This is a genomic window from Eikenella sp. NML03-A-027 (assembly GCF_001648395.1).
Classification (GTDB): domain Bacteria; phylum Pseudomonadota; class Gammaproteobacteria; order Burkholderiales; family Neisseriaceae; genus Eikenella; species Eikenella exigua.
On record NZ_LXSM01000008.1, the window covers coordinates 1 to 107,787 of the forward strand.

103 protein-coding genes, 1 tRNA gene, 1 other RNA gene and 5 pseudogenes are annotated in these 107,787 nt (G+C 54.5%); 73 read left to right on the forward strand and 37 right to left on the reverse strand.

The features are described from left to right. Positions 1-292: 292 nt before the first annotated feature. A complete protein-coding gene (gene ruvC, locus A7P96_RS03980) occupies positions 293-829 on the reverse strand; it encodes a crossover junction endodeoxyribonuclease RuvC (RefSeq protein ID WP_067441723.1) in 537 nt (178 codons plus the stop codon). A 208-nt stretch (positions 830-1,037) separates the two neighbouring features. On the opposite strand from ruvC, the gene minC reads away from it, so the two are divergent. The 4 genes from minC (at position 1,038) to A7P96_RS04000 (ending at position 3,899) form a co-directional block, all read left to right on the forward strand. Next, on the forward strand, positions 1,038-1,757 hold the full coding sequence (minC, locus tag A7P96_RS03985; protein ID WP_067524929.1) for a septum site-determining protein MinC: 720 nt from the start codon (positions 1,038-1,040) through the stop codon (positions 1,755-1,757). 129 nt (positions 1,758-1,886) lie between these two features. After that, positions 1,887-2,699 carry a septum site-determining protein MinD gene (gene minD / locus A7P96_RS03990; RefSeq protein WP_067441717.1) on the forward strand — a complete coding sequence of 271 codons (813 nt, stop codon included), beginning with the start codon at positions 1,887-1,889 and terminating at the stop codon, positions 2,697-2,699. 3 nt (positions 2,700-2,702) lie between these two features. Then, entirely contained in the window at positions 2,703-2,975 is a 273-nt protein-coding gene (gene minE, locus A7P96_RS03995; RefSeq protein ID WP_067441713.1) for a cell division topological specificity factor MinE, read from the forward strand. A gap of 3 nt (positions 2,976-2,978) precedes the next feature. Next, a complete protein-coding gene (locus A7P96_RS04000; protein ID WP_067524930.1) occupies positions 2,979-3,899 on the forward strand; it encodes a hydrogen peroxide-inducible genes activator in 921 nt (306 codons plus the stop codon). Between the two features lie 33 nt (positions 3,900-3,932). On the opposite strand, the gene A7P96_RS10670 is transcribed toward A7P96_RS04000, so the two are convergent. Beyond that, positions 3,933-4,136, reverse strand: coding sequence for a hypothetical protein (locus A7P96_RS10670; RefSeq protein ID WP_156496263.1), 204 nt, complete (start codon positions 4,134-4,136; stop codon positions 3,933-3,935). Positions 4,137-4,138: 2 nt separating this feature from the next. On the opposite strand from A7P96_RS10670, the gene glyQ reads away from it, so the two are divergent. The 13 genes and pseudogenes from glyQ (at position 4,139) to rfbD (ending at position 17,329) form a co-directional block, all read left to right on the forward strand. Beyond that, positions 4,139-5,050: a glycine--tRNA ligase subunit alpha gene (gene glyQ / locus A7P96_RS04005; RefSeq protein ID WP_067524932.1), complete on the forward strand. Its 912-nt coding sequence runs from the start codon at positions 4,139-4,141 to the stop codon at positions 5,048-5,050. 112 nt (positions 5,051-5,162) lie between these two features. Then, positions 5,163-7,226, forward strand: coding sequence for a glycine--tRNA ligase subunit beta (gene glyS / locus A7P96_RS04010; RefSeq protein WP_067524934.1), 2,064 nt, complete (start codon positions 5,163-5,165; stop codon positions 7,224-7,226). A gap of 66 nt (positions 7,227-7,292) precedes the next feature. Continuing rightward, positions 7,293-8,267, forward strand: coding sequence for an FkbM family methyltransferase (locus A7P96_RS04015; RefSeq protein ID WP_067441702.1), 975 nt, complete (start codon positions 7,293-7,295; stop codon positions 8,265-8,267). 32 nt (positions 8,268-8,299) lie between these two features. Then, complete coding sequence (locus A7P96_RS10210) at positions 8,300-9,373, forward strand: glycosyltransferase family 9 protein (protein ID WP_082887901.1); 1,074 nt, start codon at positions 8,300-8,302, stop codon at positions 9,371-9,373. Between the two features lie 28 nt (positions 9,374-9,401). Next, positions 9,402-10,613 (forward strand): glycosyltransferase family 9 protein, encoded by a 1,212-nt coding sequence (locus tag A7P96_RS10215; protein WP_082887902.1) that lies wholly within the window; start codon positions 9,402-9,404, stop codon positions 10,611-10,613. 21 nt (positions 10,614-10,634) lie between these two features. After that, entirely contained in the window at positions 10,635-11,741 is a 1,107-nt protein-coding gene (locus A7P96_RS10220) for a glycosyltransferase family 9 protein (protein ID WP_082887903.1), read from the forward strand. Continuing rightward, the gene (locus tag A7P96_RS04025) at positions 11,734-12,795 is read left to right on the forward strand and encodes a glycosyltransferase family 4 protein (RefSeq protein WP_067524938.1); all 1,062 of its coding nucleotides are present in this window, start codon (positions 11,734-11,736) and stop codon (positions 12,793-12,795) included. The genes A7P96_RS10220 and A7P96_RS04025 overlap by 8 nt, the downstream gene beginning before the upstream one ends. A gap of 21 nt (positions 12,796-12,816) precedes the next feature. Further along, positions 12,817-13,890 (forward strand): dTDP-glucose 4,6-dehydratase, encoded by a 1,074-nt coding sequence (gene rfbB / locus A7P96_RS04030; RefSeq protein WP_067524939.1) that lies wholly within the window; start codon positions 12,817-12,819, stop codon positions 13,888-13,890. 225 nt (positions 13,891-14,115) lie between these two features. Next, a complete protein-coding gene (locus tag A7P96_RS11165; RefSeq protein ID WP_231863630.1) occupies positions 14,116-14,277 on the forward strand; it encodes a hypothetical protein in 162 nt (53 codons plus the stop codon). Positions 14,278-14,350: 73 nt separating this feature from the next. Beyond that, positions 14,351-15,217 (forward strand): glucose-1-phosphate thymidylyltransferase RfbA, encoded by an 867-nt coding sequence (gene rfbA / locus A7P96_RS04040; RefSeq protein ID WP_067524941.1) that lies wholly within the window; start codon positions 14,351-14,353, stop codon positions 15,215-15,217. A gap of 20 nt (positions 15,218-15,237) precedes the next feature. Further along, the gene (locus tag A7P96_RS04045) at positions 15,238-15,675 is read left to right on the forward strand and encodes a hypothetical protein (RefSeq protein ID WP_067524942.1); all 438 of its coding nucleotides are present in this window, start codon (positions 15,238-15,240) and stop codon (positions 15,673-15,675) included. Between the two features lie 212 nt (positions 15,676-15,887). Beyond that, positions 15,888-16,432, forward strand: a pseudogene (gene rfbC / locus A7P96_RS04050) (dTDP-4-dehydrorhamnose 3,5-epimerase). A gap of 24 nt (positions 16,433-16,456) precedes the next feature. Then, positions 16,457-17,329, forward strand: coding sequence for a dTDP-4-dehydrorhamnose reductase (rfbD, locus tag A7P96_RS04055; protein WP_067524944.1), 873 nt, complete (start codon positions 16,457-16,459; stop codon positions 17,327-17,329). A gap of 78 nt (positions 17,330-17,407) precedes the next feature. On the opposite strand, the pseudogene metE reads toward rfbD, so the two are convergent. The 3 genes and pseudogenes from metE to A7P96_RS04070 form a co-directional block, all read right to left on the reverse strand. Next, positions 17,408-19,654: pseudogene (gene metE, locus A7P96_RS04060) on the reverse strand (5-methyltetrahydropteroyltriglutamate--homocysteine S-methyltransferase). Between the two features lie 311 nt (positions 19,655-19,965). After that, complete coding sequence (locus tag A7P96_RS04065) at positions 19,966-20,487, reverse strand: hypothetical protein (protein WP_067524946.1); 522 nt, start codon at positions 20,485-20,487, stop codon at positions 19,966-19,968. Between the two features lie 215 nt (positions 20,488-20,702). Then, complete coding sequence (locus A7P96_RS04070; protein WP_067524948.1) at positions 20,703-21,152, reverse strand: hypothetical protein; 450 nt, start codon at positions 21,150-21,152, stop codon at positions 20,703-20,705. Positions 21,153-21,286: 134 nt separating this feature from the next. Here A7P96_RS04070 and ligA point away from each other — a divergent pair, with 134 nt between their 5' ends. The 5 genes from ligA (at position 21,287) to A7P96_RS04095 (ending at position 27,298) form a co-directional block, all read left to right on the forward strand. Further along, positions 21,287-23,626, forward strand: a complete 2,340-nt coding sequence (ligA, locus tag A7P96_RS04075) for an NAD-dependent DNA ligase LigA (protein WP_067524950.1) — start codon at positions 21,287-21,289, stop codon at positions 23,624-23,626. Positions 23,627-23,736: 110 nt separating this feature from the next. Then, positions 23,737-24,252: a ClbS/DfsB family four-helix bundle protein gene (locus tag A7P96_RS04080; protein WP_067524952.1), complete on the forward strand. Its 516-nt coding sequence runs from the start codon at positions 23,737-23,739 to the stop codon at positions 24,250-24,252. Between the two features lie 224 nt (positions 24,253-24,476). After that, positions 24,477-25,130 (forward strand): (d)CMP kinase, encoded by a 654-nt coding sequence (cmk, locus tag A7P96_RS04085; protein ID WP_067524954.1) that lies wholly within the window; start codon positions 24,477-24,479, stop codon positions 25,128-25,130. Between the two features lie 176 nt (positions 25,131-25,306). After that, positions 25,307-26,983: a 30S ribosomal protein S1 gene (gene rpsA / locus A7P96_RS04090; RefSeq protein ID WP_067524956.1), complete on the forward strand. Its 1,677-nt coding sequence runs from the start codon at positions 25,307-25,309 to the stop codon at positions 26,981-26,983. Between the two features lie 12 nt (positions 26,984-26,995). Next, entirely contained in the window at positions 26,996-27,298 is a 303-nt protein-coding gene (locus A7P96_RS04095) for an integration host factor subunit beta (RefSeq protein ID WP_067524958.1), read from the forward strand. 234 nt (positions 27,299-27,532) lie between these two features. Here A7P96_RS04095 and A7P96_RS04100 read toward each other — a convergent pair whose 3' ends face one another. Then, complete coding sequence (locus tag A7P96_RS04100) at positions 27,533-28,084, reverse strand: nitroreductase family protein (protein WP_067524960.1); 552 nt, start codon at positions 28,082-28,084, stop codon at positions 27,533-27,535. Positions 28,085-28,245: 161 nt separating this feature from the next. Between A7P96_RS04100 and A7P96_RS04105 the strand changes: the two genes are divergently transcribed. From A7P96_RS04105 to guaA, 7 genes are all read left to right on the forward strand, one after another. After that, a complete protein-coding gene (locus tag A7P96_RS04105; RefSeq protein WP_067524962.1) occupies positions 28,246-28,692 on the forward strand; it encodes a peroxiredoxin in 447 nt (148 codons plus the stop codon). A gap of 11 nt (positions 28,693-28,703) precedes the next feature. Then, the gene (locus tag A7P96_RS04110; protein WP_067524964.1) at positions 28,704-29,165 is read left to right on the forward strand and encodes a methylated-DNA--[protein]-cysteine S-methyltransferase; all 462 of its coding nucleotides are present in this window, start codon (positions 28,704-28,706) and stop codon (positions 29,163-29,165) included. Continuing rightward, positions 29,162-30,064, forward strand: coding sequence for a site-specific tyrosine recombinase XerD (xerD, locus tag A7P96_RS04115; RefSeq protein ID WP_231863631.1), 903 nt, complete (start codon positions 29,162-29,164; stop codon positions 30,062-30,064). The genes A7P96_RS04110 and xerD overlap by 4 nt, the downstream gene beginning before the upstream one ends. A gap of 129 nt (positions 30,065-30,193) precedes the next feature. Next, entirely contained in the window at positions 30,194-30,727 is a 534-nt protein-coding gene (locus A7P96_RS04120) for an RNA pyrophosphohydrolase (RefSeq protein ID WP_067524965.1), read from the forward strand. Continuing rightward, positions 30,727-31,518, forward strand: coding sequence for an indole-3-glycerol phosphate synthase TrpC (gene trpC / locus A7P96_RS04125; RefSeq protein WP_067524967.1), 792 nt, complete (start codon positions 30,727-30,729; stop codon positions 31,516-31,518). The genes A7P96_RS04120 and trpC overlap by 1 nt, the downstream gene beginning before the upstream one ends. A gap of 90 nt (positions 31,519-31,608) precedes the next feature. Further along, complete coding sequence (locus tag A7P96_RS04130) at positions 31,609-31,962, forward strand: hypothetical protein (RefSeq protein ID WP_067524969.1); 354 nt, start codon at positions 31,609-31,611, stop codon at positions 31,960-31,962. Positions 31,963-32,079: 117 nt separating this feature from the next. Beyond that, positions 32,080-33,648: a glutamine-hydrolyzing GMP synthase gene (guaA, locus tag A7P96_RS04135; RefSeq protein ID WP_067524971.1), complete on the forward strand. Its 1,569-nt coding sequence runs from the start codon at positions 32,080-32,082 to the stop codon at positions 33,646-33,648. Positions 33,649-34,252: 604 nt separating this feature from the next. On the opposite strand, the gene A7P96_RS04140 is transcribed toward guaA, so the two are convergent. Together A7P96_RS04140 and tgt are read right to left on the reverse strand one after the other, a co-directional pair. Then, a complete protein-coding gene (locus A7P96_RS04140) occupies positions 34,253-35,881 on the reverse strand; it encodes a DUF4874 domain-containing protein (RefSeq protein WP_082887905.1) in 1,629 nt (542 codons plus the stop codon). A 224-nt stretch (positions 35,882-36,105) separates the two neighbouring features. Next, positions 36,106-37,221 (reverse strand): tRNA guanosine(34) transglycosylase Tgt, encoded by a 1,116-nt coding sequence (gene tgt / locus A7P96_RS04145; RefSeq protein WP_067524975.1) that lies wholly within the window; start codon positions 37,219-37,221, stop codon positions 36,106-36,108. A gap of 213 nt (positions 37,222-37,434) precedes the next feature. Here tgt and A7P96_RS04150 point away from each other — a divergent pair. The 3 genes from A7P96_RS04150 (at position 37,435) to A7P96_RS04160 (ending at position 40,557) form a co-directional block, all read left to right on the forward strand. Then, a tRNA-Val gene (locus tag A7P96_RS04150) sits at positions 37,435-37,511 on the forward strand. A 363-nt stretch (positions 37,512-37,874) separates the two neighbouring features. Then, a complete protein-coding gene (thrS, locus tag A7P96_RS04155; protein ID WP_067524976.1) occupies positions 37,875-39,782 on the forward strand; it encodes a threonine--tRNA ligase in 1,908 nt (635 codons plus the stop codon). A gap of 223 nt (positions 39,783-40,005) precedes the next feature. Beyond that, complete coding sequence (locus tag A7P96_RS04160) at positions 40,006-40,557, forward strand: DUF4179 domain-containing protein (protein ID WP_067524978.1); 552 nt, start codon at positions 40,006-40,008, stop codon at positions 40,555-40,557. A 105-nt stretch (positions 40,558-40,662) separates the two neighbouring features. Here A7P96_RS04160 and metK read toward each other — a convergent pair whose 3' ends face one another. The 15 genes from metK to A7P96_RS04230 form a co-directional block, all read right to left on the reverse strand. After that, entirely contained in the window at positions 40,663-41,832 is a 1,170-nt protein-coding gene (gene metK / locus A7P96_RS04165; protein ID WP_067524980.1) for a methionine adenosyltransferase, read from the reverse strand. A 49-nt stretch (positions 41,833-41,881) separates the two neighbouring features. Next, positions 41,882-42,079, reverse strand: a complete 198-nt coding sequence (locus A7P96_RS10675; protein WP_156496264.1) for a hypothetical protein — start codon at positions 42,077-42,079, stop codon at positions 41,882-41,884. A 228-nt stretch (positions 42,080-42,307) separates the two neighbouring features. After that, positions 42,308-44,167 carry a Fe-S protein assembly chaperone HscA gene (gene hscA / locus A7P96_RS04170; RefSeq protein WP_067524982.1) on the reverse strand — a complete coding sequence of 620 codons (1,860 nt, stop codon included), beginning with the start codon at positions 44,165-44,167 and terminating at the stop codon, positions 42,308-42,310. 168 nt (positions 44,168-44,335) lie between these two features. Then, a non-coding RNA gene (ssrS, locus tag A7P96_RS04175) (6S RNA) lies at positions 44,336-44,514 on the reverse strand. An 18-nt stretch (positions 44,515-44,532) separates the two neighbouring features. Next, complete coding sequence (locus A7P96_RS04180) at positions 44,533-44,829, reverse strand: cell division protein ZapA (RefSeq protein WP_064105706.1); 297 nt, start codon at positions 44,827-44,829, stop codon at positions 44,533-44,535. Next, positions 44,826-45,203, reverse strand: coding sequence for a hypothetical protein (locus tag A7P96_RS04185; RefSeq protein ID WP_156496265.1), 378 nt, complete (start codon positions 45,201-45,203; stop codon positions 44,826-44,828). The genes A7P96_RS04180 and A7P96_RS04185 overlap by 4 nt, the downstream gene beginning before the upstream one ends. Positions 45,204-45,320: 117 nt before the next feature. Further along, positions 45,321-46,301 (reverse strand): NAD(P)H-dependent glycerol-3-phosphate dehydrogenase, encoded by a 981-nt coding sequence (locus A7P96_RS04190; RefSeq protein ID WP_067524986.1) that lies wholly within the window; start codon positions 46,299-46,301, stop codon positions 45,321-45,323. Between the two features lie 233 nt (positions 46,302-46,534). After that, positions 46,535-47,782, reverse strand: a complete 1,248-nt coding sequence (gene fabF, locus A7P96_RS04195) for a beta-ketoacyl-ACP synthase II (protein ID WP_003824919.1) — start codon at positions 47,780-47,782, stop codon at positions 46,535-46,537. Positions 47,783-47,899: 117 nt separating this feature from the next. After that, a complete protein-coding gene (gene acpP / locus A7P96_RS04200; RefSeq protein WP_003824915.1) occupies positions 47,900-48,136 on the reverse strand; it encodes an acyl carrier protein in 237 nt (78 codons plus the stop codon). 274 nt (positions 48,137-48,410) lie between these two features. Next, the gene (locus tag A7P96_RS04205) at positions 48,411-50,429 is read right to left on the reverse strand and encodes a prolyl oligopeptidase family protein (protein WP_067524987.1); all 2,019 of its coding nucleotides are present in this window, start codon (positions 50,427-50,429) and stop codon (positions 48,411-48,413) included. Positions 50,430-50,555: 126 nt separating this feature from the next. Further along, on the reverse strand, positions 50,556-51,185 hold the full coding sequence (locus A7P96_RS04210) for a DUF4189 domain-containing protein (protein WP_067524989.1): 630 nt from the start codon (positions 51,183-51,185) through the stop codon (positions 50,556-50,558). Between the two features lie 176 nt (positions 51,186-51,361). Then, positions 51,362-51,925, reverse strand: a complete 564-nt coding sequence (locus A7P96_RS04215) for a TIGR01440 family protein (RefSeq protein WP_067524991.1) — start codon at positions 51,923-51,925, stop codon at positions 51,362-51,364. A 163-nt stretch (positions 51,926-52,088) separates the two neighbouring features. Further along, positions 52,089-52,715 (reverse strand): recombination mediator RecR, encoded by a 627-nt coding sequence (gene recR, locus A7P96_RS04220; RefSeq protein ID WP_067524992.1) that lies wholly within the window; start codon positions 52,713-52,715, stop codon positions 52,089-52,091. Between the two features lie 114 nt (positions 52,716-52,829). Beyond that, positions 52,830-54,011, reverse strand: coding sequence for an LD-carboxypeptidase (locus A7P96_RS04225; RefSeq protein WP_067524994.1), 1,182 nt, complete (start codon positions 54,009-54,011; stop codon positions 52,830-52,832). Positions 54,012-54,181: 170 nt separating this feature from the next. Further along, positions 54,182-54,622, reverse strand: a complete 441-nt coding sequence (locus A7P96_RS04230) for an HIT family protein (RefSeq protein WP_067524996.1) — start codon at positions 54,620-54,622, stop codon at positions 54,182-54,184. Positions 54,623-54,875: 253 nt separating this feature from the next. Between A7P96_RS04230 and A7P96_RS04235 the strand changes: the two genes are divergently transcribed. Continuing rightward, positions 54,876-56,663: a M48 family metalloprotease gene (locus A7P96_RS04235; RefSeq protein ID WP_067524998.1), complete on the forward strand. Its 1,788-nt coding sequence runs from the start codon at positions 54,876-54,878 to the stop codon at positions 56,661-56,663. A gap of 582 nt (positions 56,664-57,245) precedes the next feature. On the opposite strand, the gene hslU is transcribed toward A7P96_RS04235, so the two are convergent. Further along, on the reverse strand, positions 57,246-58,583 hold the full coding sequence (hslU, locus tag A7P96_RS04245; protein WP_197476441.1) for an ATP-dependent protease ATPase subunit HslU: 1,338 nt from the start codon (positions 58,581-58,583) through the stop codon (positions 57,246-57,248). A 392-nt stretch (positions 58,584-58,975) separates the two neighbouring features. Between hslU and rpsP the strand changes: the two genes are divergently transcribed. The 7 genes from rpsP to dtd all read left to right on the forward strand — a co-directional run bounded on the left by rpsP (position 58,976) and on the right by dtd (position 65,783). Beyond that, positions 58,976-59,224, forward strand: a complete 249-nt coding sequence (gene rpsP / locus A7P96_RS04250) for a 30S ribosomal protein S16 (protein WP_023887900.1) — start codon at positions 58,976-58,978, stop codon at positions 59,222-59,224. A gap of 16 nt (positions 59,225-59,240) precedes the next feature. Further along, positions 59,241-59,753 carry a ribosome maturation factor RimM gene (gene rimM / locus A7P96_RS04255; RefSeq protein ID WP_067525002.1) on the forward strand — a complete coding sequence of 171 codons (513 nt, stop codon included), beginning with the start codon at positions 59,241-59,243 and terminating at the stop codon, positions 59,751-59,753. Beyond that, entirely contained in the window at positions 59,753-60,496 is a 744-nt protein-coding gene (gene trmD / locus A7P96_RS04260) for a tRNA (guanosine(37)-N1)-methyltransferase TrmD (RefSeq protein WP_067525004.1), read from the forward strand. The genes rimM and trmD overlap by 1 nt, the downstream gene beginning before the upstream one ends. Before the next feature lie 17 nt (positions 60,497-60,513). Further along, on the forward strand, positions 60,514-60,885 hold the full coding sequence (rplS, locus tag A7P96_RS04265; protein WP_067525006.1) for a 50S ribosomal protein L19: 372 nt from the start codon (positions 60,514-60,516) through the stop codon (positions 60,883-60,885). Between the two features lie 272 nt (positions 60,886-61,157). Continuing rightward, a complete protein-coding gene (locus A7P96_RS04270) occupies positions 61,158-62,024 on the forward strand; it encodes an endonuclease/exonuclease/phosphatase family protein (protein WP_067525008.1) in 867 nt (288 codons plus the stop codon). Between the two features lie 333 nt (positions 62,025-62,357). Further along, positions 62,358-65,105, forward strand: coding sequence for a DNA gyrase subunit A (gyrA, locus tag A7P96_RS04275; RefSeq protein ID WP_067525010.1), 2,748 nt, complete (start codon positions 62,358-62,360; stop codon positions 65,103-65,105). 219 nt (positions 65,106-65,324) lie between these two features. Next, positions 65,325-65,783, forward strand: a complete 459-nt coding sequence (dtd, locus tag A7P96_RS04280; protein ID WP_067525012.1) for a D-aminoacyl-tRNA deacylase — start codon at positions 65,325-65,327, stop codon at positions 65,781-65,783. Positions 65,784-65,932: 149 nt separating this feature from the next. On the opposite strand, the gene A7P96_RS04285 is transcribed toward dtd, so the two are convergent. Beyond that, positions 65,933-66,568: a hypothetical protein gene (locus A7P96_RS04285; protein WP_067525014.1), complete on the reverse strand. Its 636-nt coding sequence runs from the start codon at positions 66,566-66,568 to the stop codon at positions 65,933-65,935. A 111-nt stretch (positions 66,569-66,679) separates the two neighbouring features. Here A7P96_RS04285 and A7P96_RS04290 point away from each other — a divergent pair, with 111 nt between their 5' ends. From A7P96_RS04290 to secF, 5 genes are all read left to right on the forward strand, one after another. Continuing rightward, complete coding sequence (locus A7P96_RS04290; RefSeq protein ID WP_067525016.1) at positions 66,680-67,027, forward strand: arsenate reductase; 348 nt, start codon at positions 66,680-66,682, stop codon at positions 67,025-67,027. A gap of 3 nt (positions 67,028-67,030) precedes the next feature. Continuing rightward, positions 67,031-67,765 (forward strand): UDP-2,3-diacylglucosamine diphosphatase, encoded by a 735-nt coding sequence (locus tag A7P96_RS04295; protein ID WP_067525018.1) that lies wholly within the window; start codon positions 67,031-67,033, stop codon positions 67,763-67,765. A 310-nt stretch (positions 67,766-68,075) separates the two neighbouring features. Next, positions 68,076-68,378: a preprotein translocase subunit YajC gene (yajC, locus tag A7P96_RS04300; protein WP_067525020.1), complete on the forward strand. Its 303-nt coding sequence runs from the start codon at positions 68,076-68,078 to the stop codon at positions 68,376-68,378. A gap of 67 nt (positions 68,379-68,445) precedes the next feature. Further along, the gene (gene secD, locus A7P96_RS04305) at positions 68,446-70,278 is read left to right on the forward strand and encodes a protein translocase subunit SecD (protein WP_067525022.1); all 1,833 of its coding nucleotides are present in this window, start codon (positions 68,446-68,448) and stop codon (positions 70,276-70,278) included. Position 70,279: 1 nt separating this feature from the next. Further along, positions 70,280-71,221, forward strand: a complete 942-nt coding sequence (secF, locus tag A7P96_RS04310) for a protein translocase subunit SecF (RefSeq protein ID WP_067525024.1) — start codon at positions 70,280-70,282, stop codon at positions 71,219-71,221. A 409-nt stretch (positions 71,222-71,630) separates the two neighbouring features. On the opposite strand, the gene A7P96_RS04315 is transcribed toward secF, so the two are convergent. After that, positions 71,631-72,074: a diacylglyceryl transferase gene (locus tag A7P96_RS04315; RefSeq protein ID WP_231863632.1), complete on the reverse strand. Its 444-nt coding sequence runs from the start codon at positions 72,072-72,074 to the stop codon at positions 71,631-71,633. A 236-nt stretch (positions 72,075-72,310) separates the two neighbouring features. On the opposite strand from A7P96_RS04315, the gene A7P96_RS04320 reads away from it, so the two are divergent. From A7P96_RS04320 to A7P96_RS04335, 5 genes are all read left to right on the forward strand, one after another. Beyond that, positions 72,311-72,910: a CDP-alcohol phosphatidyltransferase family protein gene (locus A7P96_RS04320; RefSeq protein ID WP_067525028.1), complete on the forward strand. Its 600-nt coding sequence runs from the start codon at positions 72,311-72,313 to the stop codon at positions 72,908-72,910. Positions 72,911-72,940: 30 nt separating this feature from the next. Then, on the forward strand, positions 72,941-73,132 hold the full coding sequence (locus A7P96_RS04325) for a hypothetical protein (RefSeq protein WP_067525030.1): 192 nt from the start codon (positions 72,941-72,943) through the stop codon (positions 73,130-73,132). A 12-nt stretch (positions 73,133-73,144) separates the two neighbouring features. Further along, entirely contained in the window at positions 73,145-73,357 is a 213-nt protein-coding gene (locus A7P96_RS10680) for a hypothetical protein (RefSeq protein WP_156496266.1), read from the forward strand. A 34-nt stretch (positions 73,358-73,391) separates the two neighbouring features. Then, positions 73,392-74,015 carry a DUF2238 domain-containing protein gene (locus tag A7P96_RS04330; RefSeq protein ID WP_067525032.1) on the forward strand — a complete coding sequence of 208 codons (624 nt, stop codon included), beginning with the start codon at positions 73,392-73,394 and terminating at the stop codon, positions 74,013-74,015. A gap of 80 nt (positions 74,016-74,095) precedes the next feature. After that, entirely contained in the window at positions 74,096-75,838 is a 1,743-nt protein-coding gene (locus A7P96_RS04335; protein WP_067525034.1) for a bifunctional alpha/beta hydrolase/class I SAM-dependent methyltransferase, read from the forward strand. A 48-nt stretch (positions 75,839-75,886) separates the two neighbouring features. Here A7P96_RS04335 and A7P96_RS04340 read toward each other — a convergent pair whose 3' ends face one another. Next, positions 75,887-76,255 carry an adhesin gene (locus A7P96_RS04340; RefSeq protein WP_067525036.1) on the reverse strand — a complete coding sequence of 123 codons (369 nt, stop codon included), beginning with the start codon at positions 76,253-76,255 and terminating at the stop codon, positions 75,887-75,889. A 263-nt stretch (positions 76,256-76,518) separates the two neighbouring features. Between A7P96_RS04340 and A7P96_RS04345 the strand changes: the two are divergent. The 7 genes and pseudogenes from A7P96_RS04345 (at position 76,519) to A7P96_RS04375 (ending at position 82,718) form a co-directional block, all read left to right on the forward strand. Continuing rightward, positions 76,519-77,603 (forward strand): annotated as a pseudogene (locus A7P96_RS04345) (phosphatase PAP2/dual specificity phosphatase family protein). Positions 77,604-77,650: 47 nt separating this feature from the next. Then, a complete protein-coding gene (locus A7P96_RS04350; RefSeq protein WP_067525038.1) occupies positions 77,651-78,553 on the forward strand; it encodes a DUF2268 domain-containing protein in 903 nt (300 codons plus the stop codon). Positions 78,554-78,626: 73 nt separating this feature from the next. Next, positions 78,627-79,007: a hypothetical protein gene (locus tag A7P96_RS04355; protein ID WP_067525040.1), complete on the forward strand. Its 381-nt coding sequence runs from the start codon at positions 78,627-78,629 to the stop codon at positions 79,005-79,007. Between the two features lie 13 nt (positions 79,008-79,020). Further along, entirely contained in the window at positions 79,021-79,755 is a 735-nt protein-coding gene (locus A7P96_RS04360) for a lysophospholipid acyltransferase family protein (RefSeq protein ID WP_067525042.1), read from the forward strand. Beyond that, positions 79,752-80,741 (forward strand): phosphatidate cytidylyltransferase, encoded by a 990-nt coding sequence (locus A7P96_RS04365; RefSeq protein ID WP_067525044.1) that lies wholly within the window; start codon positions 79,752-79,754, stop codon positions 80,739-80,741. Before A7P96_RS04360 ends, A7P96_RS04365 begins: the two co-directional genes overlap by 4 nt. Positions 80,742-80,944: 203 nt before the next feature. Continuing rightward, positions 80,945-82,156: pseudogene (locus tag A7P96_RS04370) on the forward strand (divalent metal cation transporter). A 145-nt stretch (positions 82,157-82,301) separates the two neighbouring features. Continuing rightward, complete coding sequence (locus A7P96_RS04375; protein WP_067525046.1) at positions 82,302-82,718, forward strand: hypothetical protein; 417 nt, start codon at positions 82,302-82,304, stop codon at positions 82,716-82,718. A 173-nt stretch (positions 82,719-82,891) separates the two neighbouring features. Here A7P96_RS04375 and A7P96_RS04380 read toward each other — a convergent pair whose 3' ends face one another. Continuing rightward, entirely contained in the window at positions 82,892-83,227 is a 336-nt protein-coding gene (locus tag A7P96_RS04380) for an NADH dehydrogenase (protein WP_067525048.1), read from the reverse strand. A 166-nt stretch (positions 83,228-83,393) separates the two neighbouring features. Then, positions 83,394-85,025: a CTP synthase gene (locus A7P96_RS04385; protein WP_067525050.1), complete on the reverse strand. Its 1,632-nt coding sequence runs from the start codon at positions 85,023-85,025 to the stop codon at positions 83,394-83,396. Between the two features lie 207 nt (positions 85,026-85,232). Here A7P96_RS04385 and gmk point away from each other — a divergent pair, with 207 nt between their 5' ends. The 4 genes from gmk to A7P96_RS04405 all read left to right on the forward strand — a co-directional run bounded on the left by gmk (position 85,233) and on the right by A7P96_RS04405 (position 89,080). Then, on the forward strand, positions 85,233-85,847 hold the full coding sequence (gene gmk / locus A7P96_RS04390) for a guanylate kinase (protein WP_067525052.1): 615 nt from the start codon (positions 85,233-85,235) through the stop codon (positions 85,845-85,847). Positions 85,848-85,947: 100 nt separating this feature from the next. Further along, entirely contained in the window at positions 85,948-86,154 is a 207-nt protein-coding gene (rpoZ, locus tag A7P96_RS04395; protein ID WP_067442656.1) for a DNA-directed RNA polymerase subunit omega, read from the forward strand. 2 nt (positions 86,155-86,156) lie between these two features. Then, positions 86,157-88,685 carry a bifunctional (p)ppGpp synthetase/guanosine-3',5'-bis(diphosphate) 3'-pyrophosphohydrolase gene (locus A7P96_RS04400; RefSeq protein WP_156496267.1) on the forward strand — a complete coding sequence of 843 codons (2,529 nt, stop codon included), beginning with the start codon at positions 86,157-86,159 and terminating at the stop codon, positions 88,683-88,685. 119 nt (positions 88,686-88,804) lie between these two features. After that, on the forward strand, positions 88,805-89,080 hold the full coding sequence (locus A7P96_RS04405) for a DUF3079 domain-containing protein (RefSeq protein WP_067442654.1): 276 nt from the start codon (positions 88,805-88,807) through the stop codon (positions 89,078-89,080). A 276-nt stretch (positions 89,081-89,356) separates the two neighbouring features. Here the strand turns inward: A7P96_RS04405 and A7P96_RS04410 are convergent. Further along, positions 89,357-89,742, reverse strand: a pseudogene (locus A7P96_RS04410) (transposase); the annotation flags it as partial. Positions 89,743-89,776: 34 nt separating this feature from the next. Continuing rightward, the gene (locus A7P96_RS11355) at positions 89,777-89,902 is read right to left on the reverse strand and encodes a hypothetical protein (RefSeq protein ID WP_255361161.1); all 126 of its coding nucleotides are present in this window, start codon (positions 89,900-89,902) and stop codon (positions 89,777-89,779) included. Here A7P96_RS11355 and A7P96_RS04415 point away from each other — a divergent pair. Then, positions 89,901-90,839 carry a D-2-hydroxyacid dehydrogenase gene (locus A7P96_RS04415; protein ID WP_067525056.1) on the forward strand — a complete coding sequence of 313 codons (939 nt, stop codon included), beginning with the start codon at positions 89,901-89,903 and terminating at the stop codon, positions 90,837-90,839. The genes A7P96_RS11355 and A7P96_RS04415 overlap by 2 nt on opposite strands. Positions 90,840-90,965: 126 nt before the next feature. Here the strand turns inward: A7P96_RS04415 and A7P96_RS04420 are convergent, their stop codons facing one another. Beyond that, a complete protein-coding gene (locus A7P96_RS04420; RefSeq protein WP_067525058.1) occupies positions 90,966-92,129 on the reverse strand; it encodes a 5-(carboxyamino)imidazole ribonucleotide synthase in 1,164 nt (387 codons plus the stop codon). Between the two features lie 322 nt (positions 92,130-92,451). On the opposite strand from A7P96_RS04420, the gene kdsA reads away from it, so the two are divergent. The 11 genes from kdsA to A7P96_RS10235 all read left to right on the forward strand — a co-directional run bounded on the left by kdsA (position 92,452) and on the right by A7P96_RS10235 (position 101,677). After that, positions 92,452-93,303, forward strand: coding sequence for a 3-deoxy-8-phosphooctulonate synthase (gene kdsA / locus A7P96_RS04425; RefSeq protein WP_067525060.1), 852 nt, complete (start codon positions 92,452-92,454; stop codon positions 93,301-93,303). 22 nt (positions 93,304-93,325) lie between these two features. Continuing rightward, positions 93,326-93,721 carry a hypothetical protein gene (locus tag A7P96_RS04430; RefSeq protein ID WP_197474146.1) on the forward strand — a complete coding sequence of 132 codons (396 nt, stop codon included), beginning with the start codon at positions 93,326-93,328 and terminating at the stop codon, positions 93,719-93,721. A gap of 63 nt (positions 93,722-93,784) precedes the next feature. Next, positions 93,785-94,450, forward strand: coding sequence for a uracil-DNA glycosylase (ung, locus tag A7P96_RS04435; protein ID WP_255361162.1), 666 nt, complete (start codon positions 93,785-93,787; stop codon positions 94,448-94,450). Between the two features lie 102 nt (positions 94,451-94,552). After that, positions 94,553-94,978: an energy-coupling factor ABC transporter permease gene (locus tag A7P96_RS04440; protein WP_156496268.1), complete on the forward strand. Its 426-nt coding sequence runs from the start codon at positions 94,553-94,555 to the stop codon at positions 94,976-94,978. Positions 94,979-95,307: 329 nt separating this feature from the next. Beyond that, positions 95,308-96,699 carry a DEAD/DEAH box helicase gene (locus A7P96_RS04445; protein ID WP_067525082.1) on the forward strand — a complete coding sequence of 464 codons (1,392 nt, stop codon included), beginning with the start codon at positions 95,308-95,310 and terminating at the stop codon, positions 96,697-96,699. 231 nt (positions 96,700-96,930) lie between these two features. Then, entirely contained in the window at positions 96,931-98,319 is a 1,389-nt protein-coding gene (gene dnaB, locus A7P96_RS04450; RefSeq protein WP_067525064.1) for a replicative DNA helicase, read from the forward strand. A gap of 62 nt (positions 98,320-98,381) precedes the next feature. Beyond that, complete coding sequence (locus A7P96_RS10225) at positions 98,382-99,053, forward strand: GspH/FimT family pseudopilin (RefSeq protein WP_231863633.1); 672 nt, start codon at positions 98,382-98,384, stop codon at positions 99,051-99,053. 44 nt (positions 99,054-99,097) lie between these two features. Then, positions 99,098-99,655: a hypothetical protein gene (locus A7P96_RS04455; RefSeq protein ID WP_156496269.1), complete on the forward strand. Its 558-nt coding sequence runs from the start codon at positions 99,098-99,100 to the stop codon at positions 99,653-99,655. Between the two features lies 1 nt (position 99,656). Then, positions 99,657-100,730 carry a PilW family protein gene (locus tag A7P96_RS10685; protein WP_151086336.1) on the forward strand — a complete coding sequence of 358 codons (1,074 nt, stop codon included), beginning with the start codon at positions 99,657-99,659 and terminating at the stop codon, positions 100,728-100,730. Then, positions 100,712-101,233, forward strand: a complete 522-nt coding sequence (locus A7P96_RS10230; RefSeq protein WP_082887906.1) for a PilX N-terminal domain-containing pilus assembly protein — start codon at positions 100,712-100,714, stop codon at positions 101,231-101,233. Before A7P96_RS10685 ends, A7P96_RS10230 begins: the two co-directional genes overlap by 19 nt. A 12-nt stretch (positions 101,234-101,245) precedes the next feature. After that, the gene (locus A7P96_RS10235) at positions 101,246-101,677 is read left to right on the forward strand and encodes a type IV pilin protein (protein WP_082880719.1); all 432 of its coding nucleotides are present in this window, start codon (positions 101,246-101,248) and stop codon (positions 101,675-101,677) included. Between the two features lie 62 nt (positions 101,678-101,739). Here the strand turns inward: A7P96_RS10235 and pheT are convergent, their stop codons facing one another. The 5 genes from pheT to A7P96_RS04480 form a co-directional block, all read right to left on the reverse strand. Continuing rightward, the gene (pheT, locus tag A7P96_RS04460; protein WP_067525068.1) at positions 101,740-104,100 is read right to left on the reverse strand and encodes a phenylalanine--tRNA ligase subunit beta; all 2,361 of its coding nucleotides are present in this window, start codon (positions 104,098-104,100) and stop codon (positions 101,740-101,742) included. Positions 104,101-104,222: 122 nt separating this feature from the next. Beyond that, positions 104,223-105,215 (reverse strand): phenylalanine--tRNA ligase subunit alpha, encoded by a 993-nt coding sequence (pheS, locus tag A7P96_RS04465; RefSeq protein WP_067525069.1) that lies wholly within the window; start codon positions 105,213-105,215, stop codon positions 104,223-104,225. Between the two features lie 152 nt (positions 105,216-105,367). Then, complete coding sequence (locus tag A7P96_RS04470) at positions 105,368-105,808, reverse strand: DNA polymerase III subunit chi (RefSeq protein WP_067525070.1); 441 nt, start codon at positions 105,806-105,808, stop codon at positions 105,368-105,370. A gap of 229 nt (positions 105,809-106,037) precedes the next feature. After that, the gene (gene trxB / locus A7P96_RS04475) at positions 106,038-106,982 is read right to left on the reverse strand and encodes a thioredoxin-disulfide reductase (protein WP_067525072.1); all 945 of its coding nucleotides are present in this window, start codon (positions 106,980-106,982) and stop codon (positions 106,038-106,040) included. 95 nt (positions 106,983-107,077) lie between these two features. After that, on the reverse strand, positions 107,078-107,482 hold the full coding sequence (locus A7P96_RS04480) for a ComEA family DNA-binding protein (RefSeq protein ID WP_067525074.1): 405 nt from the start codon (positions 107,480-107,482) through the stop codon (positions 107,078-107,080). Positions 107,483-107,787 lie beyond the last annotated feature (305 nt).

Below are 107,787 nucleotides of genomic sequence, written 5' to 3' on the forward strand. Positions count from 1 at the left end.
TCTGCTTCAAAGAAACCAACAGGACAATGTCAAAACATCGTCTTGTCTTCTTCTCAACAGTGCAGGTGTAAAACACCCACACTTATCGGTAATCTGATTGTTAAAGAGCTGCTGAACCGTAAAACTGACAACAAAACCGTGCCGTAAGGAACAGCGAAGATGCGGACTATACGCCTACCAAAATATTTTGTCAAATACCGAAAAACAAAATATCCACAAACAAAAACTAAAGCACTAGGGTGAAATGAAATTTACCCGGCATAAATACAACTGACTACTGGCTACCTGAAAATCAAATCTGAAACCGGCCACCTTTAATCTGCGAAGCATTGCGCAATTTCGCTGCCAAACTATGATTACGTAACGCATGGGTGAGCGCCACGGCTAAGCCGTCGGCCGCATCGGCTTGCGGCTTCCCTGACAGCCTCAGCATCTGCACCACCATATGCTGCACCTGTTCCTTGGCTGCCTTACCCTGCCCCACCACCGCCTGCTTCACCTGCAAAGCCGTGTATTCATACACAGGCAACCCGCGCAGCACCAACGCCGCCACTGCTGCCCCGCGCGCCTGCCCCAGCATCAACGTGGCAGCGGGATTGACGTTCACAAACACCTGCTCCACCGCCGCTTGGTTCGGTCGATAAGTATCGATAATCTCGCCGATGTGCTGCACGATAATGCCGATACGTCCGGCCAGCTCGTCGCCGGGAATGGTTTTGATGCGGCCGGATGCCACATAGCTCTGATTCTGCCCCAGCACATCAATAACGCCAAATCCCGTTACCCGGCTACCCGGGTCGATGCCCAAAATCCGTATCGGCTTCCGCATAGTTTTTCCCTTTAAATTACTCAAACTGGTTTTCAGGTAGCCTCCGGCTTGCCAAGCAGGCTACCTGAAAACCGATTCGCCGCATTATTATAAGCCAAGTTTTCAGGTAGCCTGATATAAGCCAAGAGTCACACAGATTTGAAGTAGCCTACATAAAACGGTAAACTGCGAGCCGTTTCAATTCTTAAATTACGACTCCATCGCACCGATGAAGCCAGCATTCGACATCAAATCCGCCCGTCTCGACGCGCTCGCCATCCAGCTCAACACCGCCGAGCTGGCGACCATCCGACAAACCCTCACCGAGCGCGCCGCACAATACCGCGAGCTCAGCGATATGCCGCTGCTGCTTGACGTGCAGGCATTCGACTCGCCGGACAACCTAGATTTAGACAGCCTGCTCGGTCTGTTTGCCGAGCACAGCCTACCCATCGGCACCCTACGCCATCACGACGAGCAATGGCAGGCTGCCGCCCGCGCCCATCACTTAGCCTTTTGCAGCGATAACGCCAATGGTGAAGAACACAAAAGGCTACCTGAAAACACGCAACACGAAACGCCCAGCACCCCGTCCGCTCCCACCGTGCGCCAAACCCTTGTGGTGGAGAAACCTATCCGCACCGGTCAGCAGGTGTATGCCGAAAATGCCGACCTCATCGTACTGGGCTTGGTAAACGAAGGGGCCGAAGTCATTGCCGACGGCCATATCCACATTTACGCTCCCCTGCGTGGCCGCGCCCTGGCTGGCGCCAGCGGCAACCAAAATACCCGCATTTTCGCCCAATCGATGCAGGCCGAGTTGGTATCCATCGCCGGCATCTACCGCACTTTCGACCAACAGCTGCCGCCGCACCTCCACCGTCAGGCCGTGCAGATATATTTGCAAAAAGAGCGGCTGTCCATCGCCGCCCTCAACAAGATTATTTGAAACAACTTTATTTAGCTACACAATACAAACGGCGGCAAACCATTTTCAGGTAGCCTTCTTCAGGTAGCCCGCCAAACGTAACAACCCATTTCAACAAAACAGATTCACATAAGGGAAAGGATCATAACCGTGGCAAAAATTATTGTAGTAACCTCCGGTAAAGGCGGTGTGGGCAAAACCACCACCAGCGCCAGCATCGCCAGCGGCCTAGCTCTAAAAGGACACAAAACCGCCGTTATCGATTTCGACGTCGGCCTGCGCAACCTTGACCTCATCATGGGTTGCGAACGCCGTGTGGTGTACGACTTAATCAACGTTATCCAAAACGAAGCCTCGCTGCGCCAAGCGCTGATTAAAGACAAGCACTGCGACAACCTGTTCATTCTACCCGCCTCACAAACCCGCGACAAAGACGCGCTCACTCGCGAAGGCGTGGAACACGTGCTCACCGAGCTCACCGAAAAAATGGACTTCGAATTTGTGATTTGCGATTCGCCCGCCGGCATCGAAACCGGCGCACTGATGGCACTGTATTTTGCCGATGAAGCCATCGTTACCACCAACCCCGAAGTATCCAGCGTGCGCGATTCCGACCGCATTTTGGGCATTTTGCAGAGCAAGAGCCGCCATGCCGAAAAAGGCGAGCAAGTGAAAGAACACCTGTTGATTACCCGCTACAATCCCGATCGTGTAGAAAGCGGCGAAATGCTTTCGGTAAAAGACATCGAAGACGTACTGCGCATCCCGCTCTTGGGCGTGATTCCCGAATCGCAAAACGTGCTGCAAGCCTCCAACGTTGGCCTGCCTGTGATCCATCAAGAAGGCGTACCTGCCGCCGAAGCCTATAAAGACGTGGTGGCCCGCCTACTGGGCGAAAACCGGCCAATGCGTTTTTTGGAAGCAGAGAGAAAAGGCTTCCTGCAACGCCTGTTCGGAGGGTAAGCCATGTCATTGATTGATATATTGTTCGGCAAAAAGCCCAAATCCGCCAGCATCGCCCGCGACCGCCTACAAATCATCATTGCACAGGAGCGCGTGAAATCCCAAGCACCGGACTACTTGCCCACCCTACAGAAAGAGCTGTTGGGGGTATTATCGAAATACGTGCACGTTTCCCTCGACGATATCCGTATCTCACAGGAAACACAAAACGGTGTGGACGTGCTGGAGCTCAACATCATCCTGCCTGACTTCCAACGCAAAAGCGAAGAAGGCTAAGCCATGACCCTGACCGAATTGCGCTATATTGTGGCCGTTGCACAAGAACGCCACTTCGGCCGTGCCGCTCAACGCTGCTTCGTCAGCCAGCCCACCCTCTCCATCGCCATTAAAAAGTTGGAGGAAGAACTCTCGGTTTCGCTATTCGACCGCAGTAGCAACGAAGTCAGACCCACTGAAACCGGCGAGCGCATCATCACCCAGGCGCACCGTGTTTTGGAAGAAGCCGACCGTATCAAACACCTAGCCGCCTCCGAGCAAAATGAGCTAGCTGGCGTGTTCAAGTTGGGGCTGATTTTTACCGTGGCTCCCTATCTTTTGCCGCGTCTGATTTTATCGCTGCGCAAAGTGGCACCCGATATGCCCCTGATGCTGGAAGAGCACCACACCGCCAACCTCACCGATTCCCTGAAAAAAGGCGAATTGGACGCCATCGTGGTGGCCGAGCCCTTCCAAGAGTCCGGTATCATCACCGAGCCGCTTTATAGCGAACCGTTTTTCGTTATCGTGCCGAAGGAGCACGAATTTGAAGAGCTCGATGCCATATCTGTGCAGCAGCTGACAGAACAGCAGGTGCTGCTGCTCAGCGAAGGCAACTGCATGCGCGACCAAGTTTTAGAAAGCTGCAGCAAACTGGCCTCCCGCCAGCGCATCCTCGGTCTGGCCAACACCCTGCAGGGCAGTTCCATCAACACCATCCGCCATATGGTGGCCAGCGGCCTGGGCATCAGCGTACTGCCCTCCAGCGCCCTCACGGACAACGACCACCTGCTGTTTTCCATCATCCCCTTCGAGCCGCCCGTACCCAACCGCCGCATCGTATTGGCCTCACGCCGCAACTTCGTGCGACCGCAGGCATTGCAGGCATTGCGCCAAGCCATTCTGAAATCCCAGCTTACCGGTGTGCGTTTTGCCGAAGCCTAGCCGGTTTGGCAGAGGCTACCTGAAATCGTCTGATTATTTTTCAGGTAGCCTTAAAACGGCCGGCAAGCGGCAAACCATAATGCCTGATGAAGCACAGTGCTTCAGCCATGCCTTTAAAGATGAAAAGGCTACCTGAAAATCCCCACAACCATTTTTCAGGTAGCCTTTAGCTTTGTTTTGTTTAACCGGCAAACCAAGTACAATACCGCCATTATTTTTTCCAACTTTTCCGCACAACCATGCTCACCTTCCAACAAATCATCTTCAAACTGCAAAACTACTGGGCCGCCCAAGGCTGCACCCTGCTCCAGCCGCTCGATATGGAAGTTGGCGCCGGCACATCCCACCCCGCCACCTGCCTGCGCGCGCTCGGCCCCGAACCGTGGTTTGCCGCCTACGTCCAACCCAGCCGCCGCCCCAAAGACGGCCGCTACGGCGACAACCCCAACCGCCTGCAGCACTACTATCAATTTCAGGTAGCCCTCAAGCCCGCCCCGGCCAATATTCAAGACCTCTATCTCGATTCCCTGCGCGAATTGGGCATCGACCCCAAAGTGCACGACATCCGCTTCGTCGAAGACGACTGGGAAAACCCCACCCTCGGCGCATGGGGCTTGGGCTGGGAAGTTTGGCTCAACGGCATGGAAGTCACCCAGTTCACCTACTTCCAACAAGTCGGCGGCATCGACTGCACCCCTGTGCTTGGCGAAATCACTTACGGCATCGAACGCCTGGCGATGTACCTGCAAGGAGTGGAAAACGTTTACGACCTCGTTTGGGCAAAAACGCCGGACGGCAACACCATAACTTACGGCGATGTGTACCACCAAAACGAAGTCGAACAATCCACCTACAATTTCGAATACAGCGATGCCGACTGGCTGCTGCGCCAGTTCAACGACTACGAAGCGCAAGCCAAACGCCTGCTGGCCGTGGAAAACACCAGCCTCGCCCTGCCCGCCTACGAACTCGTCCTCAAAGCCGGTCACACCTTCAACCTCTTAGACGCACGCGGCGCTATTTCCGTAACCGAGCGCGCCACCTACATCGGCCGCATCCGTGCACTAAGCCGCACCGTGGCGCAGAAATATGTGGAAAGCCGTGAGAAACTGGGCTTCCCGCTGATTAAAAACAAGGCGCAATCAGCCTGAAAATGCTAGAATTCTCACCAACCTAACAAACAAGTGCCGCCTGCCTCCTGATTAAAAACCCAGCACCATCTACAGCAACGGCAGGCTACCTAAAACCAAACGACACGCTGCAATGAACACCCAAACCCTTTTAATCGAACTCCTCACCGAAGAACTCCCCCCTAAAGCCCTGAATAATTTAGGCAACCACTTCGCCGCTTCTGTTGCCGAAGGCTTGGGAAAAGCGCAACTGATTGACGGCGCAGCTGAATTTACCGCCTACGCCTCGCCGCGCCGTCTGGCCGTTCAAATCAAAAACGTCAAATCCGTTCAAGCCGATCAGAAAATCGTGAAAAAAGGCCCTGCCGTGGCGAATGCCATGAAAGACGGTGTACCGACCAAGGCTTTGGAAGGTTTTGCGCGCGGTGCTGGGGCGAAAATCGAAGACTTGACCATCGTCCACGACGGCAAGCAGGATGTGTACGCCTACGAATACGTCCAAACCGGCAAACCGTTGGGCGAACTTTTGGAAGACATTATCAATCAATCGGTTAAGAAACTACCGATTCCAAAAGTAATGCGCTGGGGCAGCAGCACGTTTACCTTCGTGCGCCCTGTTCACGGGCTGATTGTGCTGCACGGCGGCGACATCGTGAACGTCAGCATTTTGGGTCTGCAAAGTGGCAATCAAACCTTGGGGCACCGCTTCCTGTCCAACGGCGAAATCACCATTGAAAACGCCGACAGCTACGCCGCGCAAATGCGTGAACAAGGCAAAGTCGTCGCTTCGTTTGCCGAGCGTAAAGCCGCCATTCAGACAGCCTTGAATGAGCATGCAGGTCGTCTGAAAGCTACCGTAGCCGCCGATGGAGCACTGTTGGACGAAGTTACCGCACTGGTCGAATGGCCTGTGGTATTGGAAGCCGGTTTTGAAGAACATTTCCTCGCCGTGCCGCAGGAATGCCTGATTCTGACCATGCAGCAAAACCAAAAATACTTCCCGCTGCTCGACCAAAACGGCAAGCTGATGAACCGCTTCCTGCTGGTCTCCAACCTGCAAACCGAAGACCCGTCGCACATCATCCAAGGCAACGAACGCGTCTTGCGCGCGCGCCTGTCTGATGCCGAGTTCTTCTACAAACAAGACCAAAAAGCGACTTTGGAAAGCCGCCTGCCCAAGCTGGCGAACGTGGTGTATCACAACAAAATCGGTTCGCAAGCCGAACGCATCGAACGCCTGCAAAGCATCGCCGCCCACATCGCCAAAGCTCTGGGTGCAGATGCCGTCGCAGCCGAACGCGCCGCGCGTTTGGCGAAAGCCGACTTGGTGACCGAAATGGTCGGCGAGTTCCCCGAACTGCAAGGAACAATGGGCAAATACTATGCCCGCTTGGACGGCGAAACCGAAGAAATCGCCGAAGCCATTGAGCAGCACTATCAACCGCGTTTTGCCGGCGATAGGCTACCTGAAAGCAAAACCGCCACCGCCGTAGCGCTGGCCGACAAACTGGAAACCTTGGTCGGCATTTGGGGCATCGACCTGATTCCGACCGGCGACAAAGACCCCTACGCCCTGCGCCGTTCCGCCTTGGGTATTTTGCGGATGCTGATGCAGTATGGCTTGGACGTAAACGAGCTGATTCAGACGACCTTCGACAGCTTCCCCAAAGGTTTGCTCAACGAGAAAACGCCGCCTGAAACCGCCGACTTCATGCAGGCGCGTTTGGCCGTGTTGCTGCAAAACGACTATCCGCAAGACATCGTCGCCGCTGTACTCGCCAAACAGCCGAGCCGTTTGGACGATTTGACCGCCAAACTGCAAGCCGTTGCCGCGTTCAAACAACTGCCCGAAGCCGCCGCACTCGCCGCTGCCAACAAACGCGTGCAAAACCTGCTGAAAAAAGCCGATGCCGCGCTGGGCGAAGTCGATGAAAGCCTGCTGCAACAAGACGAGGAAAAAGCCCTGTATGCCGCCGCGCAAAGTTTGCAGCCGAAAATTGCCGCCGCTGTTGCCGAAGGCAATTTCCAGACCGCCTTATCCGAACTGGCTTCCGTCAAACTGCAAGTCGATGCCTTCTTCGACGGCGTGATGGTAATGACGAAAGACCCCGCCGTAAAACAAAACCGCCTGAACCTGCTGAACCGCTTGGCAGAGCAGATGAACGCGGTGGCAGATATTGCTGTGTTGAGCGAGTAGCTAAATTTAGCTGAAATATCAAGCATTTTATTACTAATCTCAACTTTAATACTTGGAAATAATTTTATGAAGCATATTCACCGCCCGTTACCATTCGTGCTGACATCTACAAATACCGGAACAATGATCGTGAATCACCAAGATTATGCCTATGATCAACAAGGTAATTGTTATGGAGTAGGATATCAATATCTCAGCCAAGGTAGTTTCGACCCTTCCGAAATCGAACTAGTTCTGAACCTACTGAATTTACGTAAGAATTATCATGGCGAAGGAGTGGTTGCACTAGATTGTGGTGCGAATATAGGTGCACATACCATTGCCTGGGGCATAGAAATGACAGGATGGGGTAACGTTATTTCTTTTGAAGCTCAAGAACGTATTTATTATGCCTTAGCAGGAAACATAGCTTTAAATAACTGTTTCAATGTAAAAGCCATTCACGCTGCTTTAGGTAATACCAAAATACTACCAGATCCATCTACCCACTTCTTGGATATACCAGTTCCTGACTATACCAAACATGCATCGTTTGGTAGCTTAGAACTACGCCCTTCTGACCATAATGAGTTTATTGGCCAACAAATAGACTATCAGAAGCATACGCAAAAAGTACCATTGCTATCTATTGACACTTTAGATTTGTCACGAATTGACTTAATCAAAATGGATGTGGAAGGAATGGAAATAGAAGTGTTAAATGGCGCAACAGATAGCATTAAAAAAAATAGACCCGTTATGTTGGTCGAAATCTTAAAATCTGGCGGAGATAAAATAGTTGATTTTTTCCAAAGCCTTGGATACACATTCTTCACCAAAGATATCAACCTATTAGCCATTCACAAAAGTGACCCAATCTTAGATCACCTTAAGGTAGGGCATAGTGAATACCGCTTACTTTCCAAACGGCTATGGCAAAAAAAAGAACATTCTGAAGCCTTACACTATTATGCAATATATCTGAAACAGCGAATAAATAAGGATAATGAGCTTACAGATGTCCATTTATTTCATCCTGACGTAGACAAGCCAAACTTTTAAACAATTTATCTTAATTAACGGCTTATAATTATATGAAATTATCCAAAGTGATTATTGCTTATTTATTTGGGAGAAAAAAGAAGTGCAACAACTTTGATTTGAATAATATATCATCAATTCTAATTCGCCCATTTGGTTTTGCCTTAGGTGACAGCCTGATACATCTCGCTTTTGCAGAACAATTAAGGAGTATATATCCAAATCTAAAGTTAGGCATTATGGCTGGACGAAACCGAGATTTATTTATAGCAAGCAATCTCTTTGATAAAATTATTCCTTGTAATTTTCTTGAATATACGAAAAATCATAAAAAATGGCAGTTACTATTAGACTTCAGAGAAACATACAATACCCCTGATTTAATCGCTGATAAAATCTTATCTCCTGAGACGACAATAATTTTCTCTAAACAAGATAAAGAATACTATAATCTCGAGACAATTTCTAATTATGATTTCTGCTGCCCGTTTGATCCAAATAGTCATGTCGTAAATCATCTTCAGACTTCTATATTTGGTCAATATTTCGACTTACCGAGAATTATTCCGAAATTAACAATTCCACACGTGGAAATAGATAAAGTGTTGCCTATTTGGGATAGGCTATTTACCCTACCTGCCAATCTTGGCAAGACTCTAAATATACTGCTAGCCCCTCAAGGAAATGCTCAATTGAAAAAACAAATTCCCCCCTCAGAGTTAGCACAACTACTTAACGAAAGTCTTCCCGCATCCTCCAGAATCAGGGTATTAATGGGATACACAATTGGTAGCAAAGAATATTTCCAAACTCTCAAGGAATTATGCCGTTATGACATACTATTAGGTCTATCACCACCCACTACTTTAAAAGAATATTTAGCTTTATCAGCATCAGCAGATATTATCATTGGCGTAGATAGCGGAACTGTCCATCTAGCGTGTGCATTACAAAAACCATTATTAAGCTTCTATGCACGACATAACATAGATACTTGGCATCCATTATCAAATCCAAACACTCCTCACTTGATGATTACCGCCTCTCAAAACAATAACAACCCAGTAGCTACTGAAAATTTCCCTATTGAATTGGCAGTAAAATGGTTATCCCAACAAATTTCGTAATGTCGGTTGGTTGTATATAAAGATCAAAATGTCACTTAAATATAAGTTAAAATTATGGAATTATAAGCGTAAATTTACCTACAAGAAGGCAAAAATTTTCTTCTATTACTTACCTTTATTAGCTATCGACACAATATTTGCAAGAAAACCTGTATCCAACTTACCCAAAAAAGGCAATATATTATTAATATTCAATAATGTAATTGGTGACACTGTAGTCTGTACTGGCCTGCTTAGAAACTTAGTAGAATTAGGTTATGAAGTTTCTGTTTCATCACGAAAACAATCTTTGGATTTATTAAAATATAACCCTTATATAAAAGAAACCTTTCTTTACAATGATAACAAACTAACGAATTTCTTTTACTCCTTATTATTACTTAGAAAAAAGAATTTTGATTTAGCCATCGAAGTACGTATTGCGAGAAAACCCTCCTATAAAGACTTACTTTATCATGCATTAATAAAATCACCAATATTAATTGGTTGTAATAAGGATATGTTTAAAACTTTTAATGTAACTATCCCTTGCAAATTGCAACAAGTACATGTAATCGAACCTTTAAGAAGAATATTAGATATATTTGGTAAAACTATAACTTATAGAGACATGTCTTATGACTTATTTTTTTCTCAAGCTGAAGAGGACTATGTTGCAAGCCAAGTATCTGAGAAAAATTTCATAATATTTAATCCACTTGGTAGTAAAAACACGCATTGCTTATCCCCAAAACAAGCTCAATGCATATACGATCAACTGAATATCTTAGGGTATAAAATCTTTATTACTGGAGAAAAAGAAAAACTAAGCATACTAGGATTTAGCGAAAGCATTATTTTTCAATCTAGAAATATTATTGATATAATTCCTTTGGTGAAGAAAGCAAAGTTAATTGTTAGTGTTGACACATCAATTATTCACATTGCAACCACTTTCAATAAGAATACCATCGCCATTTACCCACACTCATCCAAAATTCATATACCAAGCCCTCCACAGAGCGAATTAGATCTAATAAAATACAACTACTGGCTATATTACACCCAAATGGAATATGGTTTATATGGCATACCAGTTAACAAAATATCTAACTTCTTCTCTATTAGCACGGTTTTCTGGCATCCAAATAACCCAAACAGCATACAAATTGTTGTGGACTATGACTACATATCCAAAGCTAGCTCAATAGATTTAACTTATCGCATCAATGAAGCCATCGACTCTTTAAAAGTGTTCTAGTAATTCATTACCATTAACATTATGAACATTCCATTTTCAAAAAGAATTATTATCCGCCTGTTTGGTCAAAAGCGACACTCTATTGGCTTTGATTTTAATAATATAAAATCCATCCTAATCCGCCCATTAGGGGATGCTGTCGGCGATGCAATTATCAATCTAGCTTATGCCAAGCAATTAAAAAACATTTACTCAAATATCCAATTAGGCGTACTGGTTACTAATAGAAATAAAAATATTTTTTCCAACTCTCCATTAATAGATAAAACGATAGATAGAACTCCTATCAACTATCTTAGGCAGCGAAAAAAATGGGATTTACTCCTAGACTTTGGTGAATGCCTGGATAGTAGAAGCATTACTGCTTCATCTATTCTTTCTCCTCGTGCTATTATGATTTTTAAAAAACGGGCACGTAAATATTACTCTATGCAAAATGTTCATAACTATGACTTTTACTGTCCCTACAATCCAAAGGATCACGTAGTTCGACATTTACATACATCATCTTTTTCCCAATACTTCTCTATCCCAGAGGCTATCCCAGAATTAAAAATCCATCTAACTGAACAAATTTCTGGGAAATTCTGGCAATGTGATACCGAAAAGAAGATTCGTATATTTTTAGCACCGCAGGGTAGTGTTCCTTTTAAATGCTTGCCAGAAAAAGAGTTATCAGAGTTACTGAACTTGTTCAATAAAAATTATTTTAGTCAAGCTAAATTTATTGTATGCAACACCAAAAACTCAGAAGAATATTTTAAAAAATTAAAACTATTATGTACTTCTGACATTGATTTATCACTTGCTCCAAAGACCTCACTAGAAGAATATATTGCGCTAACAGCATCATCTGATATTGTTATTGGGGTAGATAGTGGCACAGTGCATTTAGCGTGTGCCCTGAAAAAACCTCTTCTAAGTTTTTATGTTGACCATAATATAAATACATGGGGCCCACTGCATCACAAAGATGTTCCCCATTTTATGGCAGTTTCCCACTCTGAGAAATGTTTTTCAGAAAGTGAGGAAATTAGCTGGCAACATCGTGGGGATTTCCCTATTGCAAAAGCTGCAAACTGGTTAAACCAACAAATCACCGCCATTTTGGAGCAACAAAATGCATAAACTCATCGCATTAAGTACCCACAAATTCGCCACTGGTGGTGGAATAGAAAGTTATACGATTGATTTGGCGAAGCAGCTTTCAAATGATGGAAAAAAAGTTAAGGTTTATGCCTCGAAATTTGATCATAGCTTACCGGAATACTCCAAAATTCAACCGGTATTAATTAATCAAAAACATACTCTGAAAAAACTGCGGCCATTTTTCTTTACCAGACAGCTAAATAAAATTCATCACACTGATGAATATCTGATTGCCTGCAACCCTTCTGATTATGCCGATATTTATATTTGTGGTGGGACTCATTTAGGCTACCTGAAAGCCATGGAGCAATCGCCAAACTTGATTGACAAATTGGCTGTATATCGGAATCGTACCAATTATACCACTGCAAAATCCATTATGGCGCACTCAGAAATGATGCGTCAGGAGCTGATTAATCTATATAATATTCCGGCACAAAAAATCCAAACAATCCACCCGCCTGCCGATACAAACCGCTTCACCCACCATTCAGAAGGAATTGCCTCTATCCGGCAACAATATGGGTGGAAAGATGAGGACGTTATTTTCCTATTCCCGTCCACAGGCCATAAACGCAAAGGATTAGATTTATTGGCAGATTATTTTAAAACCACTACCTTGCCCATCCGACTTGCCGTTGCCGGGTCACCGCTTCCTTATCCGATTGCAAACGTGCAGGAGTTAGGCTTTTGCAAAAATATGCCAGATCTTTACCGCGCCGCTGATTACACCATCATGGCCTCGCTATATGAGCCTTTCGGCTTAGTGGGCGTGGAATCAGTGTTATGTGGCACTCGTGTTGTTTTATCGGAAAATATAGCATGCTGCGAAGTTATGAATAACGAGGCAGGCTTCTTCTTCTCGCGGGAAGATAAGCACAGTTTGGATCAAACTATTCGCCAAGCTGTTGCTCTTAAACAGCAAGGCCGACATAAAATCGACAAACCACTATCGGCATTAGCTTACAATCCTACTCTTGAGTATCATATAACCAAGCTCTATGCCATGCTGGAAGAGCTGGAACATAATTAGAACACTCCAAGTATCTGCTTTATGCACCTCCTCATCACCGGCGGTGCCGGCTTTATCGGCTCGGCAGTTATCCGCCATATCATCCATCACACTCGAGATTCTGTTATCAACCTCGACAAGCTCACCTACGCAGGCAACCTCGAATCCTTGGCAGAAGTTTCAGGTAGCCCCCGTTATACCTTTGAGCAAATTGATATTTGCAACCATGCCGAGCTCAACCGCATATTTGCCCAGCATCAGCCCGACGCGGTGATGCACCTGGCAGCAGAAAGCCATGTGGATAGGAGCATAGACAGCGCTGGCGAATTTATCCAAACCAATATTGTCGGCACCTTTAACCTGCTCGAAGCAGCCCGCTCCTATTGGCAAAGGCTACCTGAAAGCCGCCGCGTGGCATTCCGCTTCCACCATATCTCCACCGATGAGGTGTTTGGCGACTTGCATGGCACCAGCGATTTGTTTACAGAAACTACGCCCTATGCCCCGTCCAGCCCCTATTCTGCCAGCAAGGCTTCCAGCGACCACCTTGTGCGCGCCTGGCTACGTACCTACGGCCTACCCGCCATCATTACCAACTGTTCCAACAACTACGGCCCCTACCACTTCCCCGAAAAACTCATTCCGCTGATGACTCTGAACGCCCTAACCGGCAAACCCCTGCCTGTCTACGGCAACGGGCAACAAATCCGCGATTGGCTCTTTGTGGAAGACCATGCCCGTGCGCTGTATCAAGTCATTACCCAAGGCAAAATCGGCGAGAGCTACAATATCGGCGGCCACAACGAAAAAACCAATCTTGAAGTGGTACAAACCATCTGTACCCTGCTGGAAGAACTTGCTCCCGAAAAACCTATTGGCGTGTCGCGTTATGCTGACCTGATTACCTTTGTGCCCGACCGCCCAGGCCATGATCTGCGCTATGCCATTGATGCCGCCAAAATCGGCCGCGAGCTGAGTTGGCAGCCGCAGGAAACATTTGAATCCGGTATGCGCAAAACCGTACAATGGTACTTGGATAACAAAATCTGGTGGCAACGCATCCTCGATGGCCGTTACCGCCTGGAGCGGCTTGGCCACTACTTATCAATCCAATAATCCGGAGATCCTATGAACATCCGTAATAGCATACTGCTCAGCTTCCTTACCCTCAGCATCGCTCTCTCCTGCGGTGTGGAAGCCAAAACCCGCCCCCACCGCGCACCTGCTGCCACCCAGCAGTAACAACGCGCCGACGGCAGCAGCCAAGAGCGCGCCGTGGTTATCCACGAAAACGACACCCCGCGCGGCATTGCCGCCGAAAACCGCTGGATTGCCTAAAACATGCCCGGCTACCGCAAAGTCGGCCAAGCCCTGGTTCAAGGGCAAAACGGCATCTACGACCGCATAAGCGTAGTCGGTCCGAACGGCGAGCGCAAAGAAGTATTCTTTGAAATCAGCGAATTCTTCGGCCGCTACAACGGCAAACTGCTGGGCGCGGAATAGGCACAGCAAACCATAAAAAGGCTACCTGAAACATTTGTTTTCAGGTAGCCTTCTGCCACAGAAAGGCAACCGTATGAAAGGCATTATTCTCGCCGGTGGCAGCGGCTCACGGCTGTACCCCATTACACGTGGTGCCGCCAAACAACTCATGCCCGTATACGACAAACCGATGATTTATTACCCCTTATCGGTATTAATGCTCGCCGGCATCCGCGACATCCTCATCATCACCACCCCCGAAGACAACGCTGCCTTCCGCCGCCTGCTCGGCAATGGCAGCGACTTCGGCATCCGCCTTCAATACGCCGTACAACCCAGCCCAGACGGCCTTGCCCAAGCCTTCATCATCGGCGAAGAATTTATCGGCGGCGACAACGTCTGCCTCGTATTGGGCGACAACATCTTCTACGGCCAATCCTTCACCCAAACCCTGCAGCAAGCCGCCGCCCAAACCCACGTCGCCACCGTATTCGCCTACCAAGTGAAAGACCCCGAACGCTTCGGCGTGGTCGAATTCGACCCGCACCTCAAAGCCCTATCTATCGAAGAAAAACCCAAACAACCCAAATCCAACTGGGCGGTAACCGGCCTCTATTTCTACGATAAACGCGTAGTCGAATTCGCAAGACAAATCAAGCCATCCGCACGCGGCGAGCTCGAAATCTCCGACCTCAACCAGCTCTATCTCGAAGACGGCAGCCTTTCTGTGCAACTGCTCGGCCGCGGCTTCGCCTGGCTCGACACCGGTACACATGAAAGCCTGCACGAAGCCGCCTCATTTGTGCGTACCATCCAAAACGTGCAAGCCCTTCAGGTAGCCTGCCTCGAAGAAATTGCCTGGCGTAACGGCTGGCTTTCCAACGAGCAATTGGCCGATTTGGCCCAATCTATGGCCAAAAACCAATACGGCCAATACCTGCTGCGGCTGCTAGAAAAATAACCTCACTCTGCTTACCAATCATGAAACCAATCCTCCTCATCCTCCTGCTCGCCGCCCCTCTGGCCCGCGCCGACATATCTCTTATCCGCCCCATGAGCCCGGCCGAATGCAAACAAGCCGTTATCGACAGTATGGAGATGTTTGTAGACAGCCGCTACTGCGAAAAAGGCGACACCGAACAAACCCGCCGCCAAGCCATGATCGGCTGGTATGCCATTGGCGAGCTCAACAGCAAATCCGGCAATGAAGAATTCAACCGCTGTGCCCTTACTCCAGAGCAACGCCAAGAACTCTCCGACTTAACCAAACACTACGAAGCCATCATGCGCAGCCCTGAGCGCCTGCAACAATTCTGCACGCCTGACAACCGCGCCCGCATCGCACCGCTCTACCCCCGCTATATGCACCTGTTGCAAGAAATGGAAAACATCCGCAACCGGCGTAGCGAACATCCGTAACCCCTTTTCAGGTAGCCCCATGCGCCAAGCCCTACTCCTTGCCACCATGCCCGCGACCGCCCAAACTTAAAACAACCGCTGGACACATTTCCGCCTTACCAACACCGAAGGCAAACCCATCAGCTTCTACAGCAACACCAAATGCTGAATCAACTCAACCGCAGGAACTAACCCAGGCTACCTGAAACCACCAACTACCAAAGTACCCCATCATGAACATCCTTCCCACCACCCTTCCCGAAGTCAAACTCCTCCAGCCCCAAATCCACGGCGACGAGCGCGGCTTCTTTATGGAAACCTTCCGCGACAACTGGTTTCGCGAACACATCGCCCCGCGCACCTTCGTGCAGGAAAACCACTCCAAATCCGGCCAAGGCGTCTTGCGCGGCCTGCACTACCAAACCGAAAACACCCAAGGTAAACTCGTGCGTGTGATTGCCGGCTAAGTGTTCGCGACGTGGCCGTCGACCTGCGCCACAGCTCCCAAACCTTCGGCCAATGGGCCGGCGCCGTTCTCTCCGCCGAAAACAAACACCAGCTCTGGGTGCCCGAAGGCTTCGCCCACGGCTTCTACGTACTCAGCCAAGAGGCCGAATTCGTTTACAAATGCACCGACTACTACAACCCCAAAGCCGAACACTCCCTGCTGTGGAACGACCCCGCAGTCGGCATCGAATGGCCGCTGCAAGGCGAACCCAAACTCTCGCCCAAAGACCTCACCGGCAAACCGCTGAACCAAGCCGTATTGTTTGATTAACCATCCCAATTTCAGGTAGCCCCCATGAAACTCCTCATCACCGGCCACCACGGCCAAGTTGGCCAAACCCTCATCCAACAGGCCGCCGCCCACAATTTTCAGGTAGCCGCTTACGACCGCAGCGGGCTCGACATCGCCGACCGTGCCGCCGTATTGCAGGCCGTCGAGCGCGAGCAGCCCGCTGTGATCATCAACGCCGCCGCCTACACCGCCGTGGATAAAGCCGAAAGCGAACCGGCCGCTGCCTATGCCGCCAACGCCGAAGGCGCCGAAAACCTTGCCCGCGCCGCTCACGCCGCAGGCGCCGCCATCCTGCATATTTCCACCGACTACGTTTTCAACGGCCAAACCAAACGCCCCTACCGCGAAACCGACGCCCCCGATCCCCAAACCATATACGGCCGAAGCAAACTGGCCGGCGAACAAGCCGTGCAGGCCGCCTGCCCACGCCACATCATCCTGCGCACCGCCTGGGTGTTCGGCGAACACGGCCACAACTTCGTGAAAACCATGCTCCGCCTCGGCCGCGAACGCGACAGCCTCGGCATCGTGGCCGACCAAAGCGGCGCCCCCACCTATGCCGGCTACATCGCCGCCGCCCTGCTGCACATCGCCGGGCGCACCCAAACCGAAAACTGCCCCTACGGCCTCTACCACTTTTCAGGTAGCCCCTACACCACCTGGCACGGCTTTGCCGCCGAAATCTTCCGCCGCGCCGCCGAGCAAGGCATCCTGCCCCGCGTGCCCGAACTGCGCGCCATCACCACTGCCGACCACCCTACCCCCGCCCGCCGCCCCGCCGACTCCCGCCTCGACTGCAGAAAAATCCACACCGCCTTCGGCATCGCCCCCAGCGATTGGCAAAGCGCACTGGGCAATCTGGCCGACTATCTTTAAAGCATCCAAAAATTTTGGCTTCGCAGAAATTCGCGTCGCTCATTTTCAGGTAGCCTATTATTCCAACTGCCTCAGCGTTTAGCGGCTAACGTTTTTATCCGCCAATTCCTTACGCAGTTTCTTGGTAACCGCCATCATCACTTCAAGCTGTTCCAAGGTTTCTTTCCAGCCGCGGGTTTTCAGGCCGCAGTCGGGGTTCACCCACAGGCGCTCTACCGGCACCACTTCCATGGCTTTGTGCAGTAGGCGTTCCACTTCGGCTTCGGTGGGCACGCGCGGGCTGTGGATGTCGTACACGCCGGGGCCGATGTCGTTCGGGTATTTGAAGTCGCCGAACGCGGTGAGCAATTCCATGTCGGAACGTGAAGTTTCAATGGTAATCACGTCTGCATCCATGCTGGCGATGGCGGGCAGGATGTCGTTGAACTCGGAATAGCACATATGGGTGTGGATTTGGGTGCTGTCTTCCGCGCCGGTGCTGGAGAGGCGGAAGGCTTCGCAGGCCCAGGCCAGGTATTCGTCCCACTGCGCTTTTTTCAGCGGCATGGCTTCGCGAATGGCGGGCTCGTCGATCTGGATAACCTTAATGCCGGCTTTTTCCAAATCCAGCACTTCATCGTTCAGCGCCAGTGCGATTTGCTTGGCCACTACGCTCAGCGGCACGTCGTCGCGCACAAACGACCATTTAAACATGGTTACCGGACCGGTGAGCATGCCTTTCATCGGGCGTTTGGTGAGGCTCTGCGCGTAGGTAGACCAATAAACGGTCATCGGGTTGGGGCGGGACACGTCGCCGAAAATAATCGGCGGTTTCACGCAGCGGCTGCCGTAGCTCTGCACCCAGCCGAATTGGCTGAAGCAGTAGCCGGCCAGCTGTTCGCCGAAGTATTCCACCATGTCGTTGCGCTCGGCTTCGCCGTGTACGGGCACATCCAGCTCCAATTTTTCTTGGATTTCCACGCAGTAGGCGATTTCTTTCTTCATCGCGGCATCGTAGTCGGCAGCGGAGAGCTCGCCTTTCTTGAACGCGGCGCGCGCTTGGCGGATTTCGGTGGTTTGCGGGAAGGAGCCGATGGTGGTGGTGGGCAGCACGGGCAGCTTCATCCATTCCTGCTGTGCCTGAATGCGCTGAGCAAACGGCGATTTGCGTTGGTCGGCGCCTTTGGGCAGGTCGGCCACGCGTTTTTGTACGGCTGCATTGTGGATTTTCTTGTTGGTTGCGCGGTCGGCGGCAGCGGCATCGGATTCGGCCAAGGCAGCCTGAACAGCAGATTTGCCGTGTGCCAGCGCTTGTTTCACCACGCCCAGTTCCACCAGTTTCTGTGCGGCAAAAGCCATCCAAGATTTGATTTCGCCGTCCAATTTTTCTTCCACGGCCAAGTCTTGCGGGCTGTGCAGCAGCGAGCAGGAGGGGGCAATCCACAAGTTGTTGCCGAATTTGGCTTTCACGGGCTCGAGTGTGTCGATTACCTTGTTCAGGTTGGCGCGCCACACGTTGCGGCCGTCAATCAAGCCAACAGACAGCACACGGTTGTCCGGCCAGCCGTCGGCAAACACGGAGAGTTGCTCCGGTGCGCGCATGCAGTTGATGTGCACGCCGTGTACGGGCAGGGATTTCAGCAGGTTCAGGTGTTCGGCCACGGAGGCGAAATAAGTGCCGATGACGATGCGCACGCCGGTGTTAGTCAGTTCCTGATACACGGGGGCGAATGCGTCCAGCCACACTTGTGAAGCTTCGGCAGCCAAAATCGGTTCGTCAATCTGAATCCAATCCACGCCTTCGGCAGCCAGCTCGCGCAAAAGTTGTGCATAAGCAGGCAGCAATTTAGGCAGCAGCAGTTTGGTTACGCGGCAGCCGAAGTCTTCTTTTTTCTTGCCCAACCAAGCCAGCGTAACCAGGCCCACCAGCGTGGGCTTGATGTCGTGGCCTTGCGCTTTGGCTTCTTTGATTTGCGCAATCAGGTTTTTGGCGTTTACCTTAAATTCAGTGTCGGCAGACCATTCGGGCACAATGAAGTGGTAGTTGGTGTCGAACCATTTGGTCATTTCCATCGCAAACTGGGTGGCGTTGCCGCGTGCCAGCTGGAAGTATTCCGGCAGGGTTAGTTTGGCTGCGTCGAAGCCGAAACGAGAGGGAATACCGCCCCGAATGCACAGTAAATCCGCATCAATAGCTTTGGGGGTGGCCCAGTTGATGCGACAAATGTCGACCACTACGGCTTACATCTCAGCCTCGCATTTCACACCCTTCCAAAAGGCTTCAACAACAAATTTCAGCTCGCGCTTCGTGCCAATGCGCGGGTAGCCGGAGAGGTGGAATGGTATTTATGGATACTCCTTCAAAAGTAGGTGAATAATAAAACACCATGTGTAAAATTTCTCAGTGAGTAAGTTTGCAGCACAGCAATATGCAAGCGATAAATCTGCTGCTTTGCAAGAATGCAATTAATGCAAACAGCTTGATTTTCTATTATTTTTCAAATTATTGAGTCAGTTTTAAAATTTCTTCCTAGTTTCAACCATTTCCCATCTTTATAAACAAATGGATAGAAGAAAAAAGTCTAAGCTGGATATTTTCAGGTAGCCTTTCCATCACCCACAAAAAGCTACCTGAAAACACAGCTACACTCCCGCCCTCAAAACCACTTCGGCCATAGTTCGCGGCTTTTCGGATTGGCGAAAAACGGCTGCAACAGGCGTTGCAGCTGCAGCAGGTAGGGGGTGGCCACTGGGTCGCAGCAAAGAGCGGCGCGGTAATACAGGGCGAAGATTTCAGCCTGCTGCTCCATATTGAGGCGGTTTAAGTGCGGCACGGTGTCGAGCATGGGCAGGCGGTAGGCGCGGTTTTTCAGGTAGCCCAAACGCAAAGCCAGCAAACTGCCGCCAAACCACACGGGAAAGCCGTTTTGATGCTGCCAAACATGCGCTAGCTCGTGCACCAGCCAAGCGCGTTCGATCAAGGGGCGCTGGGCGAAATCGGGGTAGAACCGGTTGGTGGGGAAGTAAACATGGCCGAAGGGGGCAATGGCAATATTGCGGGTAGGCAGCCACCACGCGCCTCCATGCAAGCAGATGCGTTCATAGCGCAGCCCGCTGCCAAACACGCTGCGGGCGAGTTTGATTTCGGCGGAGGTGAGCGGGCGGGAACGTGGGGGCATGGGTGGTTTATCAATCAATAGAGTTAAGAGGCTACCTGAAAGTTGCTGGCTATATGGAACTAATAGCTTACATTTTAACTATGCAGCAACTAGGCTTTTCTCACTTCGTTGCAGCCGCGGTCCACTTCGTAGAAACTCGTCTTCCTGCAGAAGCCTCGTTTTAACTTCGTTGAAGCTGCGCTTTCAGGTAGCCTTAAATGGTAAAACAACGCGGCTCAATGCTTACGGCTGTGGTTTTCGATGTCCTCGCACACGGTGGCGAGGAAGTCGAGGTATTTCGGGTCTTCGCCCGCCCACATTTCCTCTTCGCCCAACGCGTAGGCGCGGATGAGTTCGTCGGCGTCACGCTCGAAGTGGCCCAATTCAAATTGCGCCTGGCCGAGCCGCAGATGCAGAGAGGGGTTGCCGATGGCGTTTGGGCAGTGCATGGCGTGGCTGAGAGCATCGCGGGCGGCTTCGTGGCTGCCGCGCAAAAATTCGGTGTCGCCCACCACGGCTAGTATCCAAGTGGCAGCTTCCCATTCGGTTTGCGGCGCGGGCAGCAAATCCCATGCCTGCCAAAAGCGTTCGATGGCTTCGGCATAGCGTTCTGCACCGGCCAGCTCGTCGCCCTCTTCGCACAACGCGGTGATTTGCTCGTAGATATGGTCGTTCAGTTCGGCCATGGCGGGCTCCTTCTTTAGAGATGCCGCGTATTATACAGGCTACCTGAAAGCCTTTATTCCCTCCTTTCAGGTAGCCTCTTCCCCTTGGGCGCGTGATAATATGCGCCGTTTTATTTTGTTTCCATTCCGCCGCCATGACCGCCCAACAACGTATCCAAGCCCTCACCCGCCAGCTCAACCGCTACGCCCACGAATACTACACTTTGGACGCGCCCAGCGTGCCCGATGCCGAATACGACCGGCTCTACCGCGAGCTGGAAGCCCTGGAAGCCGAATATCCGCAGTTCAGGCTGCCCGAAAGCCCCACGCAGCGGGTGGGCGGCGCGGTGCTGGACGGCTTTGAAACCGTGGTGCACGCCGTGCCGATGTTGTCGCTGAACAACGCGTTTTCGCCGCGCGACGACGAAACGGGCGCGTTCGACCACGCCGAATTTTTGGCGTTTGACGAGCGCGTGTGCAAGGAATTGGGCGTATCGCAGGTTGAATACGCCGCCGAGCCGAAGTTTGACGGGCTGGCCGTCAGCCTGCTGTATCAAAACTGCGTACTGGTGCAGGCGGCCACGCGCGGTGACGGCACCACGGGCGAAAACGTTACCGAAAACATCAAAACCGTGCGCAATATCCCGCTGAAACTGCACGGCGACACACTGCCCGAAACCATTGAAGTACGCGGCGAAGTACTGATGCTCAAAGCCGATTTTGCCGCGCTCAACGAGTGCCAATTTGAGGCTGGGCAGAAGCCCTTCGTCAACCCGCGCAATGCCGCCGCAGGCAGCCTGCGCCAGCTCGATTCCAAAATCACCGCGCAGCGCAAACTGCATTTTTTCGCGTACGGCATCGCCCAGCTTTCCGGCATCCAAAGGCTACCTGAAAGCCACATCGAAGAACTCGCGCTGCTGCACGAACTCGGCTTTTCGCTGCCCGAAGGCTATTTCGGCGCGTACACCGGCGCGGCGGCCGTGTTGCGCGAATACGAACGGCTGGCCGAACACCGCCCCCGCCTGCCGTATGAAATCGACGGCATGGTCGTCAAAGTGAACTCGTTGGACGAACAGCAACAACTCGGCTTCGTGTCGCGCGCGCCGCGTTGGGCGATTGCGCACAAATTCCCCGCCGAAGAAGCGCTCACCACCGTGGAAGCGATTGACGTGCAGGTCGGCCGCACCGGCGCGGTTACCCCCGTGGCACGGCTTGCGCCCGTGTTCGTGGGCAGCGTTACCGTGACCAACGCCACGCTGCACAACCAAGACGAAGTGGCGCGCAAAGACGTGCGCGTGGGCGACACCGTGGTCGTGCGCCGCGCAGGCGACGTGATTCCCGAAGTGGTGCGCGTGGTGTTGGAACGCCGCCCCATGCAGCCCGTTGATTTATTGGGCGAACAAATGGCAGCGAAGTACGAGCCGTTCAAACTGCCCGAAGCCTGCCCCGTATGCGGCAGCGCCGTCGAACGCGAAGCAGGCGAAGCCGTTGCCCGCTGCACCGGCGGCATGCTCTGCCAAGCCCAGCGCGCACAAGGGATTATCCACTTCGCCAGCCGCAAAGCCATGGACATCGCCGGGCTGGGCGACAAACAAATCGAAGCCCTCGTCGCCGCCGACGTATTGCACAGTTTTGCCGATATTTATCAACTGGATATCGCCAAACTGCAAACCATCAAAGACAGCAAATCCGCCGCCACCAAATGGGCGCAGAACATCTTGGACAGCATCGCCCAAAGCCGCACCCCGCCGTTCGCCCGCTTCCTGTTCGCCCTCGGCATCCGCCACGTCGGCGAAAGCACCGCCAAGCAACTCGCCGCCGCGTTCGGCAACCTCGACACCGTGCGCCGCGCCCCCGAACCCATACTCGCCTGTCTGCCCGACATCGGCAGCGTCGTCGCCCATGCCATCGCCCACTATTTCAGGCAGCCTGCACAGCAAAAAATGCTGGACGACCTATTGCAACACGTCGCCCCGCAAGCTGCCGCCCCGTCGCCCCAAACCCGCACCCACGCCGCCCCCGAACAATGGCTGCAACGCCTGCCAAACATCAAACTCAGCGAAAAACGCGCCACCGAACTCTGGCAACTCGCAGGCAGCCTGCACGCCCTGCAAACCGACCAAGCCCTGCCGCAAGAATGGCAAGACTGGCGCAAGCAGCCTGCACACGCCGCCTTGCTGCAAGAAATCATCACCTTCACCGAAGGGCTGCCTGAAAGCAGCGCGGACAACGTTTCAGGCAGCCTGCACCCCGAAGACAGCCCAATCGCCGGCAAAACCTTTGTCCTAACCGGCACCCTGCCCACCCTGAAACGCGACCAAGCCGCCGCCCTCATCGAAGCCGCTGGCGGCAAAGTGAGCGGCAGCGTGTCCAAAAAAACCGATTTCGTAGTGGCCGGCGAAGCCGCAGGCAGCAAACTGGAAAAAGCACAGGCGCTGGACGTGGCCGTGTTGAGCGAGGAAGAGTTGTTGGGAATGCTGGGGGGAGCGGATTAAAAGGCTACCTGAAAACCTGTTTTCTTATCTGCAACCCGCTTGGGCGCATGATGGTTTGGCTAAGTGATAACCCAAATTGCATACCCTCAAATCAACACAACGATAGCTCCATGAAAACCTACGCCAACGCCGCCGAACTGATTACGGCCATCCACACCGCACTAGACAAATACCTCGCTGAATTTGCCGACATTGCCGAAGCCGACAAACACTGCCGTGCCGTGCCCGACGGCAAAACTCCGGCTGAACATCTGGCCTACCAACTCGGTTGGACCAGCCTGTTGTTGCAATGGGAGCAAGACGAGCAGGCAGGCCAAACCATTCATATGCCCGCCGAAGACTACAAATGGAACGATTTGGGCGGGCTGTACCAGCAGTTTTACCGGCAATACGGCAGCCTCACGCTGCAAGAGGCGCAAGCCCAACCGCGCGGGCAGGTTGCCCAAATTTGCGAATGGCTGGAAACGCTTTCTGAACAGGAATTGTTTGGGTCCAACCAGCGCAGATGGGCAGATAACCAGGCAAAATGGCCGATCTGGAAATGGGTGCATATCAACACTGTTGCACCGTTTACCAACTTCCGCACACACATCCGCAAATGGAAAAAGCAGAATCTACATGGCTAGGCATGCATACCGTAGATGTGCACACCGTTTGAAATATTGCCCATGTGTATAAGTTCCATACCCTGTTAAAACAGCCTTAATAAGGCTACCTGAAAACCTGCTCCCTACAATTTGGCCGCCCCATTTTTCAGGTAGCCTTTCCCAACCACACACCCCTTATCTATGTCATCCCTGCCCCGCTCATCAGCAATCTCGGGTAAGATGACGTTTTTTCGGAGACAGCTATGCCGCAAAAAGTAATCGCAATCGACGGGCCGAGTGCCTCAGGCAAAGGTACGGTGGCGCAACGGGTGGCGGATGCCTTGGGCTGGCGTTATCTGGATTCGGGCGCACTTTACCGCATCACCGCGCTCTATGCGCGAAACCGCCAAATCGCTTGGGATAACGAAGCTGCGGTGACCACGCTGGCGCAGGCTTTGCCAGCGGAGTTTGTCGAGGGCGCGGTGCTGTTGGACGGGGAAGATGTTTCCGCCGCCATCCGCAGCGAGGAAATCGGCATGGGGGCATCACGGGTGGCGGCGCTGCCTGCGGTGCGTACAGCTTTGTTGCAGCGGCAGCGCGCGTTTCTAACCAAACGGGGGCTGGTGGCCGACGGGCGCGATATGGGCTCGGTGGTATTCCCCGATGCCGTGCTCAAGGTTTTCCTCACTGCTTCGCCGCAGGTGCGTGCCGAACGCCGCGCCAAACAAATCGGCGTACCACTTGCGAGCGCGGGTTTCGAGCGTATCTTGGCCGATATCGAAGCGCGCGACGAAGCCGACCGCAACCGCGCCGTTGCGCCGCTGCAAAAGCTGCCTGAAGCCCATCTGCTCGACACTTCGGCACTGACGATTGAAGAATCGGTAAAAAAAGTGCTTGATTGGTATCGGGAAAAATAAAGTTACTGTATAATGCCGTATTTTTAGCACACACGCTCTACAAGCAGATGTGCCGTATATTAAGAATTAATACTTATGCTTATGCTTATGCTTGCCACGCCAAGGGTGGCAAGCTCCGATCAACTCCAACCCTCCGCACTCCTTGGCCGTGCGTGGATTAAAGACAAAACCTTATTATGGAAAATTTTGCCCAGTTACTGGAAGAATACTCAGCCGTACAAGAAATGAATCAGGGCGAGGTAATTACCGCCGAAGTGGTGGCGATTACCGACAAACACGTTATCGTGAACGCCGGCCTGAAATCCGAATCCCTAATTGATTTGAACGAATTCAAAAACGTTCAAGGCGAACTGGAAGTTAAAGTAGGCGATTTCGTTACCGTAACCATAGAATCTGTAGAAAATGGCTTTGGCGAAACCAAGCTCTCTCGCGAAAAAGCCAAACGTGCTGCCGATTGGTTGGCTTTGGAAGAGGCCATGGAAAGCGGCGAGATTCTCTCAGGCGTGATCAACGGCAAGGTCAAAGGCGGCCTCACTGTGATGATCAACAGCATCCGTGCCTTCCTGCCCGGCTCTTTGGTAGATGTGCGCCCGGTGAAAGACACTTCTCACTTTGAAGGCAAAGAAGTTGAATTCAAAGTGATTAAGCTGGATAGAAAACGCAACAACATAGTGGTATCCCGCCGCGCTGTATTGGAAGAAACCCTGGGCGAAGAGCGCCAGGCCCTGCTGGAAAGCTTGCAGGAAGGCACCGTGGTGAAAGGTATCGTGAAGAACATTACCGACTACGGTGCATTCGTAGACTTGGGCGGTATCGACGGCCTGTTGCACATCACCGATTTAGCATGGCGCCGCGTAAAACACCCCAGCGAAGTGCTGGAAGTGGGCCAGGAAGTAGAAGCTAAAGTATTGAAATTTGACCAAGACCGCAGCCGCGTATCTTTGGGTATGAAACAGCTGGGTGAAGATCCCTGGAGCGGCCTCGCCCGCCGTTACCCTGCCCGCACCCGCCTGTTCGGCAAAGTGTCCAACCTCACCGATTACGGCGCGTTCGTTGAAATCGAACAGGGTATCGAAGGCTTGGTACACGTTTCCGAAATGGACTGGACCAACAAAAACGTTCACCCGAGCAAAGTGGTTCAGCTGGGCGACGAAGTAGAAGTGATGATTCTGGATATCGACGAAGACCGCCGCCGCATCAGCCTGGGCATGAAACAATGCCAGGCTAATCCGTGGGAAGAATTTGCCGCCAACTTCAACAAAGGCGACAAACTCACCGGCGCAGTTAAATCCATCACCGATTTCGGTATTTTTGTGGGCCTGCCCGGTAACATCGACGGCCTGGTACACCTCTCCGACCTTTCTTGGAGCGAAAGCGGCGAAGAAGCCGTACGTAAATACAAAAAAGGCGAGGATGTGGAAGCCGTTGTATTGTCTATCGATGTAGAGAAAGAACGCATCAGCTTGGGCATCAAACAGCTCGAAGGCGACCCCTTCGGCAGCTACATCAGCATCAACGACAAAGGCGCCTTGGTGAAAGGCACCGTGAAATCCGTTGAAGCCAAAGGTGCCGAAGTGCAGCTGGCCGATGAAGTGGTAGCCTACCTACCCGCTTCCGAATTCGACAGTGAGCGCGTGGAAGACTTAACCACCAAGCTTAAAGAAGGCGACGAAGTGGAAGCTGTCATCGTTACTGTAGACCGCAAAAACCGCAATATCAAGCTGTCAGTAAAAGCCCGCACTGCCAAAGAAAACCGCGAAGCGCTCAACACCGTGAACGCAGCGGCCAGCCATGCCGGCACCACCAGCCTGGGCGATTTGCTCAAGGCCAAGCTTGGCGGCGAAAATGAATAAGGATAGCACAAAATGACCAAATCAGAGTTGATGGGCCATCTGGCCGAGAAGTACCTGACTCAAGGACATTCCCGCCTAACTGTTAAGGATGTGGAGCAAAGCGTGAAAGTTTTGGTAGACGCCATGACCCGGGCACTGGCTCGTGGTCAGCGTATCGAGATTCGTGGGTTTGGCAGTTTCGACCTGAACCACCGTCCGGCACGTATCGGCCGCAACCCGAAAACCGGTGAGAAAGTAAACGTACCTGAAAAATACGTGCCACATTTCAAAGCCGGCAAGGAGTTGCGCGAACGCGTAGACCAAGCTGCCAAGTAAGATTGGCATTAAGCTGAATAATAAAAGGCTACCTGAAAATTTCAGGTAGCCTTTTTGTTGTTTGGACAATCCAGATAGTGCTACGCAACAGACTACCTGAAAGCTTCAGCTGCAACAAAGCTAAAGCCAAGTAACGGGCAGCTTGGGCTCCCACACATCAGCTGCAATTCCACGATAAGTTGGAACCATCTGCTCCCAGTAAAGAGTCGGCAAAAGGCTACCTGAAATTCTTAATTACCAACGGCTGACCAATCCGCTCAAATCCGTATTTTTCGGGCCGTCGGCCTCTTTCTGTGCCGTGCCGATCATCAGCAGGCCGATGATTTTGTCGTGTTCGCCACAGCCGAAGGCTTCGCGCAGTGCGGCGGTGTTGACCCACAGCCCGGTAATCCACACATTGTCGAAACCTTGCGCCTTGGCAGCCAGTTGGGCGGCATAGGCAGCGCAGCCGGCGCTAAGCATCTGTTCCCATTCCGGCTTCGGCTTGAGGCAGTCTAGCTTGGGCTTGGACACCACGCCGATCACCATCGGCGCCATCTGTCCCACCACTTCAGCCTTGCGCGCCGCTTCGCCGCCGATTTCTTCGGCACACTGCTGCAAAATATGGCGGAATGCCTGCCGGCCTGCTTCGCTTTGCACCACCACAAAATGCCACGGCGTGAGGTTGCCGTGGTCGGGCACTTGCGTGGCGGCCTGCAAAATAATTTCCAGCTGGGCATCGTTGGGCGCGGGTTCGGCAAGATGGCGCACCGAGCGACGGGTGGTAAGCAAATCGATTGCGTTCATGGGTTTAATCCTTAAAGTGTGCGTTGAAAACAAAACGCCGTGCTTATACCACACATTAAGGCTACCTGAAACACCCGCACTAATCCAATCCCAACTGCCCCCGATACCCACCCCGGTTTAACGCTATAATGCCAGTCGATTTCATCCCCTTAGGAGCCGCCATGAGCACCCATTACCTTTTCACCCTGCCCGACCAAAACGGCAACGATTTCGCTGCCGCCGACCACCTGCCGCTGGTGCTGTATTTCTACCCCAAAGACAGCACGCCCGGCTGTACCACCGAAGCGCAGGAATTCAGCGCGCTCTTGCCCGAATTTCAGGCGCTCGGTTTTCAGGTAGCCGGCGTATCGCGCGACAGCGTGGCCAGCCACCAGAAATTCGTGTGCAAATACGCGCTGGAAGTGCCGCTTTTGTCGGATAAGGACGAAACCGTGTGCCGCCTGTTTGATGTCATCAAAGAGAAAAACATGTATGGCAAAAAAGTGTTCGGCATCGAGCGCAGCACCTTCGTTTTGGATGCGCAAGGCCACATCTCGCGCGAATGGCGCAAAGTGAAAGCCGCCGGCCACGCCCGAGCCGTGCTCGACGCGCTGCGCGAAACGGCCTAGCGGACACCGCCATGCAATACTGCTACCAAGCCCCCTTCGGCACGCTGCTGTGCCGCCGGCACAACGGCCTGCCCGCCGAAATCCTGCTGCAGCACAGCGCTGCGCCCTTCCTGCCCGCACTGCCAAACGACACCCCGCTGGCACAATGGCTGGACAGCTACTTTTCAGGTAGCCCCGCCCCGCTGCCGCCGTTTGTGCCGCCCGTAGGCACGGCGTTTCAGCAGGCCGTATGGGCGCAGATTGCCCAGATTCCGTTCGGCGAAACCCGCAGCTACCAATGGATTGCGGGGCGCATCGGCAGCCACCCGCGCCCCGTGGGCGGCGCCTGCGGCAAAAACCCGCTGCCGCTCCTGATACCCTGCCACCGTGTACTCTCGGCCAACGGGCTGGGTGGCTTCAGCATGGGCGGCGATGCCGAACGCAGCCTAGCGGTGAAACGCTGGCTGCTCGCGCACGAAGGGGTAGTGTTGTGAACCCGGCCGAGCCGCTGCCCGCCGCCTGGCAAGAGCCCATCGAGCAAACGCTGGACGAGCTCTTCCTCACCCGCCGCCTCGCCGCCAACACCCTGGCCGGCTACCGGCGCGATTTGGAAAAAATCGCCCGCCGCCTGCACGCGCAAGGATTGGATTGGCAGCAGGCCGATGCCGACGCCTTGGCCGATGCCGTGTATGCCCCGGATGAAAAACCCGCTTCCCAAGCCCGCGCCCTCTCCGCCGTCAAACAGCTCTACGGCTTTTTGCAGCTACAAAACCGCTGCAGCGACAACCCCGCGCAACACCTGCGCCCGCCGCGCCAAGGCCGCGCCCTGCCGCCGCTGATCGGCGAAGCACAAATCGATGCGCTGTTGGCCGCGCCCGACACGGAAACCATCTTCGGCCTGCGCGACAAAGCCGTGCTGGAAACGCTGTATGCCACCGGCCTGCGCGTGTCCGAAGCCGCCCAAATGCAGCTGCAGGATTTAGATTTGCAGCGCGGCGTGGTTACCGTAATCGGCAAGGGCAACAAGCAGCGCATCGTACCGCTGGGCACCGAAGCCGTACATTGGCTGGAACGCTACCTGAAAACCGCGCGCGGCGAATTGCTCAAGCACACCCCGTGCGATTTCGTATTCGTGGGGCAAAAACGCAGCGGCATCAGCCGCCAATTGGTGTGGCAGATGGTGAAGCGCTACGCCGCAGAAGTCGGCATCAGCGAGCTCAGCCCGCACGGCCTGCGCCACGCCTTCGCCACCCATCTGGTAAACCACGGCGCCGACCTGCGCAGCGTGCAGATGATGCTCGGCCACGCCAGCCTGAACACCACGCAAATCTACACCCACGTGGCCAACGAGCGGCTCAAACAGCTGGTGGCGCAACACCATCCGCGGGGATAAACAAGATAGCGGATTCAAATGAAAATAGGGCAAGGCGGCAGGCTACCTGAAAGCTTTCAGGTAGCCTGCCGTGCCGTTTTGTGGGAAAATCCACACGTTTAAAATTATTCAAATTGGGCGAAAAATATTATGTTGGACAGAGAAGGTTATCGCCCCAATGTCGGCATCATCATCACCAACCAGCACAACGAAGTGTTCTGGGGCAAACGCGTGCAGGAGCATTCCTGGCAGTTTCCGCAGGGCGGCATCAAGCCCGGCGAAAGCCCCGAGGCCGCCATGTATCGCGAGCTGGCCGAAGAAGTGGGCCTTTTGCCGCACCACGTGAAAATCCTCGGCCGCACCCGCGACTGGCTGCGCTACGACGTGCCCGGCAACTGGGTGCGCCGCCAATGGCGCGGCGCGTATCGCGGGCAGAAACAGATTTGGTATTTGCTGCGGCTCACCGGCCGCGAAAGCGATGTGCACCTGCGCGCCAGCAGCCAGCCGGAATTCGACGCCTGGCGCTGGCACGACTATTGGGCGCCCATCGACGAAGTGATTGAATTCAAAAAAGACGTATACGCCAATGCCCTGCAGGAGCTTTCGCGCTTCCTGCACAATCTGGAAACCCTGGAGCAATTCAACCGGCGCCACGCCGCCCTGCCCGAAGAGCACACCCCCTGATGAGCAACATCCTCACCCGCATCCTCACCACCAAACAGCAAGAAGTGGCCGCCGCCCAAGCCGCCCTGCCCCTGGCCGAGCTGCGCGCCCGGGCCGCCGATATGCCGCCGCCGCGCGGTTTCGTGCAGGCCATGCGCGACCAACACAGCCAAGGCCGCACCGCGCTGATTGCCGAAATCAAAAAAGCCAGCCCCAGCAAGGGGCTGATCCGGCCAAACTTCCATCCCGAGCAGCTGGCGCGCGCCTACGAAGCCGCCGGTGCCGCCTGCCTTTCCGTGCTCACCGACGAACCCTACTTCCAAGGCTCGGCAGGCTACCTGAAAACCGCCCGCGCCGCCGTGTCGCTGCCCGTGTTGCGCAAAGACTTTATGGTAAGCGCTTATCAAATCCACCAATCCCGCGCCATGGGCGCCGACGCCGTGCTGCTGATTGCCGCCGCGCTCAGCCAAACCCAACTGGAAGAATTTGAAGGCATCGCCCACGAGTTAGGCATGGCCGTGTTGCTGGAGCTGCACCACGCCGATGAATTGGAAAAATGCCGCCGCCTCACCACCCCGCTGCGCGGCGTGAACAACCGCAACTTGCGCACCTTTGAAGTGAGCCTGCAGCAAACGCTGGATTTGCTGCCCGAAATCGCCGTCGAAGGCCGCATCGTGATTACCGAAAGCGGCATCCGCAGCCGCGAAGACGTGCAATTCATGCGCAGCCACGGCGTGCACAGCTTCCTAATCAGCGAAACCTTCATGTGTGCCGACGATGTGGGCGCGGAAGTGAAAAAACTGTTTGCTTGAGTTTTCAGGTAGCCTGCCATGATGGTGAGGCTACCTGAAAACACTATCCCAATGCTTCGTTTGGCTTTTTTTCTCACGTAAGGAGTAGGCATGAAACGTTTAGCGATGATATTGGCCCTGCTACCTCTGGTCGCTGCTGCCCAGCCCACCATCCAGCAATGCCGACAGATTAACCACGACAGTATCGAAGTCATGACTTACCTGTTCGCCTGTGCCGACAACGACAATTTCGCGCTTCCCAAAGCCGCCGAGCAGCAAGCCGACAAACTGATGCAGCTGAGCAAACCATGTTTCAACCGCGACCAAGAAGCATGGTGGCGGCAAAACGGTGCGCAAGTGGAAGCTGAGCGCGCCCGTTATGACATCGGCGCCGATACAGACACGGCGGCAGTGTGCCGACAGCGCTGCACACACATTCAGCGCATCCTACGGCGCTACCGTTAAGCCGACCAACCTGCCGCACTTAATCCCCATATTTCAGGTAGCCTGAACTTCCGCCCAAAGCGTACAGAGGCTACCTGAAACCAGAAATCCTATCCCAATCCACACAGAGATACCGATATGACCAGCCCCGACAAAATCCTCATCCTCGACTTCGGTTCGCAAGTGACCCAGCTCATCGCCCGCCGTGTACGCGAAGCGCATGTGTATTGCGAACTGCACCCCTACGACATGCCGCTGGCCGACATCAAAGCCTTCAACCCGAAAGGCATCATCCTTTCCGGCGGCCCCAATTCCGTGTACGACAGCGAATATCAGGCCGACACGGGGCTGTTCGATTTGGGCGTGCCCGTGCTCGGCATCTGCTACGGCATGCAGTTTATGGCGCACCACTTGGGCGGCGAAGTGCAGGCCGGCAACCAGCGCGAATTCGGTTATGCGCAAGTACAAACGCAAGACAGCGCGCTCACCAGCGGCATTCACGACGGCGCACCGAACATCTTGGACGTGTGGATGAGCCACGGCGACAAAGTGTGCAGGCTGCCTGAAAACTTCCGCACCATCGGCAGCACACCCTCCTGCCCCATCGCCATGATGGAAAACGCCGAACGCCGCTTCTACGGCATCCAATTCCACCCCGAAGTGACCCACACCAAACAAGGCCACGCCCTCATCAACCGCTTCGTGCTCGACATCTGCGGCGCACAGCCCAGCTGGACCATGCCGAACTACATCGACGAAGCCGTGGCCAAAATCCGCGAACAAGTCGGTAGCGACGAAGTGATTTTGGGCTTGTCCGGCGGTGTGGATTCCTCCGTGGCCGCCGCGCTCATCCACCGCGCCATCGGCGACCAGCTCACCTGCGTCTTCGTCGATCACGGCCTGCTGCGCCTGAACGAGGCCGAAAACGTGATGAAAATGTTTGCTAACAACTTGGGCGTGCGCGTAATCCATGTGGACGCGAGCAAGCAGTTTATGGCAAAACTCGCCGGCATTACCGACCCCGAGCAGAAGCGTAAAATTATCGGCGCCAAATTTATCGGAGTGTTTCAGCAGGAAGCTGCCAATCTGAAAAACGTCAAATGGCTGGCGCAAGGCACGATTTATCCCGACGTGATCGAATCCGCCGGCGCGAAAACCAAAAAAGCCCATGCCATCAAATCGCACCACAATGTGGGCGGGCTACCTGAGAACATGAAGCTGAAACTGCTCGAACCGCTGCGTGATTTATTCAAAGACGAAGTGCGCGAACTGGGCGTGGCGCTCGGCCTGCCGCGCGAAATGGTATACCGCCACCCCTTCCCCGGCCCCGGCTTGGGCGTGCGGATTCTGGGCGAAGTAAAACGCGAATATGCCGACCTGCTGCGCCAAGCAGACGATATTTTCATTCAGGAACTGCACAACCACAAAGACGAAAACGGCACATCTTGGTACGACCTCACCAGCCAAGCATTTGCCGTGTTCTTGCCTGTGAAATCCGTGGGTGTGATGGGAGACGGGCGGACGTATGACCATGTAGTCGCCCTGCGCGCCGTCATTACCAGCGACTTCATGACCGCGCACTGGGCGGAACTGCCCTATTCGCTGCTGAGTAAAGTGTCCAACCGCATCATCAACGAAATGCGCGGCATCAACCGCGTGGTGTACGACATCAGCGGCAAACCGCCTGCCACGATCGAGTGGGAATAAGCCGGAATTGAAACACAACGCAACAAAGCTCTGCCGAATGGCAGGGCTTTGTTTTGATGGAGAAGGCCACCTGAAAATTTAAAACATAAAGCTCTGCTGTCTACCACCTGATCCGTATCATTGTAATGTGCCGACCAGCGGATGTCTGCGCCGTCTGCTTACGGAATCAGCACCGCTTCCTGCTTAAAACGCGGGGGGGTATACAGCAAAATCCATCCACCGCCTGTACACTCGGGTAGTCTTCCTGAACGGTTTGCAGACTGCTGCGAATGCCGCCGTTGACCAACTCGGCGGCCAATTGCTTCTGCATGGGGTAAGCAGTTTGATTTACTGTTCGATTTCGGCTTGGCGGCGATGACTAGAATAGTGAGTGGGAAACAAGAACAGAGTAGCGATTGCGCCGAGGCAGAAGGCGGCAAAGTTTTTTGGGGAACATGGCCGTATCTCGATAGATTGGGTATTTGATTATGGTATTTATGCTTTCAGGTAGCCTGTCGCGCGGGAAGGCTACTTGAAAATCTAACCCTGTTGTTCCTGTTCATCATAAACAGGCAACAGGGAAACTTCAAAACGGAAGTTTCCCTGCTGTGTTGGCCAAATTAGCTTAGATTGACAACAGCCATTTCAGTGCGAGGCCGGTGCGGAATGGGCCTTCCGGTGCTTTTTGTGCATTGGCATCATCGGCATTGGCAAATTGCAGCGGATGCGGACCAGAATAATTGGCGTCTTCTGTATCAATCAGCAGAATCGGCACTTTTCCATTCAGCTGGCTCTTCAAGAAACTGCCACGGAAGCTTTGCGCAGTACCGGGTTGCACTGAGAATCTGTTGTTCAACAAGATTTTTTGGCCATTTACCACAAGATAGAGTTTATAACCCCAATCAGATGCATTAGCCCAGCCTCGGTTGGCGATTTTTGCCGACCAGTGAACGATATTACTGTTTTGCTGGTCAACATAGGCACTGAGTTCTTCCACTACATAACGGTAGCCCATTCTCTTACGGACTTCTGTCATGCAGGAGCCGGATTCCCAATTACCGATAAAGGTTTTGTGGTAGTCGTAGTTCAGATACGACACATGGTATTCGGCGCCTTCCCTCAAAATATCAGCACAGCTCGTACGTGCTCCTGCCAGCGGTTCGCAGGTTTCACCGCCAAATATCTGGTGTATGCTGTTGTCGCGTGCAAAGCTGCGCAACTCTTCTGGCGAGCGCCCGCTGCCGCGTGGGTAATAGGTGCCCACATCGTCTTTGCTGGCCATAAAACAGTCGTTATGCATACCTAGGGAAGCGGCACCATGAGGCAGACTGCTGTTATTGCGGAAGTTCATCAAATCGCCTGGATAACGCAACTGAAGCTTGGCATAAATGCCGTTATTGTTGGCATTCAGCAGAGCCTTAATTACCTCGGCTTTATTCTGGTCTGTATTCAAATTATTGGCAGAGGAATGCCATTCACCCCATGCGCCAATGAACCCCGCCTGCCATACGAAAATGTTGTCACGGTTTTTAGCCAAAATCGGACGCAATTGCGCGATATGGCGACGAACCTGCGCCAGATTGGTATCTTGCCCGGCTGCTGTGTAGTCGTATGAGAAACGCAAGATGGCATTAACATTTTTCATTTTGGATAAACCCTGATCCAGTGCATTTAAATACGACTGGGGCAAATCCTGATTCCGCCATTGGGATAAATCTGCCGGCATATACATCAGGTGGTAGCCTGCGCGATGGGCATCTTCCAAGTCGGCATCGGTAATTTGGGAAGGGTCTTTACCATAACGGTAAAAACCACGCCCGTAGCCAGGCACATCACCAACTGCTTCCTTCAAGAAGACGGTTTTAATGTTGTTATTTCCATTATTATCATTCCTGTTATTGTTATTGGCATTATTAGCAACATTATTTCCAGAATTGTTGCCATTAGTAATTCTGGGGTTGCCATTGCCATTTCCATTACTATTACCCGTACCTACACTAATATTTTGATTCCGTGGAGAGTTTCCTATTCCCGGTATGTCCAGATTAGTCGTACCCTCATTTTGCTTTGCCACAGGTTGAGTTATCTTCTGGTTTGAGTCAGTATTACCGGATGCATCGAGTTCGTCTTTTTTGCAGGCTGATAAGGCCAAAGCACAAACCAAAATTGAAAGTAACTTTTTATTCATGTTATTCATGATGACGATTTCCCGAAATCTTTGCAATAAAGCGTCTACTGCTAAAATTAATGCCATAAAACTTAGTAGTCCTACTATACCAAACAATTTATTGTCAAAAATTCAAAAGTCTGTATTCCATATTTAATAATTCTGACTATATATGATCAGAATCGTTCTATCAAAAAGTTTGCCAAACCATTACTTGCCATTTAAAACTTAAAAAATCCGATAAATTTTTGATGCTTGGTTCATCATTCCAAATTAACTCAGGTTGTTTTTCAGGCAACCTTTTCTACAACTCAATCTACCCCTCTCCCCCGATTCTCGTGGAATTGCTCCTGCCAGTCGGCAAATTTGCCCTGTTCGATGGCTTCGCGCATTTCGGCCATTATGGTTTGGTAGAAATGCAGGTTATGGATAGTGTTCAACTGCGCACCCAAAATCTCGCCGGCACGGTGCAAGTGGTGCAGGTAGGCGCGGCTGAAATGCGTACAAGCGTAGCAGGTGCATGATTCGTCGAGCGGGTGGGTATCGTGTTTGTACTTGGCGTTTTTGATTTTGATGTCGCCGAAACGGGTAAACAGCCAGCCGTTGCGGGCGTTGCGAGTGGGCATCACACAGTCGAACATATCCACACCATTCGCCACGCCGTAAACGAGGTCTTCTGGTGTACCGACGCCCATCAGGTAATGCGGTTTGTGTTCTGGTAGCATGAGGCCGACAGCACGCAGCATTCGGTACATTTCGGGTTTGGGTTCGCCCACCGATAAGCCGCCGATAGCCAGCCCGGGGAAGTTTAGCTGTTCCAGCCCGCGCAGGGATTGCTCGCGCAAGTCTTCATACATCGCGCCTTGCACGATGCCGAACAGGGCGTTGGGGTTGTTCAAATCTTCAAAGGCTTTTTTGCTGCGTTCCGCCCAGCGCAGGCTCATTTGCAGCGATTTTTCGGCCTGTTCGCGCGTGGCTTCGCCAGGCGTGCATTCGTCGAGCTGCATGGCGATGTCGGAGTTGAGCACGGTTTGGATTTTCATCGAGATTTCAGGCGAGAGGAAGAGTTTGTCGCCGTTAATCGGGCTTTTGAAGGTGCAGCCTTCTTCGGTAAGTTTGCGCATGTCGGATAGCGAAAACACTTGGAAACCGCCGGAGTCGGTCAAAATCGGTTTGTTCCAGCCGATAAAGTCGTGCAGGCCGCCGAATTGTTCGATGACTTCGAGGCCGGGGCGCAGCCATAAATGATAGGTGTTGCCGAGGATGATTTGGGCGTTGATGTCGTGCAGGTTTTGCGGGGTCATGGCTTTGACCGAGCCGTAGGTGCCGACGGGCATGAATACGGGGGTTTCGATGCTGCCGTGGTTGAGTTCGATGGTGGCGCGGCGGGCGTGGCCGTCTTTTTTATGCAGGGTAAATTTGAGCATGGGGAATAACACGTTATAAATAATCCGGCGATTATAGCTAAAGCACTTCTTTCTTCCTACTGCATTAACCGCCTTGCCGTATTGTCCATACTGTCTGCCGCCCGCAGCTTAGCAGAAAAAAAATGATTACTTCAGCAATATCGCAAACCGCTGCCGGCCCTGCACTTTCTTTGCGCGGGGGGTAGGAAAACAGTATAATGCTGCCCCTTAAACAGGCACGTAGCTCAGTTGGTTAGAGCATCACCTTGACATGGTGGGGGTCGTTGGTTCGAATCCAATCGTGCCTACCAGAATTCGTGGGAACAGCAGGGGTTTCTGGGGAACTTCAGTTGTTCTTTTTTGTTTGGCCGCCCGCTACTAGTTTTAACTTTGCAGAAACCTAGCTTCCTTTAGAAACATTGTTTCAGGTAGCCTTTTGGATTGCTGTTAAGGCTACCTGAAACTCCGACCAAACCGCTGCAAGGAACCCGCCATATGCGCCGTTTACCTCCCGCGCTTGCGCTATTGCTCACACTGGCCGCATTGGCCGCCATAGCATTTGCCGGCCTGTTCCTGCTGTTTTACTTTTTCGGTTTCGCCTAATGCAACGATAAAGGCTACCTGAAACCCAAACCCTTCATCCGTTTATCCATTTCAAAGAAAGACAAACCATCATGTCCCAAATCAACATCACCCTGCCCGACGGCTCCATACGCCAATACGAAGCCCCCGTAACCGTTGCCCAAATCGCCGCTTCCATCGGCTCCGGACTGGCCAAAGCCACCGTGGCCGGCAAAGTGAACGGCGTGTTGCGCGATGCGTGCGACCCGATTACCGAAGATGCCGCCGTGCAAATCATCACGCCGAAAGATCCGGAAGGCGTGGAAATCATCCGCCACTCCTGCGCGCACTTGGTCGGCCATGCCGTGAAACAGCTCTATCCCAATGCCAAAATGGTAATCGGCCCGGTGATTGAAGAAGGCTTCTACTACGACATCGCCACGGAAAAACCTTTCACGCCCGAAGACGTAGCCGCCATCGAAGCACGGATGAAAGAGCTGATCAGTCAAGATTACGATGTGATCAAGATCATGACCCCGCGCGCCGAAACCATCAAAATTTTCCAAGAGCGCGGCGAAGAATACAAACTGCGCCTGATTGAAGATATGCCCGAAGTGGAAGCCATGGGCATGTACCACCACCAAGAATACGTGGATATGTGCCGCGGCCCGCACGTGCCCAACACCCGCTTTTTAAAGAACTTCAAGCTCACCAAGCTGGCCGGCGCCTATTGGCGCGGCGACAGCAACAACGAAATGCTGCAGCGCATCTACGGCACAGCCTGGGCCACCAAAGACGAGCTCAAAGCCTACATCACGCGCATTGAAGAAGCCGAAAAACGCGACCACCGCCGCCTCGGCAAACAGCTCGACCTCTTCCACCTGCAAGACGAAGCCCCCGGCATGGTATTTTGGCATCCGCGCGGCTGGACGCTGTGGCAAACCATCGAGCAGCACATGCGCCGCGAGCTCGATGCCGCCGGCTACCGCGAAGTCAAAACCCCGCAAATCCTCGACAAAACCTTCTGGGAAAAATCCGGCCACTGGGCGAACTACAAAGACAATATGTTCACCACCTCCTCCGAAAAACGCGACTACGCCGTAAAACCGATGAATTGCCCCGGCCACGTGCAAATCTTCAACCACGGCCTGCGTTCCTACCGCGACCTGCCCATGCGACTGGCCGAATTCGGCTCCTGCCACCGCAACGAACCTTCCGGCGCACTGCACGGCCTGATGCGCGTGCGCGGCTTCGTGCAAGACGATGCTCACATCTTCTGTACCGAAGACCAAATCGCCGAAGAAACCCGCGCTTTCAACCAGCTGGTGATGAAAATTTACAAACAATTCGGCTTCGAGCACGTCAGCATCAAACTCTCGCTGCGCCCCGAACAACGCGCCGGTTCGGACGAAACTTGGGATAAGGCCGAACAAGGCCTGCGCGGCGCGCTCACCGCCTGCGGTGTGCAATGGGAAGAGCTGCCTGGCGAAGGCGCCTTCTACGGCCCGAAAGTGGAATACCACATCAAAGACGCACTCGGCCGCTCCTGGCAGTGCGGCACCATCCAGCTTGACTTCGTGCTGCCCGAGCGCCTGGATGCCGAATACGTCACCGAAGACAACGGCCGCGCCCGTCCCGTGATGCTGCACCGCGCCATTTTGGGCTCGCTGGAACGCTTCATCGGCATCCTGATTGAAGAACACGCCGGCTCCTTCCCGCTGTGGCTCGCGCCCGTGCAGATGGTGGTGATGAACATCACCGAAAAACAGGCTGATTACTGCCTGGAAGTGGTCAACAAACTCAAAGCCGCCGGCTTCCGCGCCGAAGCGGATTTGCGCAACGAAAAAATCGGCTACAAAATCCGCGACAACAGCCAATACCGCTACCCCTATCAAATCGTGGTGGGCGACAAGGAAATGGAAAACGGCCAAGTCGCCGTGCGCCGTAAAGGCGAGGATTTGGGCAGCATGCAGATAGAAGAGTTTATTGCCCGCCTGCAGCAAGAATTGGCAGTGGTTTAAAGATTTTCAGGTAGCCTTTTGTGAGGCTACCTGAAAATTTTTGGGTACATAGGTCGGGCATTAATGCCCGACTTCTTCTGGAACATATTGTGCCAAACATCCATGCCCGGACTATGGCTTCTGTTGACAACCCACAAACGGAAGGCGGACAATTTTTCAGGTAGCCTGGAATGCATGAGGCTACCTGAAAATTCTTTTGGACAGTAATTTTAGAGGAATGAAAATGGGGCAGAAACGCTGGAAGAAGATAGCGCTGGCGGTATTGATAGTGTTTGCACTAATCGGTATGGCTGCTACTGTGGCAATTATCCCGGTTGTTGGTGACTATATCAGCGATATGAATAGAGAAGTGGATACCACGCCGCTGGTTTCTGTGCCTTTCAGTACGCAGCAGGAAGGCTATCAACAGACGATAAACGATGTACCGATTCCGCATCGTGGCTTGTTTGCGCTTACGGTAAGATTGAAGCCGAAAACCGGAACACATCTTTCAAAAGAAGAGATAGACAACTTGTTTTATCAGGCCAGACATGTGCCTTTTGTGGTGAAGTATGAGGTGCAAACGGCGGGAAATCCCAGCTTGCTTTATGGGAAAGACACAGTTGTGGCTGATTTCTCCAAAGAGGAAAACGGCGATTTCATTTTCTCCGTTTACTCCGGATTTGTCCGCAAAGGGGATAGATTGATGATACGGGTGGAGAATCTTATCCAAGTGCCAGAGTTTGCGAAGTTTGATGCGTTCTTAGAGTTTCGGGAAAGGAAACCGGATAAATAGTAGGCAGGAAGGTTTTTTAGCCATTCTGCCCGCAAATTAAAGAGGCTACCTGAAAACTGGCTTTACTCGTTTTCAGGTAGCCTCTAATCTGTTTGACAAACGGGATTACAAACCTGCTGTCGCTTTCAAAGCCGCAGCCTTATCGGTGCGTTCCCAAGTAAACTCGGGCTCTTCGCGGCCGAAGTGGCCGTAGGCGGCGGATTTACTGTAAATCGGGCGCAGGAGGTCGAGCATCTGCACAATGCCTTTCGGACGCAGATCGAAGTGCTCGCGCACGATGGCGATGAGTTTGTCTTCGCTGATTTTGCCCGTGCCGAAGGTGTCGATGGCGATGGAAGTGGGCTCGGCGATGCCGATGGCGTAGGAAACCTGAATCTGGCACTGGGTCGCCAAACCGGCGGCCACGATGTTTTTCGCCACATAACGGCAAGCATAGGCAGCGGAGCGGTCTACTTTGCTCGGGTCTTTGCCGGAGAACGCGCCGCCGCCGTGCGGGGCTGCGCCGCCGTAGGTATCGACAATGATTTTGCGGCCGGTAAGCCCGCAATCGCCCTGCGGCCCGCCGATCACGAAGCGGCCGGTGGGGTTGATGAGGTACTTGGTGTCGGCAGTGAGCATTTCGGGCGGCAGCACGGGTTTGATGATGTGCTCAATCACGGCTTTGCTCAGTTCTTCATGGCCGATAGACGGATCGTGCTGGGTGGAAAGCACCACGGTATCGATGCGTTTTACTTTGCCGGTTTCGCTGTCGTACACGGCGGTAATTTGCGCTTTGGCATCGGGGCGCAGCCAAGGCAGCTGGCTGCTTTTGCGCAGTTCGCTCTGGCGCTGCATCAGGCGGTGGCTGTAGTAGATGGCAAAGGGCATCAGGGTGGGAGTTTCGTCGCAGGCATAGCCGAACATCAGGCCTTGGTCGCCCGCGCCTTGGTTCAGGTCGATACCTTCGCCTTCGTTCACGCCTTGGGCGATGTCGGGCGATTGCTGGTCGTAATACACGCCCACCGCGCAGCCATTGGCGTCAAAGCCGAGCTCGGAGGCGTTGTAGCCGATTTTGGCAATGGTTTCGCGGGCGACTTTGATGTAGTCCACGTGCGCGGTGGTGGTGATTTCCCCGGCCAGCACGCACAGGCCGGTGTTCACCAGCGTTTCGGCAGCCACGCGGGCTTTAGGATCTTGGGCGAGGACAGCATCGAGAATGGCATCGGATACTTGATCGGCCACTTTGTCGGGATGGCCTTCGGAAACAGATTCGGAGGTGAAGAGGTATTCGCTCATGATATGTCTTTCGGATAATAGATAAACCTTGCAGCCTAGCAAGGAGGGCTCAACGGGCAATAAAAAATCCCGCACCAGGCGGGAAGAGATATTGCCCGGCCTGATTCAGACGAGCCACATCGGCCTCTCGGCCGTCCACCTTACGCGCCGTTTGCGGCAGGCAGGTTGGCATGGATTCCCAACTCTTAATGCGCCGCAGATGATAACAAATCCCGTCTGCTGCGGCAAGCGACGGGATGGGTTTCAAGTAGCCTTCTCTCCGTGAAGGCTACCTGAAAATTTGCAGGGGCGGATAAAACCAAGCAACGGCATGACAACACCGCCCTACCCCACCAGCTCCACACACAAAAGGCTACCTGAAATTTTTAGCTTTGTAGAAACTCAACTTCCTGCGAAAGCCTCGATCCTCTTCGCAGAAACTCGGCTTCCTTCGGAAACCTCGTTTTCAGGTAGCCTCTATCAAAATCATCCCTATTCACGCCATATCTTCCACCCGCTGACCGGTGAGAGCGCGCTGGATATTGCGGTCCATGCGTTTGGCAGCGAAGTCGTCAGTACCGGCGACAAGGGCGGCGGTGGCGTTGCGGATGGGGTTGGCTTCGGCCTCGGAGAGCAGGCTTTGCAAGGTGGCGATTTGAGCGCGAATGGCGGCAAGGCTGCCCTCATCGAGCAGGTCACCGTCCAGCTCCAACGCGACTTCCACTGCATCAATCAGGCTTTCGGCTTCCACTACGGCCTCGGCACGGGCACGAGCAGCGGCATCGCCGCCGGCATGGCTGATGCTGTCGGCCAGCATACGGGTGATGGTTTCGTCGTCGAGGCCGTAGGAAGGTTTTACTTCGATTTGCGCCTGCACACCGGTGGTTTGCTCGCGAGCAGACACGGAAAGCAGGCCGTCGGCATCGATTTGGAAAGTTACGCGGATGCGGGCAGCACCGGCCACCATCGGCGGAATGCCGCGCAGGGTGAATTTGGCGAGGCTGCGGCAATCAGCCACCAGTTCGCGCTCACCCTGCACCACATGGATGGTCATGGCGGTTTGGCCGTCTTTGAAGGTGGTGAATTCTTGGGCGCGGGCGATGGGCAGGGTGCTGTTGCGCAGGATGATTTTTTCGGCCAGCCCACCGTAGGTTTCGAGGCCGAGCGAGAGGGGGGTAACGTCGAGCAGCAGCCAGTCGTTGTCGCGCTTGTTGCCGGCCAGCACGTCGGCCTGCATGGCGGCGCCGAGTGCGACCACTTGGTCGGGATCTAGATTGGTGAGCGGGGTTTGACCGAAGAAGTTGGCCACGGCCTGTTGCACATGCAGCATACGGGTGGCACCACCCACCATAATCACGCCGCCGATATCACCCTTGCTGATGCCGGCGTCTTTCAACGCCTGCTTCACCGGCACAAGGGTTTGTGCCACGAGGTGCTGGGTGAGGGCATGGAATTGGGTGCGGGTGAAGATGGTATCGATCGATGTACCATCGCTTAGCACGGCTTGAATACGGCTCTCAGGTAGCCTGCTAAGCTCTTCTTTGGCACGACGCACCAGGCTGAGCAGCAAGCGGCTATCTTGGGCGTTGGTGATGGAAAGACGATTCACTTCAATCAGATGGCACAACATGCGGTGGTCGAAATCGTCACCACCAAGCGCGGAATTGCCGCCGGTGGCCTTCACTTCAAACAGGCCTTTGGAGAGCTGCAAAATGGATACGTCGAAGGTACCACCGCCGAGGTCGTACACCACAAAGGTGCCTTCGGCGGCATTATCCAGCCCATAGGCAATGGCGGCTGCGGTGGGCTCGTTGAGCAGGCGCAACACGTTCAGCCCGGCCAGGCGGGCAGCATCTTTGGTGGCTTGGCGCTGGGCATCGTCAAAATAGGCGGGCACGGTAATGACAGCACCTACCAACTCACCACCAAGACTCTGTTCGGCACGGGTTTTGAGTGCCCGCAGGATGTCGGCAGATACGTCGATCGGGGTTTTCGCGCCTTGGCGGGTGTGCAGGTCGATAAGTTGGTTGGATTGGCCGAAACGATAGGGCAGATGGCTGGTATCAATATCTTCTAATTTACGGCCGATCAGTCGTTTGGCGGAGCTGACGGTGTTGGCCGGGTCGGCAGTTTGGCTTTGCAGGGCAGCCCGGCCGGTGATGATTTGCCCATCAGCACCATAGCGCACCACCGAAGGCAGTAGGAAACGGCCTTCTTCATCGGGCAGGCAACCAGCATGGCCGCTTTTCACGGTAGCAACCAAGCTGTTGGTAGTGCCCAAGTCGATACCGACGGCTAGGCGGTGTTGGTGCGGGGCGGCAGAGAGGCCGGGCTCGGCGATTTGTAGGAGTGCCATGGTGGTTGGTGTGTGTTTAACTATGGGAATAAGCGGTCATTTTAACATATTGGTTGAGTGCTTCGGTCGGAATTAAACTTTTCAGGTAGCCTCAACCGGAATGGAGGCTACCTGAAAATCTTGCAGCCAACGCAAAAGCCGGCATCCACGATACCGGCTTTTAGTATGGGTAACCCCGCGAATGCCGCTTTGGCTCGATTCGCTTGAACCTTGAATCAAGGTTGGCCACTTCCGGCAGTTTCGGGTACGTCCACGAGGAACGCGCGCTCCCACCACTCAATCTGCAGCCTGAAGCGAAATTATTGGTTCAAAGGAATAGTATGCCTTCACGAACACCGCAGGGTTATTAAAGAAGAACAATCGGTTTACTTTTCCAAATCAAGCGCTTTATCGCAACTTTCTATCATGGTGCTTATTCTACGCTCAATTTCGCCAATTGCCAAACCGTCTTTCGCGCTCATTTTGAGCAGGTCGTGGGTGAGGTTCAGCGCAGCCATAATCACGATCTTGTCGGTTTCCACAATCCGGCCAGAAGATTGGATCACGCCAATTTTCTGGTTCAGCATATGCACCGCCTGCAGCAGGGTTTCTTTCTCGCTGTTGGGCGTGCCGATGTTGAACTGGCGGCCTAAGATATCTACATTGACTTGTTCGATACTCATACAACCTGCTCCTTGGCGGCGGGCACAGGCAAGCGTTGTAGCAAGGCGCGGATATCAGCAGCACTTTGTTCCAATAGCTTGCGGTAAACGGCGTTTTCTTGCTGCAAAGCTTCAATCTGGCTGGAGAGCTCGTGCTCCAGGCGCGACATTCTTTCGCTGTAGGCCAATTGCAAGCCATCCATGGTAGCGCGATGGTCATGGCGCTGTTTCTGCCATGCTGTATCCATCTCGCTGATTTTCTTGCTCAGCGCCTGCTTTTCACGCACAGCAGCCTGATAACGGCTCACCAGCGTTTCGATGGAATTTTGCAAATGTTCAAGTTGATTATTCATGAATCTGTCTCTTGCTAAATCTCTGGCTGCCAGAATCAGCAACCTGGCCGCATTATACTGAAACTTGCGCCATACGGAACAAGCGCCGGGAAAATTTATAATTAAATACCTTCTTTAAAATCCGCTCGCATTACGATGGCAAGATAGGTTCGGCGGTGATTATTCGCTGCGGATTTCGCGCAACATCAGCCGCTCGGCCACATCATTCACATCAACACGGCCGTCTAAAAGCTCGTTCAGGATGCGCGTGATGGGCATTTCAATGCCAAGTTTGGCCGCCTGTGCGCCGGCTTCACGGATGGTGTACACCCCTTCGGCCACATGCCCGAGTTCAGACAAAATCACAGGCAACAGTTTGCCCTCAGCCAGTTTGAGGCCAACTTGTCGGTTACGCGAGAGCGAGCCGGTGCAGGTGAGGATCAGGTCGCCCATGCCGGCCAAACCCATCAGGGTGGTTTGCTTTGCACCCAAAGCCAGCGCCAGGCGGTTGATTTCGGCCAAGCCACGCGTCATCAGGGCAGCGCGGGCGTTGAGGCCGTATTGCAGGCCGTCGGCGATGCCCACCGCGATGGCCATCACGTTTTTCACTGCACCGCCCACCCCCACGCCCACCATATCGTCGTTGGCATACAGGCGCAGCACGGCAGAACTGAGTGTAGAGGCGAGTGATTCAATCCAAGCAGTGTTGTCGGAAGCGAGGGTAACGGCGCAAGGCAGCTGTTGCGCCAATTCTTGGGCAAAACTGGGGCCAGACAAAATACCGATACGCGGGTTATCTGGCAGCTCTTCGCGCACCACTTGGTGCGGCAGCAAGCCGCTGCCTTGCTCGAAACCTTTGCAGGCGGTGAGCACGGGAATATCGCCCCAGCCCCATTGCCACATGGTTTGCAGGCTGCCGCGCAAGCCGGCGGTGGGCGTGGCGATGATGACGAGCTCGGGCTTGGGCGGTGGTGTGTCGGCAATGCTGAGCGCTTCGGGGAAGGGAAAATCTTTCAGGTAGCCTGAGTTGATGCGCTCGGCACGCATGGCGGCGGCATGTTCGGTTTCGCGTGTCCACAAGCAAACTTGCTGGCCGTTTTGGGCAAAGTGGATAGCCAATGCCGTACCCCAAGCACCGGCTCCGATGATGCAGATTTGCATGGTGTACTCCTGTGTTGATTGCTGGTGATAGAGCAAATTAACTCAACTTTCGCCACTGTGTTGCTCGCTTTGCCGTGCTATCTGCACTGCCCATGGCTCGCTGCCTAATATCGACGGCATGTTAATTTGCTATAAAGGCTACCTGAAAAACGGCAAACGGGTTTTAGCTTTGCAGAAACTCCGCTTCGTTGCGTTTTCAGGTAGCCTTTTATACTCTAAATACCGGTGCTTAATCAGCCGTTAAAGCGTTTGAACGCAAGCGTGCCGTTGGTGCCGCCGAAGCCGAATGAGTTGGAAATGGCTGCACGGATGGGCAGATCGCGGGCTTCGTTGGCGCAGTAATCCAAATCGCAGCCGCCTTCAATGTCTTGCTCGAAGATATTGATGGTGGGCGGTGATTTTTGATGGTACAGCGCCAACACAGAGTACACGGCTTCCACACCGCCGGCACCGCCGAGCAGGTGGCCGGTCATGGATTTGGTGGAATTGACTACCAGTTTTTTGGCGTGTTCGCCGAAAGCAAGTTTCAGCGCAGTGGTTTCGTTGGCATCGCCCAGCGGGGTAGACGTGCCGTGCGCGTTCACATAATCGATGTCGCTTGGGTTGAGACCGGCATCTTTCAGGGCACGTGCCACGGCCAAGGCTGGGCCTTCGGCATTGGGGGCGGTAATGTGGTGCGCATCGGAGCTCATGCCGAAACCGGCCAGTTCGGCGTAGATTTTCGCGCCGCGTTTTTTGGCGTGTTCGTATTCTTCCAACACCAGCACGCCGGCACCTTCGCCCATCACGAAGCCGTCGCGGTCTTTATCCCACGGGCGGGAAGCAGTGGCGGGGTCGTCATTGCGGGTAGACAACGCCTTCATGGCGGCAAAACCGCCTACGCCGAGCATACACACCGCGCCTTCGGCACCGCCGGCCACCATCACGTCGGCATCGCCGTATTGAATCATGCGGGCGGCATCGCCGATGCAGTGCGCACCGGTGGTACAGGCAGACACAATGCCGTAGCTGGGGCCTTGGTAGCCTTTAAGGATGGTGACGTGGCCGGCAATCAGGTTGATCAACGAGCCGGGAATAAAGAAGGGGTTGATGCGGCGCGGGCCGTTTTCGTGCACCACAATGCCGGTTTCTTCAATGGAAGGCAGGCCGCCAATGCCGGAACCGATGTTCACACCCACGCGGGTTTTATCCAAGGCGGCGTAGTCGTCCAGCCCGGCGTCGGCCACGGCTTGCAAGGCAGCGGCAATGCCGTAGTGGATGAAGGCATCCATGCGGCGCGCTTCTTTGGCGCCGATGTAATCGCCGATTTGAAAATCTTTCACTTCGCCGGCAATTTGGGCGCTCAGTTCGCCCGCGTCAAAACGGGTAATCCGGCCAATGCCGCTCACGCCGGCCAACAGGTTTTGCCAGGCATCGGCCACGTTGTTGCCCACCGGGGAAATCTGCCCCAGCCCGGTTACCACCACTCTTCTCTGACTCATGATTGTTTATCTATCCTTCGGCCTGCCCGAAAGCGGCCGCAATAACAAAAACCCCTGCCCTTGGCGGGAAATGCGCCGGGGCAGAGGCTGATATTCTGCTGTTAAACCTGCTGCCGATTAGTTGGAGCGGGAAGTAACAAAGTCAATGGCTTGTTGAACGGTAGTGATTTTTTCAGCTTCTTCATCGGGGATGTCGCAGCCGAAAGCTTCTTCCAAAGCCATTACCAGCTCAACCACGTCCAGAGAGTCGGCGCCCAAATCTTCGCTGAAAGAAGATTCGTTTTTCACTTCGCTTTCGCTCTTACCCAATTGTTCGGCAACGATTTTCTTCACACGTTGTTCGATATTTTCCATTGCGGGGTCCTTGTCCTTAAATAAACGGGGAAAAATTTAAAGGTAGTTCTCTAAAAGCGGCATTGTAACGGATTTATATGCGTTTTGCTATCCGTGCCCTGCAAGATTCAAGGCTACCTGAAAACAACGGTGCGCATATTAGCATAGCGCACGGCCTTTGCAAACTGCGCCAAAAAGCCGATATAAACAGGCAATAGCAGGCATCTGCCTTTATAGTGAAATTTCGGCAACTGCTGCGGCATTCGCCAACCCGCTATCCGCTGCAGCCATGCCGCTATTTGCCCACTGTTTGCCGCAAAAACACCAGCACGGCAGCCAGCTCGGCGGCCACCTCTTCCTGCGAGGCATTGCCCGCATGACCGCCGGCTTCGGGGGCGTAGAGGCGGCTGTTCACGCCGATTTCGCGCAGGCGGGCGTGGAATTTGAGCGCATGGGCGGGGTGCACGCGGTCGTCACTCAGATTGGTGGTGATGAGGGCGGGCGGGTAGGTTTGGCTGTCGCGCAGATTATGGTAGGGCGAAAGTTTTTTCAGGTAGCCTCTATCCGGCTCGGCATCGGGATTGCCGTATTCTTCCTGCCACGAAGCGCCGGCCAAGAGGTGGGGATAGTGCAACATATCGGTGAGCGGCACTTCGCACACCATGCCGCCGATGCTCTGCGGCGCGGCACAATAAGCAGCGGCGCACACCAGCCCGCCATTGCTGCCGCCCTGCAACACGATGCGTTCGGGCGCAGACAAACCGCGCGCGGCCAAATCCTGCGCCACGGCCACCAAATCTTCCGCGCTTTTATGTTTGCGTGCCGCACCTTGGGCGGCAGCGTGCCAAGCCGGGCCGAATTCGCCGCCGCCCCGGATGTTGGCCAACACAAACGCACCGCCCCGCGCGAGCCAATGCCGGCCGATGATGCCCAAATAATGCGGCAGTTCCGGCACACCGAAGCCGCCGTAGGCATACACCAGCGCGGGCGCGTTCGGCTCGCCGTTGCCCACGTGATAATACGGAATGCGCTCGCCGTCGGCCGACACAGCGTGCAACTGCTGCACGCCCAACCCCTCCGGATCAAACTGCGCCGGCTGGCGGCGCATCACGCACCACTCCTGCCGCTGCAAATCCAGCGTATAGAGCGTGAGCGGCGAAAGGAAGCTGCTGGCAGCGATATACAGCACATCGCCGCCCCAAGGCTGGTCGGCAAACTCCAGCACGCCCGCCCCTTCCAGCGGCAGCTCGGGCACTTCGGCCGGCTGCCACTGCCCCTGCTGCAAACGCCAAGCCTTGAGGCTACCTGAAACATTATCCAACAAAGTAGCGGCCACAAAATGGCGCGTGGTTTCCACTCCCTCCACCGATTGTCCCGCCTGCGGTGCAAACAGACATTGCGCCTGCCCCAGCACGCCCTTGTTCAGCTTCACCGCCACCAGGCTGCCCGCCGCGTAGCTTTGGTTGGCCCGCTGCCAATCGTGCTTGAGCAACACCAGCAGCCAGCCGCCCAAATAGCCGCAGATTTCGCAAGTTTCAGGTAGCCCCAAAGGCAGCAGCGCCCCATCCGAGGCTACCTGAAAATAACGGCGGCTGAAAAAACCCGTGCTTTCTTCCAGCAAATCCAGCGGTGCACCCTGCGCATCCAGATAACGCCAAGCGTGCACCCACACCGATTCCGCAGCCGTTTGCAGTAGTGGCTGCGCCTCCTCAAAGCTCTGCCCGCGCCGCAACAGCCACGCCTCGCGCGGATAGCCCGAAGCCGTGAGCTGGCGCTCGTCCCAAGCCGGGCACACCCACACGCTGTCTTCATCACGCCAGGCAATATGGTTTTTGCTCGCCGGAAAGTGGAAACCGTTGGGCACCACTTGGCGCGTTTCCAAATCAAATTCCAGCGTAAACGCCGCATCGCCGCCGCCCGGGCTGAGCGAGAGCAACACCCGGTTCGGCTGCTCCACATAGTGCGACACACCGTCTAAATACACATCCGCGCCCAACACCTCATCAAAATCCGCCACCGAAAACAACACCTCCCATTCCGGCAGCCCGGCACGGTACGAAGCCGCGCTGCACACGCGGTACACGCCCTTCGGGAACTCCTCGCTCTGATAAAAATGATACATCCGCGCGCGGTGCTCCTGGCAAAACGGAATCTGCTGCTCGTCTTGCAACACCGCCAAAATATCGCGGCGCATCGGCTCGTAATCCGGCCAGCTCTCCAGCCAGGCCTGCGTTTGCGCATGTTCGGCGGCAGCGAAAGCACTGGTTTCGGGAGTGTTTAGGTTTTCAAACACGGCATAACGGTCGGCAGACATTTCAGGTAGCCTTTGGCAGGTGGTTTCGGAAGGCGGGCATTGTAGCAGTATTGGCGGGCCGGCAAGAGGAAAGGCTACCTGAAAATATTTCAGGTAGCCTTTTCAGCCTCCAACCGGGGATTTTATCTACTGCCCGTACGCACTGTAATCGTAGCCCGTACAGAATGCCGTGCCATGTTTCGTTTCCACGGAGGAATATCCACAATTACCCCGCCCGTTTGCCCGCTCGCATTGCTGCATGGATTTTTCTGCCGCGAGTTTGTCGTCTGTGTCGTAGCCGAAGAATAAATCAGACGGTGCCTTCACTCCGCTGTCTGGCGTGGTCAGCACCGCGCAGGTGTTGTTGAATACCGCCACCACTCGGCAATTGGATGTCGAGCACCGGCGCATTGCCCTTTGCCGTGCCACTTGCTCACTCTTAAAACCGGCTACCCATACCAACTTGCTGGCAGAAAAATCAAACACAACCACTCCATAAAACGGCGTGCGGCGCAGTTCCGCGATTTCGGCTTGCACCTTTGCCTCGCGCTGCTCCCAGGCGCGTATTTCGGCGGCGGTGGGGCCGCGGTTGATCGGCTGTTGCCGTGTGGCATTGCGCTCGCGTTGTATCCGATCTGCTTCTGACTGCATGATGCCATTAAAGTTGTGCCATTGCTGCGAGCCAACCGGATAGGGGTTGGCATATGCCAAGCCCGCACTGCCCAATAGCACTGCCGCCAATACGCCCGCTGCCGTGTTCATCATGGTTTGCTTCATCTTGCCGCTCCTGTTTGGAAAGGGGAATAAGGGTATTGCCGATGATCTGATTGTAACAAAAAACAAGATATTGTAAACATCTATCCCGCTGCTTGAAGGCTACCTGAAAAGTGCGCCGTGATTTGAACTGCGTTGCGGTTCACGCTTTCAGGTAACCTTTGTCCTGCCAGTTGGCTTCACACGCGGCGGATGCTGTCTTTGTAGTGTCCGGCGCGTTCGCCGCCGATCAGGCGCGGACGGCTGGCCAGGGCGCAGACGTGGGCGGAGCCCAATTCGCGCTGTTGCGGGCGCAAGGGGATTTGCACGTGTTTGATGTGCATGCCGATGGAAGTATCGCCGATGTCGAGCCCGGCGTGGGCGGTGATGAATTCCACTTCCACCGGGTCGCGCATATATTTGAAGGCGGCCAGCTGCGCACTGCCGCCTGCGTGCAGGCCGGGCAATACGTTCACAATTTCCAGCCCGTATTTTTCGGCCAGCTCCCGCTCCACGGCCAAGGCGCGGTTGATGTGCTCACAGCCTTGCACGGCGAGGTAGATTTTGCGTTCGTTCAGGATGTCGAGCAGGGTTTTCACGATCACTTCGCCCACTTCCTGATTGGAATTCTTGCCGATACGGCCGCCGACCACTTCGCTGGTGGACAGGCCAAGCACGAAAATCTGCCCTTCGCCGATGGCGGATTGGTGCAGGATATCGAGCGCAAGGGCGCGGGTTTGTTCGGCCAATTGGGTTAGATCCATGAGATGCCTCCTTTATGCTGATCGCCGCAAACTGTGCGGCATGAGGGATTTTAGCAGCTTCGGGCGGAAGTGGTTTTGATAAAGAATAAAATACGGCTTGTCGGTGTGCGGAAAAGGCTACCTGAACCTTTCAGGTAGCCTCTTTTCCTTTCCTGCCCACTGGCTATTCGCCCTTTCCGCCCTGCTCTTTCACCAGCCGCCGTTCATACACGGATTGCGCCAGTGTGCCGGCGTCGATGTATTCCAGCTCGCTGCCCAGCGGCATGCCCTGCGCCAGTCGGCTGACGCGGTAGGGCAGATTTTTAAAAAGCTCGGCCAGCACATAGGCGGTGGCATTGCCTTCTGGGGTGAAGGCGGTGGCGATGATCACTTCTTCCACTTCGCTCTCTTGCAGGCGGGCAACGAGTTTGTCGAGCGCGATGTGCTGCAAATCCATGCCCTGCGCGGGGCTGATTTGCCCCATGAGCACGAAATAGAGGCCATCGTGGCAATGGGCGGCTTCCATGCCGGCCACGTCGGCGGGCAGGTGCACAATCATCAGGCGGCGGCCGTCGCGCGCGGGGTCGGCGCAGATGGCGCAGAGCTCGCCTTCGCAGAAGGTGTTGCACAGGCGGCAATGCTGCACGGCGGTGAGCGCATGCTGCAGGGCGGCGGCCAGCTCGGCGGTGCCTTCGCGCTTGTGGCGCAACAGTTCGTAAGCCATGCGGCGGGCGGATTTGGGGCCGACGTTGGGCAAAACTTCGAGGGCTTGGGTGAGGCGGGTGAAGGCGTCGGTTTTTTTGCGGGTCATGATTTGGGTTTCAGGTAGCCTTTGGCTGGCAACGGATTGGGCGGCAGAATATGCTTTGCTTGTTATTTTTCAGGTAGCCTTTTTGCTTTGAGAAGGCTACCTGAAATTCTACGGCTATTCGCTGGCTTCGCTGTTGTCTTCAGCTGCGGCCGGGCTGTCGAACGAGGGCGGGGGCAGCAGGTTGTTGAGCGTGAGGGTGGCGGGGTTGAGCGTGGGGTGGCCGCTGAAGGAGGCGCTGTAGCCGCCGGTGCTGTTGCCGCGGATGGCGGTTTGCACGCCCAGCGGGAAGGTGGCGATGTCGCTGATGTGGCCGAAGGGGAAGCCAGTGAGCACGGGGATGCCGCTGATGCGGCGCAGGGTGCGGATCACGCTGGAGAGGTCGTAGCCGCCGTCGTATACGTCGCGCGCGCTGCCCATGCGGAAGTTGCCGAGCACGATAGCCTGTTGCCGCTTGAGGATGCCGGCCAGATGCAGGGTTTGCAGCATGCGTTCGAGGCGGTAGGGCTGTTCGCCCACGTCTTCGAGGAAGAGGATGCCGCCTTCGGGCTGAGGCAGGTAGGCCGAACCGGCCAGGGAGGCAATTACGCTGAGGTTGCCTCCCCACATGGTGCCGTGCAGGGTAGGCACGTTGGCGGCCTGCACTTCCGATACCTGAATGCTCAAATCGGCGCGGGCGCTGCCGTCGATAAAGGCTTGCATGGTGTATACCGAGGGCTGGGCTTTGCCGAAGCCGCTATAAAGCATGGGGCCGGCAAAGCTGCACATATTGCCTTGGGCCAGCAGGGCAAGCTGGATGGCGCACACGTCGCTGAAGCCGAAAAGCTGGGTGCCGTGTTCGCGCATCCGCGCGCCGAGCGAGGGCCAGTCGATATGGGGCAACAGGCGCACGGCGCCGTAGCCGCCGCGCATGCCCATCAGCACTTGCGGGGTGGGCACTTTACCGGAAGCCACGTCTTGGAAATCGGCGATGCGTTCGGCGTCGGTGCCGGCAAACCGCTGGCTGCGGCGCTCCACCGCCTGCTGGTTGGTGATGGTGAAACCGGCGTTATACAGGCGCAACAGCCCGGCCTGTGCCTGTTCGGCTCGGGGTGCGAAGCCGGAAGGAGCCACTACGCGCAAGGTGGTGCCGCTACCGCTACGGGTGGGGCGAGCTAACGTATTGCCGCTGTCGGTGTTGTTTCGGCTGGACGGCGACACGGGCATCGCCGGCGTGCTACACGCCTGCAACACGCCTGCACCGGCCAGGGTGGCGGAGGCGCTGAGAAAACGGCGGCGGGAAAGATGGGGGAGGAGCATGGGGTTTCCTTAATCATTGAGTGGAGGCTACCTGAAAGCGCAAGCTTCAACGCAGTTAAAACGAAAAATCAAACTGAGGTTCAGACAGCCTGTTAGTGGTGTGGAGGCTACCTGAAAATGTTGTGTCAACCATGTTTCAGGTAGCCTTTAAATTTGGCAGACGGCGGGCATTATACCAGCCCGTCTATATCACCGGCCTGCGCTTCGGCAGCCAGCAAATCGGCCACTTGCCGCTGCCAGTTTGCCGGCAGCGTGGGCACGGCTTCGCGGCGTGGCGCGGCCCAGATCGAATCGGGGAAAAACGCATCGTTTTCAAAGCGGGCAATCACGTGCCAATGCAGGTGCGGCACTTGGTTGCCGAAGCTGGCCAGATTGATTTTGGCCGGGCGCAACACCCGGCGCATCGCCGCTTCGGTGCGCCATACTGCCGCCATCATTTCCTGCCGCTCTGCTGCGGGCAAATCCGTCATCTCGGCCACATGGTCGCGCCAAATCACACGGCAAAACGCGGGTGCGGCGGGCGTGTCGTTTACGGCAATCACGCGCAGGCAGCTGTTTTGCCACAGCACGGTTTCATTTTCGGCACAGCACAGCGGGCAGGAGGCAGGCATTTCAGTTCCTTCAAGGTAGTTTAACGAATCGGGGCAGGGTATAGCACGGCGGCTGGTTTGCCAAGTGGAGCGGCAGAAAGGCTACCTGAAAGCACAGCTTAAACAAAGTTAAAACTCCTCTTTCAGGTAGCCTTTACCTCCTCCGCCAGATTGGCTATATTCAAGCCATAGCTTCCTTCCTACTGCGTTGGCTCGCCTTGTAGGAGGAAATTATGATTTTAGCCACATTCCTCCCCTTCCCCAGGACTTCCCCATGCGCTTCTTCCACCGCCAGCAGCAATCGCGCCGCCGCACCGTGCGGCTAGTGGTGTTCTATGTGCTGGCACTGATCGGCACAGTCGCCATCACTTCCGCCGGGCTCGGCAGCCTGCCGTTTTTGTTCGGTGCAAAAGTACGGCACAGCCTGTGGTGGTACTACCTACCGCCCGCCCTGTTTGTGTGTGCGCTTACCATCGGCCTGAGCCTGCACCGCCTGCGCGAGCTGCGGCGCGGCGGCGAAGCGATAGCCAAACGGCTGGGCGGCGAGGCCTTGCAGCTGGCCGACGCCACCTTTGCCGAACGTCGGCTGCTCAACGTGGTGGCGGAAACCGCGCTTTCCGCCGGCCTGCCCACCCCGCCGGTGTACCTGCTGCGCCGCGACGGCAGCATCAACGCCTTTGCCGCCGGCATGAGCCCGCGCAGCGCCGTAATCGGCGTTACCCAAGGCGCCATCAACCTGCTCACGCGCGACGAGCTGCAAGCCATCGTTGCCCACGAATTCAGCCACATCCGCAACGGCGACATGCGGCTCAACTGCTATCTGGCCGCCTGGCTGCACGGCCTGCAGGGCATCGCCAGCAGCGGGCGCTATTTCCTCTACGGCCGCGATAACGAACATTATCTGGAATACCGCCGCCGCAAAAATGTAGACAACCATCCTTTCGACAACGGCGTGGAAATCGTGATGCAGTCCCTGCCGCTGCAAGCCCTCGGCGCACTCCTGATTGCGCTGGGCTCGGTGGGTAGCGTGTTTGCCCTCTGGCTGCAGGCCGCCGTGTGCCGCGAGCGCGAATTTATGGCCGACGCCTCCGCCGTGCAGCTCACCCGCCAAACCGCCCCGCTCATCGAAGCGCTGCGCAAAAGTGCCCGCACCGCCTCCTGCCGCCTCTCCTCCCCCGAAGCCCCCGAATACGCCCACCTGATGTTCGGCCGCATCCGCCCCGGCGACCTCGCCGCCACCCACCCGCCGCTTATCGAACGCATCCGCAGGCTTGATGCCGCCGCTGCCCGCCGCCTGGCCGAAGAGCTGGCCTATGCCGACAGCCTCACCCTGCCTTCCCCCTTTCACCTCAGCTTCGCCGCCCCGCAACCGATGAGCGCCGAAGCTGAAGAAGCCGAAAACCTCTACCGCCAGCGGCAGGCCCTGATGCAGGCGCGCATCCACCGCCACCGCCCGTCTGCCCCGTATCTGCCCCTGCAAGCCGACTGGCAGGCCGCCGCCTACGATGGCGAATATGCCTCTGCCACCCTGCTCTGCCTGTTCCAGGTGCCCACCCTGCCCGCCAGCCGCTGGCACCAAACTGAACACAACGGCGGCATCAGCCCCTTCGTTTGGCAACAGCTCGCCCGCCTGCAGCAACATCCCCTGCTACCCAGCACCGAGCTGCTCGAACACCTCCTGCCCGCCCTCGTGATGCAGGAAGACCATGTCCTGCAAACCCTACTCGACCAAATCCGCAACCGCTTCCGCCAACATGGCACCAACCTCGAGCAAGCCTATCTCTGGCTGCTGCTCAAAGCCTATCTTGCCCCCACCCCGCCAACTGGCCGCCTCGCGCAACATCCTGCTGCCGCAGCCCTAACCCGCGCTGCCGAGCTCTCTCCCAAACAGCTACAAACCGCCGTGAAAGGCGCACTGCTGCTCACCGAACCTGCCAAAATCACCCTGCTGCGCCCCCTCGCCGCTACCCTCCCCGTTCGCTGTCCCCTGCTCTGGCGCTACCTCTGTGTGCGCCTCGATATCGGTGCCTGGCACTTCGGTATGGCAGGCAGTAAAGGTTAGAAACCACCTAAAACTTCGCCGACTCGATTTTTCAGGTAGCCTTTATCCAATACAAAACTGCCAGAGCATAGACAAATAACCATACAACACCTGCCCTCCCTCTTCCTTCACCACCTGCCAAAAATCCCCGCTATGCTCAACGCCCAACCCAGCTCGCCGCCACCGAAAACTTCCTCGCCCAATACCGCTATCTTGATGCTACCAGCTGAACATACCGGCTCAAATAGCGCGGCATTGCCCTGCCACCATGCCTGCAAACAGTGTTGGACGAACAACACGACTTCCCCCAAGCCCCCTTGATTTACCAGCAGCATCTTCCAGCTCAAACCACATCAACTCGCCCGCCTGCAACCCAAAGCCGAAAACGGCGACACTACCGCCGCCGCCCGCCTCGCCCAATACTACAGCTTTGCCACCGAACGCCCCCGAAAACGAACGCCTAGCCAACTATATTGGGAAGCTAAAGCTGCCTGCGGCTGACCGAAATAAAGCTGTATACAGAGGAAAAGGCTACCTGAAAACGAGCTCGCGAGTTTCTGCGAAGCTAAAATTTTCAGGTAGCCTTTTCCTTATCCGAACGGCTTACAGCACGTACCGCGCCAAATCTTCCTGTTCGGCCACTTCGGCCAGCCGCTCGTCCACATAGGCGGCGGTAATCTGTGTGGTGCCTTGCGGGGCGTGGAAAGATACGTCTTCCAGCAGTTTTTCCAGCACGGTATGCAGGCGGCGGGCGCCGATGTTTTCGGTTTTCTCGTTCACCTGGAAAGCGATTTCGGCCAGGCGGGTGATGCCGTCGGGGGCGAAATCGAGCTCTACGTCGTCGGTGGCCAGCAGGGCTTGATATTGCTTGGTGAGGCTGGCGTCGGTGCTGGTGAGAATGGCTTGGAAGTCTTCCATGGTGAGGCTGCTCAATTCCACTCGGATAGGGAAGCGGCCCTGCAGCTCGGGAATCAGGTCGCTGGGTTTGCTTAAATGGAAGGCGCCGGAAGCGATGAAAAGGATGTGGTCGGTTTTAATCATGCCATATTTGGTTTGTACGGTGGTGCCTTCCACCAACGGCAAAAGGTCGCGTTGCACGCCTTGACGCGATACATCACCGCCGTGTCGGTTGCTGTCGGCCGCGATTTTGTCGATTTCGTCGAGGAACACGATGCCGTGCTGCTCCACAGCGTGCACAGCCTGCTCGCGCAATTCTTCTTCATTAATCAATTTGGCGGCTTCTTCATCCAGCAAGAGCTTCATCGCGGCAGCCACTTTGATTTTGTGCGGTTTGGTGCGACCTTTACTGAGATTGGCAAACATGTCTTGCAGCTGGCTGCTGAATTCTTCCATGCCGGGCGGGCCCATCACTTGCATGGAGGCGGGGGAGGCTTGGCTCAGTTCGATATTGATTTCTTTATCATCCAATTCGCCCCGGCGCAGCATTTCGCGGAATTTTTTGCGGGTGTGGCTTTCGGGCTGCGGTTCGGCCGGTTCGCCTTCGAAGCCGGTTTGCGGCGGAGGCGGCAAAAGCGCGTCGAGTACGCGGTTTTCGGCGGTATTTTGGGCACGGTTGCGGTTTTTGCGCACAGCCTGCTCGCGCAAATTCTTCAGGGCGATTTCCATTAAATCGCGCACGATGCTGTCCACATCGCGCCCCACATAGCCCACTTCGGTGAACTTGGTGGCCTCGATTTTGATAAACGGTGCATTGGCCAGCCGTGCCAAACGGCGAGCAATTTCGGTTTTGCCCACACCGGTGGGGCCGATCATTAGGATATTTTTCGGCATGATTTCGCTTTGCAGCGGCTCGGCCACCTGGCTCCTGCGGTAGCGGTTGCGCAAGGCCACGGCCACAGCCTTTTTGGCCTGCTGTTGGCCGATGATGTGTTTGTCCAGCTCATGGACGATTTCTTGCGGGGTCATCACGGAAGTGCTCATAAAACGGCTCCCAAATAGCTTGGTCAAATATAGGGCGGATTAACCTGGTTTTTGCGCTAGCATTGGCTTGCCTGGTAGCAAAAGGCAAGTTAATCCGTCATCACGAATAGCAGGCAAATGGCACCGCCAAGACGAAAATCAAGGGCAGCCGGCTGGTTTGCCCAAAGGTTTGGATTTCAGGTAGCCTGCTGGCAGGGCAACCGTCAGGGAAAAGGCTACCTGAAAACGGCGCAACCCTGCGCCCAAAGCAAGTCGCTTGCGGCATATCGTCCACCCGATACCACGGTAAAACGGTATTTTTTCAACAAATGCTTGCGCCCGCATGGCAAATTACCCTAAAATCCGCTGTTTTCTTATTGATCAAATTTCCCGAAGGAAGAAGGAATAATAATATGGTAGTTATCCGTTTTTCGCGCGGCGGCTCCAAGCATTCTCCGTTTTTCAACATCGTGGTAGCCGATTCACGCAACCGTCGTGACGGCCGCTTCATCGAGCGCGTTGGCTTCTACAACCCCGTAGCCAACGAAAAACAGGAGCGCGTACGCCTGAACACCGAACGCCTGAACTACTGGGTGAGCCAAGGCGCGCAAGTAAGCGATGCCGTTGCACGCTTGGTAAAAGAGCAGCAGAAAGCCGCTTAATTCTGGAATACCCGCCATGAGCCGCAGCCAAGACAACTGGGTAGCCATGGGCTATGTGAAAGGCGCTTTCGGCATCAAAGGCTGGGTAAAAGTGGCCGCCGATACCGAATATGCCGACAGCCTGCTGGACTACCCTGTATGGCAGCTGAGCAAAGACGGCGTTTCCCGCAGCTACACGCTGGAAAACGGCCAGGTGGCCGGCGATGAATTGCAAGTAAAATTCGCCGAAATAAGCGACCGTGATGCCGCACAGCTATTGCGCGGCTACACCATCGAAATCAAACGCAGCGATTTTGAGCCCGCCCAAGAAGGCGAATACTACTGGGCCGACTTGGCCGGCTTGACGGTACACAACCGACAAAACGAGCTCATCGGCACAGTAAGCAGCCTGATGGAAACTGGTGCGCACGATATTTTGGTGGTAGATGGTGAGCATGGCCGCAAACTGATTCCGTTTGTCGATCACTACATCGACAATGTGGATTTGGAACAAGGCAGCATCATTGCCGATTGGGGCTTGGATTACTGATGTATATCCAAGCCGTTACCCTGTTTGGCGAGATGTTCCGCAGCATCACCGACTACGGCGTAACCGGCCGCGCCCTGCAACGCGGCTTATGGTATTTCAACAGCATCAACCCGCGCCAGTTTGCCGACAATAAATTGGGCTACATCGATGACAGGCCTTTTGGCGGCGGCCCCGGCATGATTATGATGGCTGAACCGCTACAATCGGCAATCGATGCCGCCAAAGCGCAGCATAACGGTAAAGTGATTTACCTCAGCCCGCAAGGCAGCCAATTGACGCATCAAAAAGCAGCCGAACTGGCTAAACTGGACGGTTTGATTTTGGTGTGCGGCCGCTACGAAGGCATAGACGAGCGCCTGTTAAGCAGCGCCATTGATGAAGAAATCAGCATTGGCGACTTTGTGGTATCCGGTGGCGAGCTGCCGGCCATGATGCTGATGGATGCAGTGTTGAGGCTGATCCCCGGCGTACTGGGCGATGCCGATTCGGCCGGACAGGATTCGTTTGCCAACGGCCTTTTAGACTGCCCGCACTACACCCGCCCGATAGAATTTCAGGGCATGACTGTGCCCGCTGTATTGCGCAGCGGCAACCATGCCCTGATTGCGGAATGGCGCTTAGAACAAGCGTTACGCCGCACCCTGCAGCGCCGACCAGACCTTTTGGCCGGTCGCGCATTAACCCCAGAGGAATCTAGGCTCCTGCAAAAAATTCAGCAGGAGGAACGAGATATCCCATCATAAACTTAAGGACTATAGCAATGAACTTGATTCAACAGCTCGAACAGGAAGAAATCGCCCGTTTGAACAAAACCATCCCCGAATTCGCTCCCGGCGACACCGTATCCGTTTCTGTGCGCGTAACCGAGGGTAACCGTACCCGTCTGCAAGCCTACGAAGGCGTGGTAATTTCCTGCCGCAACCGTGGCCTGAACAGCAACTTCATCGTGCGCAAAATCTCTAGCGGTGAAGGCGTGGAACGTACTTTCCAGCTGTATTCTCCCAACGTGGAAAAAATCGAAGTGAAACGCCGCGGCCACGTTCGCCGTGCCAAACTGTACTACCTGCGCGGCCTCACCGGTAAAGCTGCCCGCATCAAAGAAAAACTGTCTGGCCGCAAACTGGAAGATTAATCTTTGCTGTTATCGAAAACCTGCCTTCTGCGGCAGGTTTTTGTTTGTGGATTGACTCCCGAACCACTTTATCTCATGCATACTGAAACCATAGAAACCACCTGAGCACAAAGCCAAATATCGAACAAATAAAGGCTACCTGAAATTCTAGCTTCGGAGAGACCCACAAACTTACTCTTGATAAAATCTATTACATTCCGTTTTATCAAAATACACCACGCCTATTTTTCAGGTAGCCTCTATCTCACCCGCCACCTTCCACCAACACCGCCATGTCTGCCTTTATCCGCCTGCGCCTACACATCCTTGCCCTGCTCGCCTTGGCTGCCATGCTGATCGGACAGCTCGGCAGCCTGCTTTGGCCGACCGAACTGCTCAGCCATTTTCTGCCCCACTACGCTGCCGTCTTCATTCTCGCCGCGATTTGGCCGCGCCCGAAGTGGCATGCGTTGTGGCTCGTGTGCACCGCCGCATCTCTGCTATGGCTGGCTCAGCCATTCGCCCTGCCCGATGCCCCGGCCGGCGGCACTCGGCTGGTTTGGTACAACGTCCATCTCGACAACCCCGCCGCCGAAGCGGAAAGCGCCGCCCTCTTGGCCGAACAGGCCGACCTGCTCGCACTGGGCGAAATCAACCTCGACAACCCCGGCTGGCAAAGCCTGCGCCAAGCCTATCCGCACGGCTGCCAACACCGCGAACACAGCCCCTTCGCCCTCGCCCTGTGGAGCAAACAGCCGCTGGCCGCCTGCGAAGTGCGCATGATTGGCGACTACCCCTATATCCGCGCCCAAACTGCCGACGGCACCGCCATCTACGCCCTGCACCCGCCGCCACCCATCAGCAGCGAACTGGCCGGGGCGCGGCAGCACTACCTGGCCGAAACCGCCCGCGCCCTTGCCTCCGAACCCTGCGCGCTGGCCGTGGGCGACTTCAACAGCAGCCCGTTTTCCCCGCTGTTCCGCCGTTTCCTGCAAGAAAGCGGCAGCCGCCCCGCCACCCGCTACTTCACGCCCACTTGGAAACCGTTCTTCCTCAATATCGACCACGCCTTAGCCAAAGGCCTAAACGTTTCCGCCCACACCCTGCCCTGGCAACACTCCGACCACCGGCCGCTCTTGGCGGAATACACCGGCCAATGAAGCAGAAACATAAAAGGCTACCTGAAACTCACTATTCTGTTTTCAGGTAGCCTTTCCCAATCTGTAGGCCAGATACTCGTAACCGACAAAATGGTTACGCCAAAACCGTCGGATTCAGAAATCCAACCTACGGCTTGCTATTCCCACAAAAATACACGATGAACAAGGCAAAGGATGCAGGCTACCTGAAAAATAATTCGTCTCGGAAACCCACATCATCCCTCAAGGCTAGCCGAAACTGCCATTTCGTTTTCAGGTAGCCTTTCCCGCCCAGCCTTACCGCACATTGTGTGATAAAATAACGCGTTTTAATCGATTGGGCTTTAAATCTCCATGAGCAGCACCCACGACCACCGGTTTGCCAAAGAAACCATCCCCGTCAGCCTCGAAGAGGAAATGCGCAAAAGCTATCTCGATTACGCCATGTCTGTAATCGTCGGCCGCGCGCTGCCCGATGTGCGCGACGGCCTGAAACCCGTGCACCGCCGCGTGCTCTACGCCATGCACGAGTTGAAAAACAATTGGAACTCGTCTTATAAAAAATCCGCCCGTATCGTGGGCGACGTTATCGGTAAATACCACCCGCACGGCGACAGCGCGGTGTACGACACCATCGTGCGCATGGCGCAGCCCTTCTCCATGCGCTATATGCTGGTAGACGGCCAGGGCAACTTCGGCTCGGTGGACGGCGACGGCGCGGCAGCCATGCGTTACACCGAAATCCGCATGGCGAAAATCGCCCACGAAATGCTGGCCGATATTGAAGAAGACACCGTAAACTTCGGCCCGAACTACGACGGCAGCGAACAAGAGCCGCTGGTGATGCCCACCCGCTTCCCCGCCCTGCTGACCAACGGCTCGGCTGGTATTGCCGTGGGCATGGCCACCAACATCCCGCCGCACAATTTGGGCGACACGGTGGATGCCTGCCTGCAACTCCTGGCCGACCCCGACACCTCTATCGACGCGCTCATCGACACCATCAAAGCCCCCGACTTCCCCACCGGCGCCACCATTTACGGCCTCGCCGGCGTACGCGAAGGCTACCGCACCGGCCGCGGCCGCGTGGTGATGCGCGGCAAAACCCATATCGAGCCCATCGGCAAACACGGCGAGCGCGAAGCCATCATCATCGATGAAATCCCCTATCAGGTAAACAAAGCCAAGCTGGTGGAAAAAATCGGCGAGCTGGTGCGCGAGAAAACGCTGGAAGGCATTTCCGATTTGCGCGACGAATCCGACAAATCCGGTATGCGCGTGGTGATCGAACTGAAGCGCAACGAAAACGCCGAAGTCGTGCTCAACCAGCTCTACAAACTCACCCAGCTGCAAGACAGCTTCGGCATCAACATGGTGGCCCTGGTCGACGGCCAACCGCGCCTGTTGAATTTGAAGCAGATTCTGGCCGAATTCCTGCGCCACCGCCGCGAAGTGGTTACCCGCCGCACCCTGTTCCGCCTGAAAAAAGCGCGGCACGAAGGCCACATCGCCGAAGGCAAAGCCGTGGCGCTTTCCAATATCGACCCGATGATTCAGCTCATCAAAGAATCCGCTGATGCAGCCGAAGCCAAAGCCAGACTGCTGGCGCGGCCGTGGCAGTCCGGCCTGGTGGGCGACATACTCAGCCGCACCGATTTGGATTTGAACATGGCGCGCCCAGAAGGGCTACCTGAAAACCTCGGCCTGCGCGAAGACGGCTATTATTTGAGCGACTTGCAAGCCGACGCCATCTTGCGCATGAGCCTGCGCAACCTCACCGGCCTCGACCAAGACACCATCCTCGCCGACTACAAAACCATCATGGCGCAGATTATCGATTTCCTGGATATTTTGGCCAAGCCCGAGCGCATCACCCAAATCATCCACGACGAGCTTATCGAAATCAAAACCAACTTCGGCGACCCACGCCGCAGCGAAATCAACCCGTTCGGCGGCGACATTGCCGATGAAGACCTGATTCCGCCGCGCGAAATGGTGGTTACCCTCACCCACGGCGGCTACATCAAAACCCAGCCCACCACCGACTACCAAGCCCAGCGGCGCGGCGGTCGCGGCAAGCAGGCCGCCGCCACCAAAGACGAAGACTTCATCGAAACCCTGTTTGTGGCCAACACCCACGACTACCTGATGTGTTTCACCAACCACGGCCGCTGCCACTGGATTAAGGTATATAAACTGCCCGAAGGCGGGCGCAACTCGCGCGGCCGCCCGATCAACAACGTTATCCAGCTGGACGAAAACGAAAAAGTCTCCGCCATCCTGCCCGTGCGCGACTTCCCCGAAGACGAATACGTTTTCTTCGCCACCGCCATGGGAGTGGTGAAAAAAGTGCAACTTTCCGCGTTTAAAAACGTGAGCAAAGTCGGCATCAAAGCCATCGCCCTCAAAGAAGGCGACAGCCTGGTAGGCGTGGCGCGCACCTCCGGCCGCAACGACATCATGCTCTTCTCCAACCTCGGCAAAGCCATCCGCTTCAACGAATATTGGGAGCGCAGCAGCGACGACGAAGAAACCGGCGACGACAACGACACCGAAATTTCAGGTAGCCAGGAAGACGACAGCGCCGAAAGCGCCCCCATCAGCGGCAAACACGGCGTACGCCCCAGCGGCCGCGGCAGCGGCGGCCTGCGCGGCATGAGATTGCCCGAAAACGGCCGCATCGTCAGCCTCATCACCTTCGCCCCCGAGTGCGAGCAGAGCGAACTGCAAGTGCTCACCGCCACCGCCAACGGCTACGGCAAACGCACCCCGATTGCCAGCTACAACCGCAAAAACAAAGGCGGCCAAGGCAACATCGCCATCAACACCGGCGAGCGCAACAGCGACTTGGTGGCCGCCACCCTGGTGAGCGAAAGCGACGACCTGATGCTGATTACCAGCGGCGGCGTACTCATCCGCACCAAGGTGGAACAAATCCGCGAAACCGGCCGCGCTGCCGCCGGCGTGAAGCTGATTAACCTGGACGAAGGCGAAACCCTCGTCAGCCTCGAGCGCGTAGCCGAAGAAGAGGAAGACGAAGCACAAGCCGCCGAAACCCAAACCTCAGCCGAAAGCCCGAGCCAAGAACAAGGCGAGGCTTAAGCGCCCGCCAAGAAAAGGCTACCTGAAAGCAAAGCGCCAACGAAGTTAAAACTGGCTCTGCACTATTTTCAGGTAGCCTTTTGTTTATCCCATCCGCCCTAAACCATCATCCCGACAATAGGCAGGCAACCAAGCGGCAAGCCTTAGGCAGCACACCCATACAGCAAGGCCAAGCCGCACCCTACCTCTTAGGAACAACCAGAAAGGCTACCTGAAACCATGCGTGCCGTTATCCAAAAAGTCAGCCATGCCCACATCGCCGCCGCCGATGCGCCCGATGCACCGTTCAGTCAAATTCCCCACGGCCTGTGCGTGCTGCTTGGCGTGGGCGGCGAAGACAGCGAGGCCGACGCCCGCTATATCGCTGACAAAATCGCCCACCTGCGCATCTTTGAAGACGAAGCCGGCAAACTCAATCTGTCGGTGAAAGACACCGGCGGCGAAGTGCTGCTGGTATCGCAATTCACCCTCTACGGCGACGCCCGCAACGGCCGCCGCCCCTCCTTCACCCAAGCCGCCCGCCCCGAACAGGCCGAAGCGCTGTATCAGCAAGTGGCCGCCCTCTTGCGCGGCCACGGCGTGAACGTGGCCGAAGGCCGCTTCCGCACCCACATGCTGGTCAGCCTGTGCAACGACGGGCCGGTAACCATTTTACTGGATTCGCAAAAAACGTTTTAAAGCAGCACGATAAAGGCTACCTGAAAGCTGTATGACAACCGCAGATCGGATTCTTAGAGTCCGACATCTCACTTAGAAAAGTACACGGCGGCATTTCCATGCCGCCGTTTTAGTGTGCCATTCTGTTTTCAGGTAGCCTGAAACCGTTGCTACTGCGCGGTCTGCGCCACGCCTTCGGCAGGCGGCAGTTCGCGCATATCGCGCCAGCCGTCGTTGGTTTTCACCAGCGTGGCCTGCTCCACCCGCTTCAGCGGCAGGCGGTTCTGCCAAGCTTCGCTGCCCTGGCGCACTAAGCGTTTTGCCCAGCCGTCCATCGTGATGCTGCCCTCATACACCACGCGGGATACGGTGAGGCCGGCAGCGTTGGTGGCCGGCTCAGTGTAGTACTGCACTTTATCCACATGTTCATGCCCCAGGCAGAACAGCGGCCCGTTTAAGCCGGCGCGTGTATGTTTGCGCCCGTTTTCGGTGAGCGCGAACACCAACGCTACTTCGTCATCGCCCTCTTTCAAGCGCTCATATAATCCGGCACTCTCCAAAGCTCGCATCTGCTTGACGGCTGCTTCATTGATGCGTTTATCTTCCACATCACGGCGCGGCAGCACAATCCGCTCCGAGCCCAGCAGCGGCGCAGCTCCGTCGGCATCCAAAGCCAACGGCAAGCACACTTCGTTTGCCGCCGCATAACGCGCCAGCACATCCCGAAACTGCCCCTTGCCTGCTTCCTGCGCACCGCAACCGGCCAGCAAACCGGCAGCCAAGGCCGCCCATATCCAATGTTTCATAAATTCTCCAAAATCAAATACATCCTGACACAACCCATGCCACGCCATGACAAAAAAACATCCTACCCGTACAATGGCGGGCGTTTCAATCGGCAAGGATTATACACAATAATGACCACCCTCTACGGCATCCCCAACTGCGCCACCGTGAAAAAAGCCCGCGCCTGGCTGGACGAAAAACAAGTGCCCCATGCCTTCGTTAATTTCAAAACCGAAGCCCCCACGCCCGAACAACTCGCCCATTGGCTCGATGCCGTTGGTGCAGATGTTCTCATCAACCGCAAAGGCACCACTTGGCGCAAACTCAGCCCGGCCGAACAAACTGCCGCCGACAGCCGCGAAGGCGCCATCGCCCTGATGCAGGCACAGCCCTCCGTCATCAAACGCCCCGTGCTCGAACACCAAGGTCGCGTCCACATCGGCTTTTCCCCAGAACGTTATTCCGAAATCTTCGCCTAAACCATGAGCCAAACCATCTTTATCGCCGACCTCCACCTCTCCGAGCACAGCCCCGAGCTCACCGAACTCTTCCTGCGCCAGCTACATCAATGGCAAAGCACGGCCGATGCTCTCTACATCCTCGGCGACCTGTTCGACGCCTGGGTAGGTGACGACGACCGCACCCCCTTCACCGATCATATCGCCGCCGAATTAAAAGCATTCGCCCAACACAAACCTGTGTATTTCATCCCCGGCAACCGCGATTTCCTGCTCGGCCAAGACTTCGCTAACCGCAGCAGCATGACCCTGCTGCCCGAGCAGCATCCGCTTACTCTCTACGGCCGCCCCTACCTGCTCACCCACGGCGACGAACTCTGCACCGCCGACCTGCCCTATATGCAGTTCCGCGCCCAATCGCGTCAGCCGCAATGGCAGGCCGCCATCCTCGCCAAACCTCTGGCCGAACGCCGCCTGCTGGCACAGCAAATCCGCCAGATGAGCGAACGCGGCAAAGCCGAAAATGGCAAAAGCGCCGTTTCCGACGTAACCGAGGAAGCGGTATCCGCCCTGATGGTGCAACACCCCGGCGCTGATCTTATCCACGGCCATACTCACCGCCCGGCCACCCACCGGCACACCCTGCCCAACGGCCAAAGCTTCACCCGTTTTGTGCTGCAAGACTGGTATGGCAAAGAAGGCGGCTGCCTTGTCGTATCACCCGAAGGTGTGAGCGCACAGCATTTGGCCTTAGATTAGCCAAACCCGCGCAGGAATATTTTCAGGTAGCCTTTCCACCGCTTAGGAAGGCTACCTGAAAATTTAACAGGCTACCTGAAACCCCTATCCGCAATGCCGCAGATTGTTTCAGGTAGCCTGTGTTAATACTGCTGATAGGGATAGGGGTAAAGCCCAACCCAACAAAATTTCAGCCCGCCGTACACCTGCCCACCACAAAATCCTCCAGCCCCATGGCAACCTCGCTTAAATTTCTGTTGCACGGGTTGGAAAAACCCCGCCGCCCGTTTACAATGGCACACTTTCATTTTTCTTTTTGGAGTCTTGCCCCATGTTGCATTTCCCACTCGCCGCCGCGGCCCAGCCCGACCTGATGAGTACCATTCAGAGTTTCCTCCCGCTGATTTTCCTCTTCGCCATGCTCTACTTCATGATTCTCCGGCCGAAACAGCGTGACGAGAAGCGCCGCCGCGAGATGCTCAGCGAACTGAAAAAAGGCGACAAAGTGATGACCGGCGCCGGCATGCTCGGCAAAGTTTCCAAAATTGGCGAAGAAATCATCGGCCTAGAAGTTGCCCCCAACACCGTGGTCGATTTCCACCGCGACGCCATCATCAAAAAGCTCGACAACTAACCTTTTCCTACGGCGCAGCAGCCGCATTCCAGCCATGCTGCCCGTTTTCCGTTTCTGAAAGCCCGTTATGAACCGTTATCCGCTTTGGAAATACCTGCTGATTGGGCTGGTTATCGTTGTATCCGCCATCTACGCCCTGCCCAACCTCTACGGCGAAACCCCAGCCGTGCAGGTTTCCACCAACCGCCAGTCGATCCACATCGATCAAACCACCGAACAAGCCGTGGAAGAGGCGCTGAAGGCAGCCAACATCCAGCACAACGGCATGTTTATTGCCGACGGCAGCCTGCGCGTGCGCCTGCCCAATGAAGAGTTGCAGAGCAAAGCCCGCGACGTTATCGAGCAGAAATTGGGCGACAACTACATCATCGCCCTCAACCTGATTGCCAACACCCCCGACTGGATGACCAAGCTTGGCGCCAACCCGATGTTCCTCGGTCTCGACCTGCGCGGCGGCGTGCACTTCACCATGCGTGTAGACATGCACGCAGCAGTGGACAAAACCTTCGACCGTATCTCCGGCGATTTCCGCCGCCAGCTGCGCAAAGATAAAATCCGCACCGGCAATATGCGCCGCAGCGGCGATACGCTGATTGTGCCTTTCCAAGATGCAGCTACCCTGCAGGCCGCCCTGCCCAAACTGAAAGAAACTGCTCCGGATGCGGAATTGAGGGCTGACGGCAACAACTTGGTGGTGAGCCTGCCCGAGGCCACCCAAACGCAAATCCGCGATGCCGCCGTGAAGCAAAACATCAACACCCTGCACAACCGCGTGAACGAATTGGGCGTGGCCGAACCGATTATCCAGCAAGCCGGCCCCGACCGCATCGTGGTGCAGCTGCCCGGCGTGCAAGACACCGCCAAAGCCAAAGACATCATCGGCCGCACCGCCACGCTGGAAGTGCGCATGGTGGCCGACGACCCCGCGCTGCTGCAACAGGCGGAAGCCGGCAACGTGCCAGCCGGCTATGAATTGCTGCCCACCGCCGAAGGCGGCCAGCTGTTGGTGAGCAAGCAGGTGGAATTCACCGGCGACAACATCAACGATGCCCAAGCCGGCTTCACCCACGACAACCGCCCATCGGTAAACCTGAAGCTCGACAACGCCGGCACCAGCATCTTCGCCGACCTTACCCGCAACAACGTCGGCCGTCGCACCGCCATGATCCTGATCGACCAAGGCAAAGCCGAAATCGTTACCGCGCCGACCATCAACGAACCGATTCCCGGCGGCAATGTGCAGATTTCAGGTAGCATGAACGTGGCCGAAGCCAACGACACCGCGCTGCTGCTGCGCGCCGGCTCGCTGGCTGCGCCGATGGAAATCATCGAAGAGCGTACCATCGGCCCGTCTATGGGTAAGGAAAACATCCAAAAAGGTTTCCACTCCACGCTGTGGGGCTTCTTGGTTGTGGCTGCCTTTATGGTGGTGTACTACCGCCTGTTCGGCATCTTCTCCGTACTGGCGCTTACCGCCAACCTGTTGTTCCTAGTTGCAATTTTGTCGCTTCTGCAAGCCACGCTCACCCTGCCCGGCATTGCGGCCATTGCGCTCACGCTCGGTATGGCCATCGACTCCAACGTGCTGATTAACGAGCGTATCCGCGAAGAGCTGCGCGACGGTATCAGCCCGCAGCAGGCCATCAGCGAAGGCTACCGCCACGCTTGGGACACCATCGTCGACTCCAACATCACCTCTCTGATTGCCGGTATTGCCCTCTTGGTGTTCGGTTCCGGCGCGGTGCGCGGTTTTGCCGTGGTGCACTGTATCGGCATCCTCACTTCCATGTTCTCATCCGTAGTGGTTTCCCGTACCTTCGTTAACCTCTGGTATGGCCGCCGCCGCAAACTGAGTAATTTGTCCATCGGCATCACCCTGCCTACCGCCAAGGAGCACTAAGATGGATTTCTTCCACCGTTTGAAACACGACATCCCGTTCATGAGCTACGGCAAAATCACCACCCTGATTTCGCTGATTACGTTCATCGCCGCCGTGGTTTTCCTCGTCACCAAAGGGCTCAACTACTCGGTTGAGTTCACCGGCGGCACCGTTATCGAAGTGCAATACGCTAAAGAAGGCGCCGACCCGAACCAAGTGCGCACCCGCCTGAACGAGCTCAAAATGGGCGAAGCCCAAGTGCAAAACCTGGGCACCAACAAGCAGCTGATGATCCGCCTACCCAACCGCCAAGACATGACCTCTGCCCAGCTCTCCAACAACGTATTGGAACTACTGCGCAAAGACCATGCCGATGCCAGCCTGCGCAAGGTTGAATTCATCGGCCCGCAGGTGGGCGAAGAGCTGGTTACCCACGGCCTGTTGGCCTTGGGCATGGTGGTGATCGGCATCATCATCTACCTCTCCGTGCGCTTCGAATGGCGCTTCGCCGTATCCGCCATCATCGCCAATATGCACGACGTGGTGGTGATTCTCGGCTGCTTTGCCCTGTTTCAATGGGAGTTTTCGCTCACCGTGCTGGCCGGCATCCTGGCCGTTCTCGGCTATTCGGTGAACGAATCGGTGGTGGTGTTCGACCGTATCCGCGAAAATATCCACAAACCCGCTATGCGCGGCAAAACCATCCCGCAGATTATCAATAACGCCATTACCGCCACCATGAGCCGTACCATCATCACCCACGGTTCCACCGAAGCCATGGTGGTATCCATGCTGGTATTCGGCGGGGCCGCCCTGCACGGCTTTGCCATCGCGCTCACTATCGGCATCGTGTTCGGCATCTACTCCTCTGTACTGGTAGCCAGCCCGCTACTCCTCTTCTTTGGCCTCACTCGCGAAAACATCCACAAACCGCAGAAGCAGAAAGAAGAAGCCGTAGTGTAAGCAGCTGCTCATATCCACAACAGGCATCAAAACGGCATAGGCTACTACCTAGAAACGCCTATGCCATTTTATCTGGGCGTTGTGCTGCCTCTTGCCCTGATGCAGATTCAAGTTGCTTGGCCGCAATAGCAAACCAAATTACGGCACATATGTACTTCTTCAGTATACAATAAAAAACTACCTGAACCCCTAGTAACTTTTCAGGTAGCCTTATTCAACATAGCATCTTAACAGCCGAGATACATTTTCTTATCTAAAGCAATAAGCCAAAGGTTATACGAAAGCAAACTAGAACAGCGCCAAAGGCCACTGAAAGTGTCAGCTTCAATGAAGTTAAAACGCAGCGCAGCAAAGTTTCTGTGAAACTAAAATTTAAGGTAGCCTTCCAAACACAGCAAGTATTTTGCTGTTATCCAAATTGCGAAGCTGTTACCGCCTCCTGCACACATTTTGCTTCTGTGCCTAGCCAGCTGGCAGCCAATCCGCAGCCGTTTTGCTCAAGCCAAAAGTAACCGCCACCGGCCACCAAGGCCACCACCAAACGGATACCCAAGTTCGAGCCAAAGGTATCCACTACAAACATCATTAGCGCAGCCCAAGCCCAAACTAAGCCCCACTGCAAAACCCATACCGTATCCATGTTGGGCATCTGCCACTGCATAAACCCATTGGCCACAATAGCGATAATGGCAAAAAACAGCCCCTCCAACAATACGCTTGGCTCACGCTCGCCCATCCAAAGGCACCAGAATCCCAATATAAACGCCATCAACATTTTTGTTTTCCCTTTCCAGCGGTGTTGCTTCCAAAAGTAATATTTATCGGTTCCCCCAACAATCCGCCATGCAGGCAAACCATCGGGTTGAGTTATCCGCGTATTTTACCCTTATATACAAATTCCTGACAATTCCTAAATTCCATTATCCATCGGCTTACAAACCTAGTTGTACCATTGCGTGCAAACACACCAATCCCACTGCCGACACTTGCTGAAAATGCGGCTAAATGCTTCATTTTGATACACAACAAACAGCAATCCTTAACCCATTTCATCTATAATACAACCACCCACCATCGAGACCGCACACCATGAGCATCTACGCCCTTAAACCCAAATTCCAAAACCTGCTGCGCCCGCTGGTGCGGTGGTTGTATCAGAAAGGGGGAACGGCCAATCAGGTAACTGTGTTTGCCTGTGCAATATCCATTGCGCTCGGGCTGCTGCTGTCTTGCTTGGCACACTTTCCCGTGCTGTTTTGGCTCATGCCCGTGTGGCTGTTTCTGCGTATGGTGTTGAACGCGGTGGACGGTATGCTGGCACGCGAGTTTGACCAACAATCAGCCTTGGGCGGCTACCTGAACGAGATCACCGACGTAGCCGCCGATGCCGCGCTGTATCTGCCTTTTGCCTTTATCGCCCCTTTCGGCGGCCTGCAAATTGCCCTATTTATTTGGCTTGCAGCTATGACAGAATTTTGCGGCGTGCTGGGACAGGTGCACGGTAACGGGCGGCGTTATGACGGCCCATTCGGCAAAAGCGACCGCGCGTTCTTTATCGGCGTGCTGGCGGTGTGGTATGCGGCAGTAGGCAGTTTTCATATCGCTTTCTACGCCCTCATGTGGCTGGTCTGCGCGGCATTGGTTTACACCTGCTATAAGCGCATTATCAACGGATTAAAGGCTACCTGAAAAACCGATCATGAAAAAAGTATTCAATGCTTGGACTATGGCTTCCTACTGATTATCACCATCTACACTTATCGTTTCGCCGGGAAAACCGGTTGGCACAGCAAAGGGCTGTGGTTGGGCGTTGCCATCTGCGTGGGCTTGGTCTTCTTAGATGCCTATTTAGAAGCCGTGCGGGAAAGCGGGCAATACAGCCGCTTTGAGCGCTGCGTTACCAAAATCTAGGTTTGGTTTGCCGTGGCTTTTTTCAGCATCGCCACACTCGCCTTTGCCGGGGCAACCGTTTGGTTGCTGGTGATGGCCGTGCAGCCCATCCCGCGTTCGATTCCGGCCGCCGTGCTAATTGTTTATGCTATCCTTCGCACCCGCCTTGTTTGTGATTGTGATGCTGAAACATCTTCAAAGGAATTTGGATTATTGATTTTTCAGGTAGCCTCCCAACAAAATTAAAATCGGTCAACATTTATCCCACACATCAACCCCTATGCAAAAATCCTTCCCCATCATCCCCCTCCTGCTTACCATTTTCATCTCCGCACTCATCGTCTGGTCGGGCATCAACCCGTCCGACCGTGCCGTTTGGTATGCCGAAATCATCCCCGTGTCCGCCGTATTTTTCGCGCTCATTGCCACTTACCGCCTGTTCCGCTTTAGCAACCTGGCCTATGTGTTCATGAGCTTCTGGCTGATTATGCACACCATCGGCGCACACTACACCTTCGCCGACGTGCCCTTCGATTGGGCCAACCGCCTGCTCGCCCCACTTTTGGGCGAAGGGCGTAACCATTTCGACCGCGTTGGGCACTACATCATTGGTTTTTATGCCTACCCGATGGCCGAATGGCTGCTGCGCCGCAAACTCTGCCGTGTGCCGATTGCCTTATTCTTTTCCCTGTTCTTCATCATGAGCGTGGCAGCCGCTTACGAAATCATTGAATGGCAGTATGCCGTGATTGACGGCGGCCAGGCCGGCATAGAAGTGCTCGGCTCGCAAGGCGATATTTGGGACGCGCAAAAAGACATGCTCTCCGACACGCTGGGCGCGCTCACTTCCTTATTCATTTTCTTGTTTACCCGCCCAGATAAACGTTTGGGCAGCCAATCTTAACTATTAAAGGCTACCTGAAAACGCATCAAACCGATTTTCAGGTAGCCTCTTTAAAAGGTATCTCACCAAGGAGTACACATATGCAGGAACAGCAAAAACACTTCGCCACCCAAGACGGCACCGAACTTTTCTACCGCTACTGCCCCGCTGCCGACGGCTCGGCCGATAAAGCCATCGTGCTGTTTCACCGCGGCCACGAGCATTCCGGCCGGATGATGTTTGTTGCCGACGAACTCGGTTTCGACGATTTTGCCTATTTCGCATGGGACGCGCGCGGTCATGGACACAGCCCCGGCGAACGCGGCGACAGCCCCAGCATCGGTACTTCCGTTGCCGATGTGGACGACTTTATCCGCCACATCCAAAGCGAATACGGCATCAAGCCTGAAAACATCTGCGTGATCGCGCAAAGCGTCGGCGCGGTATTGGTTTCCACTTGGCTGCACGACTACGCGCCGAAAATCCGTTGCGCCGTATTGGCATCACCCGCCTTCAAAGTCAAACTCTACGTCCCTTTCGCCCGTACCGGCCTGAAAATCATGCAGAAATGGCGCGGCAATTTCTTTGTCAACAGCTACGTCAAAGCCCACTACCTGACCCACAACCAAGAACGCCAAACCAGCTATGACAACGATCCGCTCATCGCCCGCGCCATTTCCGTGCGCATCCTGCTCGGTTTGTATGAGGCTGCCGAACGCGTCGTCGCCGACGCACAGGCAATTACCACGCCCTTGCAGCTTTTGATTTCCGGCAGTGACTGGGTTGTTCATCACAAACCGCAACACGATTTCTACAACCGTTTGGGCAGCCGCATCAAAGAACGCCATATTCTGAACGGCTTCTATCACGACACATTGGGCGAGCAAAACCGCGAAATCGCTTTTGTTGAAATGCGCCGTTTTATCCGCGAACGTTTCAATCAGCCTTTATATCAAGTCGATTTGACCCAAGCCCACTTGCACGGCGAAAGCCGCCGCGAAGCCGACGAACTGGCCACGCCTTTGCCTATTTGTTCGCCGCGCGGCGCATTCTGGGCGGTTTACCGCGCCGCTCTCGACCTTGGCGCGCGCTGGAGCGAAGGTTTGAAAATCGGCAAGGAAACCGGCTACGACTCCGGCAGCACACTCGATTATGTGTACCGCAACCAACCGCAGGGCAGCAATGCCTTTGGTGTGGCGGTGGACAAACACTATCTCAATGCCATCGGCTGGCGCGGCATCCGCCAACGCAAAATCAATATCGGCAAAGCGATTCAGACAGCCTCTGCCAAGCTGCGCGAAGCGGGTAAACCCGTACACGTTCTCGATATTGCCTCGGGACACGGCCGTTATGTGCTCGACGCGCTGACTGCCGATACTTTGCCCGATTCCGTGCGCCTGCGCGATTACAGTCCGATTAACGTCGAAGCCGGACGCAAGCTGATTGCCGAACGCGGCCTGCAAGACACGGTTACTTTCAACGAGGTCAATGCCTACGACCGCGCCAATTATCAGGATTTGCAGCCCCGTCCCACGCTGGGCATCGTTTCCGGCCTGCACGAATTGTTTGCCGACAACGATTTGATTTTGAACTCGCTCTACGGCTTCGGCGATGCGATTGAAACGGGCGGTTACCTGATTTACACCGGCCAGCCGTGGCATCCGCAGCTCGAAATGATTGCGCGCGCACTGACCAGCCACAAAGCAGGCAGCCCGAACTGGGTGATGCGCCGCCGCAGCCAGCGGGAAATGGATCAGCTGGTTGAGAAAGCCGGTTTTGAAAAAATCCGCCAATGGATAGACGAATACGGTATTTTCACCGTGAGCCTGGCGGTGAAGAAATAAAATAAGAAAAGGCCGCCTGAAAATCAGACGGCCTTTTATCGAGAAATCTTAGTTACCGGCGTTTACAGGTGAACAGTTTTTCACCACGAAACGGCCGCCAGGAGCGGTTAAGCCCACCACGTCGGAGGTGGTGTGGGTGTTTCTGTCGATGTAGCCGGCAGACAGAGAGTAGCCGCGACGGTTGGTAAAGGTGGTACCGGTGCTGTCGGACTGTCTTCTGTTATAAGCCAGGTTTACCTGCGTACCGGCGGCATTAACCGCAGCGCTTACCGGCTTGCCTTGGCGGTTGAACTCATACAACACGTTCAACTGTTTGCCGTTGTCGCAGGTGTAGGAAACCATGCCGCCGGGCGCAGCCGCAGCACTCAGGGAAATGGCAGCCAGCGCAGCCGCAGTAACAACAGATAATAGTTTCATAATGGTTATGACTCCTAATTGAGCATCAAGAAATTTTTCAGGTAGCCTCAAGCTGCCTGTGTTGTTCTAAAGCAAATGAATAATCTGCCCAAACAGCAGGCGGTATTGTAGTCTTCCGGCAAAAATATTCAACCAATGCAATAGTAAAATAATATCATACCTCTAAGTATGACAAATTAACTTAATTTCTGCTGCATTGTTGGCATGCCTTGTATTGAAAGCGGATTTCATCTGATTTACATTGAATATTTACAATCCTCTCCATGAAACCCACCCTGAAAACCTCACTGTTCAAGCTTGTTTTGGTCGGCGTGCTGTTCTACACCAGCTACGGCCTGTCCAACCATTACGCGGCATCGCTGGCCTATGTGCCGGAAATCGCTTTTGCGTGGGAGCGCAACATTCCATTTTGGGAATGGACGATTTTGCCTTATTGGTCGTTGAACCTCATGTATGCGGCGGCGTTTTTCCTTTGTCGAGATACGCGTGAACAAAACCGCTACGTCGCACGGTTGGTATCGGCGCAAATTATTGCCACTACTTGCTTCATGCTGTTTCCGCTGCATTTCGGCTGGCCGAAGCCGCCTACCGACGGGCTGTGGGGTTGGCTTTTTGATTCGTTGGTAGCGTTTGACTTGCCGTACAACCAAGCACCATCGCTGCATATCGCGCTGTCTATCATTGTCGGTGCGTTTTATTGGACGCGGTTTCCCAAAATCCGTTTGCCGATTTTGTTGTGGCAAAGCCTGATTGCTTTGTCGGTACTGACGACTTACCAACACCACTTTATCGATGTGCCGACCGGAGCACTGCTGGGCTGGCTGGTGTTGTGGGTAATACCGCAACACGGTGTATCGCCTTTCAGAGGACGAAGCTTGTCCGTAGCACAGCCTGACAGTCAAACAGGTCGTCTGAAAACGAGCGAAGCGAGTTTCTGTGAAGCCAAAACTTCCCCCGCAACACATTCCCGCGAAATCAAAATCGCCATGCTGTATCTGGCGGGCGCGGTATTGTCGGCACTGCCATCCTTTTTAGGCGGCGCGTGGTTGTGGATGTTGTGGATCAGCGTGTCGTTATCGATAGTCGCTTTTGCCTATCTGACCGACAACGCGGCAAGGTTCTGACCTGTTGCGCGCTGGGCTACGGACGCAGCGCGGCGGTGGTGCTTACTTGGCTGCTGGTTTACGGCGGCTGCCGGGATTTAGCGCAGGCGACGGCAGAACTGAAACAGACCCGCCCGCAGATGGTGCTGTCGCTGGAAACGGCAAAAGCAGTAGAAGCGGCAGCAGGCTACCTGAAAAAACAAGCTCACAGCCAGCCCGACATTGATGCCCGACATTCCGGCTGAATGCCAAAAGCCGTGCCGAAGCTTGATCTAACGCAAAAGGAAATTTCATGAACATCAACATCATCCGCTCCGATAAAGCATACCTCAAGCTGTTGGAGCTGCCGCAGGCAGAGCGAGAAAACCATTTCATCGCCGAGGTGTTATGGCCGTTTAAAGATAAATTCCAAACACAAAATATCCCGCTAAAGGCCAAAGAACCCGGCCGCTTTGATGCCATGATGCTTCTGAGCTGGGCACACCGGATGCCTGCCGACATCAGCGAAGCCGACCGCCCCGCTATTGCCGCCATCGGCAGCGATGAACTCTGGCAGTCCTGCCGCGACACCATAGAAAAAAGTCTTGCCATGTTTGACGCATACTGCCGCCTTTCCGTGCGTGATTACACCTTCACCATCCTGCTCGGCAGCCTGCATAGCCAAATGCTCGCCCTCAACAAAGGCTATCTCGGCGACGGCGGCATTCCCGGCTACATCATGATGAGCATCTTGCCCAACGACTACACCCTACCGCGCCTGCCAGCCGCCATCGCCCACGAATGCAACCATAACGTACGCTTCCAGTTTGCCAAATGGAGTAGCAAAACCACGCTGGCTGATTGGGTAATCAGTGAAGGCTTGGCGGAATCCTTTGTGGCAGAACTGTTTGGCCACCGACTCATCGGGCCGTGGGTAACGGAAACGGATGAAACCGCCCTGACGAAAATCAAACCCGTAATTTCCGAACGGCTCGGCATGACCGGCATGGCGGAAATGGCTCCCTATCTGTACGGCGACGAAATCGCGGCTCAGCAAGGGTATCAACCTGTCGGGCTGCCCTATGCGGCAGGATATGCCTATGGCTACCACCTGATTCAAACCTATTTGACCACCACGGGAAAAAGCATTGTGGAAGCCACACTCACCCCCACGGCCGACATTTTGGCGGCAACGCAGGATTTCCATTCGATTTAGTTCGATTTAGCAGGATTTGCCTACCGGTTATTCTATTAAGCTATTTTTTCTCTACTGAAATAAGAAGAAACCCATGAACACGACACCAGCAACCGACAGCCTGATTACCGCCCGACTGCTTGCCACCGCCCGCTATACCGCCGTATTCAACGTCTTGCTGCTGGCTTTGTCTGCGCAACGCGGCGGCGTGTGGTCGGCGGTGCAGCTTGTCTTGGCGGCGGCGCTGTTGTACTACCACATCCGCATCGAATTCGACCGTCGCGTGTTCCAAGATTTTGCCGATAGTCGCTACAGCCCTGAAGCCTTCGACCAAACCCTGCGGCAAACCGGCTTGCGCCGCGTTTCAGGTAGCCTATCCATGCCGCAGCGTGTAGCAGGCGCGATTGCTTTGTGGCGCAAAAGCCTTTATCTGACTGCGGCGCAATCAGCAATTTTCCTAATCCAACTTCTCTAATGCTATTGATGCCATGAAAAATTTCATTAAAAAACAACTTGCCTGGCTTACCGACCAAGCACTGTGCCTGTCGGTATCCTTCCTCACCGGCGTCCAACCCAAAAGCTCGCGCGAGTTGGTGTTCAACCCGCAGCAGAAAGTGTATTACGCCAATCACGGCAGCCACGGTGATTTCTTGTTGGTGTGGATTTCCCTGCCGCGCCGCTGGCGGCTTTCCACACGCCCCGTTGCCGGCTCGGATTACTGGCTGACCAACAAACTCAAACGCTTCATCATCCAAAACGTCTTCAACGCGCTCTTGATTCCGCGCCACAGCGACAATCCGCAATTGATTACCGAGCAGATGAACCATGCGCTCCAAGCGGGCGATTCGCTGATTATCTTCCCCGAAGGCACACGCAATACGGACGAAAACGAAATCCTGCTCCCTTTCAAATCAGGCATTTATCATCTAGCAAAAAGCAAGCCCGACACCGAATTTGTGCCGATCTGGATAGACAACATCAACCGCGTCCTGCCCAAAGGCAAAGTGCTGCCCGTGCCGTTGTTGTGCGAAGTCCACATCGGCGAACCGCTGACCCTGCACGAAGATGAAGACAAAGAAACCTTCCTCGCCCGCACTCGCGAAGCCCTGCTGGCTTTGAAACCGTCTGAAAGCGAACGGAGCGAGCTTCGTCAAAACAAGGGCAACGAGGTTCGCCCAAACGGACACGCTGAGCCGCACCAAAACACAGGAGAAGCATCATGAGCTTTGCCAACACATCCAGCCAAATCATTACCGAACAAACCGCCGCCCATCTCACCCCGCAGGCAGGCTATATCTTTACCGGCGTATTCGCCGTATTGATTTTCGCCAGCATCATCGGGCAATGGCTGAAACGCAAAAACGGTGCAGGCAATGCCACCATCGCCAACCTCAACGCCCGCATCTACGCTTGGTGGCTGATGACACTGGTGCTGCTGGCTGCCTTCTGGTTCGGCAAAGCCGGCACGGTGGTGTTGTTTTTCCTGATTTCGTTTGCCGCCCTGCGCGAATTCATGACCCTTGTTTATCGCCGCCGCAGCGATTATTACAGCATGGTCACCTGCTTCTACCTACTGCTGCCGGTGCAATATTATTTTGTTTATGACGGCTGGTACGGCATGTTCAGCATTTTCATTCCCGTTTACGGCTTTCTGGTGTTGCCGATTATCGCCAGCCTGAGCGGCCAAACCGCCCATTTCCTCGAACGCGCTGCCAAAACGCAATGGATGGCGATGATCTGCATCTTCTGCCTCTCCCATGTGCCCGCCCTGATGTTCCTCAACTTAGACGGCTTCGACAGCAGCGGCAATATCCTGTTGCTGATTTTCCTGATCGGCGTGGTACAGGCTTCAGACGTGTTGCAATACGTTTGGGGCAAATTGGTGGGCGGTGCCAAAATCATGCCCTCGCTTTCCCCGTCTAAAACCATATCCGGCACGGTGGGCGGCATTTTGTCTGCCACCGCGCTTGCCGCATTGATGTCGCCGATTACGCCGTTTAGCCACGGCCAGGCTGCCGCCATCGGTTTCACTATTTGCCTAATGGGTTTCTTCGGCGGGCTGGTGATGTCGGCCATCAAACGCGATTACGGCGTAAAAGACTGGGGCAATATGATACGCGGCCACGGCGGCATGCTCGACCGCGTGGATTCCATCTGCTTTGCCGCGCCGATTTTCTTCCACATCGTGCGTTATTTTTGGCACGGTTGATGATGGGCAAAAAGCGATAGCAGGCTACCTGAAAAAAAGATTTCAAGCATAATATGCCGAAAAACATGAATTTTTTATCTTTATTTCCTTTATTTTTAAAAAATAAAACACAAAATAGCCGAATATTTATCAGGGCGCGTTTTGATTTACGTTAAAATGCGCCCTTTTTTCGTGAAGACCGCCCGCAACGGCGGAAAAGAAACATGTCTGAACACCACACACACGCTTCCACTTGGAAAAGCAAGATCAACGCCTTGGGCCCCGGCATCATGATGGCTTCGGCTGGCAGCTGGCGCTGATCATCATCCTCACCAACCTGTTCAAATACCCCTTCTTCCGCTTCAGCGCATACTACACGCTGGACATGGGCAAAAGCCTGATTGAAGGCTATGCCGAAAAAAGCCCCGTTTACCTGTGGGTGTTCCTGATTTTGTGTGTGGCCTCGGCCACCATCAACGCCGGCGGCGGTGGCCGTGGTCACCGCTGCCATCGTGAAAATGGCGATTCCCTCGCTCACGCTGGACACGGGCGCCATCGCCGCACTGATTATGGCTTCCTGCCTGATTATTCTCGCCAGTGGGTGCTACAAAGCTTTGGACAACGTCTCCAAAATCATCATCGTCAGCCTCACCATCGCCACCGTGGCGGCGGCCATCGCCATGTCGCGCGGCATGCAGATGAAGCCCGGCTTTGTTGAGCCCACGCCGTGGACGCTGGCGGGCTTGAGTTTCCTGATTGCGCTGATGGGCTGGATGCCGGCGCCGATTGAAATTTCGGCCATCACTTCGCTGTGGGTTACCGAAAAACAACAGCTTAATCCTTCCAGCTACCGCGACGGTATTTTCGACTTCAACGTCGGCTTCATCACCAGCGCGGTGCTGGCCGTGGTGTTCCTCGCCCTGGGTGCCTATGTGCAATACGGCAACGGCGAAGAAGTGCAGATGGCGGGCGGCAAATACGTGAACCAGCTGATCAATATGTATGCCGTCACCATCAGCGACTGATCGCGCCCGCTGGTGGCCTTCATCGCCTTCGCCTGTATGTACGGCACCACTATCACCGTAGTGGACGGCTACGCCCGCGCCATTGCCGAGCCCATCCGCCTGCTGCGCGGCCGCGATAAAACCGGCAACATCGAGCTTTTCGCCTGGAATATCTGGGTGGCCGGCTCCGGCTTGGCCGTGATTTTTTGGTTCAACAGCGCCATGGCCGAGCTGCTCAAATTCGCCATGATCACCGCCTTCCTCTCCGCCCCCGTATTTGCCTGGCTGAACTACCGCCTGGTGAAAGGCGACAAGCGCCATAAGCTCACCGCCAGCATGAACTTCCTTGCCATCATCGGCCTGATCTACCTCACCGGCTTCACCCTGCTCTTCCTGCTGGATTTGAGCGGTCTGTTGGATTCTCTCAAATAAGCATCGGCCGCCGGGCAAAAGGCTACCTGAAAATGCAGCTTCAACGCAGTCAAACCGAAGCTAATTTTTCAGGTAGCCTTTTGCTTGCCAACCCATCCTGCCGTCTGTAGTATCCCTTGTAATTTTAACCAGCAAGGAGCAATCCATGTATACAGCACTCCCTCCCCCGCGCGTTAAAAATCTGTCGCGTCTCGGCCTGATTGCCGCCGCCGTTTTCCTGATGGCCGGCTGCGCCACCCTCGACGACACCATGCAGCGCCACGTCGGCCAGCACATCAGCGAAGTGTTCCGCGAACACGGCGGCCGCCCCAATGCCGGACGCCGCAAAGTGGGCAACAACCGCTACGCCTACACCTATAACTACTACCGTACCCGCTACGCCGGCCGTCAATTCGAAGGCCGCAGCCTAAACGGCCCCATCATTACCAGCTACTATAGCGATGTCTGCTACGGGCACAACCTCTACCAAACCTACTACACCGACGCCAACGACATCGTAGTGGACTACCACTGGGAATCCATCGGCGATCGGCGGATTAGCTGCAACGACCACTTCAACTAATCCCAGCACGGCCAAACACGCGGCATAACCAACCCATATTTGAGGCTACCTGAAAAATTTTAGCTTCGCAGAAACTTCGCTGCGCTACGTTTTAACTCCGTTGAAGCTCACGCTTTCAGGTAGCCTTTTGCCGCGGCTGTCGGGCATGCCAAACAGTGCATCCAAACCCGACCCTACCCTTGCCCCCTGCCCCGCCGCCTCAAATGCACGATGGCGGCCGAACGTATTTCATACAGCGCGGCGGTGGTTTGCTCAAACTCTTCCAGTAAGCCGTGCTCGGCGGCGGAGAACGGCGGAGAATCGTTCCAAGAGCCCATACCGCCGAATACATGGGTTTGCTCGCACACCAGCTGCAAGCGTTCGCACTCCGGCAGCGATTCGTTTGCCAAGGTCTGCAGTGCCCGATCGAAAAAAGCCTGCTTCCAATGTTGCTCGCCAATCGCTTCGGCAAGTTGGGCAATATCGGTTAATGCTTGGTCAAAACGCCGTAACAACTCTGGCTCGGTCATGTGCTTTTTCCTGATTGCTGCAAATAATGGCCAGCCAAACAATCATCTGTGCATAGCCAATCATCGGCATAATCGCTCGGCCTGCCGACCAAATAAAAGGCTACCTGAAAAGCTCGGCTGCGTTTGCATCCGGTTTTTCAGGTAGCCTCTGGCATACCAATCTTACTTACTCTTTATGCTGCAGGGCAGCTTTCACAAACGAGGTGAACAGCGGATGCCCTTTGCGCGGAGTGGAAGTGAATTCGGGATGGAACTGGCTGGCGAAGAACCAGGGGTGCGCGCCCTGCGGCAGCTCGATGGTTTCCACCAAACGTTCGCGCCCGCCGGATACGCCGCTGATTACCAGCCCGGCCTTTTCCAGCGCCGGAACGAAACGGTTGTTTACTTCATAGCGGTGGCGGTGGCGTTCTTTGATGTTGGTGCTGCCGTAGATGGCGGCGGCCAGGCTGCCGTCGGCAAGCGCCACTTCCTGCGCACCCAAGCGCATGGTGCCGCCCAAATCGGCGTGTTCGTCGCGTTTTTCCACCGCGCCGTCGGCGGTTTGCCATTCATCAATCAGCGCCACCACGGGATAGGACGTTTTCAAATCGAATTCGGTGGAGTTGGCGCCTTCTAGGCCGGCCATGTGGCGGGCAAACTCGATGAGCGCAATCTGCATGCCGAGGCAGATGCCCAAATAGGGCACTTTGTTTTCGCGGGCATAGCGGGCGGCGGCGATTTTGCCTTCCACGCCGCGCACGCCGAAACCGCCGGGCACGAGAATGGCATCGAAGTTTTTCAGGCAGCCCGTGCCTTCGGTTTCGATGTTTTCGCTGTCGATATAGGAGATGCGCACTTCGGTTTCGGTGTGGATACCGGCGTGTTTCAGGGCTTCGCTGAGCGATTTGTAGGATTCGGTTAGGTCTACATATTTGCCCACCATGGCGATGTGCACGGTGTGCTTCGGATGCTCGATGGCATACACGATTTTGCGCCATTCGGTGAGGTCGGCCTGGCGGATGTTGAGCTGGAGCTGCTCGCAAATAGCATCGTCGATGCCCTGGCCGTGCAGCATTTCGGGGATTTTGTAGATGCTGTCGGCATCGTAGCAGCCGATGACGGCGCGCTCTTCCACGTTGCAGAAGAGGGCGATTTTGCGCCGTTCTTCTTCGGGCAGCGGCCTGTCCATACGGCAGATGAGCACGTCGGGCTGGATGCCGATTTCACGCAATTCTTTCACCGAATGCTGGGTGGGCTTGGTTTTGATTTCGCCGGCGGCGGCGATGTAGGGGACGTAGCTTAAGTGGACGAACAGGGTGTTGGCGCGGCCGAGCTGGCTGCGCATCTGGCGGATGGCTTCCAAAAACGGCAGCGATTCGATGTCGCCCACCGTGCCGCCGATTTCCACGATGGCCACGTCTTTATTGGCCGCGCCTTCGTGGATGCGGCGTTTGATTTCATCAGTGATGTGCGGAATCACCTGCACCGTGCCGCCCAAATAGTCGCCGCGCCGCTCTTTGGCAATCACGTTTTCATACACCTGCCCGGCGCTGAAGCTGTTGGCGCGGGTGAGCTTGGCATCGATAAAACGTTCGTAGTGGCCGAGGTCGAGGTCGGTTTCCGCGCCGTCTTCGGTCACGAACACCTCGCCGTGCTGGAAGGGGCTCATCGTACCAGGATCCACGTTGATATACGGATCCAGCTTAAGCATGGTTACGTTCAGCCCGCGCGATTCAAGAATGGCGGCAATAGAAGCGGCGGCGATACCTTTCCCTAAGGAAGATACCACTCCGCCGGTTACGAAAATAAATTTGGTCATGATGAAATGCCCACTTTGGAAAGCATAATTTTACCCCGTTTCCCGCAAAAGCAAAAGCACGGGGCTTTCGGTTTTCAGGTAGCCCGCCTGAGTAAAGGCTACCTGAAAACCGCGCGCCGGCAAGTGCCCGGCCTTGGCCGCCGCCCTTTCAAAGCCTTGGGCGCTATGCGATAATACGCCCGAACTTCCACCAAGATTCCCCGCATCATGCAAGGCAATATTTTCGTTATTTCCGCCGCTTCCGGCACAGGCAAAACCACGCTGATCGCCCGGCTGCTGCAGCACCATTCCGACATCCGCGTGTCCGTTTCCCACACCACCCGCGCCCCGCGCCGCGGCGAGGAAAACGGCAAACACTACCACTTCGTCAGCGTGCCCGAATTCGAGCGCATGATAGAAGAAGGGCAGTTCGTGGAATACGCCAAAGTGTACGGCAACTACTACGGCACCAGCACCCAAAGCCTGGAAAGCCTCACCCGCCAAGGCACCGATGTTATCCTCGAAATCGACACCCAAGGCGCGGAGCAAATCCGCCGCCAGCTGCCACAGGCCTACAGCATCTTCATCGCCCCGCCCTCCTTAGGCACTTTGGAACAGCGCCTGCGCCAGCGCGCCGCCGATGCCCCGCAGGTGATTGCTGTGCGGCTGGCCGAAGCGCACAACGAAATCGAACAGGCACGCCTGTTCGACTACCTAGTGATCAACGACGACCTCACTGCCGCCGAAGCTGCCCTGCTGCACATTATCAAATCCCAGCGTTTTCATTTGGAAAACCAAACGCCCTTCCTCACCAAACTGCTTGGCGGTAGCGAAAACGCCTGAGCCAATTCCGAATTAATCTTTTCAGGCAGCTTCAACCTGCCAATAGGCCACCTGAAAACATTTACCCCATTTAATTCACAACATATTTAAGGAACACATCATGGCACGTATTACTGTAGAAGACTGCATCAGCCGTATCCCCAACCACTTCAACCTCACCCTGGCCGCCGCCTACCGCGCCCGCCAGCTGGCCAACGGCTCCATGCCGCTGGTGGACGACATCCGCAACAACAAACCAACTGTAACCGCCCTGCGCGAAATCGCTGCCGGCCAAATCGGCGAAGAAATTCTTTCCCGCAGCAAGTAACCATGATTGCCCCCAGCGCCGATTATGCCGCCCCCGTTGCTGCCTGGCGTGAACACCTGTTTGCCCAAACAGGCTACCTGAAAAAAATGGAACGTTGGGCCTTGCTCGAAGCCACCTGCGTTTACATTTACGACACCGCCACCAAGCAGGGGCAGCCCGAGCGGCTCGAACGCGCCTTCCGCCTCACCGCCGCACTGGCCGAAGAAAAACAGCGCGTGCACGCCCTGTGCGCGGTGCTGGTACAAATTGCCATGGAAGACCTCGGCACACAGGCCGACCCTGCCTTTTTGCAGCCCGCATTCGGCGAAGTGTGCATCGAAATCATCGCCCACATCCACACCAGCCCAGAAGCCGGCCAAGAAGCCCAGCTCACCCAGTGCCGCCGGCAAATCAACGAGGTTTACCACCTCATCATCGAACGCAGCCGCCAATCCCTGCTGCACGCCGCAGGCTACCTGAAAACCGAAGAACAAAGCTTGCTCAACCGCGCCTGCGATTTCGGCATCCGCGCCCACCAAAACCAATTCCGCAATAGTGGCGTGCCCTACATTACCCACCCTATGGCCGTGACTCAACAGCTGGCCGAATGGCACATCGATGCCCAAGGCCTGTGCGCTGGTGTGCTGCACGACGTGCTCGAAGACACTGGTACGAGCAAAGAAGAGCTTGCCGCCGAATTCGGCCAAGCCATCGCCGACATGGTGGACGGCCTTTCCAAGCTGGAAAAGCTCGAATACGACAGCCAGGCCGAGCACCAGGCCGAGAGCTTCCGCAAGCTCATCATGGCGATGACCAAAGACATCCGTGTCATCATCATCAAACTCTCCGACCGTCTGCACAATATGCGCACGCTCGATGCCAAAAAGCCCGACAGCCGCCGCCGCATCGCCCATGAAACGCTGGAAATCTACGCCCAGCTCGCCAACCGCATAGGCCTCAACCAAGCCTACCGCGAACTGCAAGATCTCTCCTTCAAATATCTGCTGCCCAACCGCTACGCCGTGCTCGAACGCGCCCGCCAAGCCAGCCGTCGCAACCGCCGCGACGTGGTGGGCAAAGTATTGAGCGCCTTCAGCCAGCGGCTGGTAAGTGCCAATATCGAAGCCAAAATCCGTGGCCGTGAAAAAAACCTCTACAGCATCTACAAGAAAATGCAGGACAAAAAACTGCATTTTTCCGAAGTGATGGATATTTACGGTTTCCGCGTCATCGTAAACAACATCCCCGCCTGCTACGCTGCCCTCGGCGCGCTACACAGCCTCTATAAACCCAAGCCTGGCCATATCAAAGACTACATCGCCATCCCCAAGGCCAATGGTTACCAAAGCCTGCATACCACCCTGGTCGGCCCATTCGGCCTGCCCATCGAAGTGCAAATTCGAACCCGCGATATGGACAAAGTGGCCGAAGAAGGCGTGGCCAGCCACCTGCTCTACAAAAATCCCGAAACCGACCCTGCCGCCCAACGTACCCACCAATGGTTGCAAAATATTCTCGACTTCCAAGCCCAAGGTGACAGCGCCATCGAATTCCTTGAACACGTTAAAGTGGATTTGTTCCCGCGTGAAGTGTATGTGTTTACCCCAAAGGGCAAAATCCTCGTGCTGCCCGAAGGCGCCACACCGGTGGATTTCGCCTATGCCGTGCACACCGATATCGGCCACCGCTGCATTGCCGCCCGCGTCAACAACAACATGGTTTCCCTGCGCACCCGCCTGCGCACTGGCGACAGCGTGGAAATCATTACTTCCAACACCGCCCGTCCCAATCCGGCCTGGCTCAACTTCGTGATTTCCGGCCGCGCCCGCAGTGCCATCCGCAACAAACTCAAAAACATCGACCGCGGCGATGCCGTTCACCTGGGTGAGCAACTGCTGCAACGCGCCCTCACCGCCTTGCTGCCGCAAGAGCTCCTGCTCTCCGAAGATCTCAAGCAAAGCTATCTCGACGATCTCAGCCGCAAAAACACCAGCTTCGAAGACATCCTCTACGATGTGGGCATGGGCAGACTCGCCCCCGTATCCGTGGCCATGCACATTGCCGAAATCGCCGGCCGCCAGCCCGAAAACAACGGCGTGAAAATCGCCCCCATCAGCGTGGGCAGCAGCGACAGCGGCCGTGTCCAACTTGCTTCCTGCTGCCACCCCATCCCCGGCGACAACATCAAAGCCCTGCTCGTGAGAGACCACGGCCTCATCATTCACCGCGATACCTGCCCCAATACCCTCAAAGCTCCACCCGAGCAACAGCTGGATGCCAACTGGGAAGGTATCGAGCAAAAGAAAACCTACCACACCAGCATCACCGTATCCGCCAAACGCGCCCACGGCCTGCTCGCCGCCATGGCACAAGCCGTATCCGGGCATGGTGCCGACATCGAATCGGTCGATACCCTCAGCTCCGCCCAGGAAAACAGCGAAGGCTTCATCGAATTCAGCTTCCGCCTCCAAGTATCCAACCTCGGACAGCTCAAGCAAATCATCCATTCCCTGCATACCATTTCGCAGGTACGCAAAGTGCAGCGCCAATGAGAGTGGGATTTTTATTATTGTAGCTGAGGCAAAGCAAGCTAATGCAGTAGCAGCTATAAGAATCCTCTCCTTAGCCCGCACCGCCGTGTTTTAAACCATATCAATAAAAGACACACATCATGGCCAAAAAATTCCCCATTTCCCCCAAACACCCCGAACGCATCTGCTGGGGTTGTGACAAATACTGCCGCACCGAAGATCTGCAATGCGGCAATGGCTGCGAACGTATCCAACATCCCATTGAAACCGACGGCCCCAAATGGTATAAAAGCGGCGACTGGAGCAACCTGTTCAGCGATGAGCAGCAAATCGAACTCGGCTTCAAAGCCGCACCTACTCCCGCCCCTAAAACTACGTCCAAACCCCATATCAAACTGCCCCTCAAACAACATTAGCCCACACTGTCTTTCAGGTAGCCTTTTGAGAGAGGCTTAAAGGCTGCCTGAAAATCCACACACCAGCCAGCATGAGCACACTAGCACAGCTGCAATCTAAAGTTTCAGGTAGCCTTTTCTCTATCAATCTATCCAGCCAGCAAAAATGCCGCCGAGCTTTCCAGCAGCATTTCCAATACAACTGCAATCGGGCTTATTCGCCTGATTTAGTGTCTTCAATATCTTCAGCAATGTCTTTGTGTTAAGCTTGCATAAATGACGTTTGGCCCGGTTCTAGAAATTCTCAACCCCGTTAATGTGGTTTTGCCTGCCTGCAAAATGAGTGTGGTAATTAATGTGCAAGCGGCTAAACTCGCTAACATCCAATACGTTGGGATACTGTAACAATCGGTATAAGCTACGCTGTCCGGCCTTATCTGCTCCCGGATAATCGGCAGTAGGGTAGTCGCTAATATTGGCTACGGTAACGGTGTAAACCTTGCCATTACGCTTTAACAGCCCGAATACCACAACTTTGCCGGCTGTTCCGAGACTGCGTTTGCCTTTGCGGCCGCCTTCCAAATAACTTTCATCTGCTTCTACTGCGCCATCAAATAGTTCCAAGTGCTCGCAACTATGAAAAAAAGCAAACTCAAACGGTGAAAGTAGTAGGCAGCGGTGGTTCCATGAAGCTAAAACCGGCAGGCCGCCGAAAATCTAATTAAGGCTACCTGAAAGCAGGCGGCGCCGATTTTCAGGTAGCCGCCCGCCCGCCCCTGGTTTCGCGCTATACTCGCTGCAGGCCATATCGTCTTCATATCCCTGTTCCAAGGAGCCATTCATGCACATCGTCTTCCTCGACCGCGACACCCTTCCCGCCCGCCCGCTCTCTTTCAACTTCCCCCACTCCCTGCACGAATTTCCTGCCACCACGCCCGAGCAAACCAACGCCCACCTCGCCGGTGCGCAAATCGCCATCACCAACAAAGTTGCCATCCGCGCTGAACACCTCGCTGCCAACCCCCAGCTCAAACTCATTGCCGTGGCCGCCACCGGCTACGACCACATCGATCTGGCCGCTGCCAAAGCCGCCGGCGTTACCGTATGCAACGTGCGCAACTACAGCAGCGAAAGTGTGGCCCAACACGCCTTCATGATGCTGCTCGCCCTTATCCGCCACTTGCCCACCTGTATGCGCGACATCGCCGCCGGTGCCTGGCAACAATCCCCCCAATTCGTCCACTTCAACACCCCTATGCACGACCTCGGCGGCAAAACCCTCGCCATCTTCGGCCGCGGCAACATCGGCCGCACCCTTGCTGGCTACGCCCAGGCCTTTGGCATGCAGGTTGTCTGGGGTGAACACAAACATGCCACCGCCGTGCGCGAAGGCTACACCCCGTTTCAGCTGGCCCTGCAGCAAGCTGATGCCGTTTCCCTGCACTGCCCGCTCAACGAGCACACCTGCCACATGATCGGCAAAGCCGAGCTGAGCCTGATGAAACCGACCGCCATCCTCATCAACACCGGCCGCGGCGGCCTCGCCGACGAACAAGCCGTATTCGCCGCCCTGCAACAAGACCGGCTCGGCGGCGCTGGTTTCGACGTGCTCAGTCAAGAACCCCCGCGCCAGGGCAACCCCTTACTCGCCCCGTTGCCCAACCTCATTGTTACCCCGCATATCGCCTGGACCAGCCAGGAGGCCCTGCTCAATATGACCGAAATCCTCGAAGCCAACATCACTGCCTTCGCCGAAGGCAGGCCGCAAAACGCGTTGTAGACCAGCCGGGCAAGATAAAGGCTACCTGAAATTTTCAGGTAGCCTCTACCCTCCAAGCTACTCCGTATCCGCTCCCCATAAAAAACAGAGCCACCGTTCCTGGCAGCCCTGTTGGGTTGGCGTTTGTTATTTCCCTTTGCGCTGCAGTTGCCGCTGCAATTTGTGCGCGAGCATAAAAGCGATGTCGGCAGATTGGGAGGAAAGCACGGTGAAGTGTCCCATCTTGCGGCTGGGGCGGGCATCTTTTTTACCGTAGAGATACAAGCACACGTCGGGGCGTTGCAAGAGCGGCAACCAGTTTACCTTGCCTTCGGGCAGCCAGATGTCACCCAAGAGGTTGGCCATGCTGCAGCAAGAAAGCAGGCGGGTATCGGCAGGCGGCAGGCCGCACATGAGGCGCACTTGCTGTTCGAATTGGTTGCTGGCGCAGGCATCCAAAGTGTAGTGGCCGGAGTTGTGCGGGCGCGGGGCGATTTCGTTCACAATCAGTTTGTGGTCGTTGCCGATCACGAAGATTTCCACAGCCAGCACGCCGACGTAATTCATGGCTTCGGCCAGCTGGCAGGCCATTTCCTGTGCCTGTTTCTGCACTTCGTCGGGCAGGCGGGCAGGCACAATAGAGTAAGCGAGGATGCCGTCTTCGTGGCGGTTTTCGGCAGGCGGGAAACATTCCACCTGCTGGCTGTTGAGTCGGCACACGATCACGGAAATCTCGGAATGCAGGTTGAGCATTTTTTCCAACACGCAAGGCACGCTGCCGAGCCGTTTGAAAGCGGCGCGGGCTTCTTTCGGGCTGGACACGCGCACCTGGCCTTTGCCGTCATAGCCAAACATGGCAGTTTTGAAGATGCCGGGCAGGAGCGGCTTGAGGACTTCGTCGGTGAGGTCGGCTTCTTGGATAACAGGCAGGTAAGGCGCGGTTTGGAGGCCGGCTTTGGCTATCCAGGCTTTTTCTTGAATGCGGTTTTGGGCGATTTCCACGCTATCGCCGCTGGGACAAACGCGGGTTTCTAAGGCCAAGGCGCGCATGGCTTGGGCGTTTACGTTTTCAAATTCGGTGGTAATGGCGGCGCAAGTGGAAAGGTCGGCCAGTGCACCGAGGTCGTCATACGGGGCGCAGATGTGTTTGTCGGCCAGCACAGCAGCAGGGGAGTTAGGATCGGGATCGAGCACGGTAACGCTGTAGCCCATTTGTTTGGCGGCCACGGTAAACATCCGGCCCAACTGGCCTCCGCCCAAAATGCCCAGCATGGCGGGCGGTAAAATCGGCGTTGTTTTCGCTTTGGTCATGTTCCACTTTCTACACCCGAAGGCGCGTGCTGTCAGCCGGGCTGAAACAAACACCAGCCTCTGTTTGGTTGTGGTTCCGGCGGCGGCTGGCGGTCTGTTTGCTTGCAGCAAACACGTTACTTTGATGTAGTGTATTGTACTCAAATCTCGGCACAAAGCCTAGTGCGCTCAGGTTGCGCAGCAGGCAATTCATTGATTTTCCTACATTGCCCAAATAGGATACCTGAAAATATATAAACTATCTTAAGCCTTCCGTTCTCCCCCTTTTTTTCCGCTATAATCGTGCCATCTTTAAAATCCACCCAAACAACGGACGCACGCCATGCAAACCGCCCTTTCGCAAATCCCGCTTCACGGCTTCGCCATTGCCAATAATCACCCCTTTGTTTTGTTCGGCGGCATGAACGTGCTGGAAAGCCGCGATTTGGCCATGGAAATTGCCGCCACTTATGTGGAAATCTGCCGCAAGCTAGATATTCCCTATGTATTCAAAGCCAGTTTCGACAAGGCCAACCGCTCCAGCCTGCATTCTTTCCGCGGACCGGGTTTGGAAAAGGGTTTGCAATGGTTGGCCGATATTAAATCGGCCTACGGCGTGCCAGTGATTACCGACATCCACGAACCTTACCAAGCCGCGCCAGCGGCGGAGGTGGCCGATATTTTGCAGCTGCCGGCCTTTTTGAGCCGCCAAACCGATCTGGTGCACGCCATGGCGCGCACCGGTGCGATTATCAACGTGAAAAAGGCGCAATTCCTCGCCCCGCATGAAATGCGACACATCATCAACAAGTGCCTGGAGGCGGGCAATGATAAAATCATCTTGTGCGAGCGCGGCTCTGCCTTCGGCTACAACAACTTGGTGGTGGATATGCTCGGCTTTGACACCATGAAGCAGATGAATGTGCCGGTGTTTTTCGACGTTACCCACAGCCTGCAGCAGCCCGGCGCACGCAGCGATTCGGCCGGCGGGCGGCGAGAGCAGATTGTTACCTTGGCGCGCGCCGGCATGGCGGTGGGGCTGGCTGGGCTGTTTTTGGAAGCACACCCCGATCCCGAGCAGGCCAAGTGCGACGGCCCCTGCGCCCTGCGCTTAAGCCAGCTCGAGCCTTTCTTGAGCCAGCTCAAACAGATTGATAATCTGGTAAAAGGTTTTGCCGAGCTGGATACGCATTAAATCCACTGCAAGGAGTGTCATCATGACTACACAACCCGATCCCACCTACCCCGTGCCCACTGCTGACACACCCACGCCTGAGCAGCGCAACTATATGTATGCGATTTACGGCCTGTATGCGCTGGGTATAGTCGGCTTTACCTTGCCCACTTTCGTCGGCGCCATTGTGGCTTATGTGAAGCGCGACGATATGCGCGGTACGATTTATTTCGACCACATCCAATTTCTACTGCGAACTTTTTGGGGCAGCCTAATCGGCTTTGTAGTGGGCTTCCTGCTTACCATTACCTTTATCGGCGTGATTCTCGGCGTGCCGCTGGTGGTGGTGATTTGCTTTTGGTATCTCTTCCGCGTAGTGGTCGGCGTCGTGCGTTTAATTGACAATCAACCCGTTACGCCGGACGGCTGGCTGATGTAACCCCAAAGGCTACCTGAAACGGCGGTTCCCGTTTTTCAGGTAGCCTCTTCCCATCTAAAAGGAATTCCCATGCAAACTTGGCACGAAGCCATCGGTGCGGAAAAGCAGCAACCCTATTTCCAGCACATCATCCATAGCGTGCACAACGAGCGCGCAGCCGGGCAGATTGTGTACCCGCCTGCCGCCGACGTGTTCAACGCCTTCCGCGCCACCGAGTTCGGCAGGGTGCGCGTGGTCATCCTCGGACAAGACCCGTATCATGGCGCCAACCAAGCGCACGGACTGGCCTTTTCCGTGCGCGAAGGTGTGGCCGTACCGCCATCCCTGGTAAATATTTACAAAGAGTTGGCGCAAGACATCCCTGGTTTTCAAATCCCCAAACACGGCTATCTGCAAAGCTGGGCGGAGCAGGGTGTGCTGCTGCTCAACACCGTGCTCACCGTGCGCGCAGGACAGGCACATTCCCACGCCGCGTTGGGCTGGGAAACCTTCACCGACCACGTGATTGCCGTGCTCAACGAAGGGCGCGAACACTTGGTATTCATGCTGTGGGGCAGCCATGCCCAGAAAAAAGGCGCGATTATCGACCGCGCCCGCCATCTGGTGCTCACCGCGCCGCACCCCTCGCCGCTCTCCGCCCACCGCGGCTTCTTCGGCTGCCGCCATTTCTCACAGGCCAATGCCTATTTGCAACAGCACGGCCTGCCGCCGATTGATTGGCAAATCTGAGCCGCTAACGTGCTGTGCCTGATGCTGTTTGCCGCCGCCCTGCGCCCGGCTTTGGCAGCATGGCGGGCACACCGCTAGGCGGCATGGGTTGGGCTGTTGATCATGGCGCTGTGCTGGAGCCTATGTGCCGCACCGGCCAGCAGGACGCTGGGCAGTTTGAGCTACCACTTGCTGGGTATTGGCCTACTGGCCTTGATGGTGGACATTCCGGCAGCGTTCTGCCTGGCCGTATTGCTGTTGTTGCCCTATATCTGGCTGTGGCAGGGCGTGGACAATTTAAGTGTGGCGGGGCTAACGGTTTTGGCCGGCATTGTGCCGCCGCTGGTCGGCGTGGCGCTGGCGCGGCAAATCGTGCAGCGGCTGCCGCGCAACCTGTTTATCTACATCTTCCTCAATGGCTTTTTCGCCGCCGCGGCCGGCATCCTACTCAGCGCGGCCGCAAATGGAGTGTTGCTGTATCTGGCCGGAACTTTTCCCACTGCCATCCTGCTGGATTCCGTACTGCCGGTGTTCTTTCTGATTGCCTGAGGCGAAGCCTTCCTTACCGGCCTGCTGTCTGCCATCTTCATCGCCCTCAAGCCGCATCTGATCACCACTTTCTCCGATGCCGACTACCTGCGCCAAAATGCGCGGCAAATCTGGAAATAGGCCGTTGCAAAGGCTACCTGAAAACTGGTTTTTCAGGCACAATACGGCCTGTTCGGCATCTTGCTTTTCCGGCCTTTTATCTAATTTCGTTGAAGCCCACGCTTTCAGGTAGCCTTCAGCCTTTGCCGGCCAAATTCATCCAAACCGCCGCCAAAGCCCATCCCCATTCCCCGCAGCCGCCCACCGCACAGCTGCCACACGGAGCAAATATGAACAACCCCTTTACCAATCTCGGCCTTTCCGCCGAAATCACCGCCGCCCTGGCCGACCAGGGCTACGAGCAGCCCACCGCCATCCAAACCGCAGCCATCCCTAAAGTGCTGGCCGGCCACGATCTGCTGGCCGCCGCCCAAACCGGCACCGGCAAAACCGCCGCCTTCATGCTGCCCAGCCTGGAGCGCCTGCGCCGCTACGCCACCACCAGCACCTCGCCCGCCATGCACCCGGTGCGCATGCTAGTGCTCACCCCCACCCGCGAACTGGCCGACCAAATCGACCAAAACACCGCCGCCTACATCAAAAACCTGCCGCTGCGCCACACCGTGCTGTTCGGCGGCATGAATATGGACAAACAAACTGCCGACCTGCGCGCCGGCTGCGAAATCGTGGTGGCCACCGTGGGGCGCCTACTGGATCACGTGCAGCAAAAAAATATCCGGCTGGATAAAGTGGAAATCGTGGTGCTCGACGAAGCAGACCGCATGCTCGACATGGGCTTCATCGACGACATCCGCCGCATCATGCAGCTGCTGCCCAAACAGCGCCAAACCCTGCTGTTTTCCGCCACATTCTCCCCTCCCATCCGCAAGCTGGCGCAAGATCTCATGTACCAGCCGGAACAGGTGCAAACTGCCCCGCAAAATACCACCAGCGCCAGCGTTGAACAGCACATCATCGCCATCGACACCGCACAAAAGCGCAATCTGCTGGAGCGGCTAATTGTGGATTTGCACATCAACCAGGTAATCGTGTTCTGCAAAACCAAGCAGAGCGTTGATCAGGTAGCCCGCGATCTGAAACGGCGCGGTCTCAGCGTGGCGCCGATTCACGGCGACAAATCACAGCAAACCCGCTTGGAAACGCTCAACGCCTTCAAAGCCGGCGAACTGCGCGTGTTGGTAGCCACCGACGTGGCTGCACGCGGGCTGGACATTGTCGAGCTGCCATTTGTCATCAACTACGAAATGCCTACCCAGGCCGAAGATTATGTGCACCGCATCGGCCGCACCGGCCGCGCCGGCGCCGAGGGCGTGGCCATCTCGCTGATGGATGAAGACGAACAGAAAATGTTTGAAGCCATTAAAGAACTCATTGGCAAAGAACTGCCGGTGGAACGGATTGAGGGCTTCGAGCCGCGCTGGTGGCAACATCAGCAGGAAGGCAGCCGCCCCGCCGCCGAGCACTCCTCGCGCGAAACACGTGAGCCGCGTGAAACACGCCACAGCCGACGAGGCCGCAACTCAGACAGCCGCAGCAAATCCTTCTCACGCAGCAGCTACTTCGACAGCCCCGCACAGGAATGCGGCCGCATCCCCGGCCGCAGCCGCCGCAGCCGCCCTGTGTGCGCATTGGTACAACCAAACTACGGTGTTGATAGTTGAGCGTCCTGCCTGCGCCGAATGAACCTGCCTTATCCGACGGAACTAAAGGACTGCTCCATACCCCGTGTGCAAGCAATAAAAGTGACGGAATTTGTCAGTTTACTCCGATCAGTCGGAGCACACTTCGAAAACTATCTGGAAAACAAATGAATACCGGTTCTCAGGTAGCCATGAACCACACATTAAGTAACGTATTTTTCAGGGGCCCCTATTCCCCCGCCACAACTAATTATGAATATTCAAGACCAAAGCAACGAAAGCCTCGCCCTACCACCACACTCCATAGAAGCCGAACAGTCGGTATTGGGCGGACTGATGGTGGATTCCTCCGCCTGGGACCGCATTGCCGGCACCATCTCGGAAGAAGACTTCTACCGCTACGAACACCGCCTAATTTTCCACGCCATTTCCCACCTGGCTGAACGCAACCGCCCCGCCGACACCATCACCGTGGAAGAAGTATTGCAGCGTGAAGAAGTGTTGGAGGAAGCCGGCGGCTTTGGCTATCTGGTAGATTTAGCACAAAATACTGCCTCTGCCATCAACATCTCCCGCTATGCCGAAATCGTACGTAGCCGCTCCATCATGCGCCAACTGGCACAAGCTGGCACAGAGATTGCTAGGAATGCTTACAATCCGCAAGGCAAGGACGTCAAACAAATGTTAGACGAGGCAGAAGCCAAAATCTTTAAAATCGCGGAAAGCACCAGCAGAGTGCAACACGAGTTCTTAGAGATGCCTGCCATGCTGAAAGAAGCAGTCGCCAAAATCGACAAGGCTTACTCGAGGGAAAATAAAGACGATGTAACCGGCATTCCAACCGGATTCATTGATCTAGATAAAAAAATAGCTGGTTTGCACGGCGGCGATCTCATCATCGTCGCTGGGAGACCAGCAATGGGGAAGACCGCTTTTTCATTGAATATCGCGGAAAACGTCGCTATCAGTACGCACCTGCCCGTTGCCATCTTCTCGATGGAAATGGGCGGTGTGCAGCTGGTAATGCGTATGCTTGGTTCGGTTGGGAGGCTGGATCAGAGCTTACTCAAAACCGGTCAATTGCAAGACGAACATTGGAGCAAGCTCAATGACGCTCTGCACAAACTGTCAGACGCTCCCATCTTTATCGACGAAACTCCCGCCTTAAATTCGTTGGAAGTCCGTGCCCGCGTACGCCGACTGGCTAGAAGAAAAGGCAAATTAGGGCTGGTGGTTATCGACTACTTACAGCTGATGAACGGCACCGGCCACAATAACAATAACCGTGCAGCAGAATTGGGAGAAATTTCTCGTTCACTTAAGTCACTGGCCAGAGAATTGGACATTCCAATTATCGCCCTCTCGCAGCTGTCGCGTACTGTTGAATCCCGCACCGACAAACGCCCCATGATGTCCGACCTGCGCGAATCCGGTGCCATCGAGCAGGATGCCGACCTGATTATGTTTATGTATCGTGATGAATACTACCACCCCGATACCGACAAAAAAGGCATGGCCGAATGCATCATCGGCAAGCACCGTAACGGTCCCACCGGCAAAATCCCGCTGGTGTTTACCGGTGAATTCAGCAAATTTGACAACGCCGTACATACTGGGCATACTTACTTCACTGAAGAATAAGAATAATCCTAATCAATCCACCTATTTTTGGGTGCCCCATTCCCCGTTTTAGAGTGATGGCTATGAAAACACAACAACATATCCAGGGTTTTACCTTGATAGAACTAATGATTACCCTAACCCTTATTGGGATTATGGCCACGCTCGCCATGCCAAGCATGAGTGATTTTATTTCAAATCAAAGAATTGCTGGGCATATTGACCGTGTTGTTACCACTTTTAGATTTGCCAGAACAGAAGCTGTTCGGCGTAACGCACCCGTGCTTATATGCGGAGGAATTAAGTTAAAGTCTGACGCAAAACCTGATAATGGCTGTGATAAGGGAGGTAGCTCCCTATTGGCATTTGTTGATAGCAACAAAGATGACGACTATCAAAGTAGTATCACCAATCCTAACAGCGATATTGATTTACGCTCTGTCTTGATCGATCAAGGCAATGTCAATATCACTTATTTGGATATTGGTTTTAATAAGCTATCTACTTCAAACACTAAATACCGGTTTATATTCTTACCCAATGGTTCTTTTGGTACTGGAATAAAAAGCGGATCCAGTGTACCTTACACCTATGCCTCGCACTACATTAGAATTTCAGCCAGTGATGGCAAACGAGTACGGATGGCTCTCATTGCACCTAGTGGAAGAGTTGTCTCGTGCAATACATCCATGACGCCTGCTGTATTTGATAGGATTCAGGCAGCTGATTACAAAAACTTCTGTGCTCTCTCATAATTTTAGGAACCTTATAAACCATGGCTCATACAAAGAAATTTCCCATGCTAAAACTACAATCAATGCGCGGAAGTACCTTGCTTGAAGTATTGATATCTGTTTTTATTATGGCTTTCGGCATCATGGCTTTAATGCTTGCACAACTAAAATCTGTTGGTAATGTCCGCGAGGCAGAAATGCAAACTCGTGTTGCCCAGGCAGTACAAAACCTATCTGCAGGTATGCTGAGCAATCCAGATGTCATTACCAATTTAGGTAGTGCTAGTAACGTCAATGCCAAATTACAATATTCAAACTATAAAACCGCTTCTTGGGTCAATGTTGACAGCAATCCTCCGACCACTAATGTTATATGTGGATTAGGTTCTGCCAACTCAATCGTGACGAATAGCGAGTTTACTACTTGTATTACGAATGCGTTTGTGAATGAGTTAAAGATTGCATTACCAAATGCCGGCAATATTGCCTACAAAATAGACAGTACAAGCGGAGCAACCCCCACGACCACCATATCCGTCAAATGGTCAGAAACTAATGATGATGCAGCGGGGGCAAATAGTGATAATTATAACTTCCAATATAGTGCCGTCGTAGGAGATTAACATGAGGAAAAAACAACTTTCTCCAATTTCCCCCCTTCTTCCACAGAACACAGAGTATGGTTTTACTCTAATTGAATTCATGGTGGCCAGCTCGCTTGCCTTGGTTGTATTGCTGGCTATTGGTATTACTTACGGCACCACCAGCAGAATGAAAAGAACATCAGAAAACCGCCTAGCCGCACAACAAGATTTACGCAACGTATCAGAGTTAGTCTTACGTGATGCTCAAATGGCAGGTGCCTTCGGTTGTTTTAACATGGGCAACTTAGTCCCAAAAGAACTCCCCACTTCTCCTGGCTCAAGTGATGGTTTTCAATCTCCTGCTAAATTTCAACTTAAATTGGGTGACCCAAATTATAACGGCATTAGCACCATGAGCAATACTGATGCAAGCGCCGCATTTTCTCGCCATAACTTTATTCCCAAACCGGGATCAAAAGTTCTCGTTTTTACGTACGGGTTACATCCCACTCCTCTTGATAGCACAGGAACAAAAACAACTGGTGCTTCTGAAGAGTTAAGATCTGTGGTGCGAGCAGGCGGACATGTTGCTTTATCTTCTTGTTCACGAATGTATATTGATAAACACAGAAGCAACAACATTAAAATTAACAGCAATGAAGTAGATGTATCTGATTTTGGTACAGGCCCGCGTACATCAAACTCAAATAATAGTGCTGTTTTTTATATCCCACAAACTACACTATCTCAGGTATATAGTGCTGCCTACGTTGTTGGTCGTATAAATGGGGTTAATGACACCGATGCTCTTTACCGTTTTACCTTAGATAAAAATGGGCAGTGGAGTAACCCTCAGTTAATGGCTGCAAATATACAGAGCATGCAATATTCTGCCATATATTCTGGCTGTGACGATACTAGTACTAAGGTTACTTTTTCTGAAAATAGAGACCAGCTAAAATCAACAGCAAATATTACGCGTGTATCCACCTTACCCACCATTATTGAGGTACAATTACGGCTTAATAATAGCCCATCAACTTACGGTGTCGTGAATCAATATTTAATTCGTGCAAACGTCCGTGGAGGTAATATATGTGCCAACCTATTCTAAAACAAAAAGGTTATACTTTATTTGTTGTTCTAATCATGATGCTGGTAATTGCAATAGTTGTAATTGCTAGTATACAATCTACTAATACTGAAATGCGTATCAGCTCAAACGAAGCGGATCGGAAGTTTGCTCTCTCACTAGCCGAACAAGCTTTACGTAGTGGTGAATCTCGTATTTTAAAAGTGGGGAATGCCGAATTTGATAAACAGGAAACTTCTAATAGTTGCTCAAATGGAATTTGTGGTGGTAAAGCATCTGAGTCCACGCCAGTATGGAAACGTTCGGATGATAGTGTAGATCTGAATACCAACGGGAAAGGTAGGCACTGTATTTCTGGGAATAGCAATAAAAATAATGCTTGTTATATGGTTGAGCGTTTGGGTGGCACTCATCAGGATCAAAATGCATCGAAAAGTATTTTCCGGGTTACAGCTAGAGCATGGGGCGCAAACTCTAACACAGTTGTGACTTTGCAATCTTATGTAGAGTACATCAGCTCATAACAGGTCAAGAATATGAAAGCCCAAACTGGATTTACCCTCCTAGAGCTATTAACAGTGGTTGCAATTATTGCTATATTGACAATCATTGCCCTGCCTTCCTATCAAGCTTATGTTGAACGAACTGATTTAGCAGTTGCAAAAAATGAGTTATTAGATATTGCAGCGCAAATGCGACAAAATAAAATACTCAATAATGGTAACTACTCTACTGCTGGGCTAGCTAGCTTGATTAACTCTAAAAATAGCAACCCCACAGGCAAATATACGTTTACTTCAGGGTTTGGGAGTGGTTCATCTATTAACAGTTACTATGTATACCTCCAACCTAGACCTAGCAACTACAGAAAGTCCCTTTACATTACAGCATCTGGTACTATCTACGAATGCAAAACTGTAAGTGAGGCACAAAGCAAATCATCTTCTTGTACAATGATTAACAAATAGATTTTATTTTATATAACTAAGCCGGTTACTTGATACCTAAGCAGCCGGCTTCTTATTCTTATCTATCTTAACTGTGCACCAACAGTTTCAGCAGCAGCAATCAACCTCTGTACGATCTCTTCAACCATATCATCTGTCAAGGTACGTTCAGTATCCTGCAAAATCACTTTTACTGCCATGCTTTTCATGTTTTCAGGTAGCCCTACTCCGCGATACACGTCAAATATGGCCACTGCCTGAATGAATGGACTCTTCACAGCCAAAAGTGCTGTCAAGAGATCGTCATACGATACTGTCTCCGACACCACAAACGCCAAATCCCTGCGAACCGGGTGGAGTTTCGATACCGCCTGATAGCGCGTTTTTTCGCATTCCAACACGGCGGCCATGTCGATTTCAAATACCAGCGGCGCTTGTGGCAAGTCGTATTTTTGCAGCCATTTCGGATGCAGTTCGCCGACAAATCCGATGACTTGGCCGTCTGAAACAATATTGGCGGCGCGTCCTGGATGCAGGGCAGGATGTTCGGTTTTGACAAACTCAACCGCTTTATTTTTCAACAGATTTTCCACATCAGCCTTGATGTCGTAAAAATCCGCGTTGCGCGTTTTCTCGCCCCATTGTTCGGGCATGACCGCACCGTACCACAAGCTACCGATGCGTTCGTTTTGTACAAACTGGCCATCTGAACCTTTGCCGAACACGCGGGCAATTTCAAACACACGCACGCGGTTTTGCTTGCGGTTCAGATTGTTTTGCAAAATTTCCACCAAGCCGCCGATGAGCGTGGAACGCATCACGGCATACTGCGCCGCCAGCGGGTTTTGCAGGCGGATGGGATTGGCGTTGTCGGCAAAGTCGAGTTCCCACTGCTCGTCAACGAAGGCATAGCTGACTACTTCGCGGTAGCCGCGCGCCGCCATTTCGTTATAAACGGCAAAACGCGGACGGCGGGTTTCGGGCAGTGCCAGCATTTTCAGACGACCTGACGTGTAATCGTCGGGGATATTTTCATAGCCGTAAACACGACCGATTTCTTCAATCAAATCGGCTTCGATTTCGATGTCGAAACGGAAGCTCGGCGCGGTAACGCGGAAGCCTTCCGCCGTTTTTTCAGGCTGCAAGCCCAAGTGCTGCAAAATGGTTTCCACCTGTTCGGCAGGAATGTCCACGCCCAATACGGTTTTCAGACGACCCAAACGCAATTCGACCTGCTTCGCTTCGGGCAATTCACCCTGCGCTTCCACCATTTCTCCAGCCGCACCGCCGCAGATTTGCAAAACCAATTCGGTAGCGCGTTCGATGGCATCAGCCTGCAAACGGTAATCTACGCCGCGCTCAAAGCGGAACGACGAATCCGAGCCAGAACCGTATTGGCGCGATTTGCCGGCAATGATTTCAGGCGCAAACCACGCCGCTTCCAGCACGATATTTTGCGTGTCGTCTGAAACCGCGCTCGCCGCGCCGCCCATCAGACCCGCCAAACTCAACGCGCCTTTTTCATCGGCCACTACCAGCGTGTTTTCAGACAGGGAGACGGTTTTCTCATTTAGGCATTCCAGCGTTTCACCTTCACACGCGCGGCGGATGTACAGGCTGCCTGAAAGTTTGTCGGCATCAAAAACATGCATCGGCTGACCGATTTCCAGCATCACATAATTGCCAATGTCCACCAGCGCGGAAATACTGCGGATACCGCTGCGATCCAAACGCTGCTTCATCCAATCCGGCGTAGCGGCGCGCGCGTTCACGTTTTCAATCACGCGGCTGATAAAGCGGCCGCAATCGGCAGGTGCATCAATCTGCACGGGCTGTTTGCGGCTACCAGTGATTGGCGCGGCATGGATTGCAGGCTGCTTGAACGCACAACCCGTCAGCGCGGACACTTCGCGCGCAATGCCTTTAATGCTCAGGCAGTCGGCACGGTTCGGCGTGATTTTCAGCGTGAACACCGTATCGTCCAAATCCAGATATTCGCGGATGTTTGCACCGACGGGCGCGTCTTGCGGCAGAATGTACAGGCCGTTCACGCCGTCGTCAGGCAGACCGAGTTCGTCGGTGGAACACAACATCCCATTCGACACCACGCCCCGCATCTTGGTCGGCTTGATTTTGAAATTGCCCGGCAACACCGCACCCGGCAACGAACACGGCACTTTGATGCCCGCTTTCACATTCGGCGCACCGCACACAATCTGTACCAACTCGCCCGTACCCGCATCGACTTGGGTAACGTTCAAACGGTCGGCATCAGGATGTTTTTCAACGGATTTCACTTCGGCAATCACCACACCCGTAAACGCAGGTGCGGCAGTCTCGGCTTCTTCCACTTCCAAGCCGGATATGGTTAACAGGTGTTCCAGCTTATCGGCGGAAAGTTCGGTATCGGCTTGGGTTTTCAGCCATGAGTAGGAGAATTGCATGTTATGTTCTCAATCAACTAATTAACTTTTTATCAGATTTTGTTTTCAGACGACCTGTTTGTTTAGGGGCGCAGGCTGCTTTTTAACTTTGTTGGGCTGTTGCTTTCAGGTAGCCTGCACAATCATTTCGCAAACTGCTTCAAAAAGTTCAAATCGTTATCAAAAAACAGTCGCAAATCGTTCACGTTGTAACGCAACATGGCGAAACGGTCGAGGCCGATGCCGAAGGCGAAACCGGTGTATTTCTCGGGGTCGATATTCACGTTTTTCAACACGTTGGGATGCACCATGCCGCAGCCGCCGACTTCCAGCCATTTGCCGTTTTCGCCCATGATATCGATTTCAGCGGACGGTTCGGTGAACGGGAAGAAAGACGGACGGAAACGTACTTGCAAATCATCACGTTCGAAAAAGCGGCGGATAAAGTCGGTGAACACGGCTTTCAAATCGGCGAAAGTTACGCCCTCTTCTACCCACAGGCCTTCAGCTTGGTGAAACATGGGCGAGTGCGTAGCATCGCTGTCCACACGGTAAACGCGGCCGGGAGCAATAATGCGGATGGGCGGCTCTCTTTTGTCGAGCATGTGGCGGATTTGAATCGGGGAAGTGTGCGTGCGCAGAACATCGCCGTTTTCAACGTAGAACGTATCCTGCATGGCGCGGGCCGGATGGTTTGCAGGGATGTTCAGGGCTTGAAAGTTGTGGAAATCATCTTCGATTTCCGGGCCGTCTGCCACTTCAAAACCCATGCCGTGAAAGAGTTCAACCACGCGCTGCAAAGTCAGGGTTACAGGATGCAGACCGCCATTCTCCTGCGCGCGTCCGGGCAAGGTAATATCGAGTGCTTCGGCGGCAAGCTGGGCTTGCAGTTTGACTTCGGCCAACTCGGCGCGTTTGGCATCGTAGGCGGCTTGAAAACGCTGCTTGCATTCGTTGATGAATGCGCCGACGGTTTTTTTCTCTTCGGGCGGCAGGCTGCCAAGCTGTTTGAGCAGGGCGTTGAGTTCGCCCGTTTTGCCGAGATACTGGGCCTTGACGAGTTCGAGGGCTTGCTGGTCGGCGGTGTTTTGGATGGCGGCAATGCCGGCAGCGGCAATTTGTTCTGCGTTTTGCATATTTTATTGTGAAATGATGATAGGAATGAGGCGGCACACCTACAGGCTACCTGAAAAATCCGGCAGCAAAACTGAAGGCGGGAAAGGCGGCATTTTAGCCGAAAATGGGCTGTTTTTATAGCAGGCCGGCAAAGCGGACGGCGAACAAAAAACTAGGCTTTGCCCTGCATATTGTAGTGTTCGATTTTGAAACCGCCGTTACGGTAGGCAGCAAAACGACGGCGGGCGGCGGCAAGCTGGGTTTCACTGTGCCCGACGATTTCCAGCACACGCTCTGGCGTATTCGGCACATTACTCCACAAGTCTGCCGACAAATTCAGCACGGCCATGCGGCTTTCCACCGACGGCAGAATTTCGCCTTCAGCCAACAATATCGGTGGCTCGAGTGGGCACAATGTTTCAGGTAGCCAGATTTCATGCGGCAAGAAGCTTTCGGCCTCGAATGCCCACAGTTGGCGGTCAAGGGTTGCCAGCTGTTCCGCACTACTGCCCCAAACTAACACGCGGCAGCCGGCTTCAACTGCGCGTTTAGCCAAACGGCAGGCGAAGATTTCTAAATCGGCAACGTGGGTGTAGAACGTAACGGTGGGCATGGAGGCTACCTGAAAAATAGTTTTACGGAACGTTTTGATTTTCAGGTAGCCTGTTATTGCCAGCAATGATTTGTGATACTAGGAGTATTGCCTTGCGGTTAAGCCACCTGAAATTTGATTATAGGCGAGAGGCTACCTGAAGTGATGTTTCGGCGCAGCCGAAGCTGAGTTTCTGCGAAACTAAAACGGCTTTTCAGATATTTCGCACTTTCAGGTAGCCTGTTGGCACTCAGTGTTGGTCAAGCCAGCGTTCAGCATCGAGTGCGGCTTGGCAGCCGGAGGCCGCGCTGGTGATAGCTTGGCGGTAGGTGTGATCTTTCACGTCGCCCGCTGCCCAGATGCCTTCGATGTTGGTTGCGCCGACGTTGTCGCCACTGCCACCTTTGGTTTTCAGGTAGCCCGCATCGTCCATTTCAAGCTGGCCTTTGAAGATGTCGGTATTGGGTTTGTGCCCGATGGCGATAAATACGCCTTTGACGGCGATGTCTTCGCTGTGGCCGTCGTTGAATTTCAGCCGCACGCTGGTTACGCCGTTGTCGTCTCCCAATACTTCTTCCAACACGGCTTCGGTTTTCAAGACAATTTTGCCTTCTTCCACGCGGCGCATCAGTTTGTCCACCATGATTTTTTCGGCTCGGAAACTGTCGCGACGGTGTATCAGGGTTACGGTATTGGCGATGTTGGCCAAGTAAAGTGCTTCTTCCACGGCGGTGTTGCCGCCGCCAACAACGGCCACATCTTGTTTTTTGTAGAAAAAGCCGTCGCAGGTGGCACAGGCGGACACACCACGGCCGGCGAAGGCTTCTTCACTCGGCAGGCCGAGGTATTTGGCAGATGCGCCGGTGGCGACGATGAGTGCGTCGCAGGTATATTCGCCCGCATCACCAATGAGTTTGAACGGGCGTTGCTGCAGTTGCGCGGTGTGGATATGGTCGAAAACGATTTCTGTGCCGAAGCGTTCGGCGTGGGCGAGGAAGCGTGCCATCAGTTCGGGGCCCTGCACGCCGTCGGCATCGGCAGGCCAGTTGTCCACTTCGGTGGTGGTCATAAGTTGGCCGCCTTGTTCCAAACCGGTAATGATGATAGGATTGAGATTGGCGCGGGCGGCGTAAACGGCGGCGGTGTAACCAGCGGGGCCAGAACCGAGGATGATGAGTTTATGGTGTTTGGGCATATTCTTCTCCAAATAAAATGGTATTTATTGTACCCGCTTTCAGGCATAAAAACACCGCCGGCAAAATGGCTGGCGGTGCATAGTGTTTGGGCTTATCAGGGATTGGTAGCAGATTTGTTGGTAGCTGGCCGGGCGGCGGCAGGTTTGCTGGCAGACGGCTTGACTGCAGGAGTAGCTGGTTTGGCAGCAGCCGGTTGCTGCTGTTGCTGCTGAGTAGCCGGACGGGCGGCAGGAGCACGGACAGTCTGACCATTGCCTATAGTAATTTCTGAAGAAATCTTCTGATAAATGCCGTTACCGATACCACGTACATTTTTAATGTCTTCGGGAGATTTGAATGGGCCATTGGCTGTGCGATATTCCACAATTGCAGCAGCCTTAGCCGGACCGATGCCATTCAAGGTTTGAAGCTCTTGCGCGGTGGCTGTGTTAATATTAACTTGTGCTAATGCCCAAGAAAAACTTAACAGGGTAAAAACGACGAAAAGAAACTTCTTCATACAGAACTCCTTATACAATTAATCGGGCGAAATACTGCTCCTTAAAGATACAGTATTCACGCTATGATAGCCTGACATTACTTATCACACAAGCATCTTTACCCATAAGTAACAAATAATTGCATTTTACCTTATGCGAAGTTGGTTCGCTCTTCCTTCTTAATTAATCTGAGTATTCTTTCCATTCCTTTCATCATACTCCCACAAAGCACGACACCCGCCATCAGGCAGGTGTCGTAAATAGGTGTTTGGCAGTGTCCTACTTTCGCACGGGTAATCCGTACTATCATCGGCGCTGGTTCGTT

Excerpts from the sequence above, each read along its gene's own strand:
- ruvC (WP_067441723.1), bottom strand. The coding sequence starts at position 829 with ATGCGGAAGCCGATACGGATTTTGGGCATCGACCCGGGTAGCCGGGTA.
- minC (WP_067524929.1), top strand. The coding sequence starts at position 1,038 with ATGAAGCCAGCATTCGACATCAAATCCGCCCGTCTCGACGCGCTCGCC.
- minE (WP_067441713.1), top strand. The coding sequence starts at position 2,703 with ATGTCATTGATTGATATATTGTTCGGCAAAAAGCCCAAATCCGCCAGC.
- A7P96_RS04000 (WP_067524930.1), top strand. The coding sequence starts at position 2,979 with ATGACCCTGACCGAATTGCGCTATATTGTGGCCGTTGCACAAGAACGC.
- glyQ (WP_067524932.1), top strand. The coding sequence starts at position 4,139 with ATGCTCACCTTCCAACAAATCATCTTCAAACTGCAAAACTACTGGGCC.
- glyS (WP_067524934.1), top strand. The coding sequence starts at position 5,163 with ATGAACACCCAAACCCTTTTAATCGAACTCCTCACCGAAGAACTCCCC.
- A7P96_RS04015 (WP_067441702.1), top strand. The coding sequence starts at position 7,293 with ATGAAGCATATTCACCGCCCGTTACCATTCGTGCTGACATCTACAAAT.
- A7P96_RS10210 (WP_082887901.1), top strand. The coding sequence starts at position 8,300 with ATGAAATTATCCAAAGTGATTATTGCTTATTTATTTGGGAGAAAAAAG.
- A7P96_RS10215 (WP_082887902.1), top strand. The coding sequence starts at position 9,402 with ATGTCACTTAAATATAAGTTAAAATTATGGAATTATAAGCGTAAATTT.
- A7P96_RS10220 (WP_082887903.1), top strand. The coding sequence starts at position 10,635 with ATGAACATTCCATTTTCAAAAAGAATTATTATCCGCCTGTTTGGTCAA.
- A7P96_RS04025 (WP_067524938.1), top strand. The coding sequence starts at position 11,734 with ATGCATAAACTCATCGCATTAAGTACCCACAAATTCGCCACTGGTGGT.
- rfbB (WP_067524939.1), top strand. The coding sequence starts at position 12,817 with ATGCACCTCCTCATCACCGGCGGTGCCGGCTTTATCGGCTCGGCAGTT.
- A7P96_RS11165 (WP_231863630.1), top strand. The coding sequence starts at position 14,116 with ATGCCCGGCTACCGCAAAGTCGGCCAAGCCCTGGTTCAAGGGCAAAAC.
- rfbA (WP_067524941.1), top strand. The coding sequence starts at position 14,351 with ATGAAAGGCATTATTCTCGCCGGTGGCAGCGGCTCACGGCTGTACCCC.
- A7P96_RS04045 (WP_067524942.1), top strand. The coding sequence starts at position 15,238 with ATGAAACCAATCCTCCTCATCCTCCTGCTCGCCGCCCCTCTGGCCCGC.
- rfbD (WP_067524944.1), top strand. The coding sequence starts at position 16,457 with ATGAAACTCCTCATCACCGGCCACCACGGCCAAGTTGGCCAAACCCTC.
- A7P96_RS04065 (WP_067524946.1), bottom strand. The coding sequence starts at position 20,487 with ATGCCCCCACGTTCCCGCCCGCTCACCTCCGCCGAAATCAAACTCGCC.
- A7P96_RS04070 (WP_067524948.1), bottom strand. The coding sequence starts at position 21,152 with ATGGCCGAACTGAACGACCATATCTACGAGCAAATCACCGCGTTGTGC.
- ligA (WP_067524950.1), top strand. The coding sequence starts at position 21,287 with ATGACCGCCCAACAACGTATCCAAGCCCTCACCCGCCAGCTCAACCGC.
- A7P96_RS04080 (WP_067524952.1), top strand. The coding sequence starts at position 23,737 with ATGAAAACCTACGCCAACGCCGCCGAACTGATTACGGCCATCCACACC.
- cmk (WP_067524954.1), top strand. The coding sequence starts at position 24,477 with ATGCCGCAAAAAGTAATCGCAATCGACGGGCCGAGTGCCTCAGGCAAA.
- rpsA (WP_067524956.1), top strand. The coding sequence starts at position 25,307 with ATGGAAAATTTTGCCCAGTTACTGGAAGAATACTCAGCCGTACAAGAA.
- A7P96_RS04095 (WP_067524958.1), top strand. The coding sequence starts at position 26,996 with ATGACCAAATCAGAGTTGATGGGCCATCTGGCCGAGAAGTACCTGACT.
- A7P96_RS04100 (WP_067524960.1), bottom strand. The coding sequence starts at position 28,084 with ATGAACGCAATCGATTTGCTTACCACCCGTCGCTCGGTGCGCCATCTT.
- A7P96_RS04105 (WP_067524962.1), top strand. The coding sequence starts at position 28,246 with ATGAGCACCCATTACCTTTTCACCCTGCCCGACCAAAACGGCAACGAT.
- A7P96_RS04110 (WP_067524964.1), top strand. The coding sequence starts at position 28,704 with ATGCAATACTGCTACCAAGCCCCCTTCGGCACGCTGCTGTGCCGCCGG.
- A7P96_RS04120 (WP_067524965.1), top strand. The coding sequence starts at position 30,194 with ATGTTGGACAGAGAAGGTTATCGCCCCAATGTCGGCATCATCATCACC.
- trpC (WP_067524967.1), top strand. The coding sequence starts at position 30,727 with ATGAGCAACATCCTCACCCGCATCCTCACCACCAAACAGCAAGAAGTG.
- A7P96_RS04130 (WP_067524969.1), top strand. The coding sequence starts at position 31,609 with ATGAAACGTTTAGCGATGATATTGGCCCTGCTACCTCTGGTCGCTGCT.
- guaA (WP_067524971.1), top strand. The coding sequence starts at position 32,080 with ATGACCAGCCCCGACAAAATCCTCATCCTCGACTTCGGTTCGCAAGTG.
- A7P96_RS04140 (WP_082887905.1), bottom strand. The coding sequence starts at position 35,881 with ATGGCATTAATTTTAGCAGTAGACGCTTTATTGCAAAGATTTCGGGAA.
- tgt (WP_067524975.1), bottom strand. The coding sequence starts at position 37,221 with ATGCTCAAATTTACCCTGCATAAAAAAGACGGCCACGCCCGCCGCGCC.
- thrS (WP_067524976.1), top strand. The coding sequence starts at position 37,875 with ATGTCCCAAATCAACATCACCCTGCCCGACGGCTCCATACGCCAATAC.
- A7P96_RS04160 (WP_067524978.1), top strand. The coding sequence starts at position 40,006 with ATGGGGCAGAAACGCTGGAAGAAGATAGCGCTGGCGGTATTGATAGTG.
- metK (WP_067524980.1), bottom strand. The coding sequence starts at position 41,832 with ATGAGCGAATACCTCTTCACCTCCGAATCTGTTTCCGAAGGCCATCCC.
- hscA (WP_067524982.1), bottom strand. The coding sequence starts at position 44,167 with ATGGCACTCCTACAAATCGCCGAGCCCGGCCTCTCTGCCGCCCCGCAC.
- A7P96_RS04180 (WP_064105706.1), bottom strand. The coding sequence starts at position 44,829 with ATGAGTATCGAACAAGTCAATGTAGATATCTTAGGCCGCCAGTTCAAC.
- A7P96_RS04190 (WP_067524986.1), bottom strand. The coding sequence starts at position 46,301 with ATGCAAATCTGCATCATCGGAGCCGGTGCTTGGGGTACGGCATTGGCT.
- fabF (WP_003824919.1), bottom strand. The coding sequence starts at position 47,782 with ATGAGTCAGAGAAGAGTGGTGGTAACCGGGCTGGGGCAGATTTCCCCG.
- acpP (WP_003824915.1), bottom strand. The coding sequence starts at position 48,136 with ATGGAAAATATCGAACAACGTGTGAAGAAAATCGTTGCCGAACAATTG.
- A7P96_RS04205 (WP_067524987.1), bottom strand. The coding sequence starts at position 50,429 with ATGTCTGCCGACCGTTATGCCGTGTTTGAAAACCTAAACACTCCCGAA.
- A7P96_RS04210 (WP_067524989.1), bottom strand. The coding sequence starts at position 51,185 with ATGAAGCAAACCATGATGAACACGGCAGCGGGCGTATTGGCGGCAGTG.
- A7P96_RS04215 (WP_067524991.1), bottom strand. The coding sequence starts at position 51,925 with ATGGATCTAACCCAATTGGCCGAACAAACCCGCGCCCTTGCGCTCGAT.
- recR (WP_067524992.1), bottom strand. The coding sequence starts at position 52,715 with ATGACCCGCAAAAAAACCGACGCCTTCACCCGCCTCACCCAAGCCCTC.
- A7P96_RS04225 (WP_067524994.1), bottom strand. The coding sequence starts at position 54,011 with ATGCTCCTCCCCCATCTTTCCCGCCGCCGTTTTCTCAGCGCCTCCGCC.
- A7P96_RS04230 (WP_067524996.1), bottom strand. The coding sequence starts at position 54,622 with ATGCCTGCCTCCTGCCCGCTGTGCTGTGCCGAAAATGAAACCGTGCTG.
- A7P96_RS04235 (WP_067524998.1), top strand. The coding sequence starts at position 54,876 with ATGCGCTTCTTCCACCGCCAGCAGCAATCGCGCCGCCGCACCGTGCGG.
- hslU (WP_197476441.1), bottom strand. The coding sequence starts at position 58,583 with ATGAGCACTTCCGTGATGACCCCGCAAGAAATCGTCCATGAGCTGGAC.
- rpsP (WP_023887900.1), top strand. The coding sequence starts at position 58,976 with ATGGTAGTTATCCGTTTTTCGCGCGGCGGCTCCAAGCATTCTCCGTTT.
- rimM (WP_067525002.1), top strand. The coding sequence starts at position 59,241 with ATGAGCCGCAGCCAAGACAACTGGGTAGCCATGGGCTATGTGAAAGGC.
- trmD (WP_067525004.1), top strand. The coding sequence starts at position 59,753 with ATGTATATCCAAGCCGTTACCCTGTTTGGCGAGATGTTCCGCAGCATC.
- rplS (WP_067525006.1), top strand. The coding sequence starts at position 60,514 with ATGAACTTGATTCAACAGCTCGAACAGGAAGAAATCGCCCGTTTGAAC.
- A7P96_RS04270 (WP_067525008.1), top strand. The coding sequence starts at position 61,158 with ATGTCTGCCTTTATCCGCCTGCGCCTACACATCCTTGCCCTGCTCGCC.
- gyrA (WP_067525010.1), top strand. The coding sequence starts at position 62,358 with ATGAGCAGCACCCACGACCACCGGTTTGCCAAAGAAACCATCCCCGTC.
- dtd (WP_067525012.1), top strand. The coding sequence starts at position 65,325 with ATGCGTGCCGTTATCCAAAAAGTCAGCCATGCCCACATCGCCGCCGCC.
- A7P96_RS04285 (WP_067525014.1), bottom strand. The coding sequence starts at position 66,568 with ATGAAACATTGGATATGGGCGGCCTTGGCTGCCGGTTTGCTGGCCGGT.
- A7P96_RS04290 (WP_067525016.1), top strand. The coding sequence starts at position 66,680 with ATGACCACCCTCTACGGCATCCCCAACTGCGCCACCGTGAAAAAAGCC.
- A7P96_RS04295 (WP_067525018.1), top strand. The coding sequence starts at position 67,031 with ATGAGCCAAACCATCTTTATCGCCGACCTCCACCTCTCCGAGCACAGC.
- yajC (WP_067525020.1), top strand. The coding sequence starts at position 68,076 with ATGTTGCATTTCCCACTCGCCGCCGCGGCCCAGCCCGACCTGATGAGT.
- secD (WP_067525022.1), top strand. The coding sequence starts at position 68,446 with ATGAACCGTTATCCGCTTTGGAAATACCTGCTGATTGGGCTGGTTATC.
- secF (WP_067525024.1), top strand. The coding sequence starts at position 70,280 with ATGGATTTCTTCCACCGTTTGAAACACGACATCCCGTTCATGAGCTAC.
- A7P96_RS04320 (WP_067525028.1), top strand. The coding sequence starts at position 72,311 with ATGAGCATCTACGCCCTTAAACCCAAATTCCAAAACCTGCTGCGCCCG.
- A7P96_RS04330 (WP_067525032.1), top strand. The coding sequence starts at position 73,392 with ATGCAAAAATCCTTCCCCATCATCCCCCTCCTGCTTACCATTTTCATC.
- A7P96_RS04335 (WP_067525034.1), top strand. The coding sequence starts at position 74,096 with ATGCAGGAACAGCAAAAACACTTCGCCACCCAAGACGGCACCGAACTT.
- A7P96_RS04340 (WP_067525036.1), bottom strand. The coding sequence starts at position 76,255 with ATGAAACTATTATCTGTTGTTACTGCGGCTGCGCTGGCTGCCATTTCC.
- A7P96_RS04350 (WP_067525038.1), top strand. The coding sequence starts at position 77,651 with ATGAACATCAACATCATCCGCTCCGATAAAGCATACCTCAAGCTGTTG.
- A7P96_RS04355 (WP_067525040.1), top strand. The coding sequence starts at position 78,627 with ATGAACACGACACCAGCAACCGACAGCCTGATTACCGCCCGACTGCTT.
- A7P96_RS04360 (WP_067525042.1), top strand. The coding sequence starts at position 79,021 with ATGAAAAATTTCATTAAAAAACAACTTGCCTGGCTTACCGACCAAGCA.
- A7P96_RS04365 (WP_067525044.1), top strand. The coding sequence starts at position 79,752 with ATGAGCTTTGCCAACACATCCAGCCAAATCATTACCGAACAAACCGCC.
- A7P96_RS04375 (WP_067525046.1), top strand. The coding sequence starts at position 82,302 with ATGTATACAGCACTCCCTCCCCCGCGCGTTAAAAATCTGTCGCGTCTC.
- A7P96_RS04380 (WP_067525048.1), bottom strand. The coding sequence starts at position 83,227 with ATGACCGAGCCAGAGTTGTTACGGCGTTTTGACCAAGCATTAACCGAT.
- A7P96_RS04385 (WP_067525050.1), bottom strand. The coding sequence starts at position 85,025 with ATGACCAAATTTATTTTCGTAACCGGCGGAGTGGTATCTTCCTTAGGG.
- gmk (WP_067525052.1), top strand. The coding sequence starts at position 85,233 with ATGCAAGGCAATATTTTCGTTATTTCCGCCGCTTCCGGCACAGGCAAA.
- rpoZ (WP_067442656.1), top strand. The coding sequence starts at position 85,948 with ATGGCACGTATTACTGTAGAAGACTGCATCAGCCGTATCCCCAACCAC.
- A7P96_RS04400 (WP_156496267.1), top strand. The coding sequence starts at position 86,157 with ATGATTGCCCCCAGCGCCGATTATGCCGCCCCCGTTGCTGCCTGGCGT.
- A7P96_RS04405 (WP_067442654.1), top strand. The coding sequence starts at position 88,805 with ATGGCCAAAAAATTCCCCATTTCCCCCAAACACCCCGAACGCATCTGC.
- A7P96_RS04415 (WP_067525056.1), top strand. The coding sequence starts at position 89,901 with ATGCACATCGTCTTCCTCGACCGCGACACCCTTCCCGCCCGCCCGCTC.
- A7P96_RS11355 (WP_255361161.1), bottom strand. The coding sequence starts at position 89,902 with ATGAATGGCTCCTTGGAACAGGGATATGAAGACGATATGGCCTGCAGC.
- A7P96_RS04420 (WP_067525058.1), bottom strand. The coding sequence starts at position 92,129 with ATGACCAAAGCGAAAACAACGCCGATTTTACCGCCCGCCATGCTGGGC.
- kdsA (WP_067525060.1), top strand. The coding sequence starts at position 92,452 with ATGCAAACCGCCCTTTCGCAAATCCCGCTTCACGGCTTCGCCATTGCC.
- A7P96_RS04430 (WP_197474146.1), top strand. The coding sequence starts at position 93,326 with ATGACTACACAACCCGATCCCACCTACCCCGTGCCCACTGCTGACACA.
- A7P96_RS04440 (WP_156496268.1), top strand. The coding sequence starts at position 94,553 with ATGGCGCTGTGCTGGAGCCTATGTGCCGCACCGGCCAGCAGGACGCTG.
- A7P96_RS04445 (WP_067525082.1), top strand. The coding sequence starts at position 95,308 with ATGAACAACCCCTTTACCAATCTCGGCCTTTCCGCCGAAATCACCGCC.
- dnaB (WP_067525064.1), top strand. The coding sequence starts at position 96,931 with ATGAATATTCAAGACCAAAGCAACGAAAGCCTCGCCCTACCACCACAC.
- A7P96_RS10225 (WP_231863633.1), top strand. The coding sequence starts at position 98,382 with ATGAAAACACAACAACATATCCAGGGTTTTACCTTGATAGAACTAATG.
- A7P96_RS04455 (WP_156496269.1), top strand. The coding sequence starts at position 99,098 with ATGCTAAAACTACAATCAATGCGCGGAAGTACCTTGCTTGAAGTATTG.
- A7P96_RS10685 (WP_151086336.1), top strand. The coding sequence starts at position 99,657 with ATGAGGAAAAAACAACTTTCTCCAATTTCCCCCCTTCTTCCACAGAAC.
- A7P96_RS10230 (WP_082887906.1), top strand. The coding sequence starts at position 100,712 with ATGTGCCAACCTATTCTAAAACAAAAAGGTTATACTTTATTTGTTGTT.
- A7P96_RS10235 (WP_082880719.1), top strand. The coding sequence starts at position 101,246 with ATGAAAGCCCAAACTGGATTTACCCTCCTAGAGCTATTAACAGTGGTT.
- pheT (WP_067525068.1), bottom strand. The coding sequence starts at position 104,100 with ATGCAATTCTCCTACTCATGGCTGAAAACCCAAGCCGATACCGAACTT.
- pheS (WP_067525069.1), bottom strand. The coding sequence starts at position 105,215 with ATGCAAAACGCAGAACAAATTGCCGCTGCCGGCATTGCCGCCATCCAA.
- A7P96_RS04470 (WP_067525070.1), bottom strand. The coding sequence starts at position 105,808 with ATGCCCACCGTTACGTTCTACACCCACGTTGCCGATTTAGAAATCTTC.
- trxB (WP_067525072.1), bottom strand. The coding sequence starts at position 106,982 with ATGCCCAAACACCATAAACTCATCATCCTCGGTTCTGGCCCCGCTGGT.
- A7P96_RS04480 (WP_067525074.1), bottom strand. The coding sequence starts at position 107,482 with ATGAAGAAGTTTCTTTTCGTCGTTTTTACCCTGTTAAGTTTTTCTTGG.